Annotated in this window: 101 protein-coding genes and 1 riboswitch (1 of these 102 running past the window's edge); of the genes, 31 read left to right on the top strand and 70 right to left on the bottom strand. The window is 71.3% G+C overall.

Annotated elements, in window-relative coordinates; genetic code table 11:
* From PWG71_RS23350 to PWG71_RS23340, 3 genes are all read left to right on the top strand, one after another.
* A protein-coding gene (locus PWG71_RS23350) for a TetR/AcrR family transcriptional regulator (protein WP_274812090.1) crosses the window boundary here: on the top strand, positions 1–118 show its final stretch. 530 nt of this gene lie to the left of the window's left edge; the window shows 118 of its 648 coding nt (coding positions 531–648); its start codon lies beyond the left edge, outside the window; its stop codon occupies positions 116–118.
* Positions 118–699: a permease gene (locus tag PWG71_RS23345; protein WP_274812089.1), complete on the top strand. Its 582-nt coding sequence runs from the start codon at positions 118–120 to the stop codon at positions 697–699. The genes PWG71_RS23350 and PWG71_RS23345 overlap by 1 nt, the downstream gene beginning before the upstream one ends.
* Positions 700–996: 297 nt before the next feature.
* Positions 997–1,707, top strand: coding sequence for an HNH endonuclease family protein (locus PWG71_RS23340; protein ID WP_274812088.1), 711 nt, complete (start codon positions 997–999; stop codon positions 1,705–1,707).
* 102 nt (positions 1,708–1,809) lie between these two features.
* Here the strand turns inward: PWG71_RS23340 and PWG71_RS23335 are convergent, their stop codons facing one another.
* The 31 genes from PWG71_RS23335 to PWG71_RS23185 form a co-directional block, all read right to left on the bottom strand.
* On the bottom strand, positions 1,810–2,316 hold the full coding sequence (locus PWG71_RS23335) for a hypothetical protein (protein ID WP_274812087.1): 507 nt from the start codon (positions 2,314–2,316) through the stop codon (positions 1,810–1,812).
* A gap of 428 nt (positions 2,317–2,744) precedes the next feature.
* Positions 2,745–3,179 carry a DUF742 domain-containing protein gene (locus PWG71_RS23330; RefSeq protein WP_446725085.1) on the bottom strand — a complete coding sequence of 145 codons (435 nt, stop codon included), beginning with the start codon at positions 3,177–3,179 and terminating at the stop codon, positions 2,745–2,747.
* Positions 3,169–6,432: a sensor histidine kinase gene (locus tag PWG71_RS23325; RefSeq protein ID WP_274812086.1), complete on the bottom strand. Its 3,264-nt coding sequence runs from the start codon at positions 6,430–6,432 to the stop codon at positions 3,169–3,171. The genes PWG71_RS23330 and PWG71_RS23325 overlap by 11 nt, the downstream gene beginning before the upstream one ends.
* A 257-nt stretch (positions 6,433–6,689) precedes the next feature.
* Positions 6,690–7,604: a sirohydrochlorin chelatase gene (locus tag PWG71_RS23320; protein WP_274812085.1), complete on the bottom strand. Its 915-nt coding sequence runs from the start codon at positions 7,602–7,604 to the stop codon at positions 6,690–6,692.
* A gap of 155 nt (positions 7,605–7,759) precedes the next feature.
* Entirely contained in the window at positions 7,760–8,362 is a 603-nt protein-coding gene (locus PWG71_RS23315; protein WP_274812084.1) for a GTP-binding protein, read from the bottom strand.
* Positions 8,343–8,804 (bottom strand): DUF742 domain-containing protein, encoded by a 462-nt coding sequence (locus tag PWG71_RS23310; RefSeq protein WP_274812083.1) that lies wholly within the window; start codon positions 8,802–8,804, stop codon positions 8,343–8,345. The genes PWG71_RS23315 and PWG71_RS23310 overlap by 20 nt, the downstream gene beginning before the upstream one ends.
* A complete protein-coding gene (locus tag PWG71_RS23305; RefSeq protein WP_274812082.1) occupies positions 8,801–9,235 on the bottom strand; it encodes a roadblock/LC7 domain-containing protein in 435 nt (144 codons plus the stop codon). The genes PWG71_RS23310 and PWG71_RS23305 overlap by 4 nt, the downstream gene beginning before the upstream one ends.
* 1 nt (position 9,236) lies before the next feature.
* Positions 9,237–11,735 (bottom strand): sensor histidine kinase, encoded by a 2,499-nt coding sequence (locus tag PWG71_RS23300; RefSeq protein ID WP_274812081.1) that lies wholly within the window; start codon positions 11,733–11,735, stop codon positions 9,237–9,239.
* 247 nt (positions 11,736–11,982) lie between these two features.
* Positions 11,983–13,398 (bottom strand): argininosuccinate lyase, encoded by a 1,416-nt coding sequence (argH, locus tag PWG71_RS23295; protein ID WP_274812080.1) that lies wholly within the window; start codon positions 13,396–13,398, stop codon positions 11,983–11,985.
* Positions 13,399–13,556: 158 nt separating this feature from the next.
* Positions 13,557–14,090 carry an arginine repressor gene (locus PWG71_RS23290; protein WP_274812079.1) on the bottom strand — a complete coding sequence of 178 codons (534 nt, stop codon included), beginning with the start codon at positions 14,088–14,090 and terminating at the stop codon, positions 13,557–13,559.
* A complete protein-coding gene (gene argF, locus PWG71_RS23285) occupies positions 14,087–15,034 on the bottom strand; it encodes an ornithine carbamoyltransferase (RefSeq protein ID WP_274812078.1) in 948 nt (315 codons plus the stop codon). The genes PWG71_RS23290 and argF overlap by 4 nt, the downstream gene beginning before the upstream one ends.
* Positions 15,031–16,239: an acetylornithine transaminase gene (locus PWG71_RS23280; RefSeq protein ID WP_274812077.1), complete on the bottom strand. Its 1,209-nt coding sequence runs from the start codon at positions 16,237–16,239 to the stop codon at positions 15,031–15,033. The genes argF and PWG71_RS23280 overlap by 4 nt, the downstream gene beginning before the upstream one ends.
* Positions 16,236–17,228, bottom strand: coding sequence for an acetylglutamate kinase (gene argB, locus PWG71_RS23275; RefSeq protein ID WP_274812075.1), 993 nt, complete (start codon positions 17,226–17,228; stop codon positions 16,236–16,238). Before argB ends, PWG71_RS23280 begins: the two co-directional genes overlap by 4 nt.
* The gene (locus PWG71_RS23270; RefSeq protein ID WP_274812074.1) at positions 17,225–18,004 is read right to left on the bottom strand and encodes a bifunctional ornithine acetyltransferase/N-acetylglutamate synthase; all 780 of its coding nucleotides are present in this window, start codon (positions 18,002–18,004) and stop codon (positions 17,225–17,227) included. Before PWG71_RS23270 ends, argB begins: the two co-directional genes overlap by 4 nt.
* A gap of 18 nt (positions 18,005–18,022) precedes the next feature.
* Positions 18,023–19,051: an N-acetyl-gamma-glutamyl-phosphate reductase gene (gene argC, locus PWG71_RS23265; protein ID WP_274812073.1), complete on the bottom strand. Its 1,029-nt coding sequence runs from the start codon at positions 19,049–19,051 to the stop codon at positions 18,023–18,025.
* A 446-nt stretch (positions 19,052–19,497) separates the two neighbouring features.
* Positions 19,498–20,949 (bottom strand): NAD(P)/FAD-dependent oxidoreductase, encoded by a 1,452-nt coding sequence (locus PWG71_RS23260; protein WP_274812072.1) that lies wholly within the window; start codon positions 20,947–20,949, stop codon positions 19,498–19,500.
* A gap of 166 nt (positions 20,950–21,115) precedes the next feature.
* Positions 21,116–21,589 carry a MarR family winged helix-turn-helix transcriptional regulator gene (locus tag PWG71_RS23255; RefSeq protein ID WP_274812071.1) on the bottom strand — a complete coding sequence of 158 codons (474 nt, stop codon included), beginning with the start codon at positions 21,587–21,589 and terminating at the stop codon, positions 21,116–21,118.
* Positions 21,590–21,789: 200 nt separating this feature from the next.
* Positions 21,790–23,016, bottom strand: a complete 1,227-nt coding sequence (locus PWG71_RS23250) for an aminotransferase family protein (RefSeq protein WP_274812070.1) — start codon at positions 23,014–23,016, stop codon at positions 21,790–21,792.
* Between the two features lie 427 nt (positions 23,017–23,443).
* The gene (gene pheT, locus PWG71_RS23245) at positions 23,444–25,933 is read right to left on the bottom strand and encodes a phenylalanine--tRNA ligase subunit beta (RefSeq protein WP_274812069.1); all 2,490 of its coding nucleotides are present in this window, start codon (positions 25,931–25,933) and stop codon (positions 23,444–23,446) included.
* A complete protein-coding gene (gene pheS, locus PWG71_RS23240) occupies positions 25,933–27,051 on the bottom strand; it encodes a phenylalanine--tRNA ligase subunit alpha (protein ID WP_274812068.1) in 1,119 nt (372 codons plus the stop codon). The genes pheT and pheS overlap by 1 nt, the downstream gene beginning before the upstream one ends.
* 183 nt (positions 27,052–27,234) lie before the next feature.
* On the bottom strand, positions 27,235–28,401 hold the full coding sequence (locus PWG71_RS23235; RefSeq protein ID WP_446725084.1) for an ATP-binding protein: 1,167 nt from the start codon (positions 28,399–28,401) through the stop codon (positions 27,235–27,237).
* A 370-nt stretch (positions 28,402–28,771) separates the two neighbouring features.
* Positions 28,772–29,617, bottom strand: coding sequence for a TrmH family RNA methyltransferase (locus tag PWG71_RS23230; RefSeq protein ID WP_274812067.1), 846 nt, complete (start codon positions 29,615–29,617; stop codon positions 28,772–28,774).
* 18 nt (positions 29,618–29,635) lie between these two features.
* Positions 29,636–30,007, bottom strand: a complete 372-nt coding sequence (rplT, locus tag PWG71_RS23225; protein ID WP_274812066.1) for a 50S ribosomal protein L20 — start codon at positions 30,005–30,007, stop codon at positions 29,636–29,638.
* A 161-nt stretch (positions 30,008–30,168) separates the two neighbouring features.
* Positions 30,169–30,363, bottom strand: coding sequence for a 50S ribosomal protein L35 (gene rpmI, locus PWG71_RS23220; RefSeq protein WP_073384074.1), 195 nt, complete (start codon positions 30,361–30,363; stop codon positions 30,169–30,171).
* 183 nt (positions 30,364–30,546) lie between these two features.
* Positions 30,547–31,119: a translation initiation factor IF-3 gene (infC, locus tag PWG71_RS23215; RefSeq protein ID WP_311511566.1), complete on the bottom strand. Its 573-nt coding sequence runs from the start codon at positions 31,117–31,119 to the stop codon at positions 30,547–30,549.
* Positions 31,120–31,508: 389 nt separating this feature from the next.
* On the bottom strand, positions 31,509–32,333 hold the full coding sequence (locus PWG71_RS23210; protein WP_274812065.1) for a shikimate dehydrogenase: 825 nt from the start codon (positions 32,331–32,333) through the stop codon (positions 31,509–31,511).
* Positions 32,333–35,047 carry an endolytic transglycosylase MltG gene (gene mltG, locus PWG71_RS23205; protein ID WP_274812063.1) on the bottom strand — a complete coding sequence of 905 codons (2,715 nt, stop codon included), beginning with the start codon at positions 35,045–35,047 and terminating at the stop codon, positions 32,333–32,335. Before mltG ends, PWG71_RS23210 begins: the two co-directional genes overlap by 1 nt.
* On the bottom strand, positions 35,044–35,532 hold the full coding sequence (ruvX, locus tag PWG71_RS23200; protein WP_274812062.1) for a Holliday junction resolvase RuvX: 489 nt from the start codon (positions 35,530–35,532) through the stop codon (positions 35,044–35,046). Before ruvX ends, mltG begins: the two co-directional genes overlap by 4 nt.
* 635 nt (positions 35,533–36,167) lie before the next feature.
* Complete coding sequence (gene alaS, locus PWG71_RS23195; RefSeq protein ID WP_274812061.1) at positions 36,168–38,837, bottom strand: alanine--tRNA ligase; 2,670 nt, start codon at positions 38,835–38,837, stop codon at positions 36,168–36,170.
* 708 nt (positions 38,838–39,545) lie between these two features.
* A complete protein-coding gene (locus PWG71_RS23190; protein WP_274812060.1) occupies positions 39,546–39,818 on the bottom strand; it encodes a hypothetical protein in 273 nt (90 codons plus the stop codon).
* The gene (locus PWG71_RS23185) at positions 39,815–40,207 is read right to left on the bottom strand and encodes a DUF948 domain-containing protein (protein ID WP_274812058.1); all 393 of its coding nucleotides are present in this window, start codon (positions 40,205–40,207) and stop codon (positions 39,815–39,817) included. The genes PWG71_RS23190 and PWG71_RS23185 overlap by 4 nt, the downstream gene beginning before the upstream one ends.
* 335 nt (positions 40,208–40,542) lie before the next feature.
* On the opposite strand from PWG71_RS23185, the gene PWG71_RS23180 reads away from it, so the two are divergent.
* Positions 40,543–42,072 carry a serine/threonine protein kinase gene (locus PWG71_RS23180; protein WP_274812057.1) on the top strand — a complete coding sequence of 510 codons (1,530 nt, stop codon included), beginning with the start codon at positions 40,543–40,545 and terminating at the stop codon, positions 42,070–42,072.
* Positions 42,073–42,207: 135 nt separating this feature from the next.
* On the opposite strand, the gene PWG71_RS23175 is transcribed toward PWG71_RS23180, so the two are convergent.
* The 3 genes from PWG71_RS23175 to PWG71_RS23165 all read right to left on the bottom strand — a co-directional run bounded on the left by PWG71_RS23175 (position 42,208) and on the right by PWG71_RS23165 (position 46,363).
* Positions 42,208–43,539 (bottom strand): replication-associated recombination protein A, encoded by a 1,332-nt coding sequence (locus tag PWG71_RS23175; protein ID WP_274812056.1) that lies wholly within the window; start codon positions 43,537–43,539, stop codon positions 42,208–42,210.
* Positions 43,540–43,600: 61 nt separating this feature from the next.
* Complete coding sequence (locus PWG71_RS23170) at positions 43,601–45,499, bottom strand: SpoIIE family protein phosphatase (RefSeq protein WP_446725087.1); 1,899 nt, start codon at positions 45,497–45,499, stop codon at positions 43,601–43,603.
* 708 nt (positions 45,500–46,207) lie between these two features.
* Positions 46,208–46,363, bottom strand: coding sequence for a hypothetical protein (locus tag PWG71_RS23165; protein ID WP_274812054.1), 156 nt, complete (start codon positions 46,361–46,363; stop codon positions 46,208–46,210).
* A 90-nt stretch (positions 46,364–46,453) separates the two neighbouring features.
* On the opposite strand from PWG71_RS23165, the gene PWG71_RS23160 reads away from it, so the two are divergent.
* Positions 46,454–46,600, top strand: coding sequence for a hypothetical protein (locus tag PWG71_RS23160; protein WP_274812053.1), 147 nt, complete (start codon positions 46,454–46,456; stop codon positions 46,598–46,600).
* Between the two features lie 298 nt (positions 46,601–46,898).
* Positions 46,899–47,714 (top strand): GntR family transcriptional regulator, encoded by an 816-nt coding sequence (locus PWG71_RS23155; protein ID WP_274812052.1) that lies wholly within the window; start codon positions 46,899–46,901, stop codon positions 47,712–47,714.
* 344 nt (positions 47,715–48,058) lie between these two features.
* Here the strand turns inward: PWG71_RS23155 and aspS are convergent, their stop codons facing one another.
* Positions 48,059–49,828, bottom strand: a complete 1,770-nt coding sequence (gene aspS, locus PWG71_RS23150; RefSeq protein ID WP_274812050.1) for an aspartate--tRNA ligase — start codon at positions 49,826–49,828, stop codon at positions 48,059–48,061.
* 163 nt (positions 49,829–49,991) lie between these two features.
* Positions 49,992–50,669: an MBL fold metallo-hydrolase gene (locus PWG71_RS23145; RefSeq protein WP_274812049.1), complete on the bottom strand. Its 678-nt coding sequence runs from the start codon at positions 50,667–50,669 to the stop codon at positions 49,992–49,994.
* Positions 50,670–51,124: 455 nt separating this feature from the next.
* Between PWG71_RS23145 and PWG71_RS23140 the strand changes: the two genes are divergently transcribed.
* Entirely contained in the window at positions 51,125–52,360 is a 1,236-nt protein-coding gene (locus PWG71_RS23140) for a DUF349 domain-containing protein (RefSeq protein WP_274812048.1), read from the top strand.
* 111 nt (positions 52,361–52,471) lie between these two features.
* Here the strand turns inward: PWG71_RS23140 and PWG71_RS23135 are convergent, their stop codons facing one another.
* From PWG71_RS23135 to pyrR, 14 genes are all read right to left on the bottom strand, one after another.
* Positions 52,472–53,188, bottom strand: a complete 717-nt coding sequence (locus PWG71_RS23135; protein ID WP_274812047.1) for a hypothetical protein — start codon at positions 53,186–53,188, stop codon at positions 52,472–52,474.
* A gap of 150 nt (positions 53,189–53,338) precedes the next feature.
* Positions 53,339–54,532: a methionine adenosyltransferase gene (metK, locus tag PWG71_RS23130; RefSeq protein ID WP_274812046.1), complete on the bottom strand. Its 1,194-nt coding sequence runs from the start codon at positions 54,530–54,532 to the stop codon at positions 53,339–53,341.
* Between the two features lie 225 nt (positions 54,533–54,757).
* The gene (coaBC, locus tag PWG71_RS23125; RefSeq protein WP_274812045.1) at positions 54,758–55,978 is read right to left on the bottom strand and encodes a bifunctional phosphopantothenoylcysteine decarboxylase/phosphopantothenate--cysteine ligase CoaBC; all 1,221 of its coding nucleotides are present in this window, start codon (positions 55,976–55,978) and stop codon (positions 54,758–54,760) included.
* Positions 55,979–56,004: 26 nt separating this feature from the next.
* Positions 56,005–56,271, bottom strand: coding sequence for a DNA-directed RNA polymerase subunit omega (rpoZ, locus tag PWG71_RS23120; protein ID WP_274812044.1), 267 nt, complete (start codon positions 56,269–56,271; stop codon positions 56,005–56,007).
* 79 nt (positions 56,272–56,350) lie between these two features.
* Entirely contained in the window at positions 56,351–56,917 is a 567-nt protein-coding gene (gmk, locus tag PWG71_RS23115; RefSeq protein ID WP_274812043.1) for a guanylate kinase, read from the bottom strand.
* A 308-nt stretch (positions 56,918–57,225) separates the two neighbouring features.
* Entirely contained in the window at positions 57,226–57,549 is a 324-nt protein-coding gene (gene mihF / locus PWG71_RS23110) for an integration host factor, actinobacterial type (RefSeq protein WP_073384130.1), read from the bottom strand.
* A gap of 310 nt (positions 57,550–57,859) precedes the next feature.
* Positions 57,860–58,567, bottom strand: coding sequence for an orotidine-5'-phosphate decarboxylase (gene pyrF / locus PWG71_RS23105; protein ID WP_274812041.1), 708 nt, complete (start codon positions 58,565–58,567; stop codon positions 57,860–57,862).
* Between the two features lie 307 nt (positions 58,568–58,874).
* A complete protein-coding gene (locus PWG71_RS23100) occupies positions 58,875–59,816 on the bottom strand; it encodes a dihydroorotate dehydrogenase (RefSeq protein WP_274812040.1) in 942 nt (313 codons plus the stop codon).
* 44 nt (positions 59,817–59,860) lie between these two features.
* A complete protein-coding gene (locus tag PWG71_RS23095) occupies positions 59,861–60,760 on the bottom strand; it encodes a dihydroorotate dehydrogenase electron transfer subunit (protein ID WP_274812039.1) in 900 nt (299 codons plus the stop codon).
* Between the two features lie 140 nt (positions 60,761–60,900).
* Entirely contained in the window at positions 60,901–64,203 is a 3,303-nt protein-coding gene (gene carB / locus PWG71_RS23090; RefSeq protein WP_274812038.1) for a carbamoyl-phosphate synthase large subunit, read from the bottom strand.
* Between the two features lie 15 nt (positions 64,204–64,218).
* A complete protein-coding gene (carA, locus tag PWG71_RS23085; protein WP_274812037.1) occupies positions 64,219–65,364 on the bottom strand; it encodes a glutamine-hydrolyzing carbamoyl-phosphate synthase small subunit in 1,146 nt (381 codons plus the stop codon).
* A 50-nt stretch (positions 65,365–65,414) separates the two neighbouring features.
* Positions 65,415–66,716 carry a dihydroorotase gene (locus tag PWG71_RS23080; RefSeq protein ID WP_274812036.1) on the bottom strand — a complete coding sequence of 434 codons (1,302 nt, stop codon included), beginning with the start codon at positions 66,714–66,716 and terminating at the stop codon, positions 65,415–65,417.
* A 103-nt stretch (positions 66,717–66,819) separates the two neighbouring features.
* Positions 66,820–67,728 carry an aspartate carbamoyltransferase catalytic subunit gene (locus tag PWG71_RS23075; RefSeq protein WP_274812035.1) on the bottom strand — a complete coding sequence of 303 codons (909 nt, stop codon included), beginning with the start codon at positions 67,726–67,728 and terminating at the stop codon, positions 66,820–66,822.
* The gene (gene pyrR, locus PWG71_RS23070) at positions 67,728–68,360 is read right to left on the bottom strand and encodes a bifunctional pyr operon transcriptional regulator/uracil phosphoribosyltransferase PyrR (RefSeq protein ID WP_274812100.1); all 633 of its coding nucleotides are present in this window, start codon (positions 68,358–68,360) and stop codon (positions 67,728–67,730) included. Before pyrR ends, PWG71_RS23075 begins: the two co-directional genes overlap by 1 nt.
* 551 nt (positions 68,361–68,911) lie before the next feature.
* Between pyrR and bldD the strand changes: the two genes are divergently transcribed.
* Both bldD and PWG71_RS23060 read left to right on the top strand, forming a co-directional pair.
* Positions 68,912–69,406: a transcriptional regulator BldD gene (gene bldD, locus PWG71_RS23065; protein WP_073384121.1), complete on the top strand. Its 495-nt coding sequence runs from the start codon at positions 68,912–68,914 to the stop codon at positions 69,404–69,406.
* A gap of 337 nt (positions 69,407–69,743) precedes the next feature.
* The gene (locus PWG71_RS23060) at positions 69,744–70,358 is read left to right on the top strand and encodes a GNAT family N-acetyltransferase (RefSeq protein ID WP_274812034.1); all 615 of its coding nucleotides are present in this window, start codon (positions 69,744–69,746) and stop codon (positions 70,356–70,358) included.
* Here the strand turns inward: PWG71_RS23060 and metF are convergent.
* A complete protein-coding gene (metF, locus tag PWG71_RS23055; RefSeq protein WP_274812099.1) occupies positions 70,291–71,133 on the bottom strand; it encodes a methylenetetrahydrofolate reductase [NAD(P)H] in 843 nt (280 codons plus the stop codon). The genes PWG71_RS23060 and metF overlap by 68 nt on opposite strands.
* Before the next feature lie 230 nt (positions 71,134–71,363).
* Here metF and PWG71_RS23050 point away from each other — a divergent pair, with 230 nt between their 5' ends.
* The 5 genes from PWG71_RS23050 (at position 71,364) to PWG71_RS23030 (ending at position 76,750) form a co-directional block, all read left to right on the top strand.
* Positions 71,364–72,140 (top strand): DUF817 domain-containing protein, encoded by a 777-nt coding sequence (locus tag PWG71_RS23050; RefSeq protein ID WP_274812033.1) that lies wholly within the window; start codon positions 71,364–71,366, stop codon positions 72,138–72,140.
* A gap of 18 nt (positions 72,141–72,158) precedes the next feature.
* Positions 72,159–73,244, top strand: a complete 1,086-nt coding sequence (locus PWG71_RS23045) for a polyprenyl synthetase family protein (RefSeq protein ID WP_274812032.1) — start codon at positions 72,159–72,161, stop codon at positions 73,242–73,244.
* 140 nt (positions 73,245–73,384) lie between these two features.
* Entirely contained in the window at positions 73,385–74,665 is a 1,281-nt protein-coding gene (locus PWG71_RS23040; protein ID WP_274812031.1) for a DUF418 domain-containing protein, read from the top strand.
* Positions 74,666–74,733: 68 nt separating this feature from the next.
* Entirely contained in the window at positions 74,734–75,627 is an 894-nt protein-coding gene (locus tag PWG71_RS23035) for an SDR family oxidoreductase (RefSeq protein WP_274812030.1), read from the top strand.
* Between the two features lie 124 nt (positions 75,628–75,751).
* Entirely contained in the window at positions 75,752–76,750 is a 999-nt protein-coding gene (locus PWG71_RS23030) for a zinc-binding dehydrogenase (RefSeq protein WP_274812029.1), read from the top strand.
* Between the two features lie 113 nt (positions 76,751–76,863).
* Here the strand turns inward: PWG71_RS23030 and thiE are convergent, their stop codons facing one another.
* Complete coding sequence (gene thiE, locus PWG71_RS23025; protein WP_274812028.1) at positions 76,864–77,529, bottom strand: thiamine phosphate synthase; 666 nt, start codon at positions 77,527–77,529, stop codon at positions 76,864–76,866.
* Between the two features lie 74 nt (positions 77,530–77,603).
* Entirely contained in the window at positions 77,604–77,963 is a 360-nt protein-coding gene (locus PWG71_RS23020; RefSeq protein ID WP_274812027.1) for an Rv2175c family DNA-binding protein, read from the bottom strand.
* A 115-nt stretch (positions 77,964–78,078) separates the two neighbouring features.
* A riboswitch (TPP riboswitch) is annotated at positions 78,079–78,189 on the top strand.
* On the opposite strand from PWG71_RS23020, the gene thiO reads away from it, so the two are divergent.
* The 6 genes from thiO to PWG71_RS22990 all read left to right on the top strand — a co-directional run bounded on the left by thiO (position 78,158) and on the right by PWG71_RS22990 (position 85,020).
* Entirely contained in the window at positions 78,158–79,420 is a 1,263-nt protein-coding gene (thiO, locus tag PWG71_RS23015; protein WP_274812026.1) for a glycine oxidase ThiO, read from the top strand. (Overlaps the previous riboswitch by 32 nt.)
* 5 nt (positions 79,421–79,425) lie before the next feature.
* The gene (gene thiS / locus PWG71_RS23010; RefSeq protein WP_274812098.1) at positions 79,426–79,641 is read left to right on the top strand and encodes a sulfur carrier protein ThiS; all 216 of its coding nucleotides are present in this window, start codon (positions 79,426–79,428) and stop codon (positions 79,639–79,641) included.
* 2 nt (positions 79,642–79,643) lie between these two features.
* Positions 79,644–80,414 (top strand): thiazole synthase, encoded by a 771-nt coding sequence (locus PWG71_RS23005; RefSeq protein WP_274812025.1) that lies wholly within the window; start codon positions 79,644–79,646, stop codon positions 80,412–80,414.
* A gap of 481 nt (positions 80,415–80,895) precedes the next feature.
* A complete protein-coding gene (gene pknB, locus PWG71_RS23000) occupies positions 80,896–82,875 on the top strand; it encodes a Stk1 family PASTA domain-containing Ser/Thr kinase (protein ID WP_274812024.1) in 1,980 nt (659 codons plus the stop codon).
* 293 nt (positions 82,876–83,168) lie between these two features.
* Positions 83,169–83,828, top strand: a complete 660-nt coding sequence (locus tag PWG71_RS22995) for a response regulator (protein WP_274812023.1) — start codon at positions 83,169–83,171, stop codon at positions 83,826–83,828.
* A gap of 166 nt (positions 83,829–83,994) precedes the next feature.
* Positions 83,995–85,020 (top strand): 6-phosphofructokinase, encoded by a 1,026-nt coding sequence (locus PWG71_RS22990; protein WP_274812097.1) that lies wholly within the window; start codon positions 83,995–83,997, stop codon positions 85,018–85,020.
* Between the two features lie 187 nt (positions 85,021–85,207).
* On the opposite strand, the gene PWG71_RS22985 is transcribed toward PWG71_RS22990, so the two are convergent.
* A complete protein-coding gene (locus PWG71_RS22985; protein ID WP_274812022.1) occupies positions 85,208–85,669 on the bottom strand; it encodes a hypothetical protein in 462 nt (153 codons plus the stop codon).
* Between the two features lie 203 nt (positions 85,670–85,872).
* On the opposite strand from PWG71_RS22985, the gene thiI reads away from it, so the two are divergent.
* A complete protein-coding gene (gene thiI / locus PWG71_RS22980) occupies positions 85,873–87,153 on the top strand; it encodes a tRNA uracil 4-sulfurtransferase ThiI (protein ID WP_274812021.1) in 1,281 nt (426 codons plus the stop codon).
* Positions 87,154–87,569: 416 nt separating this feature from the next.
* Here thiI and aroF read toward each other — a convergent pair whose 3' ends face one another.
* Positions 87,570–88,616, bottom strand: coding sequence for a 3-deoxy-7-phosphoheptulonate synthase (gene aroF, locus PWG71_RS22975; protein WP_274812020.1), 1,047 nt, complete (start codon positions 88,614–88,616; stop codon positions 87,570–87,572).
* A gap of 339 nt (positions 88,617–88,955) precedes the next feature.
* On the opposite strand from aroF, the gene PWG71_RS22970 reads away from it, so the two are divergent.
* Positions 88,956–89,540: a molybdopterin-dependent oxidoreductase gene (locus tag PWG71_RS22970; protein WP_274812096.1), complete on the top strand. Its 585-nt coding sequence runs from the start codon at positions 88,956–88,958 to the stop codon at positions 89,538–89,540.
* 9 nt (positions 89,541–89,549) lie between these two features.
* Here the strand turns inward: PWG71_RS22970 and macS are convergent, their stop codons facing one another.
* From macS to PWG71_RS22955, 3 genes are read right to left on the bottom strand one after another with little or no spacing between them, the layout of a single operon-like run.
* Complete coding sequence (gene macS, locus PWG71_RS22965; RefSeq protein ID WP_446725086.1) at positions 89,550–90,698, bottom strand: MacS family sensor histidine kinase; 1,149 nt, start codon at positions 90,696–90,698, stop codon at positions 89,550–89,552.
* Positions 90,699–90,731: 33 nt separating this feature from the next.
* Positions 90,732–91,619, bottom strand: coding sequence for a hypothetical protein (locus PWG71_RS22960; RefSeq protein WP_274812019.1), 888 nt, complete (start codon positions 91,617–91,619; stop codon positions 90,732–90,734).
* A complete protein-coding gene (locus PWG71_RS22955) occupies positions 91,616–92,419 on the bottom strand; it encodes an alpha/beta hydrolase (RefSeq protein ID WP_274812018.1) in 804 nt (267 codons plus the stop codon). The genes PWG71_RS22960 and PWG71_RS22955 overlap by 4 nt, the downstream gene beginning before the upstream one ends.
* 248 nt (positions 92,420–92,667) lie before the next feature.
* On the opposite strand from PWG71_RS22955, the gene PWG71_RS22950 reads away from it, so the two are divergent.
* Positions 92,668–93,480 carry a lysophospholipid acyltransferase family protein gene (locus PWG71_RS22950; RefSeq protein ID WP_274812017.1) on the top strand — a complete coding sequence of 271 codons (813 nt, stop codon included), beginning with the start codon at positions 92,668–92,670 and terminating at the stop codon, positions 93,478–93,480.
* Between the two features lie 50 nt (positions 93,481–93,530).
* Here PWG71_RS22950 and PWG71_RS22945 read toward each other — a convergent pair whose 3' ends face one another.
* Together PWG71_RS22945 and PWG71_RS22940 are read right to left on the bottom strand one after the other, a co-directional pair.
* Complete coding sequence (locus PWG71_RS22945) at positions 93,531–94,475, bottom strand: ROK family glucokinase (protein ID WP_274812016.1); 945 nt, start codon at positions 94,473–94,475, stop codon at positions 93,531–93,533.
* A 129-nt stretch (positions 94,476–94,604) separates the two neighbouring features.
* Complete coding sequence (locus tag PWG71_RS22940; protein WP_274812015.1) at positions 94,605–95,000, bottom strand: hypothetical protein; 396 nt, start codon at positions 94,998–95,000, stop codon at positions 94,605–94,607.
* Positions 95,001–95,321: 321 nt separating this feature from the next.
* On the opposite strand from PWG71_RS22940, the gene PWG71_RS22935 reads away from it, so the two are divergent.
* On the top strand, positions 95,322–97,115 hold the full coding sequence (locus PWG71_RS22935) for an AMP-dependent synthetase/ligase (RefSeq protein ID WP_274812014.1): 1,794 nt from the start codon (positions 95,322–95,324) through the stop codon (positions 97,113–97,115).
* 686 nt (positions 97,116–97,801) lie between these two features.
* On the opposite strand, the gene qcrB is transcribed toward PWG71_RS22935, so the two are convergent.
* From qcrB to ctaE, 4 genes are read right to left on the bottom strand one after another with little or no spacing between them, the layout of a single operon-like run.
* Positions 97,802–99,454 (bottom strand): cytochrome bc1 complex cytochrome b subunit, encoded by a 1,653-nt coding sequence (qcrB, locus tag PWG71_RS22930; RefSeq protein WP_274812013.1) that lies wholly within the window; start codon positions 99,452–99,454, stop codon positions 97,802–97,804.
* 3 nt (positions 99,455–99,457) lie between these two features.
* Positions 99,458–100,576 (bottom strand): cytochrome bc1 complex Rieske iron-sulfur subunit, encoded by a 1,119-nt coding sequence (gene qcrA, locus PWG71_RS22925; protein ID WP_274812012.1) that lies wholly within the window; start codon positions 100,574–100,576, stop codon positions 99,458–99,460.
* Entirely contained in the window at positions 100,569–101,552 is a 984-nt protein-coding gene (locus tag PWG71_RS22920) for a cytochrome c (RefSeq protein ID WP_446725083.1), read from the bottom strand. Before PWG71_RS22920 ends, qcrA begins: the two co-directional genes overlap by 8 nt.
* Positions 101,553–101,569: 17 nt before the next feature.
* Entirely contained in the window at positions 101,570–102,196 is a 627-nt protein-coding gene (gene ctaE / locus PWG71_RS22915; protein ID WP_446725082.1) for an aa3-type cytochrome oxidase subunit III, read from the bottom strand.
* Positions 102,197–102,677: 481 nt separating this feature from the next.
* Here ctaE and PWG71_RS22910 point away from each other — a divergent pair, with 481 nt between their 5' ends.
* Entirely contained in the window at positions 102,678–103,115 is a 438-nt protein-coding gene (locus tag PWG71_RS22910; RefSeq protein WP_274812011.1) for a hypothetical protein, read from the top strand.
* A 193-nt stretch (positions 103,116–103,308) separates the two neighbouring features.
* Positions 103,309–104,397, top strand: a complete 1,089-nt coding sequence (gene trpD, locus PWG71_RS22905; RefSeq protein ID WP_274812010.1) for an anthranilate phosphoribosyltransferase — start codon at positions 103,309–103,311, stop codon at positions 104,395–104,397.
* A 79-nt stretch (positions 104,398–104,476) separates the two neighbouring features.
* On the opposite strand, the gene PWG71_RS22900 is transcribed toward trpD, so the two are convergent.
* Genes PWG71_RS22900 through PWG71_RS22890 form a run of 3 tightly spaced genes read right to left on the bottom strand, consistent with a single transcriptional unit; the run spans position 104,477 to position 107,275 of the window.
* Positions 104,477–104,752, bottom strand: coding sequence for an Lrp/AsnC family transcriptional regulator (locus PWG71_RS22900; protein ID WP_274812009.1), 276 nt, complete (start codon positions 104,750–104,752; stop codon positions 104,477–104,479).
* A gap of 53 nt (positions 104,753–104,805) precedes the next feature.
* Positions 104,806–105,570, bottom strand: a complete 765-nt coding sequence (locus PWG71_RS22895; RefSeq protein ID WP_274812008.1) for a rhomboid family intramembrane serine protease — start codon at positions 105,568–105,570, stop codon at positions 104,806–104,808.
* Positions 105,548–107,275, bottom strand: a complete 1,728-nt coding sequence (locus PWG71_RS22890; protein ID WP_274812007.1) for a DEDD exonuclease domain-containing protein — start codon at positions 107,273–107,275, stop codon at positions 105,548–105,550. The genes PWG71_RS22895 and PWG71_RS22890 overlap by 23 nt, the downstream gene beginning before the upstream one ends.
* Before the next feature lie 124 nt (positions 107,276–107,399).
* On the opposite strand from PWG71_RS22890, the gene PWG71_RS22885 reads away from it, so the two are divergent.
* The 5 genes from PWG71_RS22885 to PWG71_RS22865 all read left to right on the top strand — a co-directional run bounded on the left by PWG71_RS22885 (position 107,400) and on the right by PWG71_RS22865 (position 112,973).
* Entirely contained in the window at positions 107,400–107,681 is a 282-nt protein-coding gene (locus PWG71_RS22885; RefSeq protein ID WP_274812006.1) for a hypothetical protein, read from the top strand.
* Positions 107,678–109,048 carry an NYN domain-containing protein gene (locus tag PWG71_RS22880; protein ID WP_274812005.1) on the top strand — a complete coding sequence of 457 codons (1,371 nt, stop codon included), beginning with the start codon at positions 107,678–107,680 and terminating at the stop codon, positions 109,046–109,048. Before PWG71_RS22885 ends, PWG71_RS22880 begins: the two co-directional genes overlap by 4 nt.
* A gap of 275 nt (positions 109,049–109,323) precedes the next feature.
* Positions 109,324–110,325 (top strand): C40 family peptidase, encoded by a 1,002-nt coding sequence (locus PWG71_RS22875; protein WP_274812004.1) that lies wholly within the window; start codon positions 109,324–109,326, stop codon positions 110,323–110,325.
* A 249-nt stretch (positions 110,326–110,574) separates the two neighbouring features.
* Positions 110,575–111,606 (top strand): C40 family peptidase, encoded by a 1,032-nt coding sequence (locus tag PWG71_RS22870; RefSeq protein WP_274812003.1) that lies wholly within the window; start codon positions 110,575–110,577, stop codon positions 111,604–111,606.
* A gap of 239 nt (positions 111,607–111,845) precedes the next feature.
* Positions 111,846–112,973 carry a glycosyltransferase family 4 protein gene (locus PWG71_RS22865; RefSeq protein WP_274812002.1) on the top strand — a complete coding sequence of 376 codons (1,128 nt, stop codon included), beginning with the start codon at positions 111,846–111,848 and terminating at the stop codon, positions 112,971–112,973.
* Between the two features lie 21 nt (positions 112,974–112,994).
* On the opposite strand, the gene PWG71_RS22860 is transcribed toward PWG71_RS22865, so the two are convergent.
* The 3 genes from PWG71_RS22860 to PWG71_RS22850 form a co-directional block, all read right to left on the bottom strand.
* Complete coding sequence (locus PWG71_RS22860; protein ID WP_274812001.1) at positions 112,995–114,272, bottom strand: L,D-transpeptidase; 1,278 nt, start codon at positions 114,270–114,272, stop codon at positions 112,995–112,997.
* A gap of 154 nt (positions 114,273–114,426) precedes the next feature.
* Complete coding sequence (locus tag PWG71_RS22855) at positions 114,427–114,852, bottom strand: cytochrome c oxidase subunit 4 (protein ID WP_274812000.1); 426 nt, start codon at positions 114,850–114,852, stop codon at positions 114,427–114,429.
* A gap of 6 nt (positions 114,853–114,858) precedes the next feature.
* A partial coding sequence (locus PWG71_RS22850) for a cbb3-type cytochrome c oxidase subunit I (protein WP_274811999.1) occupies positions 114,859–115,343 on the bottom strand: 485 nt, incomplete at its 5' end.

The raw sequence follows: 115,343 nt of genomic DNA, 5'->3' as shown, positions 1-115,343 counted from the left end.
GTTCGTCCGGGCCTACCGGGAGTGGCCGGGCACCGATGTCCTTGGACGGTCCGGGACGGGGCCGGACGGCACCGGACGCGATGAGAGACGGCACAGGGATGAGAAGGGTGGGGCCTGATGTTCGCGGGACATTTCGGGGTGGCCGGGATCGTCAAGGCATGGCGTCCGGGGATACCGATGGCGGCGCTGCTGGTGGCCTCGCAGGCTCCGGACCTGGTGTTCGCGCCGTTGTCCGTCATGGGTCTGGAGAGCCTGGACCCCGCCGAGCCCGGACTGAGCGGTTACGGCTCGTTGCTCATCACCGCGCCGTTCTCCCACTCGTTGGTCTCCAACGTGATCCTGGCGGTGGTGGTGGGATCGCTGGTGCACCTGTTCCTGCGTCGGCGGTGGGGGGCCGACGCCGGGTGGGTGATCGGCGGGGTGGTGTTCTCCCATTGGCTGCTCGATCTGCTGGTGCACCGCCCCGACATGCACGTGCTGCCCGGTGATGTGGGCGGCCTCCCCCTGCTGGGCCTGGGGCTGTGGGAGCTGCCGGTGGCGGCGGCGGTGGTCGAAGGTGCGCTGGTGGTGGCGGGGACGGTCCTGTACGGGTGGCGCGTGTCGCGGGATCTGCCGGACCGGCGGCGGGCGTGGGCGTACGGCGCGGGTGTGGGTGCGCTGCTGGTGGGGTCGTTCGTGTTCGATCTCCTCGCCTCTTGAGTCCTCTCCGGTTCACGCCCTCGTCGGGCGGGGCCTCCCGGCACCGCCCCGGCCGCTCCTTCGGTCCCCTCGACCGCGCCGTTCCCATTGTGCTCCTCCCCCGCCGTTCCCGGTCTCCCGAGACCCCGACCGGTCCTCTCCCCGCCCGGTCCGCCCGTTCCCTCCGAGGGGGCCGACCGGACGGATCGAGACGAACCCGAACCGGCGAGATGTTTCCGCACGGCCCGGACATGCGACAAGCTGGTGACGGCGCCGTCCCCCGACGGTGCACCGGTTGCCTGCTCGTGGAGTTCCCTCATGGCCGATAAGAAGTCCTCGTCGAAACTCGGTGGGATCGTTTCCGCCGTGGTCGGCGTGATCGCCGTCGCAGCATTCGTCCTGTACCAGCTCGGGATCATCGACCTGGGAATGGAGGAAGGGGCCGACGGCCCACGGGACGGCGGCGGCGCCTCCGCCCCCTCCGGCGACCTGTCCGTCGAGCAGGCCCGGACCATGCTCGACGAACTGCGCGTCGAGGCGGAGAACGACCCGCCCGGCTACGACCGCGCGATGTTCCCCCACTGGACCTCCAACGTGCAGGACGGGTGCAGCACCCGTCAGGTGGTGCTGATGCGCTCCGGGGAGAACGTGGAGACGGACGACGACTGCAAGCCCGTCTCCGGTTCCTGGTACAGCGACTACGACGGTGAGACCTTCACCGACGCACAGGACATCGACATCGACCACATGGTCCCCTTGAAGGAGGGGTGGCGCTCGGGCGCGCACGCGTGGAGCACCGAGGAGCGGGAGCGGTTCGCCAACGACCTGGAGTCCTCCCCCCAGTTGTGGGCGGTCAGCGCTTCGAGCAACCGTTCCAAGAGCGACTCCGACCCTGCGGAGTGGATGCCTCCGCTGGAGTCGTCGCACTGCGAGTACGCGGCCGCGTGGATCGAGGTCAAGCACGTGTGGGAGCTGAGCGTGGACCCCGATGAGGAGAGCGCGCTGCGCGCGGTCCTGGACGGCTGCTGAGCCGGATCGGGCATCGACCGCACGCGGATCCCCCGAGGCCGTAGGGCCCGGGGCCCGCGTGCGTCCGGACCCCCGGTCCGGCCCGGGGGTCCGGAGCGTCCCTCAGGCCGGATCGCCGAAGGTGATCCCCCGCGCCGTGGCGAGGAGTTCCTCCTGTCCCAGGATTCCGAAGGCGTCGCGCACTTCGACGCCCACCCCCGTCGCGGGCGTCCAGAACGCCTCGGTGTCTCCGTGCAGGGCGGGGACGTCACCGTTGTCGAACGGGGCGAGGTCCCACTCGTCCGGGGACCGCTCGTGGTACTCGGCGAGGAAGGCGTGCAGAGCGTCCAGGTCGGTGAGCGACGCGCCGCGCATGACCAGGATCTGAAGGACGACCTCGAAACCGCCCCCGTCCCTGGCGCGTTCCCACACCCTGCTGGTGAAGGACACGTCGCCCCATTCGTACTCGAAGTCGGAGACCGAGGTCTCCTCGTCGATCGCGGCGGGCAGACGCCCGATGCTGAAGCCGTCCAATTCTCCCCCTCGTAGAGCGGTGGCGGTGGTGGCCGCCGTGAGCACGAAGGCGAGCGTCACGGCGAGGAACGGTACGGTCCGGCGGGTCAAGGACATGGTGGCCTCCGGCCGGGGCGGCTCGGGACCGTCCCGGCCCTTCCGGCTCTCTTTCTCATGCTGGGCCGTACCGGGAGCCGAGACCAGGGTGCTCTCGAACCTGTGGACAACCCTGTTCCGACACGCCCGCGTCTCCGGTCCCGTGGTCTTCCCACTCGGTCGAGGATGAATCCCCGAGCCGGTCGGACTCGGGTGTTCGCACCGGTGTGAACACCCGAGTGACCTGCGAGGAGCATGGGGATCGGGAAATCGATCGCCGGACCGCCGCACACGGGGATCACGTCGGTGGGGGCACCCGGTGCCGGGAGACGAGCCGGGCCACCGGGCCACTTCGGGTCCGGGCCGGTGCGGGTCCGGGACCGGGCCGGCGAGCGCCCGGCGGTGCGCGGGGAGGGCCCGGGGGGATTCGTCCGCGAGGCGGGGCGGGATCAGAGGGAGCGCAGACCCACGAGGACGGCGTGGAGGATGTCCTTGCGGGCCAGCGGGCGCGAGGGTCCGCAGCGTTGCAGCGAACCGTCGGCGATCATCCGGGCGACCATGGCCCTGACCTGTCCGACGGGAAGGTTGACCTCGGCGGAGAGTTCGACGACCGTGCGGGCCCGCAGGGCGTGGCGGAGGATGGTCCCGCATTCGGGGCGCAGCCACTCGTTCCGTCCCGGGGTGCGCGCGGCCACGACCAGGGTGAGCAGGTCGAGCGGTGCGAGGTCGCCGCCGGAGGCCGGGCCGCCGGGGTCTCCGGCGGCCACGGCGAACGGGCGCAGGAACCGCTCCTCCGTCCGATCGGGTCCGGCCTGGTCCACAGGGGCCCCGTCCGCGATCCCCCTTTCGTGCCGGGCGGCGGCCCGGCGTCCCTCATGGCTCACTGTGTCCTCCCGGCGGTGTGGGGGCCGGTACGCGGGGGACGCCCCGTTCCCCGGGCCCGGGGCGCTTGGGCAGAGGAAGCCGACCGGAGTCCGAGAGGTGGTCGTCGCCCGGCCGAACGTCCTGGGGGCCGGTGGAACGTTGTTCCGCGGGGAGGGGCGGCGGTGCGCCGCGTTGATCCGCGGCTTCCGGTCGCCCTGCGGGCAGGGCACCGTCGGGCAGGGCGAAGGGGGCGGTCGGTGCGCCCTCCCCGTGCCGGCCGACCGGGCCGGTGGGACGCTCGCGCCCGGGTGGCACGGGCCGGGGGCCGGTGAACCCGGGTGGCAGGTCGCGGCGGGGGGCGGGGTGTCCGCCCTCTCGCCCGTTCGTGCTCCGCTCCCCCGCGAACGGATCGGCCCACGGGTCCGGCCGGTCGGTCGCCAGGTGAGGAAGGGGTTCGGTGGGCTCGCCGGAATGACCGTTCCAGGGGCCGGCCGGTCCGTCCGAGGCACCGTGCGGTGCCCGGAGGTCGGGGACGGGACGCGGTCCCCCGTCGTGGGCGGGCCCGATGGGATGACCACGGACGGCACCGGAATCGAGGATCGCCTGCGGTCCGGTGTGCCCCCAGCGCACGTCCCACGGTGGTTCCTGCGCGGACGCGGGAGGGTCGGTGCGGTGGGCGGGCACGCCCGGCTCGCCGGGGACGCGCCGCCGTTCCCCCTCCTCGTCGGGGTGACCGTCGAAGGCGGAGGCCGGGTCACCGGACGGGTCGGGCTCCCCCGGGACGACCATCGCGTGCGGACCGGTGCCGTGGCCTTCGAAGGTCCGGCCGGAGTGGACGTCGAACGCCGCCTGCGGGCCCGTGACACGGGTCTCCCGCCCGGCGATCGGCCTCGGGCCGGGCTCGGGGACTCCACCGAAGGGGTCGTCGGCACCGAAGGCGGCGGAACGCGCGTCGAACACGCCGTGCGCGCCGGTGTGGGCCCCATCGGCGATCGGCCGCGGACCGGCACCCCGATCGCCCTCGGCGAAGGCCCCGTCGGGGTGGGCGGCGTGCGGACCGGCACCGTCGGGACGACCGTCGAACACGACGTGCGCGCCGGCCGCCGAACGCCCACCCGGGTCCCCGGGGGACGCGTCGAGCGTCATCGGGGGCGCCGTGAACAGGTCGGCCTCGACCGGGGCGTCGGCGGGCAGGATCCCGAAGGCCCGCCGCACGTCGTCCACGAGTCCCTGCTCGGCGGGTTCCGCCGCCGGTGCCGGTCGGGCGGCCGACCGTTCCGGCGGGACCTCGGCGCGAGCCGGGACCACACCGCGGGGGCCGGCCGCCATCGGGATCTCGGCGGGTTCGAGCAGGCCCCGGGGGATGAGCGTGATGGCACGGGTGCCCCCGTAGGGCGAAGGCTCCAGCCACACGCGGACGCCGTGCCGCTCGGCGAGGCGCGCCACGACGAACAACCCCAGCCTGGGGTCGTCGGGCAACGCCATGACGTCGAACTCCGGCGGCCGGGCGAGGGTGCGCCGGGCCTGTTCGTAGCCGTGCTCGGACATGCCCAGGCCCCGGTCCTCGACCTCCACCAGCAGTCCGTCCGGGCAGGGTCCGCACCCCACGTCGACCGGGGCGCCCGCCGGGGAGAACTGGGTGGCGTTCTCGATCAGCTCCGCCAGCAGGTGGACGATGTCGGCGACGGCCTGACCGTGCATGAGGACCCGGGGCGCCGAGGTCAGCCGGACCCTTTCGAAGTCCTCCGTCTCGGCGATGGCCGCGCGCAGTACGTCCACGAGCGGGCGCGGTTGGCGCCAGCGGCGGGCGGACTGGCCGCCGCCGAGGATGATGAGGTTGTCGGCGTACCGGCGGGCCCGGGTGGTGAGGTGATCGAGTCGGAACAGTCGGCCCAGTGCCTCGGGGTCCTGTTCGTCGTACTCGATCTCGTCGAGCAGCCGCAGTTGGCGCTGGACCAGGTTCTGGTTGCGAAAGGCGATGCCGAGGAAGGCCTTGTTGGCGCCGCGACGGATCTCCGCCTGGCGCACGGCCGCCTCGACGGCGGTGAGCTGGGCGCTGTCGAACGCCTCCGCGACCTGGCCGATCTCGTCGTCGCCGAACCCGTCCAGCGGGGGCAGTTCCTCGTAAGCGTCGACGCGGGCCCCGCGTTGGGCCCGGTCGACGATGTCGGGCAGGTCGTCGTCGCGTTCCATGACCCGTTCGCGCAGGAGGGTGAGGCGGTCGGTGAGACGTCGGGAGGACCGGCCGATGGCGCTGATGGCGATGACACCGCCGACGAGGGAGAGCAGTGCGGCGGCCACTCCCAGGGAGACCTGGGCGAGTGCGGCGTTCCAGGCCAGGTCGACGGTCCGATCGCTCTGGGCTCGGGCGAGGTCGTCCATGAGCGCGACGGAGCCGCCGGAGGACTCGTCCCACCGGGCGGCGTCGACGTCGATGACGGCGTTCCGCTGCGGGGACGAAGGGGCCCCGGGCGGTCGGGTGACCACCTGTCGACTGATCTCCTCGGCCCGGGACCACTCCTCGGTGGCGGTCATCTCCTCCTGGAGGGAGCGCACCCCCGGGCTGAGGACGTCGGCGGTCCGGCCGAGGGTGTCCCGGTAGGAGGCGGTCAGGTAGGTGAAGTGGGCGGTCTCCTCGTAACCCATCCCGCCGCGGGCGATGACCCCCGCGAAGAGGGCGTCGGCGGTGGAGTACTCCTCCGCGGCGCCGAGGAGCTCGCTGGTGAGGACGGCGTCCGTGAGGTTGTCGCCGCCGTCCGTGGTGTGCACCAGGGCGGTGGTGACGGCGGTGGCGTCGTTGATGACCCGTCCGTAGCCGACGAGGAGTTGTTCCTGGACGGCGGAGCCGTCGTCGAGCACGGTGCGCAGCGCGGCCACCTCCTCGGCGGAGGTGATGAAGGCGTCGGCGCTGCGCCGGACCTCGTCGTCGCGGATACCGCGCAGGTGTTCGGCGAGGTCCAGGGCCGCGGTGACGGCGGTGTCGGTCCGTTCGCGTTGTGCGCGCGGTTCGTCGGGGTCGACGGTGGCGCCGGCCTCGGTGCGGCCCAGGTGCGTCAGGCTCAGACGGCGTTCGGCGCGCAGTTCGAGGACGGCCTCGGAGAAGACCTCGGTACCCTCGCGCGCCTGGGCGACGACGCCCATGAGGTGGACGGCCTGAACGGTGCCGACGGCGGCGACGATGAGCCACAGAGCCAGGAAGCACAGGCTCGGTACGAGGACGATGCGGTTGAGCTGCCCACGGATCGTGGACGCTTTGACTCGGGTTCTGCGCATGGCCCCTCCAGCCTGTGCGTGTGCCGGGCCTCACGAGAGGGCCCCGGCGGCTTTCGGTCGTGCCGAGGCTATCGAACAATCATGGCTGAACGTTGTCGAATGATTACTACGAGTTGTCTTCGGAGCGGGAAAGAGCCCGGAGACCCCGCCGGATCCCCTTGAAATTCCTGGTCGAAGCCCTTGGAAACGAAAAGGGGGCCGTCCACCGAAGCGGACGGCCCCTCGAACGTGCCTCACCCCACGGCGTGTCGCCGCCCTCAGGCCTCCGGCCGGTGTCGGGAACCGACCGGCGCGGGCAGTTGATCGGCCGTCGGCGGCTGCTCCACGCCCAGCGAGTTGAGGATCTCGGCGTAGCGCAGGGCGGCGATCTTGCCGAGCAGGCCGTCGGCGCCCAGCGTGGTGCCCAGGCGGGCACCGAGCCGCTCTGCCGTCGCCGACAGGTCGGCGTGCAGCTCCGGCCCCAGAGCGCTGGGAGCGATCACCGGGCGGCGGCAGCCGCCCTGGCGCAGCTGTCCGATGGCCTGCTCCAGCGCGGCCTCGTTCTCCAGGTCGGCGGGCAGTACGGTCAACCCCAGGCGCGCGGCCAGGAGGACGGCGGTCACGCCGGCTGCGCCCACGGCGCTCTCACCACCGACGGCGCCCACCACGACACCGTCCGCCATACCGGTGTCCCGGGCCACGACGCTGATCAGGCGCATGCGGTCGGCGCGCACGTGACCGCCCTCGGCCAAGCGCAGGTGCAGCACCTCGGCGAGCATGGGATGCGGGCCCAGACCCTCGGTGACGCGCACGTTGATCCCGGAGGCCCGGACGGACGCGTCGATGGCGGCGGAGACCCCGGCGTGCGGGGCCGTCACCAGCGGAACGACCACGGCCGCCAGCGGACGCTCCCCGTCCGCGTTCAGATCGGTGAGCGCCTCGGTGAGGGTCTCCTCGTCGCCCTCGACGTGACCGTGGCGGATGGTCACCTCGGGCCGGTAGGCGCGGACCAGGTCGGCCATGCGGGCGCCGATCGACTCACCGCCGACGCCACGGGCCTGCTCGGCCGTGCCCGGGACCGCCATGATGAGGGTCGGGGTGCCGAACCAATCGTCGAAGGACAGCGGGTTCCGATGGCGGCCGGACCGCCGCTTGGGCAGTTCGCGCGGGGGAAGTCGATCAGAGTTTCGCATACCAGGATTCAGGATGAGAGGCGGATGGGGTGCCCGATCTGAGCGGTGTCACTGACGCGCCATTGTAGCGTTCCAGGTCATATCCACGGGCGTGTCTCCCGAACGTACACCGGATCGATCACCCATCGGTGGGGCGGGGTACCACCCCGATGGGCTCACCCGCTCAGGGCGGGGCTACGGCCGCGGATGACGTGGGTGACCAGGGCGACCAGCACGTCCCGGCAGGAACCGCGGTCGCGGGCGTCGGCGAGCAGGATCGGCACCTCGGGAGCGACGTCCAGGGCCTTTCGCACCTCCTCGGTCTCGTAGTCCGTGGCCCCCTCGAACCGGTTGACCGCGACGGCGAAGGGCACCCCACGGCGTTCGAAGAAGTCCACCGCGTGGAAGCAGGTCTCCAGGCGCCGGGTGTCGGCGAGGACCACCGCGCCCAGCGCGCCTTCGGCGAGTTCGTCCCACATGAACCAGAAACGGTTCTGCCCCGGGGTGCCGAACAGGTAGAGGACGACGTCGGGGCTGACGGTGATCCGGCCGAAGTCCAGGGCGACGGTGGTGGTGGTCTTCTCCTCCACCCCTTCGGTGTCGTCGATGCCGTAGCCGGCCTCGGTCATCACCTCCTCCGTGCTCAACGGGGTGATCTCGCTGACCGAGGCCACCATGGTGGTCTTACCGACGCCGAAACCGCCGGCGATGATGATCTTGACGGCCTGCGGGATCGCCTCGGGCTCCCCCGGCCTGGTGTCAGAGTCTGCGGATGCCATCGAGTACCGCCTGAAGCACTTTCTTCTCGGGGAGCCGGGCGGCGGGCACAGCCGCCCGGGTACGGATGTCGCCGTCGGCGAGCAGGTCGCCCAGGAGCACCCTCACCACGGTGAGGGGGATGTCGAGCCGGGCGGAGATCTCGGCGACCGAGATCGGCCTGCGACACAGATCGAGGATGGCCCGACACTCGGGTTCCAGGGCGTGTTCGCGCCGTTCGCGGGCGGTCACCACGATGGTGATGAGGTCCAGGCGGGGTCCGGTCCCGGTGGGGCGGACCCGGCCGCGCGTCATCGTGTAGGGGCGGACCAGGGAGCCCTCGGGCGTCTCCCCCGGGGACAGGCCGCTGGACGGCCCTTCCGAGGTGGGATGTCCGCGTCCCGGGTACCAGGGCATGGCGGGGCGTCGGGCGGCCCGCCCCCGCCGTCCCTCCTGCGGTGTCATGATCCGGTACCCCCGGTGGCGGTGAGCTCGCCGGGCCGGCGGGGCGCGGCGGTGAGGAACTGGCCGACCCGCTTGACCCGCAGGTTCATCTCGTAGGCGACCAGGCCGACGTCGGCGTCCTCCATGGCCAGGACCGCCAGGCAGGCGCCGGTCCCGGCGGCGGTGACGAAGAGATAGGAGTGCTCCATCTCCACCACGGTCTGGCGGACGTCACCGCCGCCGAAGTGCCGCCCGGTGCCCCGGGCCAGGCTCTGGAACGCGGAGGCCAAGGCCGACAGGTGTTCGGCGTCCTCCGGTGGCAGTCCTCGGGACCGGCCCAGGAGCAGGCCGTCGGCCGACAGCACGATCGCGTGCGCGGCCCCGACGACGCGGTCGACCAGGTCGTCCAAGAGCCAGTCGAGGTTGTCCGTGGCGTTGCTCATGCCCACCATCTCAGTCGTTCTCTCCCCTGTGGTCGTCGGTGCTCGCACCGACCTGATGACTGTCGTACCGCTGCCCGTCGTCTCCGTCGACGTCGGCGGCACGGCCCTTGCGGGTGCCCGCGCTGAAGGCGTCCATCATGCGGCGGGCCTGTTCCGGACTGCGGGGGGTCGGACGCGGAGGCGCCGTCCCCTCGACCTCCGCCTCCGGGTCGGGTGTTCGCTTGAGCTGGGGGGCGATATTGGCCTGCCGCCTGCGCCGGGGCAGGCCGGGTCGGTCTCCTTCGGTGGCGACGCGTTCGGTGTCCTGCGGCGGGGACGGCGTCTGCGACACGGGGACGCTGCGCAACAGCGGGGCGCGGCGTCCGGGGTCGTCCTCGTGCCCTTCGGGCGGTGGGACCGGCCGTAGAAGGGGGCGGGGCCGGACGACGCCGTCGGCGTCCTCGGCGATGAGGATGTCGACGGGGCCGGCGGCGTCCCCGACCGCCGAGGCGCCGTCGCGGTCGATCGCCCTCGACCCGCGCGGAGAGCGGCGCGGGGTGACGCGCGGGCGTTCGGGCACCGGGGCGGCGCCGCCGACCGCGGTGAACAGCCCTCCGGGGATGAGCACGACCGCGCGGGTACCGCCGTAGGGCGAGGGCCGGAGTTCGACCTGGATGTCGTGTTTGACCGCGAGGCGGGCGACGACGAACAGGCCGAGGCGGGCGTCGGTGCCGGGGGCCATGACGTCGAATTCGGGCGCCTCGCTCAGGGTCCCGTTGGCCCGGGTCAGGGCGTCCTCGGTCATGCCGAGCCCGCGGTCCTCGATCTCGATGGCCACCCCCTTGGGCACGGAGCCGGCGGAGATGGCGACCTCGGTGTGCGGAGGAGAGTAGGCGGTGGCGTTCTCGACGAGTTCGGCCAGCAGGTGGATGACGTCGGCGACGGCCGCGCCGGTCAGGGCCAGGTCGGGGACGGAGATGAGGCGGACCCGGGCGTACTCCTCGGTCTCGGAGACGGCGCCGCGCAGGATGTCGATCAGCGGGATGGGCTGACGCCAGCGTCGGCCGGGACGGGAACCGCCGAGGATGATGAGGTTCTCGGCGTGGCGGCGGCCCCGGGTGGCGAGGTGGTCGAGCCGGAAGAGGTCCTCCAGCAGGTCGGGGTCGTCCTCCTCGCGTTCGATCCGGTCCAGCAGCTGGAGTTGGCGCTGGACCAGGGACTGGTTGCGGTGGGCGATCCCGAGGAAGACCCGGTTGACGCCGGCGCGCAGGTCGGCCTGTTTCACCGCGGCCTCGACGGCCGTGCGCTGGGCGATGTTGAAGGCGTCGGCCACCTGGCCGACCTCGTCGTCGCCGTGGTCGAGCTGTTTGATCTCGGCGTCCAGGTCGACGCTCTCCCCGGCCTCCAGGCGGCGGACGATGCGGGGCAGGTCGACGCGGGCGGTCCCCAGGCTCTCGGCGCGCAGCCGGGCCAGGCGGTAGGTGAGGCGGCCGGCGGAGCGGGCGGCGACGCCGTAGGCGACCGTGCCGGCGAACAGGGAGGTGATGCCGCCCCCGAGGGAGAGGCTGAGCATCCAGGCGCTGGCCGCCTCGGTGACGGTCACGACGTCACCGGCCCGCCGGGCGGTGAGCGCGCTCAGGTCGGCGTTGACGCGGTCGGCACCGTCGCGCCAGTCGGCCGACCCGTCGGGTGGGGAGGTGTCCCTGACGATCTCGCCGGTGAGGGGGTCCAGGGAGGTGGGCGCCTCGTGCGCGACGAGGGCGTCGCCCATCTCCATGAGCCGTTTCCAGTCGGCCCCTTCGGTGACGGTGGCGGGTGTCGCCCCGTCCCGGTCCTCACCGGGGTCGACGGTGTCCAGTCGCCGCCGGGCGTCGTGCAGCAGGGCCGCGACCCGGGTCTGGTCGTCTCGGGTGAGTTCGCCGCGGGCGGCGACCACGCCGACCAGGGCGTCGGCGTGACTGAAAGCCTCCTGCGCCCACAACAGGTCGGCGGTGGCGGCGGCCGCCGCGGCGGCCCGTCCGTCGTCGATGGCGCGGGCGGTGCCGGAGTAGAGGCGGATGCCCTGGTGGATCGCGGTGGTGTAGTCGTCCAGCACGGCGTCGGCCGAACCGGGGTCGGTGAGGGCCGAGGTCCGGGCCCCGGCGGCGGCGTCGAGTGAGGCGAGGAAGTCGTCGGTGAGGGCGACGGTGGCGGGATCGTCCCGATCGCCGAGCGAACCGCGCAGGTCGCGGACGATGTCGACGGCCTCGTCGGTGACGTGGGCGTGGTCGACCAGGGCCTGCCGTGAGGAGGCGTCGGGGGCCGCCAGGTACGCGGCGCCGAGACGGCGCTCCTCTTGGAGCCGGGTGAGCGCGGTGACGAGTTGAACGCCGGCCCGGCCCTCGGTCACGGCCGAGCGCAGCGATACCGCCTGGGCGAGGGTGGCCATGCTGAGCAGGACGAACAGGGCCAGGAAGGTGATGCTGGGAATCAGCACCATCTTGTTGAGCTGCGCCCTGATACCGCGGCGCCTGCCTCCCGGTTTCCCCATTGCGCTCCTCCCACGGACTGGTCGCGGGCACCGCTTCGGTGTGGCTCCAGTGCGGATCGTCACCGTGTGCACAGGGGAGGGCACGGAGCGGCACCCGCAGAATCAGGACGCTATCGCAACGGGGAAGGGGACGACGGGGAAACGACGAAAGAGGCACCCCGTTCCAGGCTCGGGGAACGGCGAGGGCGCCTCCCGGAGATCGGGAGGCGCCCTGTGCGGTCGGGGTCGGGGTCGGGGTCGGGACGGGTCAGACGAAGGCCTTGCGGTTCTCGTCGATCACGGCGCGCAGGCGGTCCAGCTGTTCGGCGACCCGGACCGGCGCGGTCCCGCCCCTGCCGGCGCGGGAGGCCAGGGAGCCCTCGACGGTGAGCACCTCGCGGACCGCCGGGGTCAGGTGCGGGGAGATCGCGGCGAAGTCGGCGTCGTCCAGGTCGGGCAGGTCGATGCCGCGCTCCTCGCACACCCGCACGCAGGCGCCGGCGATCTCGTGCGCCTCCCGGAAGGGGACCCGTTCGCGCACCAGCCATTCGGCGATGTCGGTGGCCAGGGAGAAGCCCTGCGGAGCGAGTTCGGCCATGCGGTCGGTGTGGAAGGTCAGGGTCGCGATCATGCCGGTCATCGCGGGCAGCAGCAGGTGGAGGGTGTCGACGGCGTCGAACACCGGTTCCTTGTCCTCCTGGAGGTCGCGGTTGTAGGCGAGCGGGAGCCCCTTGAGGGTGGTGAGCAGCCCGGCCAGGTCACCGACGAGGCGACCGGCCTTGCCGCGGGCCAGTTCGGCGACGTCGGGGTTCTTCTTCTGGGGCATGATCGACGACCCGGTGGAGAAGGAGTCGTGGAGGGTGACGAAGGAGAACTCCTTGGTCGCCCAGAGGATGATCTCCTCCGACAGGCGGGACAGGTCCACGCCGATCATCGCGGTCACGAAGGAGAACTCGGCGACGACGTCGCGGGAGGCGGTGCCGTCGATGGAGTTCTCCACCGAGGTGGGGAAGCCGAGTTCGACCGCGACCGCCTCGGGGTCCAGCCCCAGGGAGGAGCCGGCCAGCGCGCCGGAGCCGTAGGCGGACACGGCGGCGCGGCGGTCCCAGTCACGGAGCCGTTCGATGTCGCGCACCAGTGGCCAGGCGTGCGCCATGAGGTGGTGGGCGAGCAGCACCGGCTGGGCGTGCTGGAGGTGGGTGCGACCGGGCACGGAGGCGTCGGGGTGGGCCGCGGCCTGGTCGGCCAGGGCGCCCACGAGGTCCAGCAGGTCGGCGGCGATCGCGCGCGCCTCCTCGCGCAGGTACATGCGGATGAGGGTGGCGATCTGGTCGTTGCGGGAGCGTCCGGCGCGCAGCCGCCCGCCCAGTTCGGGGCCGACCCGTTCGATGAACCCGCGCTCCAGGGCGGTGTGCACGTCCTCGTCTTCGAGAACGGGGGTGAAGACGCCCGAGGCGACGTCGGTCTCCAACCGGTCGAGCCCGTCGATCATGCGGTCGAGCTCGTCGTCGGTGAGCAGTCCGGCGCGGTGCAGCGCCCGGGCGTGGGCGCGCGAACCGGCGATGTCGTGGCGGGCCAGGCGCCAGTCGAAGTGGGTGCTCAGCGACAAACGGGCCAGAGCCTGGTCCGGTCCGCCCTCGAAGCGGCCTCCCCACAGGCGCAGCGCCTCGGGCTGGTCGGCCATGGTGTGGTTCTCCTCATGGTGGAAGGGGCGCGGGACCGGTGTGGCCCCGCACCCGTCGATGGTGCGCGCGGGCGCGGCCGGGACGTGTTCGGTTCGTTCCGGGCTCGGGTCGATCGGCGTGGACGCCGGACCGCCCGAGAGCGCCCACCGGACACGTCCTAGGGCCGGCGGTCGGCCAGGCGCAGGAGCGCGGCGGCCAGTTCCTCTCCGCCCTGGGGGTCGCGGGAGATGACCAGGATGGTGTCGTCTCCGGCGATCGTACCCAGGATGGCGTGGAAGTCGGTGTGATCGATGGCCGAGGCCAGGTACTGCGCGGCGCCCGGCGGGGTGCGGACGATGACCATGTTGGCGGAGGCCTCCGCCGCCACCAGCAGGTCCTCGGCGAGGCGGGTGAGCCGGGCACCGGAGACCTGGGCCAGGTCGAGACTGTCGGGGCGGGTGCGCTGGAGGCGTTCGCCCCCCTCCCCCGGTAGGACGTAGGCGAGGTGCCCCGCGGCCGTGCGGAGTTTGACCGCGCCGAGTTCGTCCAGGTCTCGGGACAGGGTGGCCTGGGTGACCTGGACGCCCGTCTCCGCGAGCCGTTTGGCCAGTTCACCCTGGGAACGGATGTCCTCGCGGGTGAGCACCTCGGTGATGCGGGCGTGCCGCGCCGCCTTGGTCATCGGGGCCGTGGTGCCCCCGTCGGCGGTCATCGTCGCCCGTCCTCCACCGCGTCGCCGTGCTCCAGCAGGAAGGCGAGCAGGGCCTTCTGGGCGTGGCGGCGGTTCTCGGCCTCGTCCCAGACGACGCTGCGCGGTCCGTCGATGACCCCGGCGGAGATCTCCTTGCCCCGGTAGGCGGGCAGGCAGTGCAGGACGATCGCGGCGGAGGCGGCGACGGCCATGAGCGCCTCGTCGACGATGAAGGGGCGCAGGGGCGCCTCCCGGACGGCCGCCTCGTCCTCGTGACCCATGGACACCCAGGTGTCGGTGGCGACGACGTCCGCTCCGACGGCGGCCTCGTGGGGGTCGGCGGTGACGGTGACCGAGCCGCCGGTGGTCCGCGCGATCTCGGCGGCGCGGGCGAGCACCTCGGGGTCGGGGTGGTATCCCTCGGGGGCGCCGATCCGGACGTGGAGTCCGGCGGTGGCGCCGCCCAGCAGGTAGGAGTGGGACATGTTGTTGGCGCCGTCGCCGAGGTAGGCGAGGGTGAGCCCGGCCAGGGTGCCCTTGTGCTCGCGGACGGTCTGGAGGTCGGCGAGGATCTGGCAGGGGTGGAAGTCGTCGGTGAGGGCGTTGACCACCGGCACGGAGATGTCGGCGGCGAGGGTCTCCAGGTCGTTCTGGGCGAAGGTGCGCCAGACGACGGCGGCGACCTGGCGTTCCAGGACGCGGGCGGTGTCGGCGAGGGGTTCGCCCCGACCCATCTGGGTGCTGCCCGATTCCAGGACCAGCGGGGTGCCGCCGAGGTCGGCGACCCCGACGCTGAAGGACAGCCGGGTGCGCGTGGAGGGCTTGTCGAAGAGGAGGGCGACCGTGCGCGGACCGGCCAGGGGCCGATGCTCGAAGCGGTCCTTCTTCATGGCGTCGGCGAGGTCGAGGACCCGGGTCTGCTCGGCCTGGGTGAGATCGTCATCGCGCAGGAAGTGCCGGGTCATGACTGGTTCTCCTTGATTGCGGCGGCCTCGGCGGCGTCCAGGACGGTGGGCAGGGCCTCGATGAACACACCGATCTGTTCGGGTGTGATGACCAGGGGTGGCGCGATCCGAATGGTGTCGGGCGCGACGGCGTTGACGAGGAAGCCGCGGACGGCGGCCTGTTCCTCGACGTGGGCGGCGTGGGGCCCGGTGAGCATCAGGGCCCGCCACAGCCCGGAGCCCCGCTGGCCGGCCAGGAGCGGGTGATCGATGGCGTCGAGGCGTTCGGCGAGCAGCTCGCCCATCACGGTGGTGTGGGCGAGCAGGTCCTCCGCCTCGATGGTGTCGAGGACCGCGAGCGCGGCGGCGCAGGCGATGGGGTTGCCGCCGAAGGTGGAGCCGTGGTCGCCCTTGTGGAAGGCGTCGGCGTAGCGGCCGAACCCGACGCAGGCGCCGATGGGCAGGCCACCGCCGAGGCCCTTGGCGAGGGTGAGCACGTCGGGGCGCACCCCGGCGGACTGGTGGGCGAACCAGGCGCCGGTGCGGCCGATGCCGCTCTGGATCTCGTCGAGGACGAAGGCGGCGCCGGTGGCGTCACAGATCTCGCGGACACCGGCCAGGTGCCCCTCGGGCGCGGGGACGACGCCGGCCTCGCCCTGGGTGGCTTCGACGAACACGGCGACGCAGGAGGTGTCGACGGCCTCGCGCAGGGCGTCGAGGTCGCCGTGGGGCACGAAGCGCACGTCCATGCCGAAGGGACCGAAGGGCTCGCGGATGGCGTCCTTTCCGGTGAGGGCCAGGGATCCCGAGGTGCGGCCGTGGAAGCCCTTGCCGGCGGCGACGAAGTAGTGGCGGCCGGGGCCGGCGGCGCGCTTGACCAGCTTCAGGGCCGCTTCGTTGGCCTCGGTGCCGGAGTTGGCGAAGAAGACCTTGGCGTCGCCGCCGAGAAGGGAGACGAGGCGTTCGGCGAGTTCGACCTCGCGTTCGTGCACGAAGAGGTTGCTGGTGTGGGCGAGGGTGGCCGCCTGGTGGGCGACCGCCTTGACCAGGGCCGGGTGTCCGTGGCCCAGGGAGGAGACGGCGATTCCGGCGATGAGGTCCAGGTACTGGCGGCCGTCGACGTCGTAGACCTCACAACCGCGCCCGAGGGTGAGCGCGATCCGGGGGACGCCGTAGTTGGGCATGAGCGAGGCGGCGAAGCGCTCGCGCAGTTCGGAGCCGGTCATGGCCTGCCTCCGTGGGTGTCGTCGGTACGGGTGTCGCGGGGGTACGAGGGGCGCGGTCGGTCGCCGGAGAGCAGGGCCGCCTCCAGTTCCTCGTCGGCGACCATGGTGCCGACTCCCTGGTCGGTGAAGACCTCCAGGAGGAGGGAGTGCGGCACGCGGCCGTCGATGATGTGGGCCTGGGGGACGCCGCCTCGGACGGCGGTCAGGCAGGCCTCCATCTTGGGGAGCATGCCCGAGGAGAGGCTGGGCAGCAGGGCCGTGAGCTCGTCGACGTCGAGGCGGCTGATGAGCTCGGTGTTGGCCGGGTAGTCGGCGTACAGGCCCTCGACGTCGGTGAGCATGATGAGTTTGTCGGCGTTCAGGGCGACGGCGAGCGCGGAGGCGGCGGTGTCGGCGTTGACGTTGTAGACGCCGCCGTCGTCGGCGCGGGCGACACTGGAGATGACCGGGATGCGGCCGTCGGCGATGAGCGCGGCGACGGCGCCGGGGTTCACCTCGGTGACCTCCCCGACGCGGCCGATGTCGACGGTCTCACCGTTCACCCGGACGCTCTTGCGTTCGGCGACCAGGAGGTCGGCGTCCTCACCGGACATACCGACGGCGAAGGGGCCGTGCCGGTTGATCAGCCCGACGATCTCGCGGTTGACCTGGCCGGTGAGGACCATGCGGACGATGTCCATGGCCTCATCGGTGGTCACCCGGAGCCCGGCGGTGAAGGTCGACTCCACCCCCGCCTTGTCGAGCATGGCGCTGATCTGGGGGCCTCCGCCGTGGACGACGACGGGTCGCAGTCCGGCGTAGTAGAGGAAGACGATCGATTCGGCGAAGCGGGCGCGCAGTTCCTCGCTGATCATGGCGTTGCCGCCGTACTTGACCACGACGGTCCGGCCGTGGAATCGGGAGAGCCAGGGCAGGGCCTCGATGAGGTTGGCGGCCTTGTCCATGGCCTGGGCCTGGGCGTTGCCCGTGTCGGTGGATCGGGAGATCATGTGCGGTTCTCGTGCTCCGTGGTGGCGGGGTCGGCGTCGATCTGGGCGGCCAGGTCGGCGCACACCTCGGCGAGCAGGGCCGCGAAGGCCTCCTCGTCGGGGGCGACGCCGGCCGCCCCGCCGGCCATGAGCAGGGCGGTGTCGGCCGGGCCGGTCAGTGGTGGCAGGGTCTTGGCGGCGGCGGTGGCGATGAGGTCCCGGCACCGGTCGGCGGCCAGTTCGGCGTCGGTGGTGACGACGTACAGGCCGGTGGACAGGGAGGGGTCGGGGCCCTTGGCCATGGCCCCGACGGTGTAGCCGGCGCCGCGCCGGAAGACGATCTTGACGACGGTGTCGGTGGTGCGGACGGCGTCGGCGGCGGTCAGCCCCCCGGTTCGTGAGAGTTCGGCGACGGCGGCGGTGACGCCGCCGGTGAGCCGGCCCAGGGGCGGCCGGACGCCGACGGGGCCGACCGCGCACAGGACGATCTCGGCGGCGGAGTCGTCGAACGCGACGGCGGTGTGCTCGGCCAGGGCGTGGACGTCCTGGAAGCCGAGCGGGACGGTGTCGACGTTGGCGCAGCCGGAGTTGAGGACGACGGCGCGGACCCGGCCCCCGGCGAGGACCTGGCGGGACCACAGGGCGGGGGCGGAGCGGTCGGAATCGGTGCCGAAGACCGCCCCGGCCGCCCGGGAGGGGCCGTCGTTGACGAGGACGGCGACGTCACGGACACCCTCCTCTCCGATGCCCGCGCTGACGCCCGCGGCCCGGAAACCGAGGGGTGCGGTGACGCTCACGTTGTGCCTTTCCAGTGCTCAGGGAGCCACGGCGGCGAGCGGGAGGCCGGTGGGCTCGGGCAGGCCGAGGGCGAGGTTGGCGCTTTGGATCGCGCCGCCGGCGGTGCCCTTGGTGAGGTTGTCCAGTGCGGCGACGACGACCATGCGTCCGGCGTCGGGGTCGACGGTGACCTGGACGAGGGTGGTGTTGGCGGCGAGCGTCATGGCGGTGCTGGGCCAGGTGCCCTCGGGCAGGAGGTGGACGAAGGGCTCGTCGGCGTAGGTGGTCTCGTAGGCGGCCCGCACCTGCTCGGCGGTGACGCCGGGCTTGACCGGCGCGGTGCAGGTGGCGAGGATGCCGCGGGGCAGGGGTGCCAGGACCGGGGTGAAGGAGAGCTTGACGGGTTCGCCGGTGACCGCGGTGAGGTTCTGGACGATCTCGGGGTTGTGGCGATGGACGCCGCCCACGCCGTAGGGGGTGAGGGCGCCCATGACCTCGCTGCCGATGAGGTTGGGCTTGGGGGCCTTGCCGGCGCCGGAGGTGCCGGTGACGGCGACCACGGTGAGGTCGGGCTCGACGAGCTGTTCGGCCAGGCCGGGGAACAGGGCGAGGGTGGCGACGGTGACGTGGCAGCCGGGGACGGCGACGCGCTTGGCCCCGGTGAGCCGCTCACGCTGTCCGGGCAGCTCGGGCAGGCCGTAGGGCCAGGTGCCCGCGTGGGGGGTGCCGTAGAAGCGTTCCCAGGCGCCGGGGTCCTCCAGGCGGAAGTCGGCACCGCAGTCGATGACGAGGACGTCGTCGCCGAGCCGTTGGGCGATGTCGGCGGACTGACCGTGCGGGAGGGCGAGGAAGACGATGTCGTGGCCGCGCAGGGAGTCGATGTCGGTGGGCGCCAGGATCCGGTCGGCCAGGGGCAGCAGGTGCGGCTGGTGGGCGATGAGCGGGGTCCCGGCGTTCTTGGCGGCGGTGACGGCGCCGATCTCGATCTCGGGGTGGTCGAGCAGCAGGCGGAGCACCTCACCTCCGGCGTATCCACTGGCCCCGGCGATCGCCGCGTTGTAACCCATGGTGCTCCCCTCGCTCTCGATGACTGAACTATCATGCACACTGCTGCAAATTTATGCAAGCCGGTTCGGAAGAGGGCCGGCGCGAGCATCCTCACACCGGCCTCGGCGCCACGCCCCCACTCCGTGCCTCTCGGGGTGGCGGGGACCGGCCCGCTCGATCCACACGGACCGCCGCTCCTCGTCGACGAGGTACCGGACGCGCCCGCACGGCGATGGCGACCATCTCGGTGCGCCGACGGTCGGCGTCGACGTCGCGCCGGCCGAGGTCGTCGGCGTCGCGCCGACGCGGTCACGGTTCGCGGCCCTGGACGCGGCCGGCTCGGCCGTGGTCGCCCCGGGTCTGTCGATGAGCTCGGAGAAGGGCACCACGGGAACCCTCGTCATGACTTCGAACACCGTTCAAAAGTCATGGCCTGTCAGGGAAACCTGACGGGATCCGGGTTCCGTCAGCGGCCGGCGATGCGGGTGGCCAGGCCGGCCAGGCGGGAGGTGTGCGCCTTCTCCTCGGGGGTCTTGGACTCGCGGCGGTCGGCGCTGCGGTAGAGCCCGTAGATGACCTGGGTGCCGACCCAGCGGAGGGGCTCGGGCTCCCAGCCGCGCACCTGGTGCCCCACCCAGGGCAGGCGGGTCAGTTCGGTGTCCCGGCCCAGGACGAGGTCGCGCAGGGTGCGTCCGGCCAGGTTGCTGGTGGCCACACCGCTGCCCACGTACCCGCCGGCCCAGCCGATGCCGCTCTCGGTGTCCATGTGCACGCTCGGGCACCAGTCGCGGGGCACGCCCAGGACGCCCGACCAGGCGTGCTCGACCGGCACGTCGGCCACGTCCGGGAACATCCGGGTGAGCGCGCGCCAGAGTTCGGCGATGGTCTGGGGCTGGGTGACGCCGTCCTTGTCCTGCGCCGAACCGAAGCGGTAGGGCACGCCCCGGCCGCCGATGGCGATGCGGTCGTCGGCGGTGCGCTGGGCGTAGACGTAGGCGTGCGCGGTGTCGCCGAGGACCTCGCGTCCCTCCCAGCCGATCTTGTCCCACACCTCGGCGGGGATGGGCTCGGTGGCGATCATCGAGGAGTTCATCGGCAGCCACTCGCGGCGCTGGCCGCGCAGGGTGGAGGTGAAGCCCTCGGTGGCGCGGACGATGTGGTCGGCGTAGACGGTGCCGTGCTCGGTGACCACGGCCGGACGCGCCGCGCCCTGCCGGGGGCGGATCTCCTCCACGGCGGTGCCCTCGAAGATGGTCACGCCCAGGGCCTCCACCGCCCGGGCCAGCCCGGTCACGAGTTTGGCGGGCTGCACGCGCGCGGCGTGCGGGGAGTAGGCGGAGGCCACGGCCTCGTGCACGGCGAGGGGAGACCCGTGGTCGTCGGGGAGCAGGTGGATGTCGTCGGGCCAGTACCCCCACTCCTGGAGGTACTCGATGTCCTCGACCATCCGGTCGCGCTGGGCGGCGTTGGTGGCGACCAGGCGCATGCCGCCCTTGACGATGTCGGCGTCGATGCCCTCGGTCTCGGCGACGGAGATCACCTCGTCGACGGTGCTCATCATGGCGCGCTGGAGGGCGATCATCGCACCCTTGCCGTGTGACTCCGCGTAACGTTCACGGGAGCCGGCGAACTCGGCCGACAGCCACCCTCCGTTACGCCCCGAGGCGCCGAAGCCGGCGAACTCGCGTTCGAGAACGACGACGCGCAGGTCGGGCCGGGCCTTCTTGAGGTAGTACGCGGTCCACAGCCCGGTGTACCCGGCACCGACCACGCAGACGTCGTAGTCGGCGCTGCCGGGAAGGGGGTCCCTGCGCTCGGGGAGACCGATCTCGCGGAACCAGAAGGAGACGGCGCCGTTGACGAAGCGGGTCGACCGGGGGATCGGCCTCATCTGAGCGGCAGTGGTGAACAGTCCCATGATTCCCCCCGGGCCTCCCGTTGGGGCCCCGCCCCACGGAGCCCTCGAACATCCGCCAACCTACACGGGAACGACGGCCGGTGGGACGTTTTCCGTACTTTCGTACGGACGGAGCGGCGCCCGGACAGCCGAATCGACTACCGAGCGTTTCCATCGATGAGCACGATCAACAGGTGGCACTGTCACGGAGCGTCCGCGCCACCGAGGACAGCGTGCGCACCCCGTCCTCACCCAAGGGGCCCAGCACGTGCTCGCGCAACCGCTCGACGTGCTTGACGCGCACCCGACGGATGAAGTCGAGTCCCTCCGGGGTGAGGACGGCGTAGACCACGCGCCGGTCCGAGGCGCAGTTCTCGCGCTGGAGGTACCCCTCGCGTTCGAGGCGGTCGGCGAGCTTGGTGAAGCCGCCGGTGCTCAGGCTGACCTCGCGGGCCAGGCGGCTCATCGGAAGCCGGTGCCCGGGAGTGCGCTGGAGCCGTATGAGCACTTCGAACCAGGGGCCGGCCATGTCCTTGCCGTCGGGGGTGATGCCGCGCAGCAGTCGGGGCTGCACGTTGTTCATGGCCTCGTGCAGCAGACCCCAGGCCGTGATGAGGTCGTCCTCGGTGAGAACGGCGTCCTCGGTCGGTCGTGCGGTCATGGTCCGCCCCCTGTCGCTCGGGATGCCCTCGCCCTCCGGCAACCACCCCATAAAGAAGTATCTTCCCAGAAAACATTACCCGACGATGGCCGCACGGGAAAGTCTTTTCCAAGGAAAATACTTCAGAAGGCGATGATTCCGGGACGGCTCACACGTGTGGGCGGGGCCCGGGGCCCCGCCCGCACGGATCCGCGTACGCCCTAGTGGCGCGCCGCCACCGCGTCCAGGGACGCCGACAGTGTGGAGACCAGGTGATCGATCTGCTCCCAGGTGATGATCAACGGCGGTGAGACCAGCAGCGCGTCGGGCACCGCCCGCAGGATCACCCCGCGCGCCCGCGCCTCCAGGAACACCTCCGCCGTGGTGATCCCCCGCCCGGTCAGCGTCTCCTCGGTGAGCTCCACCGCGCCCATCACACCGGTGCCGGCGCGGACCTGCGCCACCAGCGGGTGGTCGGCCAGAGTGCGCAGGGCCCCGTCCAGCTGCCGTTCGACCTCCAGGGAGACCGTGAACAGGTCCTCGCGCTCCAGGATGTCGAGGTTGGCCATGGCCGCCGCGCAGGCGGTGGGATGTCCGGCGTAGGTGGTCCCGTGCAGGAACGGGTGTCCCTCCCCGTACCAGAACGGGTCGGCCACCCGGCCGCTCACCACCACGCCGCCCAAGGGCAGGTAGCCGCTGGAGACGCCCTTGGCGAAGACGATCATGTCGGGCCGCACGCCGAACCGCTCGATGCCGAACCAGTCCCCCAGCCGCGCGAACCCGCAGATGACGCTGTCCACGATGAACAGCACCCCGTACCGCTCGCAGATCCGGGCCACCTCCGTGAAGTACCCCTGCGGCGGCGCGTACACCCCGCCCGCGCCGATGACCGGTTCGGCGAAGAAGGCCGCCACCCGCTCGGGCCCCACCCGCAGGATCTCCGCCTCCAGGGCCGCCGCCGAGTCGTGCGGGACCACCGACACGTCCTCGATCAGCGGCCCGTACCCGGCGCGGAAACGCTCCATGCCGATGACGCTGGTGCCGAACCCGTTCAGGCCGTGGTAACCACCGGTGCGGCTGATCAGGTGGACCTTCTCCGGGGCCCCGGTGACCGCGTGATAGCGACGGGCCAGCTTGGCCGCGGTGTCGATGGACTCCCCGCCACCACAGGTGAGGATCACCCGGGGATCGACGACGGGGGCGTGCGCGGCCAGTCGCTCGCTGAGCCGTACCGCCGGTTGGTTGGCGAAGTCCCCGTAGACGGTGTAGGCGTCCAGGGTGAGCATCTGTCGGTGCACGGCCTCGGCGATCTCCGGCCGACCGTGGCCGACGTTGCAGTACCAGAGGCTGGCCGTGCCGTCGAGGTACCGATCCCCGCTCTCGTCCCAGAGCCACACGCCCTCGGCGCGGGCCACCGTGAACTCCGGCCCCTTGCGGACCGTGTTCATGTCACAGAATGTGTGCCAGAGGCGTCCGGGCTCCCGCGTCTGCGGAATGACGGGGACGGACGGAACAACCGTTTCGGTCATAGGGCGACCTCCGAGCCGTGGACGTGCGCGAACAAGGAACGACGCGCTGCCGGAAATGCTGCGGTCCCCGCCTCTGGGCGCCCTAGGAGAGGCGGGTGCTTGCAGGCTAAGCGCGGGAGGCCGCCCACAGCAAGGGACGAAACGAACTTTCATGCCCCGAAATGTGGACGTCATTCCGGCCACCCCGGGTCGTGCCCTCGAAAACCCCTACCGGCCAGGGATGACACTCCCGAAAAAAATTCTCGACAGACCCCTGTTCGCGTGTCGTTTCGCCTCGGGACGTTCATCACCGCGCAACACGAAGGGGCCGCCCCGGTGGGGGCGGCCCCGATGCGCGTCGAAGGCGTCAGGCGCGCAGCGCGGCGCCGGTGCGCTCGGCGGCCACGGCCACGGCGGCGTCGCGGGCGGCGCTCGCCTCCTCCGCGGTCAGGGTGCGGTCGCCGGCCCGGAAGCGCAGGGTGAAGGCCACCGACCTGCGTCCCTCGCCCACCTGCTCTCCGGTGTAGACGTCGAACAGGCGCACGCTCTCCACCAGGTCGCCGGCGCCCTCGACCAGCGCGTCGCGGATGGCGCCGACCGGGACCGTCTCGTCGACGACCAGGGCGACGTCCTGGGTGGCCACCGGGTAGGTGGAGACCTCGGGGGCGACGACCGGTGTGCGGGCCCGCTCGATGCGGTCCAGGTCCAGCTCCATCGCCACCGTGCGCTCGGGCATCCCGAACGCCTTGACGGTGCGCGGGTGCAGTTCACCGGCGTGGCCGACGAGCAGGCGCTCCCCCGCCACCCGCACGTACAGCGCGGCGCAGCGGCCGGGGTGCCAGGGGGCGTGGGCGTCGGCCTCGACCTCCAGGTCGACACCGGCGACACGGGCGACCTCTCGGGCGGCCCGGATCGCGTCGGCCCAGGTGGCCGCGCGGCCCCCGCCCCACCAGCCGGCGCGCTCGGCGTCACCGGTGATGACGACGCCGACACGACGCGGCTGTTCGGGCAGGGCGGCGTCGATGAGCGCGAGTTCCTCGGCGCTCGGGACCCGGTCCACCGGCGGCAGGGGGGCGCGGCCGGCGCCCGGCCGAGGCCGGTACACCAGGCCCGTCTCGAACAGGGCGACGTCGGTGAAGCCGCGGCCCACGTTGCGGGTCAACGCCTTGAACAGACCCGGCAGCAACGTGGTCCGCAGCAGCGGCTCCTCGTCGTTGAGCGGGTTGGCCAGGCGCAGGGCTCCCCGGCGGGCGTCGTCGTCGGACAGTTGGAGTCCGTCGAGGTCCCGCTCACCGGTGAACGGGTAGGACAGCACCTCGTTGTACCCGGCGTCGGCCAGGGCCCGGCCGACGGCGCGACGCAGCCGCTGACCCGAGGTGAGTCCGCGACCGGAGCCGCGGGGCCGGATCGAGGGGATGTTCTCGTAGCCCTCGAAGCGGATGACCTCTTCGGCCAGGTCGTTGGGGTCGGTCAGGTCGGGGCGCCACGAGGGCGGGGTGACCTTCAGGTCGTCCCCGTCGACGACGACCTCGCAGCCGACGGTCTCCAGCCACCTCTCGCTGGTGCCCGCGGGGTAGTCGACGCCCGAGACGGCGGCGGCGTGCGCGGCCTTCACCGTGATCGGGGCGCGCGGGGCGACCCGGTCCAGGTGGGTGTAGGCGCCTTCGACGGTGGCCCCGCCCAGTTCGGCGAGCAGTTCGACGGCGCGAGTCGCGGCGGCGAGTTGCAGGTCGGCGTCCACGCCGCGCTCGAAACGCCGAGAGGCCTCCGAGGAGAGCTGGTGGCGGCGTGAGGCGCGGGCGATGCGCATCGCGTCGAAGTGGGCCGCCTCGATGAGGACCTCGCTGGAGGTGAGCCCGATCTCGGTGTCCACACCGCCCATGACGCCGGCGATCGCCTGGGCTCCGGACCCGTCGGCGATGACGATGTCGTCGGTGTCCAGGGAGCGCTGGACGTGGTCCAGGGTCTCCAGCTTCTCGCCCGCCTCGGCGGCGCGCACGGTCACGGTACCGGTGAGGTGATCGCGGTCCCAGGCGTGCAGCGGCTGGCCGAGTTCGAGCATCACGTAGTTGGTGACGTCGACGGCCAGGGAGACGGGGCGCACCCCGCTCTGGTGCAGGCGACGCTTCATCCACAGCGGGCCGGCCGCGTCGGGGTCGAAGCCGGTGACCCCGCGCAGCACGAGGCGGTCGCACAGGGAGGCGTCGGCGATGGCGGCCGGGTGGCCCTCGCCGGCGGGGGCGGCCACGGCGACGCCGGCCGGGTCGTGGAAGGCGACGCCGTACAGGGCCGCGGTGTCGCGGGCCACGCCGCGGATCGACAGCGCGTAACCCCGGTCGGGGGTGACGGCGATGTCGAGGACGTCCTCACGCAGCCCGAGCGGACCGATGGCGTCCTCGCCGACCTCGCCGAAGCCCTCGGGGAGGATGACGATGCCGGTGTGGTCCTCCCACAGCCCCAGCTCGGTGGCCGAGCAGATCATGCCCTCGGACATCCTGCCGTAGGTCTTGCGGGAGCCGATCGTGAAACCGCCGGGCAGTTCGGCGCCGGGCAGGGAGACGACGACCAGGTCGCCCGCGGAGAAGTTGCGTGCGCCGCAGATGATCCGCTGGGGTTCACCCGTGCCGTTGGCCGACCCGACGTCCACCCGGCAGTAGCGGATGGGTTTCTTGAAGTCGGTGAGCTCCTCGATCTCCAGGACCCGCCCGTAGACGATGGGGCCGGTCAGGTCCGATCCGAGGGTCTCGACGGTCTCGACCTCCAGCCCGGCCAGGGTCAGGCGGGAGGCGAGGTCGCGCGCGGTGACGTCGGCCGGCAGGTCGACGTACTCCCGCAGCCAGGAAAGGGGGACGCGCATCAGTTCTCACTCCCGAACGCCGAGGTGAACCGGATGTCACCCTCGACCATGTCGTGCATGTCGCGCACACCGTGCGCGAACATCAGTGTCCGTTCGATCCCCAGGCCGAAGGCCCAGCCGCTGTACACCTCGGGGTCGACCCCGGCGGCGACGAGCACGCGGGGGTTGACCACGCCGCAGCCGCCGATCTCGATCCAGCCCTCGCTGGAGCAGGTGCGGCACGGGGCGTCGGGGTCTCCCACCGACGCGCCGCGGCACACGAAGCACTCCATGTCCACCTCGGCCGACGGCTCGGTGAAGGGGAAGTAGGAGGCGCGGAAGCGGGTCCGCAGGCCGGCGCCGAACATGGACTCGACGAAGGCGTCGATGGCGCCGCGCAGGTGCGCCAGCGTGATGCCCTCGTCCACGACCAGGCCCTCCAACTGGTGGAAGACCGGGCTGTGGGTGGCGTCGAGTTCGTCGGTGCGGAAGGTCTTGCCGGGCGCGACCACGTAGACGGGCAGTTCGCGCGAGAGCAGCGCGCGGACCTGCACCGGTGAGGTGTGGGTGCGCATGACCAGGCCGGAGGCACCACCGTCGGGTCCTTCGACGAAGAAGGTGTCCTGCATGGTGCGGGCCGGGTGGTCGGGCTGGAAGTTGAGGGCGTCGAAGTTGAACCACTCCGCCTCGACCTCGGGCCCTTCCGCGATCTCGAAGCCCATGCCGACGAACACGTCGGCCATGCGCTCGGCGACGGTGGTCAGCGGGTGGCGGGCGCCGCGCGGCGCGCGGTCCCAGGGCAGGGTGACGTCGACCCGTTCCTCGACCAGGACGCGCTCGTCGCGCTCGGCCTCCAGAACGGCCTGACGCTCCTTGAGGGCCTGGCCGACGTCGCGGCGGGCGCCGCCGACGCGCTTGCCCGCCTCGGCCTTGGCGGCCGGGGGAAGCGCCCCGATCTCCCGGTTGGCCAAGGCCAGCGGGGAGCGGTCGGAGGCGTGGGCGAGCCGGACCTCTTTGAGTTCGGCGAGGTCGGTGGCGGCGGCGATGGCGGCCAACGCCTCCTCGCGCATGCGGGCGACCTCATCGGGGTGAAGGGGGGTCACCTCGACCGGGTCGAAGGAATTGTTCGGTGCAGACATGGTTGGTCACCTCACCGTCACGTACCCGTGCAGGAAGGGGACGCGCGGTGGTCACGGTCCGCCGTGGGGCGGACGAGGCCGACAGGGAAGGCTCAGGCGGATGTCGGGCGTGCACGGGCGGATCCACTCGCCTGGCCCGCGCACACCGTGAAGCCCACCGGGGACGTGGAGGGTCTGAAGGACTCAGACGAACTCGGGCGTCCCGGCGGGCATGGTAAATCGGAACTCGGCGCCGCCGCTGGGGGCGCGTCCGACGGTGATCGTGCCGCCGTGGGCCTCGACGAGGCCCTTGACGATGAACAGCCCGAGGCCGGTCCCGCTCCGACGCTTGCTGCGCCAGAACTGGCGGAAGACGCGCGGAATGGTCTCGGGCGCTATGCCCTGGCCTTCATCGCGCACCGACACCGCTGCTCCTCCCTCACACGGCTCGATCACGATACTGACAGTACCAGCGCCGTGCCGCACCCCGTTTTCGACGAGGTTGGAGAGGATCTGTTCGATCTTGTCGGGGTCCAGCCACATCTGGGGGAGGCCTTCGCGGGTCTCGACGCGGAAGCGCTCCTCGGACTCCCCCGCGGCGATGCGGCCGGCGACGACCCGGCGCACCACCTCGGTGACGTCGACGACCTGGCGGCGCACCTCGATACGGCCGGATTCGATGCGGGAGACGTCGAGGAGGTCGTGGATGAGCCGGGTCACCCGGTCTGCGTCGGCGTTGACCGTCTCCAGCATGAACAGCTTCTGCTTGTCGGTGAGCCGTTCCCACTTGGTGAGCAGCGTGGAGGTGAAGCCCTTGACGCTGGTCAGGGGGGAGCGCAGTTCGTGGGCGACCTCCGAGACGAGGTCGGCGCGGCTGCGTTCGGCACGGGTGGAGGCGTCGCGCAGCGTGATCACCAGGCGGACGAGGTCCCCGCCGGGGCGGGCGCGCACGTAGCGGGCGGCGACGAGGATCTCCCGGTCGTCGGGGAGGTAGAGGGCCCGCTCGGTCTGGCGGGTGCGGCCGCGATCGCCGCCGTAGGGGTCGCTGGCCTCCCACCAGTCGTTGCCGTCGGCGCCGACCAGGGGCAGGACCATCCGGAAGTCACGGCCCAGGGCGGCGGTGGCCTCGACGCCGGTGAGTTGGACGGCCTGGGCGTTGTAGAGGACGACGCGACCGCGCGCGTCGGCGACCACGACGCCGTCGGGCAGATCGTCGACGTGCAGGGGCGCGTACCCGGACACGGCCCCGTCGACGTCCCACAGGGGTGCGGGGTTCCGGTCGCCTCCGGTGCCGTCGTCCGGCGGGGTGTCGGAAGGGTGCGCGGTCCCTCCGCCCTCCACCGGGTGATCCACCTGCCGGCCGCTGCCCACGACTCTCCCCGCTCCCCTTATGGATCCGCGGACGCAGGGCCTCTGCGCCGAGGACCGTCGACCGATGGCGCCGGCACCCGCTACCACCACCGCAGATCTACCCTGCACGTCCACCCGGTACGCCTCATGAACAGGGATCTCTCCGGCCCTGGAGAGGTGGGGGTACGGACCGGACGCCCGCCACCGGACCCACCGGGAGGCGGCGGGCGGAGGCCGGGGTCCACCCGTGACCCGGGCGGGCCGGATGGTGGTCGCGCACGCGCGCGTCGCCACCGTGATCCCGCTCAGACCCTATCGGCACTCGGACCTCGTGCACGTGCATTTGCCAATGCTCGGGTCGCGTCGGTGACGCCTTCCGCCGCGGTTCGCCTCAGGAACGCCGTTGTTGGCGGGCCGTGGTGTACAGGCACACGGCCGCGGCCGTGGCCAGATTCAGGCTTTCGGCCCCGCCGTAGATGGGGACGCTGACGGCGCCGTCCGTCAATCGGACGGTCTCCTCCGGCAGGCCCCAGGCCTCGTTGCCGAACACCCAGGCGACCGGGCCGTCCAGATCGCCGCCGTCGGCGACCTCGTGCAGGTCACGGGTGCCACCGCCATCGGCGGCCCACACCCGGGCGCCGCGCTCGCGCAGGAAGTCGACGGCGCGCGCCACCGGGACGCCCACCACGATCGGCAGGTGGAACAGGCTTCCGGCGGAGGCCCGCACGCACTTGCCGTTGTAGGGGTCCACCGAGGCGTCGGTGAAGATGACCACGTCGGCGCCGGCCGCGTCGGCGGTGCGCAGCACCGTGCCGGCGTTACCGGGGTCGCGGACGTGGGAGAGGACCGCCGCCAGTCGGACGTCGCCGACCTTCTCCAGGGGGACGTCGACGAACTCGCAGACGGCGATGACGCCCTGCGGGGTGACGGTCTGGGCCAGCTCCGTCATGACGTCGAGGCTGACCCGGTGGACCGGGACGTCGACCGACTGGGCCGCGTCCATCAGGTCCAGGTGCCGTTGTATGGCCTCGGTCGTGGCGTACACCTCGACGACACCGGGGGCGGTCCCGCCGTAGGGGGACCGCCCCTCTCCGCCGACGGCGGCCAGTGCCTCTCGCACGGCCTGCGGCCCTTCTGCGAGGAAGCGCCGCTCGCGCTGGCGGAAGGTGCGCTTGGCGAGCCGCCGAACCCCCTTGATCCTGGGTGACCGGACACTCGTGAACTCGTGGCTCGCCATCGCTCTACCCGGATCCGATCAGGCCGCGGCCTCGGTGGGGAGCGCCTTCTTGGCGGTCTCCACCAGGCTCGCGAAGGCGGCCGCGTCGTTGACGGCCAGCTCGGCCAGCATGCGACGGTCGACCTCGATGCCGGCCAGCTTCAGGCCCTGCATGAAACGGTTGTAGGTGAGGCCGTTGGCGCGGGAGGCCGCGTTGATGCGCTGGATCCACAGACGACGGAACTGGCCCTTGCGGTCCTTGCGGTCGCGGTAGGCGTAGGTCATCGAGTGGAGCATCTGCTCCTTGGCCTTGCGGTACAGGCGCGAACGCTGACCGCGGTAGCCGCTCGCCCGGTCGAGAACGACCTTGCGCTTCTTCTTGGCGTTGAGAGCCCGCTTCACGCGTGCCACTGTGACTCCCTCTTGTGTGTTCCGGCGCGTCGAGCGCGCCGGCCGGCCCGGCTCAGAGGAGCCCGGCGACCGTGTTCGCTTCTGATTGATCCCGCCCGGCGGCCGTCATCGCACCGATGGGGCGCGTGGGCGCTTCCGGCGGGAGGGGAAGATTCCGCGGACTACTTACCGAGAAGCTTCTTGATGAACTTCGCGTCCGCGGGGGCGAGCACGGCCTCGTTGCTCAGCTTGCGCTTGCGCTTGGAGGTCTTGTGCTCAAGGATGTGGTTCTTGTTGGCACGGCGACGCATGATCTTGCCAGAGCCGGTGACCTTGAAGCGGTCCTTGGCCCCACTGTGGGTCTTGTTCTTCGGCATGTCGCCGTCGTCTCCTACTCCGTCGGCGTGTCGTGTCCGCGCGGACGCGGTCGACACGGTTCTTCCGCCGCTATGGCGGGATCCCTGGGCGCCGGCAGCGACGCGTCCGGGTGTTCGCGCACAGCCCGCCCCACCACCCGGTCCCTTCCGGTGGCCGGGCGGTGGGGGACTTCCCCGAAGCCGCTAAGCCTCTTCGTCGGACTGTTCGCGGCGGGTCTTGTCCCCCGCCGCGGCCGCGCGGGCCTCGGCCTTGTGCTCGGACCGCCGCTTGTGCGGGCCGATCACCATGACCATGTTGCGGCCGTCCTGCTTGGGCTGTGACTCCACCGTGCCAAGGTCCTGGACGTCCTGGGCGAGCCGCGCCAGCAGGCGACGACCCAGCTCCGGACGGGACTGCTCACGGCCACGGAACATGATCGTCACCTTGACCTTGTCCCCGCTCTTGAGGAACCGCACCACGTGACCCTTTTTGGTCTCGTAGTCGTGCGGGTCGATCTTCGGGCGGAGCTTGATCTCCTTGATGATCGTGTTCGACTGGTTCTTACGGGCTTCGCGGGCCTTGACCGCTGACTCGTACTTGAACTTGCCGTAGTCCATCAGCTTGGCGACCGGCGGGCGCGCGGTCGGTGCGACCTCGACGAGGTCGAGGTCCGACTCCTGGGCCAGACGCAGGGCGTCCTGCACGGAGACGATTCCGACCTGCTCACCGTTGGGTCCGACCAGACGGACCTCGGGCACCCGGATGCGGTCATTGATGCGGGGCTCGGCGCTGATGAGACCCCTCCCTAGCTTTCTCGGATTACCTGGGACCGACCGCCCCTGATGGGCGGCCTGTTGGATCGGCCCGCCCGTCTCCGGCGGTTGGGCCGACCGCTTCGGGATTCTCCTATGACAGCGAAAACCCCGCCAGCGTGTGCAAGCGGGGTCGATCCGATGGACGGCACACGGATCCGTGCGCGGCGACGGGCGTCGTACACGACGCCCGATCACGATCGCATTCGGACCGGGCCGACTCGTGGACCCGTACGGGCGGAACCCGACGGGTGGGAGGATCATCTCCGCTTGCGGTTCCAGTGTGACAGGCACACCGGATCAAGTCGATATCCCATGTTACCAGCCCGGCCGAGCGACCGGGCACACACCGGTCAGGGGGACGCGCGTCGGGCGAGTTCGGCCTCGCCCGCGGCGCGCATCGCCGCCACCGGGACCTCCGCTTCCCCCGTCATCAGTCGGACCTGGGCGACCGCCTGATGCAGCAGCATCGGGAAACCCCCCACGACCCGGCCACCGCGCCCCTCGACCGCGCCGGCGGCGCGGGTGGGCCAGGGGGCGTAGACCACGTCGAACAGGTCGGCCCGGCTCTTGGCCAGGAGGTCGGCCGACCCGTCGGCCGCGCCCGAGGGCAACGACGAGACGATGAGGTCGACGTCGAGGTGGCGGTCGAGTTCGGCGAACGGGGCCACCTCCACCGGATGCCCGAGGCGACCGGCCGCACCGACGACCGCGCCGGCACGGGCGGTGTCCCGGGCCAGCACCGTGACCGGCGCGCGCACCCCGAGTCCGCGCAGCGCGGCCAGCACGGAGGCCGCGGTGGCCCCCGCACCTAGGACGACGGCGCTGCGCGGGGCGTCGACGCCCGCCTCGGTGAGGGCCCTGACGATGCCCTCGACGTCGGTGTTGTGGGCGTCCCAGCCGTGGTCCCCGCGCACCAGGGTGTTGGCCCCGCCGACCTGGACGGCCAGGTCGGCGGCCCGGTCTGCCAGGTCCAGGGCCCGCCGCTTGAGCGGCATGGTCAGGGACAGGCCCGCCCACCCGTCGTCGAGTCCGGCGAGGAAGGGGGCCAGCCCCTCCTCGTCGCACTCGTGCAGGCCGTAGGACCAGGTGTCCAGCCCCATCGCCGCGTAGGCGGCGGTGTGCAGGATCGGTGAGAGCGAGTGGGCGACCGGGGAGCCCAGGACGGCGGCGCGCACTATTCGCCGTCTCCCGAGGAGCCTCCGCCGTAGTTCGCCTCGAACTCCTCCTTGAGCAGCTGGAACTCGGCCTCGTTGTCGGTGAACTTGGTGACGCCGTTCTCCGGGTCGGTGGTCACGAAGTACAGCCACGGACCCTCGGCCGGCTCCAGTGCGGCCTCGATGGCGTCCCGGCCGGGGGCGACGAACGGTCCCGGGGGCAGGCCCTTCTTGAAGTAGGTGTCGAAGCCGCTGGTGTCCTGGCGGCACAGCTCCAGCTGGTCGTTGGTCAGCGCGATGCCGTACGTGCCGATGGCGTAGAAGCAGGTGCTGTCCATACCGAGGTTCATCTCGATGTCGAGGCGGTTGTAGATCACCCGGGAGACCTTGGGCATGTCGTCCTCGCCGCCGCTCTCGGCCTGGATGATCGACGCCATCGCCATGATCTCGTTGGGGTCGTGGCCCGCCGCCTCGGAGCGCTCCACCAGCTCCATCTCCTCGGCGACGCTGTTGAACTGGGAGACCATGGCCTTGATCATCGTCAGGGCGTCGGTCTCTGGGTCGAACCGGTAGGTCTCGGGGAACAGGTATCCGGCCGGGCCCTCCACCGCGTACTCGGGCAGGCCGAGTTCGTCGGTGCGGGAGAGCGCCTCCATGAGTTCCTCCTGCGGCACGCCCGTGGCGAGGGAGAGCTCTTCGGCGACCTGGTCGTTGCGTTTGCCCTCCTTGATCGTGACCCTGCCGCCGAGGCGGTTCTCCGGGTCCAGCAGGGCGAGAACCGCGTTCTCCGCGCTCATGCCCAGGGCCAGGGAGTAGCTTCCCGGGACCAGACCGGTGCCTCTCTGCTCCTCGTCCAGGCCTTCCAGGGCGTTGGTGAACGCGCGCGGGCTGGCGACGACGCCCAGTTCGGTCAGTCCCTGACCGACGCTGAGTCCGCTCTGGTTCTCCTCGATGACGTAGACGACCTCGCCGGAGCCCTCACCGGAGAAGTCCGGGGGGAAGACGTAGGTGCGCATCACGAAGAACCCGCCGCCGCCGACGACGGCGATGAGGGCGAGGCAGAGCAGGATCACCATGCCCTTGCCGCGCCGTTTGGCCCGTCGTCCGCCGGGGGTGCGCTGCTGTTGGGCGAGCCGGGCGCGCTTGAGCTCCTTGGCCTTCTTGCGGCTGCTGCGGTCGCCGCCGTAGGCGGCGGCGATGTCGGCGAGGGCCGGTTCCTCGTAGTCGTCGTGGTCGCCCTGGTCGTCGGCCTCGGCGGGCTCCCGCGCGTCCTCCTCCGGCTCACGGTCACGCCGTCCGCGCCTGCGGCCCCGACGCGGACCCTCACCGCGGCGGCCGCGGCCACGGCCACGGCGACCGGTGGGTTCCTCCTCGGGTTCGGCCTCGGGGTCGTCCTCCGGGTCGAACCCCTCCACCGGGTCGGGGGCGACGGGGGCACCGCGCCGACGCCGGGAACGGCGGTCCCGCGGTTCCTCCCGTGTCACGTCCTCCTCGTCGCGGGCGCGACGGGGGCGCGAACGCCCCTCGTCCACGTTCACGGCGGCGAACGCACCGGTGTCGGCTGAGGAGTTCACACCCGGGAACGAACCCGAGTCGAACGCGCCGTCCTCCTCCGGAAGATCGTCGGCGAAACCACCGATGGGCTCGGGCTCGCGGCGACCACGGCGGGCGCGCCGGCCCCGGGGCTCCTCGTCGGTGATGAAGGCGCCGGTGTCGGCGGGCGGCTCGTCCACCTGGCCGCGGCGTCGGCGACCCGTCCGAGAGCCGGTCGGTTCGTCGGCGGGCGCGGGCGCGGGGGCCTCCTCCTCGGGGGCGCCGCGGTGACGGCGGCCTCGGCGGGACGTGGGCGCGAAGTCCTCGTCCTCGGGGATCGGGCCGGCCTCGTCGCGGGCGCGACGGGGGCGCGAACGCCCCTCGTCCACGTTCACGGCGGCGAACGCACCGGTGTCGGCTGAGGAGTTCACACCCGGGAACGAACCCGAGTCGAACGCGCCGTCCTCCTCCGGAAGATCGTCGAGGAAACCACCGATGGGCTCCTCGTCCCTGCGGCCACGGCCCCAACGGCCGCGTCCCCGACGGGCCGGGGGCGCCTCCTCCTCCGCGGCGGCGCGACGGCTCCGACGACCACCGCGCGGTGCGTCCTCGACCGGAGGCGTCGGTTCGGGTTCGGGTTCGGGTTCGGAGCGCCGACGGCGGCGACGCGGCGGCTCCTCCGCGACGGGGTCGGGAGCGGGCGCGGAGCCGACGGGAGAGCCGAGGCCGGCCAGGGCCGCCAGGGCGTCCTGGGTGGGGTCCTCGGAGGGCGGCGCGCTCTCCGGGCCGCCGGGGCGCCCGCCCGGAAGGGCCCCGGTGTCCTGCGGTCGTCCGGCGCCGGAGCGCGCGGCGCGGCCACCGCGCAGCGCGTCGGCGGCGCCGCGGCGGCGCGAGGAACCGGGGTCGGGTTCGGCGGGCGGCTGCGGGCGGCCTCGACCGGCGGGGGGTTGCGGATCCAGCGGGTCGTACTCCTGGTCGGGACGGGGGGCGTAGCGGGGGGTGCGGAACTCGCCCGAGGAGGGTCCGGTGCTCCGAGGCCCGGGCGTGCCCGGCTCCTCCGGCCATGAGGGACCCTCGGAGCGGGCCCGACGGCCGCGCGAGGGCGGAGGTGTCGGTTCACCGAGCGGGTCGTGATCGCGTCCGCTGTCGCGGCCGGTACGTCCACGATAGGGATTGTCGGAGTAGTCATCCCTGTCGTTCATGATTCTCCCTGGCTGGAGCGGACGATCTCGCCCGGGGGCCGGCCTGTCGACCGTTCCTGGTCCAAAGCGCTCTGTAGGAGGACGGTGGCCGCCGCCTGGTCGATGACCGTTCGACGGGCGCGACCGCCCTTGGCGCCCTTCTTGCTGAAGGAGGCTCCGGAGAGCAGATGTCCCTGTGCGGTCACCGTGGTGAGGCGTTCGTCGACCAAGCGGACGGGGACGGGGTGCAGGAGTCCGGCCAGCGCCGTCGCGAACTCCCGGGCCGACCGGGCGGCCGGCCCCTCCTCGCCTGACAGAGAGGCAGGGTAACCCACGATGACCTCACGTGCCTCCCTCTCCAGTACCAGCAGGGCGATCCGGTTCCTGTCGCCCTTGCCGCGCGGGACGGTCTCCAGGGGGCTGGCGAGGAGACCGGAGGGGTCGCTGACGGCCACGCCGATGCGGGCGTTGCCCGGGTCGACGGCCAGACGCACACCGTTCCTCACGAGGAGCGCTCCCCTGTTCCGGGGACGCGGCACGAACGGGCCGTCCCGTTACGGGCACGGCACCGCGATGGGGAAATCCTCGACACGGTGGTCCTGTTCATCAGGTGGATCGCGGGAACTCCGCGCAGACAGCCGTGTGATCGGCTGTGACGCGCCACAGTATGCCCGATTCGATGACCGTACGCAGCCTCGGTCACCGATAGCGGTCGCCGTGACACGACCCGGACCGGTTCGGTCCGTCGGCGGCCGGGTCCAGGGGTGGTCATGGGCGTCGAGTCCGAGTGTAGGTCACCCGGATCCCCTCACAGAGCGGCCGAGCGCGCCCATCGCACCGCGAAGGACGCACAGAACGACCGTCTTCGTCCCGATCATCACAGGTCGTGATGTTACCCATCGTTGTGCGATCGGGCGCGTTCCCACGTCCGTGTTGCGAAGACCACGCCGGGACGGCGACCGTGTGATGGTCGCCGCCCCGGTGCGCCGGTCCGGGCCGAACCCCTGCTCCGCCGTGGCACGCCGTCAGACGCGAGGCCGCCCTCGAAGGGGGTGACCCGCGGCCGACGTGCCCTCTCCTCGAAGACGCCTCGTCCGCGGGCCTCCGGGACCCCGTGGGCGTCCTCACGCCCCTCGCGGCCTCAGGCCCCCGCGACGCGCGCTTCGACGGCCCGCAGGGCCTCGTCGATCTTCGTGACGTCGCTACCGCCGCCCTGGGCGATGTCGGGCTTGCCCCCGCCACCGCCGCCGAGCGCGCGGGCCGCGACGCCCACGAGGTCGCCGGCCTTGACGCCGGCCTTCTGCGCCGCCTTGTTGACCGCGATCACCACGACCGGACGGTCCTTGGGAACGGCGGTCATCGCCACGACGACGGGCTCGCTCTCACCGAGGCGGCCGCGCACGTCGGCCACCAGGGCGCGCAGCTCGTCGCCGCCCGTGCCCTCCGGGGCGGTCTCCGCCACGACCAGGGCCGGACCGTGCCGCCGGGCCTTCTCCGCGATGGAGCCGGCGGCCTGGAGGACCTGGGCGGCGCGCAGCTTCTCGATCTCCTTCTCCGCGGCGCGCAGCCGGGAGACCATGGAGTCGATGCGCTCGGGCAGTTCCTCGCGCGGGGTCTTGAGCTGCTCGGAGAGCCGACCGACCAGCGCCGACTCCTTGGAGAGGCGCTTGAAGGCGTCCACACCGACCGCCGCCTCCACCCGGCGCACGCCCGAGCCGATGGAGGACTCGCCCAGGAGCTTGACGATGCCCAGTCGCGCGGTGGAGGGCACGTGGGTGCCGCCGCAGAGCTCGACGGAGTACTCGCTCATCTCCACGACGCGGACGCGGTCGCCGTACTTCTCGCCGAACATGGCCAGGGCGCCCATCTTGAGCGCGTCGTCGAGGCTCTTCTCCTCGGTGCGCACCGCGATGTCGCCGGCCAGGACGGTGTTGACCTCCTCCTCGACCTCGGACAGACGGGACTCGCCCAGCGCGTTGTCGGCGGTGAAGTCGAAGCGCAGCCTGCCGGGGCTGTTCTCCGAGCCGGCCTGGCCCGCCGACGGGCCCAGCGCGTTGCGCAGCGCGGAGTGGATGAGGTGGGTCGCCGAGTGGGAGCGCTCGATGGCGTGGCGACGGCCGGTGTCGATCGCGGCGTGCACGGTGTCGTCCACGGTGACCTCGCCGGCGCGGACGGTGCCCCGGTGGACGAACAGGCCCGGCAGGGGCTTCTGGACGTCCTCGACGTCCACGATCGCCCGACCGTCGACGGTGAGCGTGCCGGTGTCGGCCAGCTGCCCGCCGCTCTCGGCGTAGAACGGGGTGCGGTCCAGGACGATCTCGACCTTCTCGCCCTGGCGCGCGACGGGAGAGGAGATCCCGCCGACCACGATGCCCTTGACGTGCGACTCGCTCGCGGCGTCGGTGTAGCCGAGGAAGTCGGTGGTGCCGGCGCCCTCCAGCAGTCGCGCGTACAGGGAGATGTCGGCGTTGCCGAGCTTCTTGGCCTTGGCGTCGGCCTTCGCGGTGTTCTTCTGCTTCTGCATGAGCTCGCGGAAGGCCGACTCGTCGACGCTCAGCCCCTGCTCGGCCGCCATCTCCAGGGTGAGGTCGATGGGGAAGCCGTAGGTGTCGTGGAGCTGGAAGGCGTCGGAGCCGGAGAAGACGGTGCCGCCGGCGTGCCGGGTGCGCTCGGCCGCCCGGGTGAACAGGGTGGTGCCCGCGCGCAGGGTGTCGGCGAAGTTCTTCTCCTCGGTGTCGATGACACCGTGGACGACGTCGGCCTTGTCGAGCAGGTCCGGGTAGATGTCCTTCATCGCGTCGATGCTGACCGCGGTGAGTTCGTGCATGAACGCGGTCTCGGTGCCCGAGAGCAGGCGCATGTTGCGGATGGAGCGGCGCAGGATGCGGCGCAGGACGTAGCCGGCCTTCTCGTTGCCGGGCTTGACGCCGTCGCCGACCAGCATGACGGCGCTGCGCACGTGGTCGGCGACCACGCGCAGCAGGACGTCCCGCTCGTGGTCCTCTCCGTAGCGGACGCCGGCGAGGTCGGCGGCGCGGTGCAGGACACGGCCGATGATGTCGGTCTCGTAGATGTTGTCGACGCCTTGGAGGACCGCCGCGAGGCGCTCCAGCCCCATTCCGGTGTCGATGTTCTTCTTGGGCAGCTCACCGAGGATCGGGAAGCCGGACTTGTCGCCGCCCTCGCCCCGCTCGTACTGCATGAAGACGAGGTTCCAGATCTCGATGTAGCGGTTCTCGTCCGCCTCGGGACCGCCCTCGGCGCCGTACTCGGGACCGCGGTCGTAGAAGATCTCGGAGCAGGGGCCGCAGGGTCCGGGGACGCCCATCGACCAGTAGTTCTCCTCCATCCCCATGCGCTGGATGCGCTCGGGGCGCACGCCCACCTCGTCGCGCCAGATCGCCTCGGCCTCGTCGTCGTCGAGGTAGACGGTCACCCACAGCCTCTCCGGGTCGATGCCGAAGCCGCCGTCCTCGACGGGGGTGGTGACGAGTTCCCACGCCAGCGGGATCGCCTGCTCCTTGAAGTAGGCCCCGAAGGAGAAGTTGCCGAGCATCTGGAAGAAGGTGGCGTGCCGGGAGGTCTTGCCCACCTCCTCGATGTCCTTGGTGCGGATGCACTTCTGGACACTGGTGGCGGTGTCGTGGGGCGGGGTGCGCTGGCCCAGGAAATAGGGCTTGAAGGGGACCATGCCTGCGGGCACCAGCAGCAGCGTGGGGTCTTCGGCGATGAGGCTCGCCGAGGGCACCACGGTGTGTCCGTTCTTCTCGAAGAAACTGAGGAAGCGGCGCGCGATCTCTGCCGTCTCCATTGATGCCCTCCTGTGCTCGGCTCCGCCGCCCTCGGCGGGCCGGTCCCGGCCCGGGATCTGGTTGCGCGTGGTCGTTCGGTCGCCCAATGGTAGGGGGGACGACCACGCGGATGCGTGCGATTTCCTCCGCGGCCGCGGCCCGAGGGGCGCGGCCGGTGCGGGCCCCGCCCTGTTCAGGACAACGCCGGGGCCCCGGTTGTTCCAAGGCTATCGTCGTCGGCCACCGGGAAACGCCGGGTTCGCGGGGCCCTCGCCGGGTCATCGGCGTACGGCGCCCCGCGAGCGATCGGACGCCGGGGGTGGGGCCCGGCGCGGGGAACCCGCGCCGGGGAGCCGCCGCCGTGGGTGCCGAAGACCCCGGGCCCGGGAGGAGGGCGAGGGGGCTCTCGCCCCCGAGGGCGAGGGTGAGGACGACGGCGGGCGGCAGGCCCACCACGGCGCCGATGGACATCGGCACCCGGACGGCGATGACCGTGCCCGGCGTGCGGTCGGGCGTCGGGGCGGGTACCCGTGGACACTCGGGCGCGTGCGGCGGGCGCGGGGCGCCGTCGGGTCGGACCGCGGCGGGCGGCCGGGACCGGGATGCCGCGGGGGTCCGTGTCAGGCCTTCGCGTGGTGCCCGGTCCCCGCGCCACGCCCCACGGAGGGTTCCCGGAGGGTCACGGGACGTCCCGGTGCGGGACACGCCGTGGCTCCACCCGGCCCGGTTCAGTCCTCGGGGAGTTCGCGCCGCGCACCGGGCGGTAGGGCCCGTCCCCGTCGGGGAGCGTAGGCCCGCAGGAGTTCCTCCTCCTGTTCGCGGACGGCGTCGGCCAGGTCCTCGTTGAGTTCGCGCAGGGCGCCCCGGTACTCGCCGACCCGGCCCTCGACGCGCTCGGCGATCCCGCCGGGGGTGAGCGCGCGGCGGGCCCGGTGGACGCGGTGCACCGCGTAACCGCCCAGGGCCGCGCCGGCCGCGAGGTAGAACAGTCGGCCGATCATCGCGATCCCCTCCGGCGGCGACCGCGCACGACCGCCAGGGCGCGCCGCTGTCCGAGGACCCGGCGGACCCCGTAGGACAACGACGCCACCTTCACGAGGGGGCCGGTGACCACCGAACGGGTCAGCGCGGTCATGGTGGCCACGTCCTCGCTCGTGGCCTGGGCGTTGGCGGTGATCTCCTCGACGCGCTCCAGCGAGGTGTTGGCGCGTTCGACCGTGGCGACGACGTCGTCCATCAGGGGCGGGGTGCGATCGCCCAGTTCCGAGACCACCGCCGTCGCGGCGTTGATGAGCTTGATCAGTTTGACGAGCGCCACGCACATGAACGTGGCGAGCACCGCCCAGACCACCGCGGCGACGAGCGCGGCGACCTCTCCTCCGGTAAGCATGCGGGCTCCGTAAGGCGGATAGGGGTCACTTCGAGGGTTGTACGCGCCTCGGCCTCTCGCGCGCGTGCGCCGGGAACGTCGAGGGCCGGGCCGCCCCGTCGGCGTGCCGGGGTTCGGGCGTACCGTGGGGGACGGGTTCCGGCCGACCATATCGCGTCGGGCCGACGGGCGCGCGTAGGCCTCGCCGACACACCCGGTGGACATGGCCGGTGCGGGACGAGGTCGTCGACGTCCTCCCTCTCCTCGGGGAGAATGACCGTGGAGCGGGATCTTCACTACGATGTCCGGACACTCCACCACCCGCCGGCTTTCAGAAGCATCGCGACAGGACACCCATGAGCCCTCGTTCTCCCCGAGAGATCTCCGTACTGGTACCGGAGCACCTTCCTCCGCTGTATCCGGACGACCCGACACGGATAGGCCCCTATCTCGTCCTCGGGCGGTTGGGGCAGGGGGCCACCGGGACGGTCTACGCCGCGGTGGACGCCTCCTCCCCCACCGCGAACGATCGGCTCATCGCCGTGAAGGTCCTGCGCGACCCCGGTCCGGACCGCGAGGCGCTCGTGCGGCGGTTGACCGCCCTGACCCGGGTGGATCCGACGCGCGTGGTGGTGCCGACGACCTTCGACGGGCGGTCCGAGCGACCGTGGCTGTCGATGCCCTACATGGAGGGCGAGCGGCTGTCCCACTACGTGACCAAACGGGGCGGGGTGGGCACCGGAAAGCTCATCGCGCTGGCCGTGGGGCTGGCGGACGGCCTCTCGGCGCTGCACGGTCGGGGCGTGGCGCACGGGTCGCTGAACCCGGAGAAGGTGCTGCTCGAATCGCACGGGCCGCACATCATGGACTGCGCGGTCTCCGAGGTGGACCCGAACGGTCCGGGCGTCACCTGGATGAGCCCCGAACGCTTCCGCGGGGCGGAGGCCTCCCCCGCCGCCGACGTCTTCGCCTGGGGCGCCGTCATCGCGTTCGCCGGTACCGGGCGGCTGCCCTTCGGTCCGGGTGAGCCGGAGGAGATCGCCCGGCGGGCCGAGAGCGGCGACCACAACCTGACCGGCCTGGTCAAGGGGCTGGTGCCGGTGGTGAAACGGGCCCTGGACCCCGATCCGGAGGCACGGCCGAGCCTGCGGGAGGTGATCGGCGCGGTCATCGCGGTCTGGCAGCGGGAGAACGGCCGCGAGGACGCCGAGGTACCCGACCGCGATCGGCTGGCCGCCCTGCTGGAACGCGAGTGGAGCGCGGTCGAACCGGCCCAGCGGGTGCCCAGGGTGATCCGGCTGGAGGGGCGCGCACCCCGGGAGCGATCGCTGCGGAAACCGATCATGGTGGGCGCGGGCGCGCTCGCGGTGGTCCTGGTCGGCGCGGGCGTGTGGGGGGTCTCCCGACTGGTGGGCCCCTCGGACGACGAGGCGCTGGTCTCCGACGCCGTGGATGAGGAGCCCGCCGCGAGCCCCTCCCCGGAGGAGCCCCGGACCCTGGTGGTGCGGTTCGACCCGGCCGAGCAGGAGGAGGTCCTGGAGGGCCCGTGGGTCTACACGCCCGTGGACCGTGACGACGAACCCGAACGCGGCCAGGGCGTGCCCACCCACCAGGAGTGGGCCGAGCAGTGGGAGGAGGCGGGGGAGGCCGACGACGCGGTCATCTCCCCCGAGGCCGAGGTGTTGTGCGCGAAGTTCTGCGCCGCTCCGGAACACGTCTTCCTGGACGAGGAGGGGCGCGGCACCTGGGAGCTGACCGGCCGCGACTTCATCGACTACCTGTCCTGGGGACCGGTGGTGATCGTCGAGGTCACCTTCTCCGACGAGGAGCCCGAGGGCGACGGACCCCGGGAGATCGTAGGGATCACGGAGTTGTTCACCGATTGAGGCGTGTTCCGCGGGTGCCGCCCGTCGCCCTTCACGGGCGGCCGGCGGCCCTGTTCTTCGGAGTCGCCTCCTCCGCCGGCCCTCGGAACCCCGTGGGCGCGCGAGCCGCCTGGGGACGCCTCGCGCGGTGGGGGGTCACCCGCCGCGCAGAACGCCCTTGATGCGTCGCAGGACCTCGGAGATGCGGCGTTCGGCGCCGTGTTCGGTCGGCCGGTAGTACTCGCGGTCGGTGAGGCCCTCGGGCGCGTGCGTCTGGGGCGCGACCCCGCCCGGGTAGTCGTGGGCGTAGCGGTAGCCCTTGCCGTGGCCGAGGTCGGCGGCGCCCTTGTAGTGGCCGTCCCGCAGGTGGGAGGGGACCGGCCCGGCGTTGCCCTTGCGCACGTCGGCCATGGCGGCGTCGATGGCGGTGATGACGGCGTTGGACTTGGGCGCCAGGCTGATGTGGATCACCGCCTGGGCGAGGTTGATGCGCGCCTCCGGCATGCCGATGAGTTCGACCGCCTGTGCGGCGGCCACGGCCGTCTGGAGCGCGGTGGGGTCGGCCATGCCGACGTCCTCGCTGGCGTGCACGACGATGCGGCGAGCGATGAACCGGGGATCCTCCCCCGCCTCGATCATGCGGGCCAGGTAGTGCAGGGCCGCGTCGGGGTCACTGCCGCGCATGCTCTTGATGAACGCGCTGACGACGTCGTAGTGCTGGTCTCCGGAGCGGTCGTAGCGCACGGCGTGGCGGTCCACGGCGCTCTCGACGTGCTCGGCGGTGATCTCCACCGGTTCGGCGGCGGGCGGCCCGGCCACGAGGGCGCCGGCCTCCAGGTAGGTGAGGGAGCGCCGGCCGTCGCCGCCGGCCAGCCGCACCAGGTGGTCGGCGGCCTCGTCGGTGAGCGTGTAGCGCCCGTCCAGTCCGCGTTCGTCGGTCAGCGCGCGCGACAGCAGGACACGCACGTCGGCGTCGTCCAGGGATTCCAGGGTCAGCAGCAGGGAGCGGGACAGCAGCGGGCCGACCACGGAGAAGAAGGGGTTCTCGGTGGTGGCGCCGATGAAGCTGACCCACCGGTTCTCCACCGCGGGCAGCAGGGCGTCCTGCTGGGTCTTGTTGAAGCGGTGGACCTCGTCGACGAACAGCAGGGTGCGGGTGCCGTTCATGCCCATGCGCCGGCGGGCCTCCTCGATGACCGCGCGCACGTCCTTGACCCCGGCGTTGACCGCGGACAGTTCCACGAAGCGACGCCTGGTGGCCTTGCTGACCACGGTGGCCAGGGTGGTCTTGCCGGTCCCCGGCGGACCCCACAGGAACACGGACATGGGCGCGTCGTCCTCGACCAGGCGGCGCAGCGGACTGCCCGAGCCCAGGAGGTGGCGTTGGCCCATGACCTCGTCGAGGGTGCGCGGCCGCATGCGCACGGCGAGCGGCTCCTGTCCCCTGGCGGCCTCGGCCCCGGCGTCGTCGAACAGTGTTTCGGACACCCGCCCAGGGTAGGCGGTGACGACGACCGTCCGTGTCCGAACGCGCGGACCGGGTGGGTTCTCAGGCGGCCGGGCGGCGCATCCGGGCGATGAGGATCGCGATGTCGTCGCCGCGCCCGGCCGGGGCCATCTCCGCCAGCACGTGGGAGGCCCCGTCGGGGTCCTCGCAGTGTTCGGACAGCGCGGCGCCGACCGTGGCCAGTCCGTCCTCCATGCGCACCTCGCTGCTCTCCACCAGCCCGTCCGAGCAGATCAGCAGGGTGGTGGACGGGTCCAGGACCCGGGTGGTGACGGTGTACTCGGTGTCGGGGAGCACGCCCAGGGGCGGTCCGGTCTCGGGTTCCCACGTCTCGAAGCCGTCGAGGTCGGCGAGCACCACGGGCGGTTGCCCCGCCCAGGCGGCCTGCATGATGCCCTTCTCCCGGTCCAGGACGAGGTAGCCGCAGGTGGCGAAGACGATCTCGCCGGTGTCGGTGAGCAGCCGGTTGGTCTCCCCCAGGACGACGCCGGGATCGGACTGGTTGCTGGCGTAGGCGCGAAAGGCCACCCGGATCTGGCCCATGGCGGCCGCGGCCTCGACACCGTGTCCCTGCACGTCGCCGACCAGCAGACCGACCTTGCCGCCGGGAAGTTCGATGACGTCGTAGAAGTCGCCGCAGATCCGCCAGTCGGCGCGGGAGGGAAGGTACTTGGTGGCGATGTCCAGGTCGGGGAAGCTGGCCACCTCGCGGGGCAGCATGCGCCGTTGGACGGCGTCGGCCAGCTCCAGTTCGGCCTGTTGGGCCTTGATCCTCTGTAGGGCCTGGCCGGCCAGGCCGGCGAAGGTCAGCATGAGGGCGCGCTCGTCGCGGCTGGCGTGGTGGGGACGGTCCCACACCATCTGCCACACCCCCAGGGCCACCTTGCTGTCACCGAAGATCGGCACGGTCGCCCAGGCCTGTGACTTGGAGTCGTTGTGGCGCATGAGGTCGACGGCGGTCGGAAAACGGCTGATGACCTCGGCCCGGCTCTCGAAGAAGCGCGGTTGGCGGTCCTGGATGACCGCGCCCATCGGATAGTTGGTGTCGTCGGCGCGGCGACCGTCTATGAGGCCGACGTTGCCGCGTTCGCGGGTGCCGGGCGAGGTGCGCAGGACGTTGTCCTCCACGTACATGGCCACCGCCATGTGACCGCCGAAGATCGGCAGGAACTCCTCGCTGAGCAGGTCCATGACCTTGTCGACGGTGGTGGCCGAGACGAGTTTGGAGGACAGTTCCGTGACCAGACGGCCGTGCTCGGCCTCGGTGCGACGGCGGTCGGCGAGCCTGCGGACGAGCTGGACGTGCTCGGTGACGTCGTCGACGATGCCGACCAGGCGGTCGGGGTCACCGGACACGAACCGGGCGCGGACGTGAAGGGAGCGTTCGTCTCCGAGGCGGTCGAAGACGCGGAAGCGCTGTTCGTAGTCGCGGCCGGCGAAGGAGGTCGCCATGGCGTCGCGGACCCGGGCGATGTCGTCGGGGTGGACGCGCTCCAGGATGCGGTCGAGTTCGCGGTCGTTGCCGGCCAGGAGCGAGCCGAGCGGGGTCGGGCCGAAGAGTTCGCGCAACCGCCCGGTGCCCAGGTCCAGACTCCACAGGACGGAGTCGGAGTTGTCCGTGCGCAGTTCACCGATGACCCGCAGGTCGGTCTCCTCGGTGGAGAGGACGTGCACGAGGACGATCGCGGCGTCGTCGTCGGGAAGGAGGCGCACCTCGGCCTCGGCCAGGTGGAACGCCTTGGCGGTGATGGAGATCTTGAGCCGCCGGGGGCGGTGCCCGTTGAGGGACTCCCGGTGGAAGCGGGCGGCGGCGCGGCCCTCCTCCTCTTCCAGGAGGTCGAACCAGCGGTGTCCCGCGAGATCGCCCTCCTCCCGGTCGAAGAGTTCGCGGAAGGAGACGTTGGCATGCCGGATCGAGCCGTCGGCCGAGGTGAGCACCATGGGCTCGGGTGCGTGGAAGAACGCCCCCGTGAGCTCGCCCTCCGAACCACCGCCTGTAGCACGTTCTACGTTCACGGACTCAATCCTCATGTCGTCTCGGACGTCACACCCGTGTCCGAGCACGGTCACCCCTGCGGACATTCCGATTCGGCTCATTCTAGTGTCGGGGGCGAAACGGTCTCCGAGTCGCTCATCGGGGAGACCGGCTCCGTCTCCATCTCGTGTCACCCGTGGGACCTCGTGCGATAGGGGTCGGCGCGGTTCACCGTCATGGGGATGATCGGTGTGCGGCGACCCCGGAGGTCTCTGACGACCGATCTCAGGTCACGAATCGTTACGCTCGCGTGACTCGACGGCGCAGAAAGCACTCCACCACCATTCCGCCCCCCGGCGAGGAGGGCTCCCCCGTGGTGCGGCGCGTTCACTCCCGAGAACACGGGCACCGGACGATGGGGAAGGGTGATTCGCCCCCAACGGTAGGGGATGTGCGGCCCCGGCGCATCCGGACAGGTCGTTCGAGGCCATGTTCGGCCAGGTTTTCCCGAAAAACCCGAACGATTACATCACGTAGGCGTCTTATGACCGTTTCTTCCGGGTAAAGAGGGGCTCACGGAGAAGCGGGGGTGACGCGTGCGAACGCGTCACCCCCGCTCATCCGTCCCGATGTCCTCGCCTCCGGGTCGATCGGAGGGCGGGACGGGGAGGGGTTCAGTCGCCGTGGCGGTACTCGCGGCCGGGGTCGCCCAGGAGAGGGGCGCCGGCGGCGCGCTGGTCGGCGATGATCCGACCCTGGCGCAGGACCGCGTCGCGTTCGGCGGGGGTGAGGTCGTCCGGGATCGGGTCGGATTCGGTGCGGTCGGTCATCGTGGGCTCCATTCGGGTGTGGCGGCGGGTCGCGCGTGGTCCCGCGGCCGGGCGTTCGCGGGGGTGGGGCCCGATCCGACCGAGGGGCCGGTGGGCGATCGCCTCGGCACCGCCGCCCGGGACGGGGTCCGGATCGGGGACCCGGTGGCGGTGGACGAGGGCGTCCGGCATCCGCGACATCGGGCCGGGGCGCGGGCCCGGACCGTCACGGCCCCGGTGGGGTTCGAGCAGCGGTAGCACGCCATGCGCACACCTCCAGGAATACCGGGCGGGAGACCCGGCACCGCGCGTCGTCGGAACGGTCGCCCTGTGGCCGTGATCGCGGATCCGGACCACTCGGCACCACGCCCGGCCGGAACGGAGTGGGGCACACTGGACGTGTGACCGCCAACCGCTCCACCACCCACAAGCCGACGCGGAACCGTGGACTTTATGGGGGCTAAAGCCTTGCGTGTGACGACAGTAACCCACCCTTTCGCGTGGCGCAATAGGGGGGCTAAAGTCCACAGTGGAGCACCCGAAGTGAGGATTCCCCTTGGACGCACGGACACTGCACGACATCGCGGCCATCGCCGACCCGCTGGACAGAGCCCGCGCCGCGTCGGCCGCCATGACGACACTGCAAGCACAGAGCGTCGAACTCTCCCGTATCCGACGAGGCGCCATCATCGAGACCCAACAAGCCGGGATGCGGCAGGAGGACATCGCCAGACACCTGGGGGTCTCACCCGGCCGGATCTCCCAGATGAAGAAGGCGGGCTCCGAGGAACCCGCCCACAAGGCGCCCGCCGGGCCGGTCGGACCGAGGCCCCGCGTCCTCGTGCAACGCGCCCTGCCCACGCCTCCGAGCACACGCGGCTCGAAGTCGCTGTACCTCACCGAAGCCGGGCAACAGGGACTCACCCCGGAACGGAGGATGCTGTTCGTCGGGCAGGAGCCCGCCAACGAGCACGTCGCCCTGGGGCTGCGCGTCGAAGCCGGTGACAGCGTGATCGCCCGGCGGAAGATGTTCTGGGCCGACGGGGTCCCGGTCCGGATCTCCACGTCGTACTTTCGTGTGGACGTCGGCGAGAACACCAGACTGGACGGAGAGGGTTTCGTGCTGCCGACCCTCCAGGCCGCGATCGAGGATCTCGGCCACCGGTTCGACCACGCCGTGGAGACCCTGACCGTGCGCCCGGCGACCCCCTACGAGGCCGACCTGTTGGAGATCCCGGGTGAGTGGGTGGTGCAGGTCCTGCGCGTCGGTCACTCCACCGAGGACGTCCCGATCCACGCCCTGGAGACGATCTGCGCCGCGTCCCGCCACACGTTCCCGATCGGGCAGGCCCTCGGTAGCGACCACTTCTGATCCGGCGCGGCGGACGCCCACGCCGGATCACGCTCGCGGAGCACGGCCGGGATCCCGACCGGCCGTCGGAGCCCCGGCATCCGCCCGTCGGGCACTTCGGCCCGTTCCGTACGGCCGGGGTGTCGCGAGCGGGTGGACGACGGTTCGTCCGCGTTCGCGCCCTCCCCTTCCGAGAAGACCCACGACCGCGGAGACGGCGGTCGGGGCTCCGGTGCCATCGGCCCCCGGCGGCGATGGACGGGTTCCCGGCCGTCGAGCCGGCGACGTTTCCGAGAGGTCCCCGGGTCCGGCCCGACGACGAGGGCCCCGGTCTCGCGACCGGGGCCCCGCGCTCACACGTGGTCCTACTTCTTCTGCTCGCCCGGGGGCAGCACCGACCGCACGTGGATGTCGCGGAGCTGCTTGTCCGACACGGCGGAGGGCGCGCCCATCATCAGGTCCTGGGCGTTCTGGTTGAGCGGGAACGCGATCGTCTCGCGGATGTTGGGCTCGTCGGCGAGGAGCATGACGATCCGGTCCACGCCCGGGGCGATGCCACCGTGCGGCGGGGCCCCGAACTTCAGCGCCTTGAGCATGCCGCCGAACTCGGCCTCCACCGCGTCCTCGTCGTACCCGGCGATCTCGAACGCCTTGTACATGATCTCGGGCGAGTGGTTCCGGATCGCGCCCGAGGACAGCTCCACACCGTTGCAGACGATGTCGTACTGCCACGCCAGGATGTCCAGCGGGTCCTGGGTCTCCAAGGCCTCAAGGCCGCCCTGGGGCATCGAGAACGGGTTGTGGCTGAACTCGATCGCGCCCTCGTCCGAGCGCTCGAACATCGGGAAGTCCACGATCCAGCAGAAGCGGTAGACCTTCTCCTCGAAGTGTCCCGCGCGCTTGCCCGCCTCGACCCGGACCGGCGCCATGATGCGGTTGATCTCCGCGTCGTCCTCGCTCGCGCAGAAGAACAGGCCGTGGCCCGGACCCGCCTCCAGGGTGGAGAGCAGCTCGTCGGAGATCTCGGTGACGAACTTGGCGATGGGACCGGTCAGCTCGCCGTTCTCGCCCACCTTCAGCCAGGCCAGACCCTTGGCGCCCTGCTCGACCGCGAAGTCGCCGATGCCGTCGAAGAACTTGCGCGGCTGACCGCCGACCTCGGGAACCGCCAGGGCACGGACCTTCTTGCCCGCGAAGGCCCGGAAGTCCGTCTTGCCGAACAGCTCGGTGACGTCGAGCATCTTCATCGGCACGCGCAGGTCGGGCTTGTCGGTGCCGTACCACTGGAGGGCGTCCCGGTAGGCGATGCGCGGGTACGGGGAGGTGATCTCCCAGCCCTCGGAGAACTCGCGGAAGACGTCGGTCATCACCTTCTCGATGACCTCGAACACGTCCTCCTGCTCGACGAAGCTCATCTCGACGTCGAGCTGGTAGAACTCACCCGGCGAGCGGTCCGCGCGGCTGTCCTCGTCGCGGAAGCAGGGCGCGATCTGGAAGTAGCGGTCGAACCCGGCGATCATCAGCAGCTGCTTGAACTGCTGCGGCGCCTGCGGCAGCGCGAAGAACCTGCCCGGGTGCAGCCGGGACGGCACCAGGAAGTCGCGCGCGCCCTCGGGGCTGGAGCTGGTGAGGATCGGGGTCTGGAACTCGTTGAAGCCCAGGGCCGTCATCTTCTGGCGGATCGAGGCGATCACGCGCGAGCGCAGCATGATGTTCTCGTGCATCCGCTCCCGGCGCAGGTCCAGGAAGCGGTAGGTGAGACGGCGCTCCTCGGAGGTGTTGTCCTCCGGGAACACGGTGAGCGGAAGCTCCTCGGTGGTACCGAGGACCTCGAAGTCGACGGCGTCGATCTCGATCTCGCCGGTGGGCAGGTTGGGGTTGACGTTCTCGCCGCTGCGGGCCGTCACCTCACCGGTGACACGGATGACCGTCTCCTTGGAGACCCGGCTGAGCTGCTCGAACACCGGTGACTCGGGACGTGCCGTGAGCTGGGTGATGCCGTAGTGGTCACGCAGGTCGACGAAGAGCAGACCGCCCAGATCGCGGCGATTGTGCACCCAACCGGAGAGGCCGACCCGCTCCCCGACATGCTCCTTGCGGAGCTGACCACACGTATGAGTCCTGTAACGATGCATGAGTTACCAAGTCCACTAGCTACACGGCTGGGCGAGGGTGCCGGGAGACCGGTTCGGCCCCGGACAAGGGCACGGCATGGCCCTGAACATCTGGAATCCTACCGGTAACACCACCACCCGGCCTCCTGATCACCGAGGGAGCGGACGGGGCGGCGGCGGACGGTCAACCGGTGATATCGCGCAGGTACGGATTGGTGGCGCGCTCGCGGCCGACGGTGGTGGCGGGGCCGTGACCGGGCAGGACACGGGTGTCGTCGTCGCGCGAGAGCACCGCGTCGGTCAGGCTGCGCGCCATGGCGGCCGAGTCTCCGCCGGGGAAGTCGGTACGGCCGATGGAGCCGGCGAAGACCAGGTCACCGGCGAACATCACCGGAACGCCGTCCTCGCTGCGGGTGGTGTAGACGACCGAACCCGGGGTGTGACCCGGGGTGTGCGCGACGGTGTACTCCACCCCGGCCAGGGCCAGCACGTCGCCGTCGGCGACCTCGATCAGGCGGCTCGGCTCGCGGTGCGGGCCCGGGCCCAACAGAGCCGACAACTGCGCGGCGAACGCGGCGTCCACCCCCTTGCCCGGCTCGGTGAGCAGGTCGCGGTCGGCCGCGTGCAGGTACACCGGGATGCCGTGGGCGTCGGCGATCTCGGCCGCCGACCAGACGTGATCGAAATGCCCGTGGGTGAGCAGGATCGCGACGGGGGTCAACCGGTGCTCGGCGAGGACCTTGGCCACCGGTTCGGCCGCGTCCTGTCCAGGATCGACGATGACGCACTCACCGTCCGGGGCCGCCGCGGGCACATAGCAGTTCGCGGCGAGGGGTCCGGTGGGAAGCGCGGCGATGAGCACGGCGGATGACGTCCTGTCCTCGGATCGGTGTCGTGGCGCCCGGGGGCGATCGCGGCCTCGGGTAGGTGAGAGCCTACCGACGCGGGCGGGGACGGGCGACCGAATGAGCACATGTGTGCGCTCTTTTGATCACCATTCGATCACCGCACACGCCCGGACTCTTTGCCAAAGCGCGTGGTAATGCCATATTGGTCACCGTCCCGTGTGCACCGTGGCCCCGACCTGCGCCTCCTTCGGAAAAGGGGACCGCCGGCCCCCGGCAGCGGTCGGCACTACTGAGGACACCGATGACGGGCCCCGGAAAAAGCCCGCACGGATGGATGAGACACGGCGCGTCGTCATCATCGGATCGAATGGATACCCTGCTCTGCACAGTGGTCTCCATCATGGCTCGGCGAGAGACACCGCGACGACCCGAACCCGCTCTCGCGGGTTCATGACAGCAGGAGGACACGGTGACCACGGACCCTTGGGGCCGCGTAGACGACGACGGCACGGTCTACGTGCGCACGAGCGAAGGCGAGCGGGTCGTCGGATCGTGGCAGGCGGGGGAGCCGGAGGAGGCCCTGGCCTTCTTCCGCCGAAAATACGACTCACTGGTCACCGAGGTGGAGCTGCTGGAGAAGCGGCTGAAGACCACCGACCTGTCCGCCGCCGCCGCGATGTCGAACATCGACAAGCTCCGCTCCGCGGTGCGGGAGGCGCACGCGGTCGGTGACCTGGACGCCCTGACCCGACGGCTGGACGCGTTGGCCGACCGCGCCGAGGAGCGCAAGGTCGAGCAGAAGCAGGCCCAGGAGCAGGCCCGCGTCGAGGCCCGCGAGATCAAGGAGCGGATCGTCGCCGAGGCCGAACGGGTCGCGGCGGAGACCACGCACTGGAAGTCCGGCGGCGAGCGGATGCTCCAGCTGATCGAGGAGTGGAAGAAGGCCCCCCGGGCCGACCGGCCCACCGAGCAGGCGCTGTGGAAGCGCATGTCGGCGGCGCGCAACTCCTTCTCCAAGCGGCGCAAGGCCTACTTCGCCAACCTGGACCAGGAACGCGAGTCGGTGCGGGCCGAGAAGGAGCGCATCGTCGCCGAGGCCGAGACCCTGGCCGAGTCCACCGAGTGGGGCGAGACCGCCCGCGCCTACCGCGACCTGATGCAGCGGTGGAAGCAGACCGGCCGCGCGGACCGGACCAGCGAGGACCGCCTGTGGGCCCGGTTCAAGGCCGCCCAGGACCGGTTCTTCGACGCGCGCAACGCGACCTTCGCCGAGCGCGACGCGGAGCTGCGGGTCAACGCCGACGCCAAGGAGAAGATCCTGGCGGAGGCGCAGACGGAGGTCCGCGCCCTGATCTCCGACCCGCGCCGGGCCCGCGCCCGGCTGCGCGACTTCCAGGAGGCCTGGGAGGAGGCCGGCGAGCTGCCGCGCGATGTGCGCGACCGGTTCGAAGGGGCCTTCCGCCAGGTCGAGGACGAGGTCCGGCGGGCGGAGGAGACCGAGTGGGAGCGTAAGAACCCCGAGGCCCGGGCGCGCGCCGCGGCCACGGTCGGACAGCTCTCCACGGCGATCGCCGATCTGGAGAAGAAGCTGGAGAAGGCGCGGGCGAACAACGACGCCCGTCGCGTCAAGGAGTTCGAGGAGGCGCTGGAGGCCCGCCGTTCGTGGCTGGCCGAGGCGGAGAAGGCGCTCGACGACCTGAGCTGAGGCCTTTCCCCCAGGGCGGGTCCGTGTCCGAAGGGGCACGGGCCCGTCTTTTCGCGTTTGCACGGACTCGGGGGGATCTCCTCCCCCTTCCTCCCGTCCCCCGCCCCGGTCCTAGCGATGCGCGTCCAGCCGGTAGACGGTCGCCCCGGGAGAGGTCCCGATGTCGGGCGTCTCCCCGGGCGCGTGGTCCCCGGGCGCGTGGTCCCCGGGCGCGTGGTCCCCGGGCGCGTGGTCCCCGGTCTCCTCCGGCGTCGGCCGGGGCCCGCGGGACCTGACGTGGCTCGCGATCCCCCCTCCGGCGAGGGCCAGGATCCCGAGCAGGCCGACCGCGGTCACACCGGTCCACAGGGGGGACAGCCGCTTGCGCACCTCGTGCTCCTGTGACGCGCAGGAGGTCAGCACCCCCTCCGCCCCGGAGCGCAGGCACACGGTCGACACCGGACGCGACGCCCCCTCGGGGACCCCGGTCAGTTCGCCGGTGAGTTTCAGCGAGGCCCGCTCCCCCGCCGCCAACGGCCGCGCCCAGACGACCCGGTCGCCGTCCACCTCGGCCCCCTCCGTGCCCCCGACATAGCGCATGGTGGTGGGCAGGAAGTGGACGACCTCGGCCTCGGACACGTCCGACGCTCCCGAGTTGCGGACCTTGATCGTGTACTCCACCCGGTCCCCGGGGTCCAGCCGCTCCCGTTCGGCGCTCTGCAACGTCACGTGCAGGCTCTCCGCGCCGGGGACGACCTCCTTCGCCCCCACCGGTTCCGGCGCCTGGATCCCCGGCAGGGACACGAGCGCGGCCAGGCCCACCGCTGACATCGCCGCCGCTACGACCATGGTGCTTCCTCCACGTACAGAACATAACTATATGTATTTATTTAATAACACAGAGTATTGGCCTTGGACGTGCGCCATGCCCGCGGAACACGGACGAGGGGGTGGGCGACCGGTCGGTCGCCCACCCCCTCGTCGTCGGTGCGTCGAGCCTCAGGCCCCCGCGAACGACCGCAGCGCGGCTGCGCGGTCGGTGCGCTCCCAGGTGAACTCCGGCAGCTCGCGGCCGAAGTGGCCGTAGGCGGCGGTCTTGGAGTAGATGGGACGCAGCAGGTCCAGGTCCCGCACGATCGCGGCCGGACGCAGGTCGAAGACCTCCTTGACGGCCTTCTCGATCAGCTCCGGGGACACCTTCTCGGTGCCGAAGGTCTCGATGAACACGCCGACCGGGTGCGCCTTGCCGATGGCGTAGGCGACCTGGACCTCGGCGCGCTCGGCCAGCTCGGCCGCGACGATGTTCTTGGCGACCCAGCGCATCGCGTAGGCGGCCGAACGGTCCACCTTCGACGGGTCCTTGCCGGAGAAGGCGCCGCCACCGTGACGGGCGTAGCCGCCGTAGGTGTCCACGATGATCTTGCGGCCGGTCAGGCCGGCGTCGCCCATCGGGCCGCCGATCTCGAAACGACCGGTCGGGTTGACCAGCAGGCGGTAGTCGTCGGACTCCAGGCCGAAGGCGGTCACCACCGGCTCGATGACGTGCTCGCGGATGTCCGGGGCGAGCAGCTCCTCCAGGCTGATGTCGGCGGAGTGCTGGCTGGAGACCACGACCGTGTCCAGGCGGACCGGGGTCTGGCCGTCGTACTCGACCGTGACCTGGGTCTTGCCGTCGGGGCGCAGGTAGGGCACGGTGCCGTTGCGGCGGACCTCGGCCAGGCGCTCGGCCAGCGAGTGGGCCAGCTTGATCGGCAGCGGCATCAGCTCCGGGGTCTCCCGGTTGGCGTAGCCGAACATCAGGCCCTGGTCGCCCGCGCCCTGACGGTTGAGGGCGTCGTCCTCGTGCTCGACCCGGGCCTCGTAGGCGGTGTCGACACCCTGGGCGATGTCGGGGGACTGGGCGTCGATGGAGACGTTGACCCCGCAGGAGTCACCGTCGAACCCCTTGGCGGACGAGTCGTACCCGATCCGGAGGATCGTCTCGCGCACGATGGCGGGGATGTCGACGTAGGTCTGGGTGGTGACCTCACCCGCGATGTGGACCTGACCGGTGGTGATCAGCGTCTCGACGGCGACCCGGCTGGCGGGGTCGTGGGTGAGCATCGCGTCGAGGATCGCGTCACTGATCTGGTCGGCCATCTTGTCGGGATGGCCCTCGGTGACCGACTCGGAGGTGAAAAGGCGGCGGGACACGTTGCGTGACTCCTTGCAGCGGCTGCTGGCTGACATGGGACGGCGCGGCACGACGCGCCCGACGACCTGCCGGGACGGTCAATACCGACCGATGCGGTTGGTTATCGGTCCACTGTAACGGGACCGGTGGGGACGGGGACCCCCGGACGACCTCGTGGGTCGCGGGTGCCCGATGGAAGTGTGTCGTACCGGACGGTGGGAAATCCAGTCCCGGAGCCCTGCGGGTCACCGGGATGAACGTTCTCCCACGAGGTCCCACACCCGATCGGCGAGGTCCTCCTTGGGCCCGTGCGGGATCTCCACGGCGGTGCCCTCGGAGCCCAGGACGACGGCCTGGTTGTCCTCGGTGCCGAAGGCGCGGCCCCCGCCGACCTGGTTGACCACGAGCAGGTCACAGCCCTTCCTGGCCAGTTTGGCACGACCGTTGGCGAGGACGTCGTCGGTCTCGGCGGCGAAACCGACGATGATCTGCCCGGTGCCCTCCCGCTTCCGGGCGGCCACCAGGCCGGCCAGGACGTCGGGGTTCTCGACCAGTTCGATGGGCGCGGGCGCGGTACCGGACTTCTTGATCTTGGAGATGACGCTGGCGGCGGGCCGGAAGTCGGCCACGGCGGCGCTCATCACGATGACGTCGGCGTCGACGCGCTCGGCCTCCATGGCCTCCGCCAGTTCCACGGCCGAGGTCACCGGGACCACCCGCGCCCCGGCCGGGTCGGACAGGGAGACGTTGGCGGCGACCAGCGTCACGTCGGCGCCCCGGGCGACCGCGGTGCGGGCCAGGGCGTAGCCCTGTTTCCCGGAGGAGTGGTTGCCGATGAAACGGACCGGGTCGATGGACTCGCGGGTCCCTCCGGCGGAGATGACCACGCGGCGCCCGACGAGGTCGGGAACGGCCGCGCCGCGGCGCAGGGCCAGCCGGGCGGCCTCGAAGAGCTCGGCCGGTTCGGGCAGGCGCCCCCGGCCGGTATCGGCTCCGGTGAGCCGGCCCACGGCCGGGTCCAGGACGATCGCGCCGCGCGAGCGCAGTGTCCCGACGTTGGCCCGCGTGGCCGGGTGCTCCCACATCTCGGTGTGCATCGCGGGTGCGAACACCACCGGACAGCGGGCGGTCAGCAGGGTGTTGGTCAACAGGTCGTCGGCGAGGCCGGCGGCGGCCTTGGCCAGGATGTTGGCGGTGGCCGGGGCGACGAAGACGAGGTCGGCGGACTGGCCGATGCGCACGTGCGGGACCTCGTGCACCGTGGCCCACACCCCGGTGACCACGGGTTGCCCGGACAACGCCGCCCAGGTGGGCTCACCGACGAAGCGCAGGGCCTCGTCCGTGGGCACGACCCGGACGCGATGGCCGGACTCGGTCAGTCGGCGGAGCAGTTCGCACACCTTGTAGGCGGCGATACCGCCGCCGACGCCGAGGACGACCTGGGGCTTGTTTCCTGTGTCACTCACAGACAGGAGTTCTACCAGGTCGGTTCTCAGGTGCCCTCGAAGGGCTCCGCGGTGAGGAGACCGGACTTGATCTCGCGCAGGGCGATGGACAGCGACTTCTCCTGCACCTGGGTCTCGACCAACGGGCCGACGTACTCCAGCAGCCCCTCGCCCAGCTGAGCGTAGTAGGCGTTGATCTGGCGGGCCCGCTTGGAGGCCATGGTGACCAGGCTGTACTTGCTGTCCACCAGATCGAGCAGATCGTCGATCGGCGGGTTGGTGATGCCTTCGGCGACGGGCTCGGTTCCAGCCACTTTCGATTACCCCCAGGAAGGTTCGGATGCGAGGTGCGGTGTACCAGGGTACGCGGGCCCGGCGGTGCCGGCGCCGTTATCACACCTCGGACGCGGTGATCAACGCTAGCAGTTCGGCGCACACGTCCTGCACGGACGTGTTGACCAGGGTGGTGTCGAACTCCTTCTCGGAGGCGAGTTCGACCTTGGCGGCCTCCAGGCGGCGCCGGATGACCTCTTCGGACTCCGTGCCGCGTCCGGTGAGCCGGCGGACCAGTTCCTCCCAGGAGGGCGGCGCCAGGAAGACGTGCAGGGCCTCGGGCATGGTCTCGCGGATCTGGCGGGCGCCCTGGAGTTCGATCTCCAGCAGCACCGGCAGTCCGGACGAGAGCCGTTCCTCGACGGGGCGGCGCGGGGTGCCGTAGCGGTTGCCCGCGAATCGCGCCCACTCCAGGAGTTCGCCGTCGGCGATGAGCCGGTCGAACTCCTCGTCGGTGACGAAGTGGTACTGGACGCCGTCGACCTCGCCGGGCCGGGGGGCGCGCGTGGTCGCCGACACGGAGAGCCACACGTCGGGGTGGGCCCGACGCAGCTCGGCGACGACCGTGCTCTTGCCCACACCGGAGGGTCCGGACAGGACGATCAGCCGTTGTTCTGGGTCGGGCATGGTCTTGCGGGCTTCCCTTCGGGCCTTGGCATCCGCCCGCGGCGCGCTCGGGGTGCTCGGCGACGGGGTCGCTCCGGGCCCGGGATCGCCCACCGTGCGGACGGCGGGTGCGTGCGGGGTCATCCTCGCGTTCGGGCGCGGGAAGCTTCATTTATACCACCGGGCCGTGACGCACGGTCCGCCCCCCGGAGGGGATCGATCGTGGTCACGGCCCGGTGCGGGTCCACCAAGGGTGGTGACACGAGGCCGCGGGCCGGGCCGCCGCGTCTGTGGGGGACGCGGCGAACCGGGGATCCGCGTTCGCGGTGTTACTTGGTGAGGTCGCCGAACTCGGCTTCGAGGGCGGCGCGCTGGTTCGTGCCCAGACCGCGGACACGGCGCGACTCGGCGATGTTGAGCCGCTCCATGATCTGCTTGGCCCGGACCTTGCCGACGCCGGGAAGGGACTCGAGCAGAGCCGAGACCTTCATCTTGCCGATGACGTCGTCCTTGAGCCCGTCGGCGAGCACCTTGGACAGCGAGATGCCACCGTTCTTCAGCTTGTTCTTGACCTCAGCGCGTTCTTTTCTGGCCTTGGCGGCCTTCTCAAGAGCCGCGCTGCGCTGCTCGGGTGTGAGGGGAGGAAGGGCCACGCCGGGTCACCTCGGATTTCTACTCGTTTGTAGAGGGCGGACGCCTGCGCAAGTTAGTAGGTCTGACCCCTGTTAGGCAACGTAAAGTGCCCTTTCAGCGGCTATTTCATCGAACTAACTACTCAGGGTAATCATCCAATTGCACTAAGAGATAAAAATGGGGACCTTGGTCCCGATTGGACGCCCCGCAAAGCATGTCACCTGCGCAGCTCACAGAGGGGTGAACCAGGTCACTCACAGCTCCGGATTCCGCATTTGGGGCATACCGAATCAGTGACCCTCTGTGACCGTAAATAGTCCTTCCCGGGCGTCAGACGCTCGCCCCGGCGCGGCGCACGGTCTCCGCGATGGCGGCCGCCGCCGCGCCGGGGTCGGGCGCCCGGGTGATGGGGCGGCCGATGACCAGAAGGTCCGCCCCGGCCGCGATGGCCTCCTCCGGGGTCGCCACCCGGGACTGGTCACCCCTGTCCGCCCCGACCGGGCGCACGCCCGGCGTGATCAGGGTGATGTCCGGGCCCACTTCGGCGCGCACCAGGGCCACCTCCTGCGGTGAACAGACCAGGGCTCGCGCCCCGGCGCCCACCGCCAGCACCGCCAGTCGGCGCACCGCGTCGCGAGCCGGCCCGAGCAGCCCCACCTGCTCCAGGTCCTTCTCGGCCATCGAGGTGAGCACCGTCACGGCGGCGATCCGGGTATCCGGGGCCGCCTCCACCGCGGCCCGGATCATGTCCGCCCCTCCCCCGGCGTGCACGGTCAGGATGGCGGGCCGGAGCCCGGCGACGCTGCGCGCCGCCCCGGCGACCGTGGCCGGGATGTCGTGGAGCTTGAGGTCGAGGAAGACCCCGACGGGGTTGGCGCCGCGCACGGCGTCGACCACCTCGGGGCCGTAGCGCAGGTAGAGCTCCAGCCCCACCTTGACCGTGCTGACGTGGGGGGCGACCGCCGAGGCCCATATCGCCGCGGTCTCGATCTCCTGGGCGTCGATCGCGACTGCGATGGGCGCGGAAGGCGCGGTCATCTCGGTTTTCTCCCCTCGTGTGCCATCGGCTCTCGTGGCCGATGCGCCGCATCCGCGAACGTTCTTACGAACGTGATTACGGATGCACGTTCACTGTCCTGTGCACACCGTCAGGGTGTGCGATTCCCAGAACCGGGCGCTTCATGCGCCCGGCCCTGTCACTTCGCCGTAACGACCGCCCACAGGGCCGTAGGCGGCTTTTGCCCGCTTCCGGGTCTTTCCGTACCAGGGCGCGGGCGTTCGGTCGCACAGAGCCACCTCAGCGCCGTTCAGGCCGGTCAGGGCGTGCGTCGCCCGGGAACCGACCTCACACGCCGACTCCGGGCCGATGGGCCGCGCCCACCAGGTCCCGGGCCCGGGACACGCCCCTGGCCTCCAGCGCCTCGGTGAACTCGCGCAGCACCCGCACGCAGGCCGAGGGGTCGGAGAAGTTGATCGTGCCCACCGCCACCGCGCTGGCCCCGGCCGCCATGAACTCCACGACGTCGGCCCCGGTGCGCACCCCGCCCATGCCGATGATCGGCACCTCGGGCAGCGCCTCGTGCACCCGGAACACGCACCCCACGGCCAGCGGTCGGATCGCCGGCCCGGAGAGGCCGCCCATGCCGCCGGCGACCGCCGGACGCAGGGTGCGCGGGTCCACGGCCATGCCGCGCACGGCGTTGATCATCGACAGGCCGTCCGCCCGGGCCTCGGCGCAGGCCGTCGCCAGCGCCACCACGTCGGGCACGTCCGCCGCGAGCTTGGCCAGCACCGACAGGTCGGAGCGGGCGTGCGAGCGCACCGTGCTCACCACGGCGGCCGCCCGGGAGACGTCGTCGGCGAACCGGCGTCCGGCCGGATCGGCCGGGTCCGGGCACGACAGGTTCACCTCGATCGCGTCCACCCCGGGCTCGGCGGAGATCCGCCGGGCCAGCTCGCCGAACTCGGCCGTCCCCGACCCGGCCACGGACACGATGGCCCGGCCGCCCCGGGACAGCAGCCACGGCAGGTCGCGCTGGAGGAACACGTCCACCCCCGGGCCCTGCATCCCCGTGGTGCTCAGCATGCCGCTGGGAGTCTCCGCCATACGGGGCGCCGGGCGCCCCGCGTGCGGTTCCAGCATCACGGACTTGGTGGTGACGGCGCCGATCTCGGCGATGTCGAAGAACTGGGCCAGTTCCCGGCCCGAACCGGCGCACCCGGCGGCGGTCACCACCGGGTTGGGCAGCTCCAGGCCGCCCAACCGGACTCTGAGGTCTGTGTTCACCGTCTCTTTTCCCGGTCGGTGATGTGCGGCGGCCCGCGGTGGGGTCAGGCGATGTCGCGGGCCGATTCGGTGGAGCGGGAGGCTCCGGCGCCCTTCCAGCCGGGGGCGCCCAGGGCGTCGAAGGGGATGGTGCCCACATCGTCGAAGCGCACCTGTTCTCCCCGGAACACCGGGCCGTCCACGCAGGAGCGGGCCATGCGGGTGATGCCGTCCTCCCCCACGACCGGGATCACGCAGGTCATGCAGATCCCGATGCCGCAGGCCATGGTCTCCTCCACCGACACCTGCACGGGGATGCCGTGGGTGTCGGCGACGGCGGTGACCGCGCGCAGCATCGGCATGGGGCCGCAGGCGTAGGCGACGTCGGAGCGGCACTCCTCGACGACCCGGCCCAGCACGTCGGTGACCCGGCCCCGGGTGCCGAAGGAACCGTCGTCGGTGGTGAAGACGGCGGTCTCGGCGATCCGGCGGGCCGTGATGGCGCTGAACACCCGGTCGGCGGAGGCCCCGCCGAGCACGAAGTCCACCCGGCAGCCGCGTCGGCGCAGGGACTGCGCCAGCGGGAACAGCGGGGCGCTGCCCGAGCCGCCGCCGACCAGGACGCAGTTGACCGGATCGCGGGGCAGCGGGAAGGGGCGGCCCAGCGGTCCGACGACGTCCAACAGGTCGCGCGATCGGCGTTCGGCCAGCCAGGCCGTTCCGGTACCGCGCACCGAGAAGAGGAACTCGATGGTGCCGCCGTAGTCGGGTTTGACGTCGTGCACGGCGAAGGGGCGACGCAACAGGGTGCTGGAGTGGTCGCCGCCCACCGCCACCGACACGAACTGACCCGAACGGAACCGTTCGGCGATCCCCGGGGCGACGACGGTGATGGCGTAGTAGGCGTCCACCCTGCGCACGTTCAGCACGGGGCACCTGACCTGCACCGGTCCGTAGTCGCTCATCGTCTCGGGGTGGCCTCTCTCGCGCCTTGTGCCTGCGGGCGCCGCGGTGCTCGGACCGCGACGCCCGTGCCGTCTCGGTCTTTACAGCCTAGGGCTGTGCGGGACCGAGGCCGTCGGCCGTCGGTGGAGGGCGGTGGAGATCACCCGCGGTCCGCGGTGAGGGCCCGCGCGTGCTCCTGGAGGGAGCGCACGCCGATGTCGCCGCGCACCCGGGCCTCGATCGCCTGGACCGCGGCGGCCAGCCCCTGCACGGTGGTCACGCTGGGGATGGCGCGCACGACGGCCGCGGTGCGGATCTCGTACCCGTCCAGGCGCGGACCGGCCTGGCCCGCCCCGCCGAAGGGCGTGTTGACGACGAGGTCGACCCCACCCTCGTGGATGAGCTGGACGATGGTCTTCTCACCCTCGGGGCCGGGGCCCTCGCTGTGCTTGCGCACCACGGTGGAGTGCACGCCGTTGCGACGCAGCACCACGGCGGTGCCCTCGGTCGCGAGGATCTCGAAGCCCAGGTCGGCCAGACGCTTGACCGGGAAGATCATCGAGCGCTTGTCGCGGTTGGCCACCGACACGAAGACCCGGCCCCGGACGGGGAGGTCACCGGTCACGGCGAGCTGCGACTTGGCGTAGGCGGCGCCGAACTCGACGTCCAGGCCCATGACCTCGCCGGTGGAGCGCATCTCCGGGCCCAGGATGGTGTCGACGCCCTCGCCCTGCTTGTCGATGAAGCGGTTGAAGGGCAGCACCGCCTCCTTGACCGACACCGGGGCGTCGGCGGGCAGGTCGCCGCCGTCGCCGGTGGGCGGCAGCATGCCCTCGGCTCGCAGTTCGGCGATGGTGGCGCCGGCCATGACCCGGGCGGCGGCCTTGGCCAGCGGCACCGCCGTGGCCTTGGACACGAACGGCACGGTGCGCGAGGCGCGCGGGTTCGCCTCCAGGACGTTGAGCACGCCGGAGGCGAGCGCGTACTGGACGTTGATCAGGCCGCGCACGCCGGTGCCCCGGGCGATGGCCTCGGTGGAGTAGCGGATCCGCTCGATGTCCTCCTTGCCCAGGGTGATGGAGGGCAGGGAGCAGGCGGAGTCGCCGGAGTGGATGCCGGCCTCCTCGATGTGCTCCATGACGCCGCCGAGGTACAGGTCGGTGCCGTCGTAGAGGGCGTCGACGTCGATCTCGATGGCGTCGTCGAGGAAGCGGTCGACCAGCACCGGGTGCTCGGGGCTGACCTCGGCGTTGCGCTCGATGTAGTCGGCGAGCATCGCCTCGCTGTAGACGATCTCCATGCCCCGGCCGCCCAGCACGTAGGAGGGACGGACCATGACGGGGTAGCCGATCTCGTCGGCGACGGCCTTGGCCTCGGCGAAGGAGTAGGCGGTGCCGTACTTGGGCGCGGGCAGCCCGGCGTCGGCCAGGACCTTGCCGAACGCGCCGCGGTCCTCGGCCAGGTCGATGGCCTCGGGGCTGGTGCCGATGATGGGCACCCCGGCGTCCTTGAGTCGGCGGGCCAGGCCCAGGGGGGTCTGGCCGCCCAACTGGACGATGACCCCGACGACGGTGCCGGTGAGCTGCTCGGCCCGGACGACCTCCAGGACGTCCTCCAGGGTGAGCGGCTCGAAGTAGAGCCGGTCGCTGGTGTCGTAGTCGGTGGAGACCGTCTCCGGGTTGCAGTTGACCATCACGGTCTCGTACCCGGCGGCGGACAGCGCGAAGGAGGCGTGGACGCAGGAGTAGTCGAACTCCACGCCCTGGCCGATGCGGTTGGGGCCCGAGCCCAGGATGATGATCTTGGGCTTGTCGCCGACGGGGACCTCGGTCTCCTCGTCGTAGCTGGAGTACAGGTAGGGCGTGGTGGCCTCGAACTCGGCGGCGCAGGTGTCCACGGTCAGGTAGACGGGGTGGATGCCCAGGGCGTGGCGCAGCTCGCGGACGACGTCCTCGCTCTTGCCGGTGATCTCCCCGATCTGGACGTCGGAGAAGCCGATCCCCTTGGCGGCGCGCAGCGCGTCGGCGTCGAGCTTGGGCGCGGCGGCCAGGGCGCGGGCGGTCTCCTCCAGGCGCAGCATCTGGTCCAGGAACCAGGGGTCGATGCGCGTGGACTCGTACAGCTCCTCGACGGTGGCGCCGGCGCGGAAGGCCTGCTGGACCTGGCGCAGCCGGTGCTCGGTGGGCTGGGCGGCGGCGCGGACCAGCTCGTCCTTGTCGCCGACCGGGCCGGCCCAGGTGAACCCGACACCGGGCTTCTCCAGGGAGCGCATGGCCTTCTGGAGTGCCTCGGGGAAGGAGCGGCCGATGGCCATGGCCTCGCCCACCGACTTCATGGTGGTGGTGAGCGTGGGGTCGGCGCCGGGGAACTTCTCGAACGCGAACCGGGGGGCCTTGACGACCACGTAGTCGAGCGTGGGCTCGAAGCTGGCCGGGGTCTCCTTGGTGATGTCGTTGGGGATCTCGTCGAGGGTGTAGCCGATGGCGAGCTTGGCGGCGATCTTGGCGATCGGGAAACCGGTGGCCTTGGAGGCCAGCGCCGAGGAGCGCGAGACCCGGGGGTTCATCTCGATGACGATGACCCGGCCGGTGGCGGGCTCCACGGCGAACTGGATGTTGCAGCCGCCGGTGTCCACGCCGACCTCGCGGATGACCGCGATGCCGATGTCGCGGAGCTTCTGGTACTCGCGGTCGGTGAGGGTCATGGCGGGGGCGACGGTGATGGAGTCGCCGGTGTGCACGCCCATGGGGTCGAGGTTCTCGATGGAGCAGACGACCACGACGTTGTCGTTGGTGTCGCGCATCAGCTCCAGCTCGTACTCCTTCCAGCCGAGGATGGACTCCTCCAGGAGGACCTCGGTGGTCGGGGAGAGCGCGAGGCCCTGGCCGGCGATGCGGCGCAGCTCGTCCGCGTCGTGGGCGAAGCCGGAGCCGGCGCCGCCCATGGTGAAGGACGGGCGCACGACGACCGGGTAGCCGAGCTCGTCGGCGGCGTCGAGGCACTCGGCGAGGGTGTGGCAGATGCTGGAGCGGGCGGACTCGCCGCCGATGCGCTCGACGATCCGCTTGAAGGTCTCGCGGTCCTCACCGGACTGGATGGCCTCGATGTTGGCGCCGATGAGTTCGACACCGTACTTGTCGAGGATGCCGCTCTCGTCCAGGGCGACGGCGGCGTTGAGAGCGGTCTGGCCGCCCAGGGTGGGCAGGAGTGCGTCGGGGCGCTCCTTGGCGATGATCTTCTCGATCATCTCGGTGGTGATCGGCTCGACGTAGGTGGCGTCGGCGATCTCCGGGTCGGTCATGATCGTGGCCGGGTTGGAGTTGACCAGGATGACCCGCAGGCCCTCGGCCCGCAGGACGCGGCAGGCCTGGGTGCCCGAGTAGTCGAACTCGGCCGCCTGCCCGATGACGATGGGGCCGGATCCGATTACGAGGACGGAGGAGAGGTCACTACGGCGCGGCATGCTCTTGGTTCCTAACTACTCGGCAGCCGCGGTGGGCTGGGCGGCGGACATCAGGTCGACGAACTCGTCGAAGAGTCCGGCGGCGTCGTGGGGACCGGCCGCGGCCTCGGGGTGGAACTGGACGCTGAACACGGGACGGTCCAGCAGCCGCAGGCCCTCGACGACCCGGTCGTTGAGGCCGATGTGGCTGACCCGTGCGCGGCCGTAGGGGGTCTCGAAGGTCCCTTCGAGCGGCGCGTCCACGGCGAACCCGTGGTTCTGGCTGGTGATGGCGACCTTGCCGGTGGCGGTGTCGATGACCGGCTGGTTCACACCGCGGTGGCCGAAGGGCAGCTTGTAGGTGCCCAGGCCCAGGGCGCGGCCGAGGATCTGGTTGCCGAAGCAGATGCCGAACAGGGGCTTGCCGGCGTCGAGGACCCCGCGCATCGCGGAGACGGGTCCGTCGGCGGTGGCGGGGTCGCCGGGGCCGTTGCTGAAGAACACGCCGTCCGGGTCCAGGGCGAGGATGTCCTCGACGGTGGCGGAGGAGGGCAGGACGGTGACCTTGCAGCCGCGTTCGGCCAGGCGCTGGGGCGTCATGGCCTTGATGCCGAGGTCGACGGCGGCGACGTGGAAGCGCGCCTCGACGCCCTCGGGCGGCAGGATCTCGTAGGCGGTGTCGGTGCTGACCTCGCCGGCCAGGTCGGCGCCGGCCATGCGGGGCTGCTCCAGGACGCGGGCCAGGAGGGCCTTCGGGTCGGTCTCGACGGTGCTGATCGCGGCCCGCATGGCGCCCTTGTCGCGCAGGTGGCGGGTGAGGGCGCGGGTCCCGGTCAGGGCGATGCCGACGACGTTCTGGCGGCGCAGCTCCTCGTCGAGGGTGCGCTTCGCCCGCCAGTTGGAGGTGATGCGGGCGGGTTCGCGCACGACGTACCCGGCGACCCAGATGCGGCCGGACTCGGGGTCGTCGTCGTTGACCCCGGTGTTGCCGATGTGGGGTGCGGTCATCGCCACGATCTGGCGGTGGTACGAGGGATCGGTGAGGGTCTCCTGGTAACCGGTCATCCCGGTGTTGAAGACGATCTCGCCGAAGGTCTCGCCGATGGCGCCGAAGGAGCGGCCGTGGAAGACCCGACCGTCCTCCAGGACCAGGACGGCCGGTCCGCCGGTTTCCTCTGACACGTTCTCCCCCTCTACGACGCCAGGCACGGCCTGGACGCCCACTGCGTTGTTCACTTGATCTCACCCTCCAGGACGGTGGGGACGCCGCGCAGGAACGTGGCGCGCACCCGACCGGGCAGGGTCATGCCCCGGAAGGGCGTGTTGCTGCTCTTGGTGGTCATGACCGCGCCGTCGACCTCGTAGGGCGCGGCGGGGTCGTACAGGACGACGTTGGCGGGCTCGCCGACCGCCAGGTCCCTGCCGTGGTCGGTCACCCGGCCGATGCGGGCCGGCGTGACGGACATGCGGTCCGCGACGTCGACCCAGGTCAGCAGGCCGGTGTCGACCATTGTGCGCTGCACGACCGCCAACGCCGTCTCCAGGCCGACCATTCCCATGGCGGCCGTGGACCATTCGGTCTCCTTGGCCTCCACGGGGTGGGGCGCGTGGTCGGTGGCGACGACGTCGATGGTGCCGTCGGCCAGACCCTCGCGCAGCGCCTGGACGTCCTCGGCGGTGCGCAGGGGCGGGTTGACCTTGTAGACGGGGTCGTAGTTCTCCACGAGCTCCTCGGTGAGCAGCAGGTGGTGGGGGGTGACCTCCGCGGTGACGTCGCAGCCGCGGGCCTTGGCCCAGCGGATGATGTCGACCGAGCCCTTGGTCGAGACGTGGCACACGTGCAGGCGCGAGCCGACGTGCTGGGCGAGCAGGCAGTCCCGGGCGATGATCGCCTCTTCGGCGACGGCGGGCCAGCCGGGCAGGCCGAGGCGGTCGGAGACGCAGCCCTCGTTCATCTGGGCGCCCTCGGTGAGGCGCGGTTCCTGGGCGTGCTGGGCGACGACGCCGTCGAAGGCCTTGACGTACTCCAGGGCCCGGCGCATGAGCAGGGCGTCGGAGACGCAGATGCCGTCGTCGGAGAAGACGCGGACGGCGGCGGCGGACCTGGCCATGGCGCCGATCTCGGAGAGGCGCTCGCCGGCCAGGCCGACGGTGACGGCGCCGACGGGGCGCACGTCGCAGTACCCGGCCTCGCGGCCCAGACGCCAGACCTGTTCGACGACACCGGCGGTGTCGGCGACGGGGTCGGTGTTGGCCATGGCGTGGACGGCGGTGTAGCCGCCCATGGCGGCGGAGTGGGAGCCGGTCTCGACGGTCTCGGCGTCCTCGCGTCCGGGTTCGCGCAGGTGGGTGTGCAGGTCCACCAGTCCGGGCAGGGCGATCAGCCCGGTCCCGTCCACGACCTCGGTGCCCTCGGGGGCCCGGAGGTCGGTACCGATCTCGGCGATGCGGCCGTCGACGATCAGGATGTCGGCGGGGTCGGCGCCGAGTGGTCGGGCGCCGCGGATCAGGTGCGGTCCGTGGTTGTCGGGCATCGCGGTTTCGTTCCTCGTGGTCGTTCGTGAAAGAAGATCTCGTGCGCGCGGGCGGCGGTCGTCCTCACACCGCGCGGGCGCGCCTCGGCGCGCCGGTGTGGTGTCAGGAGCCGCCGAGCAGCAGGTAGAGCACGGCCATGCGCAGGCTGACACCGTTGGCGACCTGCTCGACGACGGTGCAGCGCGGGGAGTCGGCGACCTCGGCGGAGATCTCCATGCCGCGGACCATCGGGCCGGGGTGCATGACGATGGCGTCCTCGGGCATGCGGGACAGGCGCGCGCCGTCGATCCCGTAACCGCGGCTGTACTCGCGCACGGAGGGGAAGAAGGAGGCGTGCATGCGCTCGGCCTGGACGCGCAGCATCATGACGACGTCGGCCTTGGGCAGGACCTCGTCGAGGTCGTAGGAGACCTCGCAGGGCCAGGTGCGCACCGAGACGGGCAGCAGGGTGGGCGGCGCGACGAGCGTGACGTGGGCGCCCAGGGTGGTGAGCAGCAACACGTTGGAGCGGGCCACCCGGCTGTGCAGGATGTCGCCGACGATGGCCACGCGCAGGCCCTCCAGGCGGCCCAGGCGGGCGCGCATGGTGTAGGCGTCGAGCAGGGCCTGGGTGGGGTGCTCGTGGGTGCCGTCGCCGGCGTTGAGGACCGATCCGTCCACCCAGTTCGCCAGGCGGTGGGCCGCGCCGGAGGCGCTGTGCCGGATGACGACGCCGTCGGCGCCCATGGCCTGGAGGGTGAGGGCGGTGTCCTTGAGGCTCTCTCCCTTGGAGACGCTGGAGCCCTTGGCGGAGAAGTTGACGACGTCCGCGGACAGGCGCTTGGCGGCGAGTTCGAAGGAGGTGCGGGTGCGGGTGGAGTCCTCGTAGAAGAGGTTGACCACGGTGCGGCCGCGCAGGGTGGGGAGTTTCTTGACGGAGCGGTCGCCGACCCGGGCGAGTTCGGCGGCGGTGTCCAGGATGAGGACGGCCTCGTCGCGGGTGAGGTCCCCGGTGGAGAGCAGGTGGCGCATCAGGAGTCCTTCCCCTCGGTGCCGTCGGTGTCGGGGCGTCGGCCGAGGGCACCGGGCAGCGGGCCGCCCGTGAGGGTGGCGGAGGACGACGGGCGGGACGGGCCGAGCAGCACCGCGTCGTGGCCGTCGGTCTCGGTGAGCCGGACGGTGACGCTCTCGCGCAGCGAGGTGGGCAGGTTCTTGCCCACGTAGTCGGCGCGGATGGGCAGTTGGCGGTGGCCGCGGTCGACCAGGACGGCGAGCTGGACGGCGCGGGGACGGCCCAGGTCGTTGAGCGCGTCCAGGGCGGCGCGGACGGTGCGGCCGGAGAAGAGGACGTCGTCGACGAGGACGACGACGCGGTCGTCGAGTCCGCCGTCGGGGATCTCGGTCCGGCCCAAGGCCCGCGGCGGGGCGGTGCGCAGGTCGTCGCGGTACATGGTGATGTCGAGGGAGCCGTGGGGGACGGCCAGTTTCTCGACGTGTTCGATGCGCTCGGCCAGGCGGGCCGCGAGGGGGACTCCCCGCGAGGGGATGCCGAGGAGGGTGACCCCGTGTCCGCCCTTGGTCCGTTCGAGCACCTCGTGGGCGATACGGGTCAACGCCCGGTTGATCTCGTTGCCGTCGAGGACGGCCCGGGTGCCTTCGGGCATCTCCGGTGGCGCCACGCCACCGTTCGTGTCACTCGTCGTGGTTTTTCGCGCACACAAAGCAGTGACCCCTTCCCTGCCTCACGGGACAGGTCGTTAAAGGATGTCGATCGGGCCCACGCTACCAGCGGCGTTCGAGGTCACCGAGGGCGGGCTCAAGGTGGATATCGAGTAGTGTGACTCTCATCACATACACAAAGGGCGCAGAGGATCCTCAGAGCAACGCGACGGCTACGATCTGCACACACCTCACATGGCCGACAAATGCGAAACCCCCTGAAAGAACGGGCTTTTCGCATGGGCGTGATGCACCTCTCGTCACGGTCCGCGTGGACATGAGAGGAGTCTCACTTACGCACGGTTTGGCCACTGATTAGTCGCGTTTCACACCAACGGCTTGACCTGGGGGACGGACCCCCCTACCGTCACTGTCTGTAACCATTGCCGGGTGGGGTTGCACCCCGTGACCTCCGAGGGACCGTCCGACGGCCCTCGTTGGAACGGGTCTCTCCCCCATCACGCCAGCCACTGTCACGGCCGGGAGCGACAAGAAGATGCCATCCGAATACGCCAAGTCCCTCGGCGCGCGACTGCGTGCCATCCGAACCCAGCAGGGCCTGTCCCTCCACGGAGTGGAGGAGAAGTCCCACGGACGCTGGAAGGCCGTCGTGGTGGGCTCCTACGAGCGCGGCGACCGCGCCGTCACCGTCCAGAAGCTCGCCGAGCTGGCCGACTTCTACGGCGTGCCGATGTCGGAGCTGCTGCCCGGCGGTGCCGCCCCCACGCCCCTGGGCCCGACACCCAAGCTGGTCATCGACCTGGAGCGCATGCAGCAGCTCCCGCAGGAGAAGGCCGGCCCGCTGTCCCGCTACGTGGCCACCATCCAGAGCCAGCGCGGTGACTACAACGGCCGCGTGCTCTCCATCCGTCAGGAGGACCTGCGTTCGCTCGCGGTCATCTACGACAAGTCGCCCGGCGACCTGACCGAGGAGCTCATCAACTGGGGCGTCCTCGACCCGGAGGCCCGTCGCGCCGTCGACTCCTTCTGATCGTCCAGGCACGGATCGCACCCGCCCGCCGCAGGACCGGCCCGCCCATCGAGGGCGGGCCGGTCCTCGTCGTATACGGGCCCTCACCCGCGGGCACGACGGAACGGCGCGGTCGGACACGGGGCTTCCCCTCCCCGAGCCGGCCGCGCCGTCGCCGCCGGGTCGCCCCGACGGCCGATGTCGAACTCATGTTCGACGATCAACAGTTAACCCCGCCCTCGACGACCCGTCAAGGACCGGCGGCACCCCTCCCGGGCGTGTCGAGGACCGGCGGACAACCGGTATCGGCCACGCCGAAATCCGTCGGGCACACGCCTTCGGAGGCTAGTGTGAAGTCGTGGTAGCCGATGTCGAGCTGCGCGAGCTGGGCCCCCCGGCGTTCGCGCACGCCGTTCCCGCCCTCCTCCAGGTGTACGAGGCGGCCATGGAACCCCCGCCCGAGCAGTTGCCGGGACGGGCCTCCGTCATGAAGACCCACTCCCGCCATCCCGGGTTCCGGTCCATCGTCGCCGTGCTGGAGGAGCGTCCGATCGGTTTCGCCTACGCCTTCCACGGCGCGCGCGGCCAGTGGTGGCACGACACCGTCTCCGCGGGTCTGCGCGCCGAGGGCGGCCGTGCCGGGGCGCGCCGCTGGATGACCGACGCGTTCGAGATCGCCGAGGTGCACGTCCACCCCGAGGCGCAGAACCGGGGGATCGGCCGGGCCGTCCTGCACGCCCTGTGCTCGGACCGGCCCGAGCGCACCGCGATCCTGTCCACCCGGGCCGGCCCCACGGCGGCGCGTCACCTCTACCGCTCCTGCGGGTTCGTCGAGGTGCTGGAGGAGTTCTCCTTCCCCGGCAGCCCGGACCGGCCCTTCTCGATCATGGCGACGCGCCTGCCGCTCACGGGCGCCGTCGTCCCGACACCTCCCGGTAGATCTCCCTGGTGGCGGTGGACTGATTCGAGGTGATGAAGTGGATGCCCGGAGCACCCTCCTCCAAGAGCCGCTCGCACATGTGCTGGGCGTGCTCGATCCCGAAGGCGCGCACCGCCTCGGTGTCGTCGCCGAAGGACTCGAACCGCGCGGCCAGGTCCGCCGGGAACGGCGCCCCCGAGAGCTTCTCCGAGCGCGGGATGAACGACGTGCGCACCACCGGGAACACCTCGGGGATGATCGGGATGTCACAGCCGCGGGCCGCCACCCGGTCCCGAAGGCGCAGGTAGTCCTCGGGGTCGAAGAACATCTGGGTGATGGCGTAGTCCGCGCCCGCGTCGCACTTGCGCACGAAGAAGTCGGTGTCGGTCTCCACGTCGGCCGAGCGCGGGTGCTTGTAGGGGAAGGCCGCCACGCCCACGCAGAAGTCGCCGCTGTCCTTGATGAGCCGGACCAGCTCCTCTGCGTAGGTCAGTCCCTCGGGGTGGCTGACCCACGGGCCGGAGGGGTCTCCGGGTGGGTCGCCGCGCACCGCGAGCATGTTGGACACCCCGGCGTCGGCCAGACGGCCGATGAGGTGACGCAGCTCGGCGACGGAGTGCTCGACCAGGGTCATGTGCGCGACCGGGAGGAGCGTGGTGTCGGTCGCGATCCGCTCGGTGGTCTCCACGGTCATACCGCGCGTGCTGCCGCCCGCGCCGTAGGTGACGGAGACGAAGGCGGGACCCAGGGCCTCCAGTTGCCGGATGGCCCGCCAGAGTCGCTCATTGGCCTGCGGGCTCCGGGGCGGGAAGAACTCGAAGGAGAACATCGGCTCACCCGTGCGGAGCAGGTCACGGATGTGTCGCGGCCGGGGTTCGGGGGTTCGGGGCGTCACGGGGCGTGTCGGTGCAGCCAGCATGCACACCACTGTAGGTGAGGCCCCCTGACCGGATGGAAGGGACATCCCACTGAGTGAGACCGAGAACGAGGATCACATCGGGGCGCGCCCGCGAACCACGGCGGGCGCGGGGGGACCGCCGCCGCGCGTCCTTCTCCTCCGTGACCTTCTTCTTCGCGCAGCTGACGCGCTTCGGCCTGTTGCAGGCCCGCGCCTGCGCGTTCGCGGCGTGCATGTTCGCCGGGTTCGCGCTGTCGATGGCGGTCCCCCTGCCGATCGCCCGCTATGACGCGCTGTTGATCTACGCGGTGGCGGTGACCGCGCTGTTCTGGGCGCTGCGGCTGGAGACCGGCCGGGAGATCGCCGCGATCGCCGGATTCCACGTGGTGGGGTTGGCGTTCGAACTGTTCAAGGTGCGCATGGGTTCGTGGTCCTACCCCGGCCCCGGGTGGACCGTGGTGTGGGGCGTGCCGCTCTACAGCGGGTTCATGTACGCGGCGGTGGGCTCCTACATCGTGCGCGCCTGGCGCCTGTTCGACCTGGGGTTGACGAACTACCGCTCGTGGGCCGTCACGGCGGTGGCGATCGCGATCTACGCGAACTTCCTCACCCACCACTGGCTGCCCGACCTGCGGATCCCGCTGGCGGTGCTGTTGATCGCGGTGACCTGGGGCACGTGGGTGCACTTCACCGTGGGGGAACAGCGGCCGCGCCTGCCGTTGGCGTTGTCGTTCCTGTTCATCGGGTTCTTCCTGTGGGTGGCGGAGAACATCTCGACGCTGTTCGACGCCTGGCGCTACCCCCACCAGGCGGAGGTCTGGGCGCTGGTCCACCCGGCCAAGCTGGGCGCCTGGGCCCTGCTCGTGACGGTGTCGTTCGTCCTGGTGGCGATGTGGAAGGGACCGGGGGCGCGGAAAGGGGCGGGGCCCTCGGGGTGAGCCGCTAATGTGCTGGGTATGGCCGCTTTCTCATCATCCTCCTCCCTCTCCCCCGTCTCCGCGATCCGCTCGGACGTGGACCGGGAACTGGACGCGTTCTGCGCCGACCACCGGCTCACCCTGCTGGAGGTCGGGGAGGAGTTGGCCCCGGCCATGGACGCGCTGGAGGCGATGCTCACCGGGGGCAAGCGCCTGCGCCCCGCCTTCTGTTACCAGGGGTGGCGCGGCGCCGGGGGCGCGGCGGACGACGAGCGGATCGTGCGGGCGGCGGCCTCCCTGGAGTTCCTCCAGGCCTGCGCGCTCATCCACGACGACGTCATCGACAACAGCGACACCCGACGCGGCCTGCCCGCCACCCACAAGCGGCTCGCCGGGTTGCACGCCGAGCGCGGCTGGAGCGGTGACGGCGAGGGCTTCGGCCGGGGCGCGGCCGTGCTCATCGGCGACCTGTGTCTGGCCTGGTCCGACGAGATGTACCAGGCCAGCGGGTTCGCCCAGGACACCCTCGCGTGGGGGCGGCGGCCCTTCGACGCGATGCGCACCGAGGTGATGGCCGGACAGTACCTGGACACCCTGGAGCAGGTGCGCGGTACCGGCACCAGGGAGGCGGCGCTGCGGGTGATGCGGTACAAGTCCGCCAAGTACACCGTGGAGCGGCCGCTGCACCTGGGCGCCGCGCTGGCGGGTCGCCTGCCGGAGCTGGAGGGCGTCTACACCGCCTACGGCATACCGCTCGGGGTGGCCTTCCAGTTGCGCGACGACGTGCTGGGCGTGTTCGGCGACCCGTCCACCACCGGCAAGCCGGCCGGTGACGACCTGCGCGAGGGCAAGCGGACCCTGGTGGTCGCCGAGACCCTGGCGCGCTCGGACGCCGCCGACGGCGCGCGCTTCACCGCTCTGCTGGGCGCGCCCGACCTGTCGGTGGGGTCGGTCGAGTGGATGTGCGGGCTCATCGAGTCCTCCGGCGCGCTGGCCGCCTGTGAGGAGCTCGTCGAGCGCTATTCCGAGGAGGCGCTGGCGGCGTTGGAGAGCCCGGAGCTGGACGACGCCGCCCGGGAGCCGCTGCGCACGATGGTGGCGGTCGCCACCCGCCGCACGCACTGAATCCGACGCGCGCGGACCCGCACGGGGGTATTCCCCTAAGGAATGTTTCAGGGTCTTTCACCCTACGAAAGTGCATTGTGCCCGACTCGTCCCTCCGGTTGAATCGATAAGAGATATATCGCGACCGGAAGGATCCATCCATGTCTCGGAACGCCGTGGCCCGCGGGCCGGCCGGAGCGGGCGAACGAGCGCTCGCCCCCGACCTGGCCCGCGGGTTCATGCTCCTGTTCATCGCCCTGGCCAACACCGTCTGGTACCTGTGGACGGTCCCCATGGGCGAGCTGGGCGCCCACCCGGCCCCGGAGAGCACGCTCGACTCCGTGACCCAGTTCTTCACCATCATGGTGGTGGACGGCCGCAGCTATCCGATGTTCGCGTTCCTGTTCGGCTACGGCATGGTGCAGCTGGCCATGCGCCAGGAGGCCGCCGGGGCGAGCGTCAAGGACGTCAACGCGCTGTTGCGCCGACGCAACCTGTGGCTCCTCGCGTTCGGGTTCTTCCACGCCCTGCTGCTGTGGTTCGGTGACGTCCTGGGCGCCTACGGTCTGGCCGGCCTGCTCCTGGGATGGCTGTTCCTGCGCCGCAAGGACACCACCCTGCTGGTGTGGGCCTCGGTGTTCATCGGTCTCCTCGCCGCGCTGACCGCGTTCAGCGTCGTGGGGATGGTCCTGGCACCGGACGGCCCGAGCTCCGGGACCGGGATGGACGCGATGGCGGCGAGCGCCGCCGAGACCTCGATCCTGGGCGCCGCGCTCGGTCGCGTCATCGTCTGGCCCCTGATCACCGTCGTCCAGGGCCTCGTGGCGCTGGTCGTGCCGACCATGATCCTGCTCGCCTTCTGGGCGGCGCGCCGCCGGGTGCTGGAGGAGCCGGGGTCCCACCTCCCGCTGCTGCGATGGACCGCCGGGCTCGGCATCGCCATCGGCTGGCTGGGCGGCCTGCCCAACGCGCTGGCCCAGGTCGGCGTCTGGGAGCCGAACCCCACCCAGGCCTCGATGCTGGCCATGCCGCACATGTTGGCGGGACTGTTCGGCGGGCTGGGGTACGTCGCCCTGATCGCCCTGATCGCGCACGCGATCCAGGGACGCGGGCGCGAGCCCGGCGTCGTACTGACCGCGATCACCGCCACCGGCAAGCGCTCCCTGTCGTCCTACCTGGCCCAGTCGGTGCTGTGCGCGCCGATCCTGACCGCGTGGGGCCTGGGGCTGGCCGCGTACCTGACCTCGTGGACGATGTTCCTGTACGCGATCGGGGTGTGGCTGATCACCGTCGTGGCCGCCTACCTCATGGAGCGGGCGGGCGTGCGGGGGCCGGCCGAGGTGCTGCTGCGCCGGCTCGCCTACCGGCACAGCACGCGGGAACCCGTGCCGGTCGGCACGGTGCCGCCCGAGGGGGAGGATCAAGAGCGGGCCACTCCCTGACCCGTGGGCGTAAAAACGGGCGTGCCGGTGAGTGCCCGGCACGCCCTCGTCGTTCAGGATGGGGTGTCATGGGCGACGATCACATGACAAACCACACCATAGGGGTGACCGGGGCGACCGGGGCGGTGGGCGGGCGGGTGGCCGCCCGCATCGCGCGGCTGGGCCGGGCGCAGCGGCTCATCGTGCGGGACCTGAACCGGGCGCCCGATCACCCGGGCAGCACCGCCGCGATGGCGGCCTATGAGGACACCGCGAACTTCGCACGGGCCTGCCGTGGGGTGGACACGCTGTTCCTGGTCCCGGCGACGGAGTCGGAGGACCGGATCGACACGCACCTGAGCGCGGTCGACGCGGCGGTCGCGGCGGGGGTGTCACGAATCGTCTACCTGTCCTTCCTGCAAGCGGGGCCGGCGTCGACGTTCACCTTCGCGCGGACGCACTTCTTCACCGAGGCCCACATCCGGACGACGGGAGTGAGGTACACGTTCCTGAGACCCTCCCTGTACCTGGACCTGCTGCCGCACTGGGTGGACGAGAGCGGTGTGGTGCGCGGCCCCGCCGGTGAGGGCCGGGTGGCGTGGGTGGCCCGGGACGACATCGCGGACGTGGTGGCGGCGGTGCTGACCGATCCGGCCCTGGCCGCGGCGGCGGAGAACGCGACCTACGACGTGACCGGCCCGGAGGCGCTCTCCCTGGGGGCGACCGTCGAACGGTTGAGCGCGTTGACGGGCCGGACCATCAGGTACGTGCCCGAGACCCGGGAGGAGGCCCTGTTGTCCCGCAAGGCCACGGGGGCGCCCGAGTGGGAGATCGAGGGATGGGTCTCCTCGTACGAGGCGATCGCCGCCGGGGAGCTGGACGAGGTGGCGGCCACGGTACAGAAGGTGACCGGTCACCCCGCCCGTTCGATCGAGGGCTTCCTGCGCCGTCATCCGAGCGCGCTGTCGCACGTGTCCGTCTGACGGGTGTTCCGGTGCCGCGCCGGAACACTTCTTTCACCCGGGTATTGACCTCAATATTAGTTGAGGTACCAGAGTGGTCGATGTCGCGGAGTTCGCGGCGGACGACCATCGATGGAGGATCCACATGCGCGCGGTACGAGTCGACGGGTTCGGCGGTCCCGAGGTTCTGACGGCCCGGGAGGTGCCCGACCCCGAGGTGGGGCCCGGCTCGGTCGAGGTGACGGTGGACGCGGCCAACGTGATGTACCTGGAGGTGCTGGTCCGGTCCGGGTGGGGACGCGACTTCTTCCCCGTGACGCCCCCCTACGTCCCCGGGACCGGTGTGGTCGGAACGGTGTCCCGGGTCGGCGAGGGCGTGGACCCCTCCTGGGTCGGGACCCGGGTGGTCACCGACACCGGGGAGAGGACCGCCGACGGGAGCGCCCTACCGGTCGGCGGCTACGCCGAGCGGGCGGTGGTCCCGGAGTCGGATCTGATCCGGGTGCCCGAGGGGGTGGACCCGCACCACGCCCTGGCCCTGCTGCACGACGGCCCCACCGCGCTCGCCCTGGCCCGGACCGCCGATTATCGACCGGGGCAGACCGTGCTGGTGGCCGCGGCCACCGGCGGCGCCGGCAGCCTGTCGGTCCAGCTGGCCCGGAACGCCGGAGCGCGGGTCATCGCCGCCGCGAGGGGCGGGGACAAGCTCGCCCTGGCCGAAAAGCTCGGCGCGCACGAGGTCGTGGACTACTCCCTGCCGGGGTGGACGGACCGGGTCCTGGAGCTCACCGGCGGTATCGGGGTGGACACCGCCCTGGACGGGGCCGGGGCGTCCCTGGGCGAGGAGGCCTTCACGACGGTGGCCCGGGGCGGCCGGTTCGTCGGGTACGGATCGGCCGGCGGCCGGTTCGCCGAGATCGAGCCCGCCCGGGCCCTGGAGCACGAGGTCGAGGTCTTCGGCCTGTTCGACATCAAGGACGAGGCCGAGGCCAGGACGCGCGCCCTGGGAGAGGCTCTGGAGCTGGTCCGGTCCGGGAGGCTGACCCCCCACATCGGGCTGACCCTGCCGTTGGAGGACGCGGCGGAGGCGCACCGGGCCATGGAGGAGCGCCGGGTGCTCGGCAAGGTACTGCTGATCCCCTGACCGGGGTGGTCCGGGCGGAGGAGGCCACGCGTTCGGTCTCCGAGGTCCGGCCCCGGCCCGCACCGGACGGAACGACGCCGGCCCCGGGTCGTGTACCGGGGCCGACGCGGTTCTCAGCCCTGACGGTCGATGACGCGGGCGCGCAGGGCGGCGGCCGCCGCCCGCGGGTCCTCGGCCTCGGTGATGGCGCGCACCACGACCACGCGGCGGGCCCCGGCATCCAGGACCCGGTCCACGGTGTCGAGGTCGATACCGCCGATCGCGAACCACGGCCGGTCGCTGTTCAGCGCGGCCGCGCGCTCCACCAGTTCCGTTCCGGCGGCCGGACGGCCCGGCTTGGTGGGCGTCTCCCATACCGGGCCGACGCAGAAGTAGTCGCTGCCCGGTTCCTCCGCGGAGGCCCGGGCGGCGTCGATGTCGTTGTTGGAGCGCCCGATCAACGGGTCCGCGCCGATGATGTCGCGGGCCATGGGCACCGGAAGATCGCGCCGGCCCAGGTGGAGCACGTCGGCGCGAACGGCGCGGGCGATGTCGGCGCGGTCGTTGACCGCGAGCAGGGCGCCGTGGCGTTCGCACGCCTCCCGCAGCACCTCCAGGGCGGCGATCTCCTCGCGCGCCTCCAGGCCCTTGTCCCGGAGCTGGACGATGTCCACTCCCCCGGACAGGGCGGCCTCGGCGAACTCGGCGAGATCACCGCGTTCGCGACGGGCGTCGGTGCACAGGTACAGAAGGGATGCGTCCAGGCGCTTGCGCAGGCTGGTTCCGTGGCTGGTCCTCACGGTCACCAGCCTAGGCCTTGGACCCGGCTACCCCAAGGGGGCGGGCGACACGGCGCGCCCGCCACGGGGGTCGGTCAGAAGGCCAGACTCTGGGCGCGTCGGCGCACCTCGGTGCCCCGGTTCTCGCGCATCGCCTGGATCGGGGTGCCGGGCAGCGTGTCGTCCGGGGTGAAGAGCCAGCGCAGGGCCTCCTCGGTGGAGTAGCCCGCGTCGCCGAGCAGGACGAGGGTGCCGGGCAGTCCCTTGACGATGTCGCCGCCGTCGATGAAGGCGGCGGGGACCGAGAGCTGCCCGCCCCGGACCACGCCCATGAGGCGGTTCTCCCGGATGAGCGTCTTGACGTGGTTCGGGCTCACCCCCAGCGGCGAGGCCGTCTCCCTGAGGGTCAGCCAGGTGCCGACCAGCGTGTCGAGGTTGGAATCGCTTGAAGTCACCCCACCAATCTGCCATATCCGCGCGTGCCCGGGACACGTTCGCGCGCCGCCCGGACGTCGCCGCCCTCGGTTTCGGGCGCCCTCCGGGCGGGACCGTAGTATGGGGGCGAACCGTAGAACGTCCCGCGGGAGCCGGGTGGACCCGGCTGAGAGGGAGGCTGACCGCCTCCGACCGCACGAACCTGATCCGGGTCATGCCGGCGAAGGGAGTGGAGAGCAGCACCGTGCCTACCTCGAACCCACCGCACCCCGACACGATTCATCCCACCTCTGAACCTTCGGAGGACCGACACGGTGTGATCGTCGTCGGCGGCGGTCTGGTCGGTCGGGTCACCGCCTGGCGGGCGGCCCAGGCCGGGCTCCGGGTCACCCTGATCGAACCCGACCCGGTCACCGACCCGGCCGGCGCCCGAGCCGCCTCCACCGTCGCGGCGGGCATGCTCACCCCGGCCACCGAGGCCGTGTTCGGTGAGGAACACCTCATGGGGTTCGGCATCCGGTCGGCCGCCCTGTACCCCGCCTTCGTCGCCGAACTGGAGGAGGCGAGCGGCGTCCCCACGGGCCACCACGCCACCGGCACTCTGCTGGTCGCCTTCGACCGCGACGACCTGGCCGTCCTGGATCGCCTCCACGACCTGCAAAAACGCCTGGGGGTGACCACGGAACGACTCACCGGCCGTGAGTGCCGCCGACTGGAGCCGATGCTGGCCCCCTCGGTACGCGGCGGCGTGCTCGCCCCCGAGGACCACTCGGTGGACCCACGCCTGCTGCTGCGGGCCCTGGCCGTGGCCGGCGACCGTGCCGGGGTCACCGAGATCCGCTCCCGTGCGATCGCCGTGGAACGCCCCGGCCCGGGGGGCGCCCGGTTGGGCGTGACGCCGGCCGAGGGCCGGACGCTGCCCGCCGATCAGGTGGTCCTCGCCGCCGGCTGCTGGAGCGACCGGATCGAACTCCCCGAACCCGTGGTGCCGCCGCTGCGCCCCGTCAAGGGGCAGCTCCTGCGCGCCCGGGTGCCCGCCGGGGAGCCCCCGTTGGTGGAGCGGACCGTGCGCGGCCTGGTCCGGGGCTTCCCGGTCTACCTGGTGCCGCGCGCCGACGGCGAGATCGTCATCGGCGCCACCCAGGAGGAGCTGGGGTACGACACCGCGCCCACGGTGGGCGGTCTGTGGCAGGTGCTCCGGGACGCCCGTGAACTCGTCCCCGGGGTGACCGAACTGGAGATCACCGAGACCTGCGTGGGGTTGCGCCCCGGGTCCCCCGACAACGAACCGCTGCTGGGACCCACCCGGGTGCCCGGCCTGCACCTGGCCGGTGGGCACTTCCGGCACGGGGTGCTGCTGACACCGGTCACCGGCGAGGTCATGGCCCACGCCCTGACCACCGGGACCCTGCCCGGGTACGCGCGCCGGTTCACCGCCGACCGCGTCACGGGCGGCGAGACCACGACCTGGAAGTGAGAGCAGTGGAGCTGATCGTCAACGGCGCCCTCCGCGAGGCCGCCGGCACCGTCACGGTCGAGGAGATCGTGCGCGAACTGACCGCCGCCGACGGCGGCGCGATCCCCGGCGGCATCGCCGTCGCCGTCAACGACGAGGTGGTGCGCCGCGCCGCCTGGGCCGGCACGCCCTTGGGCGCGGGCGACCGCGTCGACGTCCTCACCGCGGTACAGGGGGGCTGACCATGAACGCGCACACCGACGACCCCCTGGTCATCTCCGGGGTCTCCTTCGGTTCCCGGCTCATCACCGGGACCGGAGGTGCGCCCTCCCTGGAGGTGCTGGAGGAGGCGCTGATCGCCTCCGGCACCGAGCTGACCACCGTGGCCATGCGCAGGGTCGCCCCGGGCGCCCGCGGCTCGGTGTGGGAGGTGCTGGAACGCAACGGGATCCGCCCGCTGCCCAACACCGCCGGGTGCTTCACCGCGACCGACGCGGTGCGCACCGCCCGTCTGGGCAGGGAGGCGCTGGGCACCGGCTGGGTGAAGTTGGAGGTCGTGGCGGACGAGCACACGCTGCTGCCCGACCCGGTGGAGTTGTTGGAGGCGGCCGAGCGGTTGGTGGACGAGGGGTTCGCGGTACTGCCCTACACCAACGACGACCCGGTGCTGGCCCGCCGTCTGGAGCAGATCGGGTGCGTCGCGGTGATGCCCCTGGCCGCCCCGATCGGTTCGGGTCTGGGCATCCGCAACCCGCACAACCTGGAGCTGATCGTCGAACAGGCCGGGGTCCCGGTGATCGTCGACGCCGGTATCGGCACCGCCAGCGACGCGGCCCTGGCGATGGAGCTGGGCTGCGACGCGGTGCTGCTGGCCAGCGCGGTCACGCGGGCCGAGGACCCGGTGCTCATGGCCGGGGCGATGCGCGACGCCGTGCGCGCCGGCCGCGCCGCGCGACGGGCCGGCCGCATCCCGGTGCGCCGGCACGCACGGGCCTCCTCTCCCGCCGTCGACTGACGCGGAGCGGTCCGCCGGGCCGGGAACGAGACCTCGAACACGTGGGGGCCGCGTCCCCTCCGTCATCATGTGGGGGAGGCGGAACAGCGGGCGCTCATCGTGCGCCCGAGGCCACGGGGAGGACCCCCTCCCGTACCGGCGGACCGGCCCAGCGGGGCCGACTTCCATGATCCCGGCGTTCGCGCAGGTCAGAGCGGGCGGCCGGGGGCGTTACCAAGGACACCGGTGCGGCGGCGCCACGGCGTTGCCCCCATCGCCTACCGTGAAAGAGTCGCGCGTCCCCCGAATCGGGGTGTCGCGCGCCCGAGGACGACCCAGGACCGCACGCCCCCACCCCCCGTGGACCAGGGGCGGCGCGGCCGCGAACCGCGGGGCAGACCCGGGTCGGGCTTCCGCTATCGTGTCGGTTCGACACCCGGTGTCGGGTACGCGCCACCGACCGCGAAGCCCGCGCTCCCCGCAGCAAGGACACTACTCCGCCGTGGACATGACGACTTCCGACCCGCTCGTGGGCGCCACTCTGGACCAACGCTACTTCGTGGAGTCCAGGATCGCCGGAGGCGGGATGGCGACCGTCTACGTCGCCCACGACCTGAGGCTGGACCGTCGGCTGGCGTTGAAGGTGATGCACCCTTCGCTGGCCCAGGACCCCACCTTCGTCCAGCGCTTCATCAACGAGGCGCACTCCGTCGCCAAGCTCTCCCACCCCAACGTCGTCCAGGTCTTCGACCAGGGCGAGGACCGGGGGCACGTGTTCCTGGCGATGGAGTACGTGCCGGGTCGCACCCTGCGCGCCCTTCTCAAGGAGCGCGGCCGGTTGTCGGCGCGCGACGCCCTCCAGGTGATGGCCCCGGTGCTGGCGGCCCTGGGCGCCGCCCACCGGGCGGGCATGGTGCACCGCGACATCAAGCCCGAGAACGTCCTCATCACCGAGGACGGCCGGATCAAGGTCGCCGACTTCGGTCTGGCCCGCGCCGTGGAGCAGTCCACCCAGGGTCTGACCCGTACCGGGACCCTCATGGGCACCGCGGCCTACCTGGCGCCCGAGCAGATCGAGCGGGGCACCGCCGACGCGCGCACCGACGTGTACGCGGCGGGGATCATGTTCTACGAGTTGCTCACCGGGAGTCAGCCGCACACCGGCGAGACGCCCATCGCGATCGCCTACCAGCACGTCAACGAGGACGTTCCGCGTCCCTCCCACTTCCTGCCCGGGCTGCCCGCCGAGGTGGACGCCCTGGTCACCAAGGCCACCGAACGCGATCCCCGGTATCGGCCGGGCAACGCCGGACAGTACCTGTCCAAGGTGCTGGAGGTACTGCGCCACCTGCCGGAGACGCCGCAGGTGAAGGGCGCCCCGCTGCCTCCGGTCGCCCCGGTCGCCGCGACGACGGCGGCCGTCACCGCGCCGCAGCTCATCGCGGGCGGCGCCGGGCCGGGCACCGAGAACGCCACCATGATCGTGGAGATGGGCGGCCCCGCGGACGACGGCTATGACGATTACGACGATGACCACTTCGACGAGGGCCCGGATCGGCGTCGTCGCGCGACGCTGATGGCCGTGGGCGCGACCGTTCTGGCACTGGTGGTGTTCGTCGCCGGTTGGTGGTTCCTCGTCGGCCGGTTCGAGTCGGTGCCCGAGATCATCGGCGCCGAACAGGAGGCGGCCTGCGCGGCCCTGCGCGACACCGGTCTGAAGTGCGAAGTGGCCGAGGAGGGCGTCTACAGCTCCGAGGCGGCGGGCACGGTCGGCAAGGTCGAACCGAACGTCGGGGAGCGCCTGTCCCCCGGTGACACGGTCACGATCCAGCTGTCCAAGGGGCCGCGCGAGGTCGAGATGCCCGATTTCAAGGGCCAGGACGTCTCCAACGCGATCAAGGAGATGGAGACCCTGGGATTCGACCCGGAGAGCCTGCTCCAAGAGGTCGTCGACGCCGAGAACGTGCAGCCGGGGGAGGTCATCTCCACCGACCCGGCCCCCGGTGAGGAGGCCGACCGCGAGTCGACGGTGACCTTCACCGTGAGCCGCGGCATCGACGTGCCGGCCCTCACGGGCCAGGGCGTGGACGACGCCCGCAACGCCCTGGAGGAGCTGGGGTTGACGGTGAAGATCGTCGAGGCCGAGAGCGAGAGCGTCGACGATGGTCTGGTCATCAGCCAGAAACCCGACACCGGTACCACGTTGAGCGCGGGCGGCGAGGTCGAGTTGACCGTCTCCACCGGCCCGCCGGGCGTGGAGATCCCCGACGTCGTCGGCAGGAACGTCAAGGAGGCTCGCGAGATGCTGGAGGACGCCGGCTTCGAGGTCAAGGTGGAGCGCTTCCTGGGCGGCCGGACCGTGGCGGAGCAGTCCCACACGGGCAAGGCACCGGAGGGCACCGAGATCACGATCATCGCCACGCCGGTGGGTCTCCCCCTCGGGGAGCTCGAACTCGACGAGGACGACGACGATGACGACTGATCTCCGCGTGGACGCGGGGGGCGGCCCCGGGCAGGAGAGCACGGCCGGGGGGCGGCCCCGGTGAACGCGGGAGGGGCGGGGCCGGGCGGCCCCGCCCCTCCCGCGTTCGGTTCCCCGGCCGGGAGCGGACAGGACGGGCGCGCCGCGGCCCCGTTCGGGATAAGGTCACCCGCGTGTCCCCTCTCGTCGCCGCGGCGGCGGGCCTCCCGTCGCCGCTCCGGTGCCGGGGCCGGGCCCCGGTACCGAGGTGACCGATCCCCACCGGCCGGAGCAGGGGCCCCCAGGAGGATGTGATGGAGAGCAGCGAGGAGATCCGGGTGCTGGTCGTGGACGACCACCCCATGTGGCGCGACGCCGTGGCGCGCGACCTCGATGAGGCCGGTGTCACGGTGGTGGGCACGGCGGGCGACGGCGCCAAGGCCCTGCGGATCGCCCCTGCGGCCCGGCCCACCCTGGCCGTCGTCGACATGCACCTGCCGGACATGACCGGGGTGGAGTTGACGGCGGGTCTGATGGCGCTGGCCGAACCGCCCCGGGTGCTGGTGCTGTCGGCGAGCGGGGCCGGGGACGACGTGCTGGCCGCCGTGAAGGCGGGGGCCACGGGTTACCTGGTCAAGTCCGCGGGCCGGGACGAACTCCTCGACGCGGTGCGTCGGGTGCACCGGGGCGAGGCCGTCTACACGCCCGGGCTGGCGGGCCTGGTCCTGGGCGAGTACCGCAGGCTGTCCTCGCGGGAGCGCGGCCGGGACGATCCCTCCCCCGCGCTGACCCCGCGCGAGACCGAGGTGCTGCGCCTGGTCGCCAAGGGCTTGGCCTACAAGCAGATCGCGCAGCGGCTGTCGATCGCCCATCGCACCGTGCAGAACCACGTGCAGAACACCCTCACCAAACTGCACCTGCACAACAGGGTCGAACTGGTCCGCTACGCCATCGATCGCGGCCTGGACGACTGACCCGGACACGCAGGACGAACGAACACGAAAAGCCTGTTCGGGACGGGCCTCGCGCGAGTTCGGAGCATGTTCACCGGCCCGGGTTGGCCTGGGATCGCCCTGAGGACTATGGTCTAGACCATATGGCGCCATGCGCCGTGGAACCCACAACGTCGAGGAGATTCGTATGCGCGTCGGGGTGCTGACCGGTGGCGGCGACTGCCCTGGTCTGAACGCGGTCATCCGGGCCGTGGTCCGCAAGGGCATCAAGGACTACGGCTACGAGTTCGTCGGTTTCCGGGACGGCTGGCGCGGCCCCCTGGAGGGCGACACCATGGCCCTGGACGTCGAGGCCGTGCGCGGCATCCTTCCGCGCGGCGGCACCATCCTGGGCTCCTCCCGCACCAACCTGATGAAGATCGAGGGCGGTGTCGAGCGGGTCAAGGACAACATGGCCGGTCTGGGCGTCGACGCCCTGGTGGCCATCGGCGGCGAGGACACCCTGGGCGTGGCCCGCCAACTGCACGACCGCGGCGTCAACGTGGTCGGCGTGCCCAAGACCATCGACAACGACCTCAACGCGACCGACTACACCTTCGGTTTCGACACGGCCGTCAACATCGCCATGGAGGCGATCGACCGCCTGCACACCACCGCCGAGTCGCACCACCGCGCGCTGGTCGTGGAGGTCATGGGCCGCCACGCCGGGTGGATCGCCCTGCACTCGGGCATGGCCGCCGGGGCGAACGTCATCCTCATCCCCGAGCGCCCCTTCGACATCGACGAGGTCGTCCGCCACGTCGAGAGCCGCTTCCGGACCCAGTACGCGCCGATCATCGTCGTCGCCGAGGGCGCCCACCCCAAGGAAGGCCAGATGCAGCTGGCCACCGGCGAGACGGACTCCTTCGGCCACGTGCGTCTGGGCGGCATCGGCCAGCGGCTGGCGGAGGAGATCGAGCAGCGCACCGGCAAGGAGGCCCGCTCGGTGGTCCTGGGCCACGTGCAGCGCGGCGGCACCCCCACCGCCTTCGACCGCGTGCTCGCCACCCGCCTGGGCGTCAACGCCATCGACGCGGTGCACGAGAAGGCGTTCGGCAAGATGGTCGGCCTCCAGGGCACCGACATCGTCCTCGTGGACCTGGCCGAGGCCACCGACACCCTCAAGACCGTCCCGGCCGAGCGCTACGCCGAGGCCGAGGTCTTCTTCGGCTGAGCCCCCACCGGTTCCCGGGGGAAGGAAGGGAAGCCGCCGGTCGCCGGGCCGCCCGCGAGACGGACAGACCGCGGGCCGGCGTCGAGGGCGACGGGCGGAAGGAACACGTTCCCCCGTATCGGGCGTCGGGCCACGGCCGCCCGTGGATCGTCCCCTCCCCGTGCGCGGGGAGGGGACGATCGTCTTTTCACAGCAGGACCGGCTCCGCGATCCGGACGCGGCACGGGCACTCCCGCGGATCTCCCGCGTCCGTCGTGTGCGGTCCCACACCCCGGGCCACCCCGCGCACCCGATGTATCTCACGGACGGTGACCGTTCTGGGGACGAACACCTCCCACCCGTGCGGGTCCGGCAGCTCCCGCACGACCCGGACCGCCTCCCGCGCCGTGACCCACCGGGGTCGCGTCGCGTGGTGACCGACGGTCACCGGCTGCGCGTCGTCGAGCCGGATGTGCACCGCGACGAAGCGGCGGTGGTCGTCGTCATGTGCGAGTTCTCGCAGCCACTGGTGGGTGAGCGTGTAGCAGGGCAGCATGGGGAAGCAGTACACGCCGCGTTCCCCGCCGTGACCGCGGCCGGCCGCACGGACCCCCGAGCGGCGCAGCCGCACGGTGTTCGCGGCGGGGGTGAGGTGGACGAACAAGGCCATGCCGTGATCCTAGGTTTCCCCTCACGGATACGCACGGTGTCCACACGGCTGCGCCCTCTTCCGTCCGGGCCGAAATTGGATGGAGCGGTGGGGAGGATGTTCGATACTGGAAGAAGTACGGCGATGGGCGATCCCGGTTTCCCGCCACCGCCGGTCCATGACGAGCAACCGGGCATCAATGCGTTCCAACCGGAGGTAGCACCATGTCCGCGTCGCTTGAGTCCGCGCCGTCCCCCGTGACCGGCGTCGGAGACGGACTGGGCGAACTCTGCGTGCTCATGAAGCTCGGCGAGATCGTCCTCAAGGGTTCCAACCGCAAGCTGTTCGAGCGCCGTCTGCACAACAACATCCGCTCCTCGGTGCGCGACCTGGGCGAGGTCCGCCTCTCCCAGCGCGGGGCCGGCGTCATCATCGTGCGCAAGCCGGAGGCGTCCGACATCGAGGTCGCCGAGATCGCCGACCGCATGGCCAACGTCATGGGCGTCGTCTGGGTGCACCTGGTGCGCCGGGTGCCCAAGGACCTGGCCGCCATCACCGACGTGGCCGTGCGCTCCCTGGAAGGGCGCCAGGGGAGCTTCGCGGTGCGCGCCCGCCGCCGGGACAAGCGGTTCGAGGTGACCTCCTCGGAGCTGGCCGGGTACCTCGGCTCCAAGATCATCGAGGCGCACGGCCTCCCGGTGAACCTCAAGCGCCCCGACAACACCCTGTTCGTCGAGGTGGACAAGGACGAGGCGTTCGTGTTCACCGACGGCATCCCCGGCCAGGGCGGACTGCCCGCCGGGATGAGCGGTCGCGGTCTGGTGCTGATGTCGGGCGGCATCGACTCGCCGGTGGCCGCCCACCGGATGATCCGGCGCGGTCTGAAGGTGGACTTCCTGCACTTCTCCGGGATGCCCTTCACCGGCCCGGAGTCGATCTACAAGGCCTACAGCCTGGTCCGTCAGCTCGACCGCTACCAGGTGGGGTCCCGGCTGTTCGTGATCCCCTTCGGCAAGGCCCAGCAGCAGCTGAAGAGCTCGGGGATCGAGCGGTTGCAGATCGTCGCCCAGCGACGGCTCATGCTCAAGACCGCCGAGGTCCTCGCCGACGACCTGAAGGCCGAGTGCCTCATCACCGGTGACGCCCTGGGACAGGTCTCCAGCCAGACCATGACCAACCTGACGGCGCTGGACGACGCGGTGGACCTGCCGATCCTGCGCCCGCTCATCGGCATGGACAAGACCGAGATCATGGACCAGGCCCGCAAGATCGGGACCCTGGCCATCTCGGAGCTGCCCGACGAGGACTGCTGCACCATGCTGACCCCGCGTCAGGTCGAGACCGCGGCGAAGATCCCCGATCTGCGTCAGATCGAGAAGCGGCTGGACGCCGAGGAGCTCGCCGAGTACCTGGTGACCACCGCCCAGGTGCACAAGCCCAGCTTCCTGGGCGAGGCCGCCCCCGCCCGTCTGGAGACGGCCAAGGCCGCCGCCGTACGGGTCTGAGTCCGGTTCCTTCGGGCGTCCGCGCCGCGCTCCGGCGGGGCGGGGCGCCCGGAGGACGGGAGTCCTCGGTCGACGGCCTCCTTCCTCGAAGAGGTCCGCTCCGTCGGCGTCCGGAACCCCGTGGGGGTCACCGCCCCGCACGACGGGGCCCGCGCGGTCGGGCTCTGACGGTGGTCGCGACACCCTGGCTTTCGGGAGGTCGCGACCACCGTGTCGGTTCCGGAGGATCGTGAAGCACGCGAAGCGCGGTTCCCGAGGCCGCTGGACCAGGTCCCCGGGTGCGCTCCTTGGCCGCCGCCCGCCTCGATCGGTGTCGGGGTGCGTTCACCGCACGACCGCGGCAGAAGCAGGGGCCGGGGGCGTTCTCCCGCGCCGACCGCTCATCGGTCGACGGGAGGACGCCCCCGGAACAGGCCCTACAGACCGGCCAGCTCGTGGCCGGGTGCGGGGGTGAGACCACGGCCGGTCAGGGCGGCCAGGGTCTCCGCCAGGTCCCGCAGCTCGGCGAGGTCCTCCTGGAGCAGGGCCTGCGGGCCGTCGCACAGGGCGGTCTCGGGGCTCGGGTGGACGTCGACGATGACACCGTCGGCGCCGACCGCGATGGCGGCCCGGGACAGCGGCAGCACCAGGGAGCGCTTACCGCCGGAGTGGGACGGGTCCACGATGACCGGCAGGTGGGACAGGCTCTGGGCGACCGGCACGGCACTGATGTCCAGGGTGTTGCGCGTGGCCTTCTCGAAGGTGCGGATGCCGCGCTCGCACAGGACGATGTCGAGGTTGCCCTGCTGGGCGATGTACTCGGCGGCCATCAACCACTCCTCGATGGTGGCGCTCATGCCGCGCTTGAGCAGCACCGGCTTGCCGGCCGCGCCCGCCGCCTGGAGCAGGGCGAAGTTCTGCATGTTGCGGGTGCCGATCTGGAGCATGTCGGCGTAGGAGGCGACCAGTTCGACGTCGGCGGCGTCGACGACCTCGGTGACGATCGGCAGCCCGGTCTCCTCGCGCACGTCGGCGAGGATCTTGAGGCCGGCCTCGCCCAGTCCCTGGAAGGCGTAGGGGGAGGTGCGGGGCTTGTAGGCGCCTCCGCGCAGCAGGGACGCGCCGGCGGCGAGCGCCATCCGGGCCGCCTCCAGGGTCTGCTCGGGGGTCTCCACGGCGCACGGGCCGGCGATGACCGTGACGTGGTCGCCGCCGATCGGCACGCCGCGGACGCCGACGACGGTGCGGCTGTCGTGGTTCTCCCGGCTGACCAGCTTGTAGGGGGCGGAGATGCGCAGTACGTCGGCGACGCCGGGCTTGGCGGCCAGGCCCAGATCACGGAACCGCTCGACGTCCCCGACGAGGCCGATGATGGTGCGGCTGACGCCTCGGGTGACGTAGGCCTCGCCGCCCGCGGAGGTGACCAGTTCGACGATGGAGTCGATGTCGTGGGAAGTGGCGTCCGGTGCCATCACGATGACCATGTGGGTGTCCCTGCTGTCGTTGGGTGTGGTGCGGGAGAGCCGTGACGCCGGTGCGGTCCGGAACGCGAAAAGCCCCGGGCCGTTACCGGCCCGGGGCTCGAATCGTCTGTGTCAGCGCAGCGCTTTACAGGCGACCGGGGTATCGGGCCGGTAGCCATAAAAACGCCAGAAGTTCCGCTGCATGGCTGTGACTATAGCGCACGGTCGCGCTCCCGCCGCACAGGTGGGGCGAGTGACCTACCTCTCGTTGACGCCTGGCAGGATGGCCGGTGGACGAGACGAACGGGGGATTGCGTGTCCGAGGCAACGGAAGGCCGGGATGGCGACGATCCCCGGCGACTGCCGCCCGGCCAGGCCGTACGAACACGGCACCGGCCCCTGTACTACGGGCCGGTGCCCGCCTTTCGACCGGGGAGATGGGACTTCCGGGTCATGGGGGCGACCGAGGACCTGGGGTCGTACCGATGGACGTGGGAGGAGTTCGCCGACCTGCCCCGTACCGACACCGTGAGCGACTTCCACTGCGTGATGCGGTTCAGCGTGCCCGACGTGGTCTGGAGCGGGGTGCGCGCCGTGGACCTGGTGGCGGCGGCGCCGCCCGACCCGGAGGTCACGCACGTGATGGCGTGGGGCGAGTACGGTTACAGCGCCAACCTGCGCCTGGACGACTTCCTCGCGGAGGACGTGGTGCTGGCGACCCACCGGGGCGGGGTCCCGTTGGCCCCGGAGAACGGCCACCCGCTGCGGCTGGTGGTGCCGCACCTGTACGGCTGGAAGAGCGTGAAGTGGTTGCGGGCCGTGGAGTACATGACCGCCGACCGGCGGGGCTTCTGGGAGGAACGCGGTTACCACAACCGGGCCGAGGCCTGGCGTGAACAGCGCTTCTCCCATCAGGAGGAGCCGGGGCAGGGACCACCGTTGTGAGCGGCCGGCTCACGGCACTCGGGGCAGGCACATCTCCACCTCGGTGCCCTGGCCCGGCACGGAGAGGATCTCGGCGGTGCCCCCCAGATCGCGCAGCCGGCCCCGGATCGACTGGGCCACGCCCAGGCGGCCCTCCCCTCCGGCCCGTTCCAGCCGCCCCTCGGGAATGCCGGGGCCCTCGTCGCGCACCGTCACGGTGACGGTGTCGTCCTCGTCCTCCACCAGGATCCAGGCGCGGGTCCCGGTGGGGCAGTGTCGTTCCACGTTGGCCAGGGCCGCCTCGATCGCCGCGACGAACTCGGTGACGGCGCTCTGCGGCAACGGCACCGGAGTGGCGGGCGCGGACACCGACACGAGCACCGACTCCAGCCGGCGCACCGGGTCGCGCAGATCCACCTCCTCGTCGGAGGCGGCTGCGGGGCCCGGGGGTGAGAGCGGGTCGGGGGGAGGATCTCCGGGGGCGACCGATCCGACGCGGGGCAGGTCCGCGGTGATCAGCGCGCGCAACCGGACCTCCTGTTCACCGGCCATGCGGCCGATCTCGGCGGCCTCTCCCCCGGCCTCGGCACCGCGCCTGCTCACCATGGACAGCACCTGGAGCACCGAGTCGTGGATGGACCGGGCCAGCTGTTCGCGTTCGCGCAGACGCGCCTCCAGGGCCACCGCGCGGGCGAACCGCCGCTCCGCCTGCGCGGCCACCCGCGCCATGTACGCCACCGCCAGCCCGGCCAGCAGGAGCAGGACCACGCCCCGGGCGGTGGCGGGGGTGATCCGGGCGTCCATGATGACGCGCAGCGTCAGATCGGCGATCCCGTACAGCACGGCGACCGTGGCGGCGCCGCGACGCCCCCAGACCACCCCCGCGGCCAGGGCCGCGCCGGCGAACCAGTACCCGCTCAGCGGCGGGGCCTGGGTCAGGTAGAAGGGGACGGCGGCCGGAGCGGTGGCGAACAGGCAGGAGAAGGCCACCGCCAGGTCCGCGCAGACCAGTCGCCGGGTGCGCAGCTCGGGGCGGGCGTAGGCGGAGGCCGTGATCACCGTCCACGCGGCCATCACGACCAGGACCGTCCAGGCCAGCCAAGTGCGGGACAGGTGCTCGTGGTGCTGGACGAGCAGCAGCAGCGCGTAGACGAGGGCCGCGGCGCGGAAGAGGGAGATCCCGCGCCACAGGGGGATGTCGAAGCCCAGGGGTCAGACCACCGCCCCGTTGTCGGGACCGCCGTCGCCGGGCGGTCTGCTGTCGGTCATGCGCAGGATGAGCACGACGAAACCGACCAGGAACGCCACGACCGCCATGAACATCGCCCAGTTGGGCAGGGTCAGGCCCAGGAAGGCGGCGCCGAACACCAGGGCGGGTCCGCCCAGGAGACCGAACCAGGCCGCGATGCCGAGCCGGTCGCCCTGGAGCAGCGGAGGCGGGGGCGGGGGCTCGTAGTGGCCCTCCAGCTCGTCCTCGGCACGCCGCAGGGCCTCCTCGTCGTCGTCCTCGTCGGCGGGGTCTCCGGCGAGGATGTCGCCGAACGGGGAGGCGTCCCCCCGGTCCGGGGGCGAGGACGGTCCGGCGTTCTCGGCGTCGGGCCACAGGGCGCCGCGCGCGGGCGGACCGTCGTCGTCGTAGAAACGGGCGACGAGGTCGTTCCACACGTCGTCCTCGTCGGCACCGGGGGCCGAAGGCGCGTCGGGGTCGACGTTCTCGGGCGGCCCGTCCAGCAGGTCGCCGCCGATGACCGACTCCGGGGGCTCCCCGGCGGGGTCGGCGGACTCCTCCTCGCCCTCCGCGCGGGGTTCACGCCTGCCCTCCGATTCCGGCGCTGAGCGCACCCCCAGGTCGGGCAGCTCGGCGCCGAGGACGTGTTCGGCGGCGATCCGTTCCTCGGCGTCGACGTACAGGTGGTCGGTCGGCGGGTCCTCGACGTCACCCCCCGGCGGCTCCAGCACGTCCTCGGTCAGTGGCACCGCGTAGGCCGCGATGCCGCTGCGCCGCAACGCCTCCAGCATCAGGTCGGCGTGCGAGGGCGCGAGCAGGATCAGGGGCACGTAGGTATCGGCGAGCAGGCCGTTACCCCGACGTTGTGTCATCGGTCGGCTCCTTCCCCGCTTCTGGCGTGGGCCCGCACGAAGGCGAGGCTTCCGTCGAAGATGTCGGCGGCGTCATGGTCGAGGGTCGCCACGTGGTAGCTGTCGTGGAGCAGATGGATCGTCAGCCGGGTGTTGACCGCTCTCTTAGCGAGCATACGCAGACTGCGGGGTCCGACGACGTGGTCCTGGGGGCTTCGGTAGGCCAGAATCGGCGCACGCAAACCGGACATGCCCTCCTGAACCGCGCGCCACAGCTTCGGGAGTGTCGCCGCTGCCGCGGTCGGCACCCGGTCGTATCCCCCCTCACCTCGACCGACGTCGTCCTTGGCGATGTCGCTCTCCACACCGGGGGTGAAGGGCAGGAGACGGGCGACCAGGCCGCGGAACGGCGCGATGACCGGCAGTCGCGGGTCCTCGATCGCCAGCGAGGGGTTGACCAGGACGGCGCCCCGGACCAGGTCGGGGTGTTCCTGGGCCAGCCTCAGGGAGAGCGCGCCGCCCATGGACAGGCCCATGACGAAGACCTCGGAGCAGCGCGAGGACAGGTCCAGCAACGCCCGCTCGACCTCGGCGTACCAGTCGTCGCTGGTGGTGAGCGCCATGTCGGTCCAGACGGTGCCGTGCCCGGGCAGCAGGGGCAGCTCGACGCTGAGCCCCGCGGCGGCCAGGTGATCGGCCCAGGGGCGCATGGAGCGCGGGGAACCGGTGAATCCGTGGCACAGGAGGACGCCGACATCGGATCCCCGGTGGCTGAAGGGTTCCGCACCGGGGATCAGAACGGTATCGTCGGTCGGTCTCACGGAACTGCCCCCAGGGAACGCGTACGGCGCCGCGGCGGTCACCCCGGCTTCACAGGCGTGAGGCTAACCGTTCGGCGGACCGTTTGTCATGGGTGGCCCCCATGTTCCGTTCTCGTACCGGAAGAGGGGTGTCGCGCATCACGTGCCGTGGACTGAGTATCCTCGTCGCAGTGCTGGCCGAGCGGGACAGTGAGACGCGGCAGACCCTGCCCGGAGGCTCCCCGCGTGTGCAGGGGTGATCCGAAGAGATGTTCTACTGGGTGGTCAAGGCGATTCTGGGGCCGATCCTGGCCGTGCTGTGGCAACCCCGCGCCGAGGGTGTGGAGAACGTGCCGCGCCGTGGCCCGGCCCTCATGGTGGGCAACCACCTGTCCTTCTCCGACCACTTCTTCGGCCCGCTTCCGCTGCCGCGCAGGATCACGTTCCTGGCCAAGTCGGAGTACTTCACCGGGACCGGCGTCAAGGGCCTGGCCAGCAGGGCCTTCTTCTCCGGCGTGGGACAGATCCCCATCGACCGCTCCGGGGGCAAGGCCAGTGAGGCGGCGCTGCGCACCGGACTGAAGGTGCTCAAGCGCGGCGAGCTGCTCGGCATCTACCCCGAGGGCACGCGGTCCCCCGACGGCAAGCTGTACCGGGGGCGCACCGGGGTGGCCCGGATCGCGCTGGAGGCGCGGGTACCGGTCGTGCCGATGGCGATGATCAACGCGGACAAGATCATGCCGCCGGGGCGGACCGTGCCCAAGTTGGGCATCCGGCCCCAGGTGAAGTTCGGCAAGGCCCTGGACTTCTCCCGCTACTACGGCATGGAGAAGGACCAGCGGGTCCTGCGCGCCGTCACCGACGAGATCATGTACGCGCTCATGGAGCTGTCCGGTCAGGAGTACGTGGACCGGTACGCCCAGGCGGTCAAGGCGGAGCTCGAAGAGGAGGCGCGCGAGGCGCGCAAGGAGCAGAACGCCGACGACAAGGAGCGTCGTCGCGCGGAGAGGACGCGCCGCAAGGAGGAGCGTCGGGCCGGCCGGGCGGAGAAGAAGGCCGCGAGGAGGCAGGCCTCCGAGTAAGGACGTGCGAACGGCCTCGGTGCGCGGAGCACCGAGGCCGTTCGCGTATGTCAGTGACGGGTCAGGTCCCCGGCGCCGACGATGCCGGCCTCACCGCCGAGCTCGGCCAGACGGATCTCGGCCAACCGGCGACCGGGGCGACCCGAGACGTTGCGGGCGAAGGCGTCGCGGACCGGCTCCAGCAGGATCGAACCGGCGTCGGAGACACCGCCGCCGAGGACGAAGCACTCCGGGTCCAGGATCGCGGCCAGGTCGGCCAGGCCGACCCCGGCCCACTCCCCGATGGTGCGGAAGCACGTCAGGGCGCCCTCGTCACCCTCCATCGCGGCCTGGGTGATGATGTGGCCCTCGATCTGCTCGACGACGCCGCCGGCGAGCTTGAGCATCCGCTCGGCCGCCACCGGGTCGGTACGGGCCAGGTCCTGGCCCGCGGCCACCAGGGCGCGACCGCTGGCGTACTGCTCCCAGCAGCCGTGGTTGCCGCAGGCGCAACGACGGCCGTGGGGCACCACGCGGTAGTGGCCGACCTCGGCCGCGACGCCGAAGCGGCCCCGGTGCAGCCGGCCGCCGATGACCAGGCCGCCGCCGATACCGGTGCCGAGGGTGACGCAGACGATGTGATCGCTGCCCCGTCCGGCGCCGAAGCGGGCCTCGGCCCACGCCGCGGCGTTGGCGTCGTTCTCGATGACGACGGGCAGACCCACCCGTTGCTGGATCCGCTCCTTGAGGGGGTCGTCGCGCAGGCCCAGGTTGACGGCGATCTGCACGGTGGCCCGGTCCTCGTCCACGAACCCGGCGACGCCCACGCCGACGGCCTGCACGACGCCGTGCCGACGGCCGCGCAGCTCCTCGACGGCCTTGGCGACGACGTCGGCCAGTCCGCGGGGGTCGTTGGCGGGGGTGGGGTACTTGACCCGGTCCAGGATTCGCCCGTTGTGGTCGACCACCCCGGCGGCGACCTTGGTCCCGCCGATGTCCACTCCGATGGTCAGCATGAGGGGCGACTCCTTCTCACTTACGCCCGAACTCTGACATAAGTAGCCAGGCCCATGGCATGGGTCTTTTCAAATGGTGTAAACCATTCGATTAAACCAGGCTCGGGACGCCCTGGACACCCCACCTGACTAACCCGAGGTGACCTGGCGTTCCCCGTCTTCGGAGCGCCACGGGGCACGGGTGTCGGGCGCGTGCTCGGAGGCCGGTCGCTCAAGGGAGCGTTCGACGACTCCCCAGGTGCGGCCCAGCGCGTCGACGACGCCCAGTCCGGCCCGGCCGAGGTGCCCGGCGATCTCCGGAGCCGAGGTGCGGACGATGTCGAAGACCTCCTCCAGGACCGGACGCGGCTCGGGGTCCTCCAGCCGGACGGCCTCCTCCCAGACGTCCCCCTTGGGGGGAGGAGAGGTGACCGCGCCCACGCCGCGCTTGACCCCGGCGATCAACAACTTGCGCTGGAGTCCGTCGACCAATCTCAGGGCGTCGTCGATGATGTCATCGGTGCCACGACCGGTGTTCTCCGCCATCAGGTCCTCCTCTGAACGGGCTGATTCCCGCTTCACGTTAGCCAACGCGGAGCCCGAGGAGACGTCTCCCGGGGAAGGATCAGGGGAGAACCAGGGATGGGCGAGGGAGTGTTGAACGTTGCGAGCAAAGCGGACGAAGTTAACCTGATGTGCACGAAGCACATGTCGGGCGTATAGTTCGCGTCGCCCCAGGTCGGCCGGTCAACTCCGGATCACCGTTGGATACCGAACGGCAACACGTTCTACTCATCAGTAGCCTTGTGTTGTTACCGTCGTCACGTCCCCACACATTCAGTACCCGTACACGTCCAGGAGCATCACGTGCGCGAATACAGCTCTCCCGCTAAGGCTGAGATCTCCGACGACGCGCGGCTGACCGACACGCTCTACGCGCGCGCCGCCAGTGAGCCGAACGCCGTCGCAGCCCGCCGCCAGGAGGCCGGCCAGTGGCGCGACATCACCGTCGCGGAGCTGCACGGCGAGGTCGCCGCGTACGCCAAGGCCTTGATCAACGCAGGCATCGAGCACGGCGACCGCGTCGCCCTGCTGTCGCGCACCCGCTACGAGTGGACCGTGATCGACTACGCGATCTGGTCCATCGGGGCGGTCACCGTCCCGATCTACGAGACCTCCTCCGCCGAGCAGATCGAGTGGATCCTCTCCGACTCCTCCGCCAAGGCGATCTTCGTCGAGAGCGCCGCCCACGCGGAGCGTGTCGAGTCCATCCGTGAGAAGACCCCGGAACTCAAGGAGATCTGGCGCTTCGAGGGTCCGGAGTTCACCGCGCTCCGTGAGGCCGGCGCCGAGGTCACCGACCTGGAGGAGCGTCGTACCGCCGCCAAGGCCGACGACACCGCCACCCTCATCTACACCTCCGGCACCACCGGGCGCCCCAAGGGTTGCGTGCTGACCCACCGCAACTTCCTGTTCATCGCGCACAGCGCGCTGGAGGGGCCGGCCAAGCAGGTCCTGCGCGGCAAGGAGAACCCCTCCACCCTCCTCTTCCTGCCGCTGGCCCACGTCTTCGCCCGCTTCGTGCAGGTCATGGTCATCGAGGCCAAGGCCACCATCGGCCACTACCCGTCCACCGGGCCCGACCTCATCGAGCAGTTCTCGGTGTTCAAGCCGACCTTCCTGCTCGCGGTGCCCCGCGTGTTCGAGAAGGTGTACACCAAGGCCGAGCAGAAGGCCACCGCCGCCGGCAAGGGCAAGATCTTCGCCGCGGCGGCCGACACCGCCATCGCCTACAGCCAGGCGCTCGCGACGGGCCGCATCCCCCTCACCCTGAAGCTCAAGCACGCCCTCTTCGGCAAGCTGGTCTACGGCAAGCTCCTCGCGGCGCTGGGCGGCAACGCCGATTACGCCGTCTCCGGCGGTTCCGCGCTGGGCGCCCGCCTGGGCCACTTCTTCCGCGGTATCGGCTTCACCATCATCGAGGGCTACGGCCTCACCGAGAGCACCGCGCCGACCTCGGTGAACAGCCCGGAGTTCAACAAGATCGGCAGCGTCGGCCAGCCGATGCCGGGCACCACCATCCGCATCGCCGAGGACGGAGAGGTCCTCCTCAAGGGCGACCACATCATGGCGGGCTACTGGAACAACGAGAAGGCCACCAAGGAGGCCTTCACCGAGGACGGCTTCTACCGCAGCGGCGACCTCGGTTCGCTCGACGACGACGGTTTCCTCAGCATCACCGGCCGCAAGAAGGAGATCATCGTCACCGCGGGCGGCAAGAACGTGGCACCGGCCGTGCTCGAAGACCGCATCCGCGCCAACGCCCTGGTGAGCCAGTGCATGGTGGTCGGCGACAACCGCAAGTTCATCGCGGCCCTGATCACGATCGACCCCGAGTCCTTCGAGCAGTGGAAGGACGCCAACAAGAAGACCGGCGGCATCCCCGAGCTGACCGAGGACCCGGACCTGGTCTCGGCGATCCAGGAGGCGGTCGACCACGCCAACCAGGCCGTGTCCAAGGCCGAGGCGATCAAGAAGTTCAAGATCCTGCCCTCGGACTTCACCGAGGAGAGCGGCCAGATGACCGCCTCCCTCAAGGTGAAGCGCCACGTGGTCAACAAGGAGTGGAGCAAGGAGATCGAGGAGATCTACTCGGTCTGATCTCCCCCTCTGACGAGCCGGTCCTCCTCTCCAGGAGGACCGGCTTTTCGGTTCCGCCGAAACCTCCGACATACCGGACTCCCCGGCGGTCCCGTCTCTCCCAGGGGCCCCGCACCGAGGGATGGACCCCCGTCCGCCCCGGACGGTCGCCCCCCGTACCGCTCCCCGAGCACGGATCACGCCCCTGACCGGGCCGAACGATCCGATCCCGTGCGAAGCCGCGAGGGACGCCCCTTCGCCCGAAGCCTCGCAGGGCTGCGCGCATCGACCGACCGGGCCGAACGATCCGACCCCGCCCACTCGGGGTCCGCCCCCACCCGCCACGGGTCACCACCCCTCGCTGGAGCCGCGGTTCACGACCTCGGCCGGCCCCGGCCGCACCCAACGGGGCCCCGGGCGCGCGTAGTGGCCGGTGAGGGCCTCACCCCCGGGGTCGGGCGCCCGATGCGGCGCGAAGCCCCGCGACACGCCCCAGGACCCTCACACGGCCCTCCCGGGTCCCACCGTCGGCGCCCTCGCGGTGGGAACCCGGATTCCCACCGCGGGACCACGGTCCGAGGACACGGCGGAGCAGGTCCGGCCTCCCGGCCCCGGGGGCGGGCCCGACCTTCCGGGAACGACGAAGGGACCCGGCTCTCGGCCGGGTCCCCTCGGGGTGAAACGGTTGCTACCGGATCCACGCCCCTCTAGTGGGAGGAGGTGTGCTCCTTCAGTGCCTCGTCCGAGTGGTGCAGGTGGTGACCGCTGTGCGGCCGCACCCCCTCCACCGACACGTTGTCCTTCGTGTACCACTCGGCCAGGGCCCGACGGAGGCGTCCCTTGGGCTTGCGGCCCTCGGGGTTCTCCACGCCCTTGTCGTCCACCTGCTCCTCGGTGAGCGCCGTGGAGGTGATGGTCGGCTTGGACGCCAGCACCTCGATGGTCTCGTGAGAGTTGCGCTTGTGGACCTCGATGAACTCACCACTGGGCAGCTGCCGGATGATGCCGCTCTCGTAGCCGTGCTCCAGGGTCTCCCGGTCACGGCGCTGGAGCCCCAGGCAGATGCGCTTGGTGATGATGAAGGCGAGGATCGGCCCGACGATGGCCAGCACACGGAAGATGTACGTGGTCAGGTACAGGTTGATCGAGAAGGTCTCCGAGAGGATGTCGTTCGACCCGGCCAGCCACAGGACCCCGTAGAAGGTGATGCCCGCGACGCCGACACCGGTGCGGACCGGGGCGTTGCGCGGCCGGTCGGCCACGTTGTGCGCCCGCTTGTCACCGGTGATCCACTGCTCGATGAACGGCCACGCCCCCAGGCCACCGAAGATGATGCCCGGAACGATGAGACCCGGCACCAGCACACCGATCGGAACGGCGTACCCGAAGATCTGGAAGTCGAGCGTGTTCGGGAAGATCCGCAGCGACCCCTCCATGAAGCCCATGTACCAGTCGGGCTGGAGCCCGGAGGTGATGGACGTCGGGGTGAACGGACCGAACAGGTGGATCGGGTTGACCTGCACGAAAGCGCTCAGGCCCGCGATCACGGCGAACGTGAAGAAGAAGAATCCGCCGGCCTTGACCGCGAAGCCGGGGAACATCGGGGTTCCCACCACGGTCTTGTCCGTTCGCCCCGGTCCCGGGTACTGGGTGTGCTTCTGGTGCCACAGGATCATGAAGTGCGCGACGATCAGACCCAGCAGCAGCGCCGGGATCGCCAACACGTGCAGCATGTACAGGCGCGTGATGATGTCCTCGCCGGGGAACTCCCCGCCGAACAGGAACATCGAGATGTACGTGCCGACCAGCGGCAGCGCGAGCATCACGCCCTGGAGGATGCGGACGCCCATGCCGGAGGGCAGGTCGTCCGGCAGCGAGTAGCCGAAGAGGCCTTCGAGCATCGCCAGGACGAAGATCGAGACACCGATCAGCCAGTTGATCTCGCGCGGCTTGCGGAAGGCGCCGGTGAAGAACACCCGGAGCATGTGCACGACGAGTGCCGCGACGAAGATCAGCGCGGCCCAGTGGTGGATCTGGCGGACCAGGAACCCACCGCGCACCGCGAAGTCGATGTGCAGTGTCGAGGCGTAGGCCTCCGACATCACGACACCGTTGAGACGCTCGTAGGGCCCGTCGTAGACGACCTCCATCATGCTCGGCTTGAACCAGAGCGTGAGGAAGACACCCGTGACGAGCAGGATGATGAACGAGTAGAGCGCGATCTCGCCCAGCATGAACGACCAGTGGTTCGGGAAGACCTTGCGAAGGTTCTTCTCGCCCATCTTGGCCACGTGGAAGCGGTCGTCGATGAAGTTTCCGACGCCGCGTAGCGCCTTGGGAGCCTGCGTTGTCTTGCTCATCGACTAGTCCTTCGCGTAATCCCAGAACGTCGGACCGGGCGGCTCCGTGAAGTCGCCCTTGGCGATGAGGTAACCCTCATCGTCGACGCCGATGGGGAGCTGCGGCAGCGGCCGGTGGGCCGGGCCGAAGACGACCTTGGCGGCGTCCGACGCGTCGAACGTGGACTGGTGGCACGGGCACAGGATGCGGTGCGTCGTGCGCTCGTACAGGGCCGCAGGGCAGCCGACGTGCGTGCAGATCTTGGAGTAGGCGATGATCCCGTTGTGCGTCCAGTTCAGACGCGTACCGGTCTCACCGTCGACCTCGATCTCGTCGTTCATGCTCGGCTGCCAGTCCTCCTCGGGCATCTTGATGAGGAGGATGACGGACTTGGCGGCGTCGTTGAGGCTGATCCCGTGCGGGTAGTGATCGTCGTCGACGGCGGGGAGGGCGGAGATCATCCCGTACGGGTCGTTCTCCAGGTCCTCGGCACGCACGTAGCGGTGCGTGCCCTCCACGTACATGCGACGGCCGTCCTCCCACGGCGTGTTCTTGAGCTTGTCGCCGGGCAACGGGCCGGTGTCGCGCAGCAGCACGATCGGGGCCAGGCCCAGCGGCACCATCGCCAGGATCAGGGTGCGGCGCATGAGCGGGCGCTTGGTGAACCCGCTCTCGTCGGCGCCCTGCATGAAGAAGGCGCTGAAGGACCCCTTCTCCTCGTCGTTGGAGGGCAGCTCGTCGTAGGGCGAGGAGACCTCGTAGTGAGGCATGACCTTGCGGGCCCACACGGTCATACCGGCGCCGATACCGAACATGGCGAGGGTGAGCGTGCCACCCAGGAGCATGTTCGAGTACTGGCCGTACTGCGGGTCCGCGATCTGTCCCGGTGTGAAGAGGAAGTAGGAGACCAGGAACCCGATACCGCCCAGGAAGGCGATGATGAACCAGGCGGAGGCGACCTTCTCGCCCCGACGCTGGACCTCTTCGGAGTTGAAGTGGGTCTCGGAGGCCGGGTAGGGGCCGTTGTGGTCGTCCCGGGCCTGCTCGGCCTCGACGGACACCACGGGCTCCTCGGCCGCCGGGGTGCCGACCACGCGCTTCGGCGTGTCGTCCCCGGTGTTATCGATGTTGTTCTCAGTCATGGGCACGCTGCTTCGCGGTGATCCAGATCGCGCAGGCGACGATCAGGGCGAGTCCGACGACCCACCCGATCAGGCCTTCGGCGACCTGGCCGACCCGGTCCAGGTCGAAGATGCCGCCGGCATTCGGTTCGGCCTGGAGGGTCTTGACGTAGGAGATGAGCTCCTGCTTCTCCTCCGGGTCGATGACGCCGTCGCTGAACATGGGCATGGCACCGGGGCCGCTGACCATGGCCTCGTAGATCTCACGGGGAGTGGATTCGTGGATCTCGGGGGCCCACCGACCGTCGGTGAGCGCGCCGCCGCCGCCGGACCAACCGTGGCAGTGGGCGCAGTTGGTCAGGTAGAGGCGCATGCCCATATCGGTGTTGTCGGCACCGGCGATGTACTCGTCGTACTCGTCCTGGTACTCCTCAAGCGCCGTCCGGTACTCGGCCTCGGCCTCCTCCAGTGCCGCCTCGTACTCCTCGGAGCCGGCCTCGCCTTCGGCGAAGTCGCTGCGGAGCGGCTTGAAGTCGTCGTAGCCCGGGGCGCCGCCCGGGACGTCGTAGGGGACGTCGGCACCGTTGGTGCCGCTGCGGATCGACTCGTTGTAGTAGGCGATCAGGTTGACCAGTTCCTGCTCGGTCATGACCATCGGCTTGCGCGGCATCTGCGCGTCCGGGTTCATGGACGGCATACGGCCGGTGCTGACCTGGAAGTCGATCGCCGCGGGACCGACGTCGCGCAGGTCCGGGCCGACCTTGCTGCCCGAACCGTCCAGACCGTGGCACGTGGCGCAGGTCTGGTCGAAGACGGTCTTGCCCTCGGCGACGTCCACGTCCTCGGGAGACGGAGCGTCAGCGGCGAGGGTCTGCGCCTGCGCCTGGTCGGCGGTGGGGGCCAATCCGGCGTACCCCACCCCGAACAGGGCCAACGCGAGGATGACGACGACATACCCCGCAAGGGGATGCCGTCGCCGCGCGGTAATCCATTTCACGGTTTCCCCGTTTCGGGTTACTGGATGAAGTAGATGGTGAAGAACAAAGCGATCCAGACCACGTCGACGAAGTGCCAGTAGTAGGACACGACGATCGCACTGGTCGCCTGCTGGTGAGTGAAGCGCTTCGCTGCGTACGTGCGTCCCAGCATGATGAGGAACGCGATCAGACCACCGATGACGTGGAGTCCGTGGAAGCCCGTGGTCAGATAGAACATCGACCCGTAGGGGCTGGACTGAAGGGTCAGGCCCTCGTGCACGATGAGTTCGTAGTACTCGTACGCCTGGCCCATGACGAAGAACAGGCCCATGAAGAACGAGATGAAGAACCACATGCGCAGCTTCTTGACGTCACCGCGCTCGGCGGCGAACACGCCGGCCTGAGCGGTGAAGCTGGAAGCCACCAGGACCACGGTGATCGTCGACGCCCAGAGCACGTTGAGGTGTGCGTCGGGCCAGAGCCCCAGGTCGGGGTTGCCGTTGATCACCGATCGGATGGTGAAGTACATCGCGAACAGCGCAGCGAAGAACATGAGCTCGTTGGCCAACCAAACGATGGTGCCAACGCTCACCAGGTCAGGACGCTTTGCCGCACCATGTGCTGGTGTCGGTGCTGATTTTGGGTTCGCGGTTGCTGTCGCCACGGGAGCATTATTACGGCATCTCGCGAAGGTCCGTACTCGACCCCCCGTAAGGCGGCGGATCAGGGCCTGGATCGGCCGCGCCGGGACCCGGGGGCGGGCCGCGCTTCGTGACTCGGGCGTTACTGTACCGTGCGAAGCCCTCCCGGGTGGTGTCCGACGCGCCCGCGCGCCGCGCGAAGCGCGATCCCGGACGACCGAGGCGATCCGTACCCCTCCTCGCGGCCCTTGAATCCCCCTCGTCCAACGACGGGGCAACGAAACGATCACCGTTGCACAACGCCCGCCCGGGGGCGGGTTAGCGCGCCCCCCGGAGGTACTGGCATCCTGTGGTGTCGAAGGTCTCAGCCCCGCACCGGCGGGTCCGGAACTCCTGGGCAGCGGGACCACAAGGCAATACAGTCAGAGGCATACAGCCAATGGACGCCTCGGCCGCACCCCCCATGGCGGCGGCCCTGGTCCGAAGCGATGGGACGGTTGCGCGATGGTGGTCAGCGGTACGGACACGGGTGCCCGGATGCGCGTACTGGTCTACAGCGACAAGGCCGACACGCGCGAGCAGGTGCGCCTGGCGATCGGGCGTCGCCCCGCCGCCGACGTGCCCCGGGTGGAGATCGTCGAGTGCGCGACGGCGCCGATGGTGCTGCGCAAACTGGAGACGACCGACCCGGCCGAGCGCATCGACGTCGCGATCTTCGACGGCGAGGCCGCCCCGGTGGGCGGCATGGGCCTGTGCCGTCAGGTCAAGGACGAGATCTTCCAGTGCCCGCCGGTGCTGCTGCTGGTGGGCCGCCGCGACGACGGCTGGCTGGCGACCTGGTCGCAGGCCGAGCAGGTGGTGAGCCACCCGATCGACCCGGTCGCGCTGGCGGGTTCGCTGGCGGAGCTGATGCGCCGCCGGCTCACCGCGCTCAGCGGGTGACCCCATGGGAATCGACAACGGCGAGCGGGACATGCGCCGTCGCCGCGCGGTGGGCGGGGCCCTCAACCACGGCGCCGACACCGGGCGATGGCGTCGCCGCGCCCTGCCCTGATCCCCCGGTGCCCTGATCGGCGGTGCGGTACGACCCGCGCCGCCCCGGCCTCGCCCACGTCATTCATGGAGTCGAAGAATCGTGAACGTCCCCGCCCGTCCCGCGTCCGATGAGGGTTCCGCCGTCACCGAGCGGACCTGGGCCAACCTCATCACCGCCCTGCTCGGCGGTGTCACCCTCAGCGCCCCCGACACCGCGTGGGCGATGAACGAGATCATGTCGGGTTCGGCGACCGACGCCCAGATCGCGGGGTTCGCGATCGCCCTGCGCGCCAAGGGCGAGAGCGTGTCCGAGGTGACCGGTCTGGCCCAGGGCATGCTCGACAACGCGGTCCGTGTCGAGGTGCCCGGCCCGACCCTGGACATCGTCGGTACCGGCGGCGACCGGGCGCACACGGTGAACGTGTCGACGATGGCGGCGATCGTCGCCTCGGCGGCCGGGGCCCGCGTGGTCAAGCACGGCAACCGCGCCGCTTCCTCGTCCTGCGGGACGGCCGACGTGCTGGAGCGACTGGGCGTGGTCCTGGACCTGCCGCCGGAGCTGACCGCGCGCACGGCGGAGGAGGCGGGCATCACCTTCTGCTTCGCCCCCCTGTTCCACCCGTCGCTGCGATTCGCGGCCAAGCCCCGCCGCGAACTGGCGGTGCCGACCGTGTTCAACTTCCTGGGCCCGCTCACCAACCCGGCCCGGCCGACCGCGTCGGCGATCGGCGTGTTCGACGAGCGCATGTGCGAGGTCATCGCCGGGGTGTTCGCCGGGCGGGGCGCGTCGGCGCTGGTGTTCCGGGGCGACGACGGTCTGGACGAGCTGACCACCACGACCACCTCCACGGTGTGGGTGGTGCGCGACGGCGAGGCCCGACGCGAGACGCTGGACCCGGCGGACCTGGGCATCGAGCGGTCGGCCCCGGACGCGCTGCGCGGTGGCGACGTGGAGTTCAACGCCCAGGCGGTGCGCGACCTGGTGGCGGGGCGGCCCGGTCCGGTGCGCGACGCGGTCCTGCTCAACGCGGGCGCGGCGCTGGCCTCCGTGGACGGCATCGAGGGGCCGCTCCTGGACGCCGTGCGCGTCGGGTACGAGCGGGCGGTCGCGGCCATCGACAGCGGTGCCGCCGAGCGGACCCTGGCGGGCTGGGTGGAGATCAGTCAGTCCCTGGCGAAGAAGGTCTGACCCCGCCCGACACGACGGAGGAGGCGGTGCCGGTCGCGGCACCGCCCCCTCCGTCGTGTCGGGGTGTTCGCGCGTTCGGCTACCAGCCGATGGCGAACGCCGACTCCAGATCGTGCTTGGAGTAGGTCTGGAAGGAGATGTGGGTGTCGGACGAGGTCACCCCGGGCACCTTGTTGACCCGCCCGGGGATGACCTCGGCCAGGTCCTCGTGGCGGCGCACCCGCACCATGGCGATGAGGTCGACCCCGCCGGTGACCGAGTAGACCTCGCTCACCCCGTCGATCTCGGCGATGGCCTCGGCGACCTCGGCGATGCGGTGGACGTCGGCCTTGATCATGACGATCGCGGTGATCACTGTGCCTCCAGGGCGGTGTCGGCGCGGGCGGACGGCCCCGGGCGCGCGCACGGCTAGTAGACGTCGGAGAGCCGCGTCCCGGAGCGCCATCGCAGCCGGTAGACCACCCATCCCGCGATCACCCCGGCGACGAATCCGTACACGTGCGCCGCGTAGGCGACGCCGGAGCCCGCACCGGGGGCGTTCGATGTGGTGACGTAGAGAAGATACTGAAGGACGAAGTAGCTGCCCACCAGCGCCCACCCCGGCAGGCGCATGGGGACGACGCCGAACACCAGGGTGGTCACCCGGCTGCGGAACTGCACCACCAGGTAGGCGCCCAGCACCCCGGAGATCGCCCCGGAGGCGCCGACCATGGGGATCTGCCCCTGCGGGTCGCCCAGGGCGAAGCCGTAGGCGGCGGCCAGCCCGGTGACCAGGTACAGCGCCAGGAAGCGCAGCCGGCCGATGCGGTCCTCCACCACGGGGCCGAACACGAACAGGTAGACCATGTTCCCCACCAGGTGGAAGGCACCGGAGTGGACGAACATCGAGGCGAACACCGACAGCCAGACGGATTTGCCTTCGAGGGAGCCGCATTCGGGGACCACCGGCTCGGCCAGGTCCACGTACCCGAACATCTCGGCGGGGACCGCGCCCCACCGCATGAAGTAATCCTGGATCTCGCAGAACCGCTCCACCATGTCGGCCGAGTACCAGACCGCGGTGGCCGCCTGCGGGGACATGAGGTAGGCGAGGACGTTGGCCGCGATCAGCGTGTAGGCGACGACGGGGGCGCGGCGGACGGGGTAGTCGTCATTGAGCGGTAGCGCGGCCATACGCCCAGTGTGTCATCTCCGTGTGCGCCTCGGCGGCGCGCAACGGGCATGTCCACTCCCCCTCGATCTCCACCAACCGCGTGGCGGGATCGTCGAGCCAGGTCAGGATCAGTTCGGTCTCGGCGGGCAGTGCGCTCGGCAGCGGCCCGACCGCCGGTTCGACGGTCTCGGCGGTGGCGACCAGGGCGCGCAGGAACGCGGCGGGTTCCACCCCGGGCTCCAGGACGGCGCCGGCGGCGAGGCGGCCGTGCCGGACCACGCTCGTGTCCCACCCGGTGGGGCCGCGCCGCGTGGCGACGAGATGGGGCACGGCGGCGATGGCCGCCAGGCGCTGAGCCCGGCGGGCGCCGCGCAGGAAGGCCGTGAGGCGGTCGCGCAGGGCGGCGGCCTCCTCGTAACGCAGGTGGGCGGCGAGTTCGGAGATGCGCGCGGTGTGGGCGTCCACGACCACGGCGGGGTCACCGGCCATGGCGGTGCGCGCGGCCTCGGCGTGCGCCAGGTAGTCGGCGAGGGGTTCGGTGCCGTCGCAGGGCGCTCCGCACCGGCCCAGTTGGGCCAGCACACAGGGGACCGTTCCGTCGCCCTCGACGGTGAGCCGGTGCGTGCACTGACGCAGCGGCAGGGCGTGCAGCAGCGCTTCCTTGGCCTGTTCGGCCTCGGACGCCGAACCGTAGGGGCCGATGTAGGGGGCGCCGTCGTCCTTGACCGTGGACACGACCGACAGGCGCGGGTACGTCTCGGTGGTGAGGGTGACCCAGCGGGCCCGTTCGGGGTTGCGCGACCGTCGGTTGTAGGGGGGCTTGCGTTCGGCGATGATGCGCAGTTCGCGGACCGACGCCTCCAGTTCGGTGGCGCACACGATGGGGGTGACGCCCTCGACGACCCCGGCCATCTCCCGGATCCTCTGCCGGTTCTCGGCGGCGGTGAAGTAGGAGGCCACCCGGCGGCGCAGGTTGTTGCTCTTGCCCACGTACAGGTCGCCGCCGCGCGCGTCGGTGAACACGTACACGCCGGGCCGTTCCGGCAGCCCTTCGGCCAGGTGCCGCTTGGCCCGCTGGGCGCGGGTGGGCGGTTTGCTGACGGCGCGCAGCTCCTCCAGGCTGCCCACGCCCAGGGGTGTCAGGCGGTCGATGAGCCCGTTGAGGACGGTGACGGTGGCGCGGGCGTCGTCCAGGGCACGGTGGTTGGGGGTGACGGGCGAGCCGAAGAACGCGGCCAGGGTGCCCAGTCGGTGATTGCGCGTCTGCCCTTGGGGCAGCACCGCGCGGGCGAGGCGGAGGGTGTCCACCACGGGAGGGGCCGGCCACTCCGCGCCGTGGCGTTCGCAGGCCGCCTTGAGGAATCCCACGTCGAAGGGGGCGTTGTGGGCGACCAGGGCGGTATCGGCCTCGGCGGTGAGGAAGGCGATGACCTCCGGCAGTACCTCCTCCATGGGCGGCGCGGTGGCCACCATGGACTGGGTGATGCCGGTGAGCAGGGTGATCTCGGCCGGGATGAGGATCCCCGGGTCGACCAGGGTGGTGAACTCCTCCACGACCTCGCCGTCGCGCACCCGCACCGCCCCGACCTCGGTGATCCTGGAGTTCGTGGCGCTGGTGCCGGTGGTCTCCAGGTCGAGCACGACGAAGGACACGGCGCCCAGCGGGGTGCCGAGATCACCGATGTCGAGTTGCACGCCCTGGGGCGCCGCGGACCGTCGAACCACCCGGTCAGGGTAATCGGCGCCGACGACCGAACGCGGCCGGCCTCCGGTCCGACCCGCCCGACATGGAAAGATGTGGGTGATGGGGCACAAGGCTCTCGTGCCGTACACGACAAGAGGAGGAACCGTGGGGATCGCGATGCCGGGTGACAATGAGCGGTGGCGGTGCACCGGATGCGGCAACCTCACGCGGTTCGACGTGACGCGCACCGTCCGCTCCCAGGACTACCTGCACCTGGACCTGGCCGGCGAGGGTCGGGTGGAGGAGCGCACCACGCTCTCCGAGACGATCGAGCAGGTCAAGTGCCGTTGGTGCGGGGCCGCGGACCGCATCGAGATCATCGCCCGCCCCGACGCCGACCGGTCGGTCTCCGGCACTTCGGCGGAGAGCCCGACGGGTCGGGCATGAGCACCGGCCCGGAGGCCGGCGACTCCGGGGACACCGCGTCGGCGCTCGTCCCCGAGGTGGAGGAGGGGCGGCTGCTCCGTCCCCTGCCCGAGGCCGTGCGCTCCCGGATCGTCGACTACGGCTCCGACGTGCTGGGTGGGATGCGCGCCGCGGAACTTCCGCCGGCGCTGAGACGGGTCGCCAAGTTCGAACCGCGCCGTCGGGCGCGGTTGGCCGGTCCGCAGATCGCCGCGCAACTGGAGAACGACCCGGAGTTCCGAGCCCTGGTGGCCGACCGGGTCGAACAGGTGTGGCCCGAACTCGCCGAGGGTCTGCGTTCGGGCCTGGTACCGCCCGCCGCCGACCCCGTGGCGGTGGCGGCCTGCGCCTATCTCCTGCGTCCGTCGGGTTGGGCGGACATCATCGAGGGCGTCCACCGGGAGTTGGACCGCCAGGTCGGGGCCAAGGAGGCGGACGAGGCCGCCGAGGCGCTCGACGCGGCGCGACGTCGACTGGAGGAGACCCGCGAGGAGCATCGGACCGAACTGGAGCGGTTGCGCTCCCAGATCAAGGAGCAGCGGGCCGAGATCGGCGAGCTGCGCCAGAAGGTGCACACCGAACGGCGCCGGGCCAAGGAGGCGCTGTCCCGGGCCGATCGGATCACCTCGGAGACGGACGAGCGCGCCGCGGTGATCACCGGCCGGCTCGGCGCGTTGGAGTCGGAGAACCGGCGGCTCAAGTCGCGGTTGTCCGCCGCCGAGGCCCAGGTGGAGAACGCCCGACGGGCGGCACGGGCGGGCCGCAACGCCGACGACGCCCGGCTGCGCGTCCTGCTCGACGTGCTGGTGGACGCCTCCCACGGGCTGCGACGCGAACTCGCGCTGCCCGCCTCCGTGGACGATCCCGCCGACCTGGTGGTGGCCGAGACCGACGAGCGCCGACGGGTGTCCCTGGGCGGGCTGCCCGACGACGACCCCGGATTGCTCGAGTACCTGTTGACGGTGCCGCGCGTGCATCTTCTGGTGGACGGCTACAACGTCACCAAGACCGGGTACGGGACGCTGCCGCTGGCCGATCAGCGCACCCGGTTGCTGTCCTCCCTGGAGGGGCTGGCCAGCCGGACCAAGGCGGAGATCACCTGCGTGTTCGACGGGGCGGACGTGGACACGCCGCCCGTGGTGGCGCAGACCCGACGGGTGCGGCTGCTGTTCAGCGCCCCCGGGGAGACCGCGGACGAGCTGATCGTCCGCCTGGTGCGCGCCGAACCCCCGGGGCGACCGATCGCCGTCGTCACCTCCGACCGGGAGATCGTGGGCGCGGTGCGGCGGGCCGGGGCCCGGGCGATCTCCTCGCCCATCTTCCTTCGCAGGTTGGAGTCGCACGGTTGAGGCGGATGCGGCGCCCCGGGCGCCGCATCCGTGTCCGCTCCCCCCTTGAGATCCACGCCATGTGTTCGGCCCCATGGTTGAGCCGAGCCGGGCGGTCCGCTAGGTTCTACCGGGAACGTGAGTGCTCTACCGGATAGAACGCCACCCGTGTCCCCCGGCGGATTCCCGCACACTCACACGGTGCCCGTGTCCCGGATGTGGGCGCCTCTCCCAGTACGTTTCACCCTCCAGCACCCCCGTGCGGATTTCTCACACCCCAAGGAGCGTGGCCCGCCATGAAGAACACCGGTGGTCGGCGTACGGCTCGCCGAATCGCCGCTTCGACCGGAATCGGAGCGGTCGTCGCCGGCTCACTCCTCGTCCCCGGCACCGCCTACGCGGAGCCGACCCGCGAGGAGGTGGAGGAGGAGATCGAGCGCCTCAACGAGGAGGCCTCCACGGCAGTCGAGGAGTACAACCAGGCCAAGGAGGACCACGAGGTCGCCGAGGCCCGGTACGACGAACTCGACGAGGAGGTCGGGGCCGAGCAGGAGAACTACGAGGCTCTCAAGGAGAAGGTCCAGAAGCTCGCCAACGCGACCTACCAGTCCGGCGACATGGACTCGGTGGCCAACCTCCTGACCTCCAACGGTCCCGAGAACCTGTTGGAGCAGACCGCCGACCTCAACTACCTGTCGGACTCGCAGAAGGCGCAGCTCGACGAGTTCGGCGAGTCCGCCGAGCGCCTGTTCTCCCTCAAGGACGAGGCCGAGGAGGCCCTCGAAGAGGCCGAGGACGCCCTGGAGAAGAGCGAAGAGGCCAAGGACGAGGTCGAGGAGAAGATCTCCGAGCAGGAGGAACTGCTCACCCAGTTCCCCGACGCCGACGTCTCCACCGAGGGCGCGAACGACTCCGGCGGCCAGTCCTACACGGGCTCGGCCACCGGGAACGCGGCCCTGGCCCTGGACTTCGCCTACGCCCAGATCGGCAAGCCCTACATCTACGGCGGCACCGGTCCCAACGGCTACGACTGCTCCGGACTGACCCAGGCCGCCTGGCGTCACGGCGGCGTGGACCTGCCCCGGACGACCTACTCCCAGGCCGAGGTGGGCACCCGCATCTACGACATGAACGCCCTCCAGCCGGGCGACATCATGTTCTTCAGCAGCCTGGGCCACAACGGCCTGTACGCGGGCAACGGGCAGATGGTGCACGCCCCGCGCACCGGCCGCAACATCGAGGTGGTCGGTCTGGCCGCCTACTGGGCGGGCCAGTTCCAGTTCGCCGTGCGTCCCTGACACGACGTCGTCCACGAGGCCGTCCCCGATCGCGGGGGGCGGCCTCTCGGCGTATCGAGCCCCCCTTTTTCGGACACCGCCGGCCAATGATGGGTACGTAACGAAAAGGTTGAGAGCGCCCCAAGGGATGCACTAGTGTTCAACGCCGAACGTCTTTCGACCCCTTCATGACGCCGGTCCGGTCCCCCGACGGTCGTACGGAGCCCCTTCTCCGACCGGCGTCCTCCCTTGAGGAAGGTGTTTCCCACCGTGTCCGTATCGCGCCGCGCATCGGTCATCGCAATCCTGGCCTCGGGTGCCTTCCTCCTACCGACCGCGGTCGCCCACGCGGAGCCGACCATCGAGGAGGTCCGTGAGGAGATCGAACGCCTCGAAGAGGAGTTCATCGGACTCAACGCGACCTACAACGAGGCCCAGGAGACCCACGAGGTCGCCGAGGAGAAGCTCCAGGACATCCTGAAGGACCTTGAGGAGGCGCAGGAGCGGGTGGAGGGACTGAGCCGCGGTGTGCGCACCCTGGCCAACCTCACCTACACGGGCACCGACTTCACCTCCCCCACCCAGCTCATCGGAGCGGGCGGGCCCGAGGAGGCGATGGTCCACCAGTCCGACCTGACCTACCTCTCCGACCAGCACGACGCCAACCTCGAAAGGTACCTGGAGGAGCTGGCGGCGCTGGAGACCCTGGAGACCGAGGCCGCCGACACCGAGGAGGAGGCCGCCGAGGCCCTCGAAGAGGCGGAGGAGGCCACCGAGAAGGCCGAGGAGAAGCTCTCCGAGCAGCAGGACCTGCTCGACGAGCTGAGCGCCGAGGAACAGGCCGAGGTCACGGCCAACACCGCCAACACCACCGACACCGGAGGCGGCGGCACCGGGGGCGGTACCGGCGGAGGCGGTGGCGGCACGTACACCGGCCCGGCCTCGGGCAACGCCAAGGCGGCCCTGGACTTCGCCTACGCCCAGATCGGCAAGCCCTACGTGTGGGGCGGCACCGGCCCCAACGGCTACGACTGCTCCGGCCTGACCCAGGCCGCCTGGCGTCAGGCGGGCGTGAACCTGCCGCGCACCACCTACGACCAGGTCAACGCCGGCCAGCGGGTGTCCTGGGAGAACAAGCAGCCCGGCGACCTGTTGTTCTTCTACGGCTCCAGCCCGAGCCACGTGGGTCTGTACGCCGGTGACAACGTCATGGTCCACGCCTCGACGTCGAGCAAGCCCATCGGCACCGTCACCCTCAGCGACTACTACCGCGCGAACTTCGTGACGGCGGTCCGCCCGTAGTCCGTACCGCTCGGGGCCCGCATCCCGTTTCGGCACGCCCTCCCCGTCCTCGAAGGCCCGCGGCGGACGGCGTTCCCCACACCGGGGGAACGGGGAACCGGTCCGGAGAGGGCGCGGCGCCACACGTCGGCGTCGAGGGGACCCTGGTCGCCCTCACCGCACGGAGCCCCGCAACCGATCGGCTGCGGGGCTCCGTCGTGTCCGGGGCGCGCTCGGCACGAGGCGGCTACGCTCGGCCTGTGCCGCGAACCCTGATCATCACCAACGACTTCCCTCCGCGCGCCGGGGGCATCGAGGCCTTCGTCCACGAGGTGGCGCTGCGTCTGCCCGACGTCGTCGTGTACTGCTCCTCGCCCTCCCGGGCGGACGCCGCCGCGGATCCCCGTTTCGATCTGCGCCTGCCCTTCCCCGTGGTGCGCGACGCCGCGCGGGTCCTGCTGCCCACCCCCCGTGTGGCGGCGCGCGCGGAGGCCATCGCCCGGTTGGAGGACCGCGAGGCGGTGCTGTACGGAGCGGCGGCCCCGTTGGGGCTGCTGGCCGGCCGGTTGTCGGGCACGGTGCGCCGTCAGGTGGCGCTGACCCACGGGCACGAGACGGGATGGTCGGCGCTGCCGGGCGCGCGCGAGGCGCTGCGCCGTATCGGCGACACCACCGACACGGTCACCCATCTGGGCGAGTACACCCGACGCCGGTTGGCCCGAGCGCTGTCCCCGGGCGCGGCGGCGCGCATGCGGCGGGTGACGCCGGGGGTGGACGTCACCCGTTTCCGTCCCGGAGCGGGCGGCGGGAAGGTCCGCGACCGCTACGGCCTGGGGGGACGCCCGGTGGTGGTGTGCGTCTCGCGACTGGTGCGCCGCAAGGGCCAGGACACCCTCCTGCGCGCCTGGCCCCGGGTGCTGGCCGACGTGCCCGACGCGGCCCTGCTCATCGTCGGCGACGGTCCCGACGCGGCTCGGCTGCGGTCGGCCGCGGCCGGGCTGGACTCGGTCGTGCTGACCGGGCCGGTCGCCCCGGAGGAGTTGCCCGCCCACTACGACGCCGGTGACGTGTTCGCGATGCCGTGCCGTACCCGGCGTGGCGGCCTGGACGTCGAGGGGTTGGGCATCGTCTACCTGGAGGCCTCCGCCACGGGTCTGCCGGTGGTGGCGGGTGATTCCGGCGGCGCGCCGGACGCGGTGCTGGACGGGGAGACCGGGCACGTCGTCGACGGGACCCTCCCGGGGCCCACCGCCCGGGCGCTCGTCCGCCTCCTGAAGGACCCCGACCGCGCCGCCCGGATGGGCGGACGCGGCCGGGAATGGGTGGAGCGGGAGTGGACCTGGGGCAGGACCTCGGAACGCCTCACGGCCCTTCTCGCGGCCCCCTGAGACCCTTGGGGCTCCCCCGCCTCACAGATCCTCGCCGTGGACGGTGCCGGGAGGGGGCGTCCCGTCGGTCACCTGGGGTCGACCGGTCTCGCTGTGCTCCAGCCATTCCTTCCACGAACGCTGGTAGAAGCCCCAACCGTTGTCCCACTCCAGTTCCCTGGAGGTGCCGGTGGTCTCCAGCACGTCCCCCATCAGCGTGTTGTCGTGGAACCAGCGGGCGTCGGAGACGGACATGTTGGTGCAGCCGTTGGACCGGTTCGCGTGGCCGATGCTCCCGTTCCAGGGTGCGGCGTGGGTGAACTCGCCGCTGTTGGAGGTGCGCACCGCCCAGTCGACGTCGACCCGGTAGTACCCGGGCGAACCCGCGGGGATGCCGACCGTCGCCGAGTCCATCACGAGTCTGGCGTACCTCTCCATGAGGACGTGGACGCCGGAGGTCGTGGTGTTGAAGCGCCGCTCCGCCTTGCCGTTGCTGACGGGGATGGAGCGGATCCGTTCGCCGTCCACCTCCACGTCCATCCGGTGATCGGGGACGTGCATGGTGGCGATGAGCTCGCGGCCGACCTCGAACTCGACGCGCCGGTCGGCGACGCCGAACACCCCGTCCGCGGCCTCGACCCCGGTCAGGCGCAGGTCGACGGCGACCTTCTGGTGGGGCTCCCAGTACTCCTCGGGGCGGAACACCGCGGTGGTCCCGTCGGTCCAGTTCCAGGCGCCCTCGGTGGCCTTCTCCGAGGTCACGTGCATGGAGTTCTCGACCTGCTCGCGATGTTCCACGGGCTCGGCGAAGGTGACGACGATCGGCATGCCCACCCCGACCGTCTGTCCCTCCTGCGGCAGGACGAACGGGTCGGCCATGCGCGCGTCCTCGGCCACCTCGTGGGTGGCGAACGTGGAGACCACCTCGCTGCGCTCGCCGTCGGCGTCCTCCGCGGTGGCGTAGACGGACACCCGGGACCCGGGGGCCAGGTTCCGGTCGCTGACCCAGGAGGACCCGTCCTCGGTGAGGGAGCCGCCCACGGACGCCCGCTCGTCGCCCTCGGCCCCCAGCTCCGCCGACGCCCACTCCCGGGCGCCGACCTGTTCGACGGACACGTCGGTGAGGACGCCTCCGTCGACCGAGACCCGTACGGGCGTGTTGGGCGCGATACCGCCCTCCCCCGGTGTCGGGGTGACGGAGATCCGCGGTCGGGGCGCCGCCGGCGCGCTCTCCTCCGCGGCCGTGCAGGCCGTGGCCAGGAGGACGGCGGCGATGGTGCCGGTGACCAGGCGCCCGGTGAACCGGACTCGTCGGTCCATGACATAACCCCCAGATGTCACTTTAAGTGATCATAAGGTTACAATGGACGTGGGCGGATCACGGTGTTCGCCACTCCGGCGCTTCCCGACACGGAAAAGCCCCGGCGGCGACCCCCTGAGGGGCCGCCGCCGGGGCGGAGGCTCGGTGTTCCGGCTAGTGCTGGAACTCCTTGCGGTAGTACTCGAAGACCCAGCCGATGGAGGTGAGGATGACGGCGAAGCCACCGATGATCACCATCCACCAGCCGATGGCCACGCCCACCGCGGTGAACGCGACGGCCAGGGCCACGAACATCGGCCACCAGCTGTGCGGGCTGAAGAAGCCGTACTCCCCGGCGTTCTCGGCGATCTCACCGTCGAGCCGCTCCTCCGCGGGCAGACCGTGGAAGTGCTCGCTGCGGCGGGCCGCCTGCCAGAGCCAGAAACCGATCATCCAGCCGAAGCCGATCGAGACGACCAGCGCCGTGGTGCCGGTCCACTCGATGGCCCCGGTGTCCTGCCAGGACCAGTAGACGTACAGGGCGGCCGCCAGACCGAAGAAGGTCGAGACGCCCATGAACAGATAGGCCTGCGTCTTCATGCGCCCCTACTCCTTCGTGGCACCGACGGGGACCGCGCCAGGGGCGGCGGCGTGCGGGTGGTTGAGGTCGAACGCCGGACGCTCGGACCGGATCCGCGGCAGCGACGTGAAGTTGTGCCGCGGCGGCGGGCAGGAGGTCGCCCACTCCAACGAGCAGCCGTAACCCCACGGGTCGTCCACACCGACCATGGGCGCGTTCTTCGACGTGATGTACATGTTCCAGAAGAACAGCAGCGTCGAGGCGGCCAGGACGAACGAGGAGATCGAGGAGATCTGGTTCAGCAGCGTGAAGCCGTCACCCGGCAGGTAGTCGGCGTAGCGGCGCGGGAAGCCCATGGCGCCCAGCCAGTGCTGGACCAGGAACGTGCCGTGGAAGCCGAAGAACAGCAGCCAGAAGTGGACCTTGCCGAGCGGCTCGTTGAGCATCTTGCCGGTGAACTTGGGCCACCAGAAGTAGAAGCCCGCGAACATCGCGAACACCACGGTGCCGA

Source organism: Nocardiopsis sp. N85 (genome assembly GCF_028882275.1).
Lineage (GTDB): Bacteria > Actinomycetota > Actinomycetes > Streptosporangiales > Streptosporangiaceae > Nocardiopsis > Nocardiopsis lambiniae.
The sequence above is the reverse complement of the archived record's forward strand: the minus strand, read 5'-3'. Positions and strand labels throughout refer to the sequence as shown.

Excerpts from the sequence above, each read along its gene's own strand:
- rpmI (WP_073384074.1), bottom strand. The coding sequence starts at position 30,363 with ATGCCGAAGAACAAGACCCACAGTGGGGCCAAGGACCGCTTCAAGGTC.
- pheT (WP_274812069.1), bottom strand. The coding sequence starts at position 25,933 with ATGCGCGTCCCCCTTTCCTGGCTGCGGGAGTACGTCGACCTGCCGGCC.
- thiO (WP_274812026.1), top strand. The coding sequence starts at position 78,158 with ATGCCGGCGAAGGGAGTGGAGAGCAGCACCGTGCCTACCTCGAACCCA.
- PWG71_RS23230 (WP_274812067.1), bottom strand. The coding sequence starts at position 29,617 with ATGGCGAGCCACGAGTTCACGAGTGTCCGGTCACCCAGGATCAAGGGG.
- PWG71_RS23135 (WP_274812047.1), bottom strand. The coding sequence starts at position 53,188 with ATGGTCGTAGCGGCGGCGATGTCAGCGGTGGGCCTGGCCGCGCTCGTG.
- aroF (WP_274812020.1), bottom strand. The coding sequence starts at position 88,616 with ATGGTCATCGTGATGGCACCGGACGCCACTTCCCACGACATCGACTCC.
- PWG71_RS23250 (WP_274812070.1), bottom strand. The coding sequence starts at position 23,016 with ATGAACACGGTCCGCAAGGGGCCGGAGTTCACGGTGGCCCGCGCCGAG.
- qcrB (WP_274812013.1), bottom strand. The coding sequence starts at position 99,454 with ATGAGCAAGACAACGCAGGCTCCCAAGGCGCTACGCGGCGTCGGAAAC.
- PWG71_RS23005 (WP_274812025.1), top strand. The coding sequence starts at position 79,644 with ATGAACGCGCACACCGACGACCCCCTGGTCATCTCCGGGGTCTCCTTC.
- mltG (WP_274812063.1), bottom strand. The coding sequence starts at position 35,047 with ATGAACGACAGGGATGACTACTCCGACAATCCCTATCGTGGACGTACC.
- PWG71_RS23290 (WP_274812079.1), bottom strand. The coding sequence starts at position 14,090 with ATGACCGCCGACGGGGGCACCACGGCCCCGATGACCAAGGCGGCGCGG.
- PWG71_RS23075 (WP_274812035.1), bottom strand. The coding sequence starts at position 67,728 with ATGCGCCACCTGCTCTCCACCGGGGACCTCACCCGCGACGAGGCCGTC.
- argB (WP_274812075.1), bottom strand. The coding sequence starts at position 17,228 with ATGATCTCCCGATCCACCGACACGGGCAACGCCCAGGCCCAGGCCATG.
- bldD (WP_073384121.1), top strand. The coding sequence starts at position 68,912 with ATGCCATCCGAATACGCCAAGTCCCTCGGCGCGCGACTGCGTGCCATC.
- pheS (WP_274812068.1), bottom strand. The coding sequence starts at position 27,051 with ATGTCTGCACCGAACAATTCCTTCGACCCGGTCGAGGTGACCCCCCTT.
- metF (WP_274812099.1), bottom strand. The coding sequence starts at position 71,133 with ATGTTCTCCTTCGAGTTCTTCCCGCCCCGGAGCCCGCAGGCCAATGAG.
- PWG71_RS23095 (WP_274812039.1), bottom strand. The coding sequence starts at position 60,760 with ATGAGCGACTACGGACCGGTGCAGGTCAGGTGCCCCGTGCTGAACGTG.
- PWG71_RS23260 (WP_274812072.1), bottom strand. The coding sequence starts at position 20,949 with ATGGGACTGTTCACCACTGCCGCTCAGATGAGGCCGATCCCCCGGTCG.
- PWG71_RS23320 (WP_274812085.1), bottom strand. The coding sequence starts at position 7,604 with ATGCGAAACTCTGATCGACTTCCCCCGCGCGAACTGCCCAAGCGGCGG.
- qcrA (WP_274812012.1), bottom strand. The coding sequence starts at position 100,576 with ATGACTGAGAACAACATCGATAACACCGGGGACGACACGCCGAAGCGC.
- PWG71_RS22880 (WP_274812005.1), top strand. The coding sequence starts at position 107,678 with ATGAGCACCGGCCCGGAGGCCGGCGACTCCGGGGACACCGCGTCGGCG.
- PWG71_RS23035 (WP_274812030.1), top strand. The coding sequence starts at position 74,734 with ATGGGCGACGATCACATGACAAACCACACCATAGGGGTGACCGGGGCG.
- PWG71_RS22950 (WP_274812017.1), top strand. The coding sequence starts at position 92,668 with ATGTTCTACTGGGTGGTCAAGGCGATTCTGGGGCCGATCCTGGCCGTG.
- PWG71_RS22940 (WP_274812015.1), bottom strand. The coding sequence starts at position 95,000 with ATGGCGGAGAACACCGGTCGTGGCACCGATGACATCATCGACGACGCC.
- PWG71_RS23255 (WP_274812071.1), bottom strand. The coding sequence starts at position 21,589 with ATGACCGCACGACCGACCGAGGACGCCGTTCTCACCGAGGACGACCTC.
- pyrF (WP_274812041.1), bottom strand. The coding sequence starts at position 58,567 with ATGACCGCGCCTTCCGCGCCCATCGCAGTCGCGATCGACGCCCAGGAG.
- PWG71_RS22910 (WP_274812011.1), top strand. The coding sequence starts at position 102,678 with ATGGTGGTCAGCGGTACGGACACGGGTGCCCGGATGCGCGTACTGGTC.
- PWG71_RS23185 (WP_274812058.1), bottom strand. The coding sequence starts at position 40,207 with ATGCTTACCGGAGGAGAGGTCGCCGCGCTCGTCGCCGCGGTGGTCTGG.
- gmk (WP_274812043.1), bottom strand. The coding sequence starts at position 56,917 with ATGCCCGACCCAGAACAACGGCTGATCGTCCTGTCCGGACCCTCCGGT.
- PWG71_RS23040 (WP_274812031.1), top strand. The coding sequence starts at position 73,385 with ATGTCTCGGAACGCCGTGGCCCGCGGGCCGGCCGGAGCGGGCGAACGA.
- PWG71_RS23300 (WP_274812081.1), bottom strand. The coding sequence starts at position 11,735 with ATGGGGAAACCGGGAGGCAGGCGCCGCGGTATCAGGGCGCAGCTCAAC.
- alaS (WP_274812061.1), bottom strand. The coding sequence starts at position 38,837 with ATGGAGACGGCAGAGATCGCGCGCCGCTTCCTCAGTTTCTTCGAGAAG.
- PWG71_RS23190 (WP_274812060.1), bottom strand. The coding sequence starts at position 39,818 with ATGATCGGCCGACTGTTCTACCTCGCGGCCGGCGCGGCCCTGGGCGGT.
- PWG71_RS23315 (WP_274812084.1), bottom strand. The coding sequence starts at position 8,362 with ATGGCATCCGCAGACTCTGACACCAGGCCGGGGGAGCCCGAGGCGATC.
- aspS (WP_274812050.1), bottom strand. The coding sequence starts at position 49,828 with ATGCATCGTTACAGGACTCATACGTGTGGTCAGCTCCGCAAGGAGCAT.
- PWG71_RS23310 (WP_274812083.1), bottom strand. The coding sequence starts at position 8,804 with ATGACACCGCAGGAGGGACGGCGGGGGCGGGCCGCCCGACGCCCCGCC.
- pyrR (WP_274812100.1), bottom strand. The coding sequence starts at position 68,360 with ATGCCCGAAGGCACCCGGGCCGTCCTCGACGGCAACGAGATCAACCGG.
- PWG71_RS23170 (WP_446725087.1), bottom strand. The coding sequence starts at position 45,499 with ATGGTGCTCACCTCGGCCGACGGCTCGATCCGGCATGCCAACGTCTCC.
- PWG71_RS23165 (WP_274812054.1), bottom strand. The coding sequence starts at position 46,363 with ATGACCGACCGCACCGAATCCGACCCGATCCCGGACGACCTCACCCCC.
- PWG71_RS23080 (WP_274812036.1), bottom strand. The coding sequence starts at position 66,716 with ATGCCCGACAACCACGGACCGCACCTGATCCGCGGCGCCCGACCACTC.
- PWG71_RS22945 (WP_274812016.1), bottom strand. The coding sequence starts at position 94,475 with ATGCTGACCATCGGAGTGGACATCGGCGGGACCAAGGTCGCCGCCGGG.
- argC (WP_274812073.1), bottom strand. The coding sequence starts at position 19,051 with ATGGGTTACAACGCGGCGATCGCCGGGGCCAGTGGATACGCCGGAGGT.
- PWG71_RS22990 (WP_274812097.1), top strand. The coding sequence starts at position 83,995 with ATGCGCGTCGGGGTGCTGACCGGTGGCGGCGACTGCCCTGGTCTGAAC.
- PWG71_RS23335 (WP_274812087.1), bottom strand. The coding sequence starts at position 2,316 with ATGTCCTTGACCCGCCGGACCGTACCGTTCCTCGCCGTGACGCTCGCC.
- argH (WP_274812080.1), bottom strand. The coding sequence starts at position 13,398 with ATGGCCGACCAGCCCGAGGCGCTGCGCCTGTGGGGAGGCCGCTTCGAG.
- PWG71_RS22960 (WP_274812019.1), bottom strand. The coding sequence starts at position 91,619 with ATGACACAACGTCGGGGTAACGGCCTGCTCGCCGATACCTACGTGCCC.
- PWG71_RS22895 (WP_274812008.1), bottom strand. The coding sequence starts at position 105,570 with ATGGCCGCGCTACCGCTCAATGACGACTACCCCGTCCGCCGCGCCCCC.
- argF (WP_274812078.1), bottom strand. The coding sequence starts at position 15,034 with ATGACCCGGCACTTCCTGCGCGATGACGATCTCACCCAGGCCGAGCAG.
- PWG71_RS22875 (WP_274812004.1), top strand. The coding sequence starts at position 109,324 with ATGAAGAACACCGGTGGTCGGCGTACGGCTCGCCGAATCGCCGCTTCG.
- PWG71_RS23345 (WP_274812089.1), top strand. The coding sequence starts at position 118 with ATGTTCGCGGGACATTTCGGGGTGGCCGGGATCGTCAAGGCATGGCGT.
- PWG71_RS23045 (WP_274812032.1), top strand. The coding sequence starts at position 72,159 with ATGGCCGCTTTCTCATCATCCTCCTCCCTCTCCCCCGTCTCCGCGATC.
- PWG71_RS23340 (WP_274812088.1), top strand. The coding sequence starts at position 997 with ATGGCCGATAAGAAGTCCTCGTCGAAACTCGGTGGGATCGTTTCCGCC.
- PWG71_RS22855 (WP_274812000.1), bottom strand. The coding sequence starts at position 114,852 with ATGAAGACGCAGGCCTATCTGTTCATGGGCGTCTCGACCTTCTTCGGT.
- PWG71_RS23180 (WP_274812057.1), top strand. The coding sequence starts at position 40,543 with ATGAGCCCTCGTTCTCCCCGAGAGATCTCCGTACTGGTACCGGAGCAC.
- PWG71_RS22985 (WP_274812022.1), bottom strand. The coding sequence starts at position 85,669 with ATGGCCTTGTTCGTCCACCTCACCCCCGCCGCGAACACCGTGCGGCTG.
- thiI (WP_274812021.1), top strand. The coding sequence starts at position 85,873 with ATGTCCGCGTCGCTTGAGTCCGCGCCGTCCCCCGTGACCGGCGTCGGA.
- PWG71_RS22995 (WP_274812023.1), top strand. The coding sequence starts at position 83,169 with ATGGAGAGCAGCGAGGAGATCCGGGTGCTGGTCGTGGACGACCACCCC.
- PWG71_RS23305 (WP_274812082.1), bottom strand. The coding sequence starts at position 9,235 with ATGGTGGGCATGAGCAACGCCACGGACAACCTCGACTGGCTCTTGGAC.
- PWG71_RS23325 (WP_274812086.1), bottom strand. The coding sequence starts at position 6,432 with ATGCGCAGAACCCGAGTCAAAGCGTCCACGATCCGTGGGCAGCTCAAC.
- PWG71_RS23280 (WP_274812077.1), bottom strand. The coding sequence starts at position 16,239 with ATGACCGGCTCCGAACTGCGCGAGCGCTTCGCCGCCTCGCTCATGCCC.
- PWG71_RS22860 (WP_274812001.1), bottom strand. The coding sequence starts at position 114,272 with ATGGACCGACGAGTCCGGTTCACCGGGCGCCTGGTCACCGGCACCATC.
- carB (WP_274812038.1), bottom strand. The coding sequence starts at position 64,203 with ATGCCGCGCCGTAGTGACCTCTCCTCCGTCCTCGTAATCGGATCCGGC.
- PWG71_RS23030 (WP_274812029.1), top strand. The coding sequence starts at position 75,752 with ATGCGCGCGGTACGAGTCGACGGGTTCGGCGGTCCCGAGGTTCTGACG.